Here is a 94,610-nt window from a genome sequence, read left to right as displayed (position 1 = left end):
CGCGTTGTTGGTATGGTACACGCCAAACTGTACCTACTTGATTAGGGTGAAAGTGTGGGGGTATAGGTAATTGAGTTGTGTTTTGATTGTACATATTCATATCAGTAGTTGAATGGTGAGCGATCGCCTTTACCGAGTTGACTTCTTATCACTATGCAGATTTTGCCTTGTAGTATGTATCAATTTTAAATAAATTAACAAGCCCATGTGGGCTGAAATTCCTGTGATTACAGCCTTACTTATTTTTTATTGGTAAGAAAAGCAACAAATTAGAAAAAGATGATTAAAATTTTTAGCCTCAAACAGTATTAGCAGTAGTATCAGCGAAAATACTGACTAATTCCTAGTTAAGAATTAGACGTATTTTTGGCTGCAAGAAAAAATACTGAGGATGAATAGTGTGAAACACCAGCCTCGAAAATACTATAGGCTATTAATTTTCTTTGTCTGTACTGTTTTTATTACCTTTGTCGGTCAGGTAGCGATCGCCCAGAGTAATTATCGCTGGGGGAATCGAGGTAAACAGTCAGTAGAAATGATCGTTGATGGTGATTTTATTGTCACCATGAATGAAGCCCAACCCGTAATTAAAAATGGTGCGATCGCCATTAAAGACGGCAAAATAGTGGCTGTAGATACAAAAAACCGCATTATGGCATCTTATCGAGCTGCCAAGATATTACCAGGTGACGGTATGGTAGTCATGCCAGGTCTGGTAAATGGTCACTCTCATACCGCAATGGTGCTGTTTCGCGGTCTTGCTGATGATTTAAGCTTAGAAGATTGGTTACAAAATTATATTTTCCCCGCCGAAGCCAGATTTGTTGACCAAAATTTCGTTCGTGTTGGTGAACAACTGGCTTGCTTGGAAATGATTCGTGGCGGTACGACAACATTTGTTGATATGTATTTTGAGCCGGATATTGCTGCCAAAGTTGTTGATCAATGTGGTTTGCGGGCTGTCATTGCACCTTCAGCTATAGATTTCCCCAGTCCTGGGTTTCGTGGTTGGGATGATGCCTTTGCGGCAGCTGTAAATTTCGTGCAACGTTGGAAAGGTAAAAACTCTAGAATTATCCCAGCCCTCGCGCCCCATGCACCTTACACTGTCTCGCCAACACATCTCACACAAGCTATCCAAGCGGCTCGTCAATATGACGTACCATTGACGATTCACCTAGCGGAGACACAAACCGAAGTCCAAGATATCCAGCAGCGATACAATGCTACTCCAGTCAAACACCTGGACAATCTTGGCTTCCTAGAACCACGAGTCTTTGCTGCTCACGTAGTTTGGCCGAGCAATAGTGAAATCAATCTCATGGCGCAACGTGGTATTGGTGTCATCCACAATCCCGACTCGAATTTGAAACTTGCGTCTGGCTTTGCACCAGTTCCGGCGATGGTGAGGGCGGGAATAAAAGTCGGTTTAGGGACTGATGGTGCTGCGTCTAACAATGATTTAGATATGTGGGAAGCAATTCGTCTGACTGCCCTTATCCATAAAGGCACAACCCTTGACCCCACGGCTTTACCAGCCAGAACAGTCTTACGTATGGCTACCCTTGGTGGGGCGGAAGCTTTGGGTTTAGCAGATCAAATTGGTGCGATTAAAGTAGGAATGCAAGCAGATTTACTACAAGTCAATCTGACGGAAGCACACCTAACTCCTCTTTACGATGTCATCTCCCATTTAGTTTATGCAGCTAGAGCAGACGATGTAGATAGCGTGATTGTGAATGGACAACTGCTCATGTACAAACGGAGAATGCTGACACTTAACCCTGAGCAAGTTAAGCGAGAAGCTATTAGGATAGGTGAACGGATTAAAGCCGAATTACGTCCATTGGATTAAGGGTGTAGGGATGTAGGGGTGTGGGGGTGTAGGGGAAGAAAAAGTGTTTCTTCTATATTTTGCTGGTGCATAGTTTAGTAGGGTGCGTCAGGATTGACGCACCCTACTGGTGTGGCTATAACGGGTATCTTGGAAGTGTAGTATTTAGCCTCAATAGTCCCAATCACTGATCTAATGACTAATGACTAACTAGCCAAATACTCATCCATACTAGTCTTAGATTTACGTAGCTTGGTTAAGGCTTCTCTCTCGATTTGTCGGACTCGTTCACGACTAATGTTGAGAATCTCGCCGATTCTGGCCAGTGTTAAAGCTTGTCCATCCATTAAGCCAAAGCGGAGTTTGATCACTTCCCTTTGCTGGGGGGTGAGTTGTTCCATCAGTCGCTCTAAATCGTTAGATAGAGAAGACTGCATGACGAACTCTTCAGGAGACGCGCCAGGATCTTCTAGCATTTCTCCTAATTCGGTGTCGTAGTTATCTCCTAACCGTAAGTCTAAAGATAAGGGTAGGCGAGCTTTTTCTAAATATTCTCTTACCTGCTTAGGTGTGAGATCCAATTCACTCGCTAGTTCTGAGGCTGTAGGCGCGCGTCCTAATCTTTGTGAAAGCTGACGCTGTGCTTTTTTAATTTTGTTAAGTTTCTCAGTAATATGAATAGGTAGGCGGATAGTCCGCGCTTTTTCGGCGATCGCTCTGGTGATCGCTTGGCGAATCCACCAATAAGCATAGGTAGAAAATCTGTACCCTTTGGTGGGGTCAAATTTCTCTACACCCCGTTGCATTCCAATACTACCTTCTTGGATTAAGTCCAATAAATCGACGTTGCGTTTAATGTACTTCTTAGCAACGGACACCACTAGCCGCAAGTTAGCTTCTACCATCCTGCGTTTAGCAATTTCACCTTCGGCGATCGCTTCGTTTAATTCTGCTATATCTAATTGTGCTGCTTGCGCCCACTCTTCTAAGCTTGGCTCATGACCTAACTTATTTGCTAGTTCCTCTCGCACTTCCTGCAACACGGATGAACGTTGTACCTGTTTGCCATAACAAATTTCTTCCTCGTGGGTTAAGAGTGGTACACGGCCAATCTCACGCAGGTAAGTCCGCACGAGGTCTGTGGCTGTCTGAGCGGTCTTCATGGCGCTACTCTTTGGTAATGTTGGACTTGTTGGTAGGGTCATTAACTGATAGATGCTCTTTGCCGGTACTACCCAGCTAAACTGGGGTGTCTGTTATTTTCTACAATTTGTGCAACCGATAAATCTCAGTTGCTATAGGAATCTTCACTGGGTCTTTAACTGCTAGAAGTTACAGTCATTTCCTGGCCTGTACAAGTATCTAGGGTTAGATAAACAATGAGAATACAAAAATCTTTGTATCTAATATTTGTTAACAATTGTAACATTTATGAGAGGTTTTTGGGTACTGGTAATCATAAATTTCTGCACGCATCAAGATATAGGTAAATCAATCATTCTCAGTGTACTACCAAAATAGTACACTGTAAAAAAACTCATTCCATCCTGAATCAAGCATATAGTTGTGATACTTCCCGATTACGGTAATACCCGCCAGCTACTTTAACCTCACGACCGAACACTCTAGCTAACTTTGACTGGAACTAGCTGGTGAAGTTTCCGCAGAGAGTGATCACTTCCTCATATTTGTTAAAATATCTCAATAAAAACCATAATTATTTTTCTATAATAATTACTTAATTTTCCTTGTAAATACTGCTTTGTGTAGATTCGATGGGGATTGGGGATTGGGGATTGGGGATTGGGGATTGGGGATTGGGGATTGGGGACTGGGGATTGGGGATTGGGTAAGAAATTCTACCTTGTCTCCCTTGTCTACCTTGTCTACCTTTCCCCCTGCCCCCTGCCCCCTGCCCCCTGCCTCTGATTAAGAGCAGTATTCCTGGATAACTTTTACATCCAAGGTGGTATTTTGCATGGAACGGATGGCTGCAACAGTGGCCTTTGCACCGGCGATGGTGGTGATGATGGGGATTTTGTAGGCTAAACCTGTGCGGCGGATTAATCTAGCATCAGTTTGGGCTTCTTCCCCAGATGGCGTGTTGATAATCAGTTGGATTTTCTGATTCTTGATGGCATCAACTACGTGGGGACGACCTTCATGTAGTTTTAAGACTAACTCGACATTTAAGCCATGCTCTTTTAAAACTTGGCGTGTGCCGAAGGTGGCCATAACTTTGAAGCCTAAGTCAATGAATTCTTTGACTACGGGAACGGAGGCGGCTTTATCGCGATCGCTCATGGAGACAAACACCGTTCCTGTGAGGGGCAAACGCTCTCCAGCACCTAATTCTGCTTTGGCGAAGGCGCGACCAAAATCGCTATCGATACCCATTACCTCACCAGTGGAGCGCATCTCTGGGCCTAATATTGTATCAGTTCCAGGGAATTTATTAAAGGGCAAGACTGCTTCTTTAACTGCGATGTGCTGGGGAATGACTTCTTGGGTAAAGTTCAGTTCTTCTAAAGTTTTCCCTGACATGACTAAAGATGCTAATTTCGCCAAGGGAACACCTGTAGCTTTGGAAACAAAAGGTACTGTCCGAGAAGCGCGGGGGTTAGCTTCCAAAATATACACTTGGGGAGAATAACTACTAGCACCAAGGACAGCAAACTGAATATTCATCAAACCCACTACAGAAAGTGCTTGTGCTAGTTGAATAGTCCAAGTGCGGATTTGATTTAACACGGCTGGCGGCAGGGAAATTGACGGCAGAGAACAAGCCGAGTCTCCTGAGTGGATTCCCGCCTGTTCGATGTGTTCCATGATGCCACCAATAACTACCCGTCCGGTATGGTCAGCGATCGCATCTACGTCAACTTCAATGGCGTTTTCGAGGAACTTATCAATTAAGATGGGATGGTCTGGCTCTACCTGTACCGCAAAGGTCATATAACGTTCTAGTTCTGAATCTGAGTAGACGATTTCCATCGCCCGTCCCCCAATACATAACTAGGACGTACTACCACAGGGTAGCCGATGCGTTTCGCCACAATTAACGCGTCTTCATAACTGCGGGCAATTCCATTGGGTGGTTGAGCAATATTTAATTGTTTTAAAATCTGCTCAAACCGTTCGCGGTCTTCGGCGGTGTCGATAGAATCGGGGGATGTTCCCCAAATTTGAGTGCTGAGTATTGAGTGCTGAGTGCTGAGTGCTTGTTGGAGTGGTAATGCTAACTTTAACGGCGTTTGTCCACCGAATTGGACGATGATTCCAACTGGGTTTTCTGCTTCGATGATGTTGAGGACATCTTCTTTGGTTAACGGTTCAAAGTACAGGCGATCGCTGGTATCGTAATCTGTGGAAACTGTCTCAGGGTTGGAGTTGACCATAATTGTTTCATAGCCTGCACCCTTCAAGGCATAGGCAGCATGACAGCAACAATAATCAAATTCAATTCCCTGGCCGATGCGGTTGGGGCCACCTCCCAAAATCATGACTTTGGGTTTGTTGGCGGGTAGGACTTCGGTTTCTGATTCGTAGGTGGAATAGTAATAAGGTGTAAAGGCTTCAAACTCTGCCGCACAGGTATCGACGGTTTTGTAAACGGGAATGACTCCTAATTCTTGACGATAGGCGCGCACTTCGTCTTCGGTGGTTTTGGTGGCGAAAGCAATTTGGCGATCGCTAAATCCATCGCGCTTGACAGCATACATTTGCTCTTTAGTCAACTGCTTGAGGGGTGTCCGCTTCAGGAATTTTTCCACCTCTAAAATTTGCTGCATTTTATCTAAGAACCAAGGGTCAATTCCTGTGAGTTCGTAGATTTCCTCACTGGTAATCCCCAACTGTAAAGCATGACGCAAGGCAAAAATGCGATCGGGGTTGGGTGTGCGTAACAAGGCGCGGATTTGTTCGCCACTGGGTAGTTTTTCGGCTTTGTCACAACCCCAGCCGGCGCGTCCAGTTTCGAGAGAACGCAAAGCTTTTTGGAAGGATTCGTTAAAAGTCCGCCCAATCGCCATCGCCTCACCGACGGATTTCATTTGGGTAGTAAGTACGGGTTCAGAACCAGGGAATTTCTCAAAGGCGAAGCGGGGAACTTTAGTAACAACGTAGTCAATTGTCGGTTCAAAGGAAGCTGGGGTTTTTTTGGTGATGTCGTTTTTAATTTCATCCAAGCTGTAACCCACAGCCAACTTTGCCGCCATTTTGGCAATTGGGAAACCTGTAGCTTTAGAAGCCAAGGCGGAACTGCGAGACACACGGGGATTCATTTCAATGACAACGACATCCCCATCCACTGGGTTAACGGCAAATTGAATATTAGAACCACCAGTTTCTACCCCAATCTCGCGGATGATTTTAATCGCCATATCCCGCAACCGTTGATATTCTTTATCGGTGAGGGTTTGGGCTGGGGCGACGGTGATGGAATCACCGGTGTGAATCCCCATTGGGTCGAGGTTTTCAATAGAACAGATAATTACTACGTTATCTGCTAAGTCGCGCATGACTTCTAGTTCATATTCCTTCCAGCCCAGGAGGGATTGATCGATGAGAATTTGGGAAACGGGACTGGCATCAATCCCGACTTGTGCCATTTCCTCAAATTCTTCTTGGTTGTAGGCGATACCACCACCCGTACCACCCATAGTGAAAGCTGGACGGATAATTAAAGGATAGGTGCCGATGCGTTGGGCGATCGCTTTGGCTTCTTCTAAGGATGAGGCTGTACCACTGGGGCAAACTTTCACCCCAATTTTCGCCATTGCATCATTGAAGAGTTTCCGGTCTTCGGCTTTTTCGATCGCGTCTAACTTCGCACCGATTAATTCCACTTTATATTGCTCTAAAACGCCATTTTTCGCTAGAGCAACCGCCAGATTCAGGGCTGTCTGTCCACCCATTGTTGGCAACAGCGCGTCTGGACGCTCTTTAGCGATGACTTTGGCTACTAGTTCTGGCGTTAGCGGTTCAATGTAAGTGCGATCGGCTGTTTCGGGGTCAGTCATGATAGTTGCTGGGTTGGAATTAACCAGCACCACTTCATAACCCTCCTCTCGCAAAGCTTTACAGGCTTGAGTTCCAGAATAGTCAAACTCACAGGCTTGACCAATCACAATCGGGCCAGATCCTAATAACAGTATTTTCTGGAGGTCTTGACGGCGGGGCATAGTCGTTGGGTTGGAGTACGAGAATACAAATCCTGACTATTTTAAAGTTGTTTCACACCTCTGGTGTTGTTTATTATCAAGTTTTCTCAAATTGGATATAGGGTATGGGAAATTGGGCATGGGGCATTGGGCATGGGGCAGGGGGGAATTTCTTACCCAGTCCCCAGTCCCCAGTCCCTAGTCCCCAATAACTAACATTTATTTTTCATAACTCTTTGAAGTTAAATGTCTTTACAAGAATATTTTTTAATTTCTGCATAGATTAATTTCAAAAAATTCTCAATAATTTAAATTACTAGTGACACTTATCTGCATTCTAACTATGATTTTTGGCTGGTGTTATGGAATTTCTAAATATTTTTTTCAAGTTAGCAAATTTTTCCTGATGTCATCACAAGTACAAATATTATCAATTAAGCAATTGCTAATATTTAGCAATTGCTTGAGAGTGATTAATATAGGTAGAAATAACAAAAGGTAGAAAGCTTCTACACCTTCTACCTCTTGTCATATTTCTATCAATCCATTTTGGTGAAATAACAGAATCTCAATTACCAGGAAATTAATTTTGGGCAGGTTGAACAAAACCCAAGGTTAAACTGTCTTTAGCTAAGAAGTGAGCTAAGTGGTAAGCTCTTTCCTCAGTTTTTAGAAGAATTTTTTCATACATATAGCGTGTACCACGATCGCCTAGACTCTCTGCTTGAGCAGCTTGACGACGGATAACGTTGATGACTGCTTGTTCTGCTGCTAGGTCGTTTTCTACCATCTTGCGGGAAGAATAGACACCATCAGATTCTTGCTCAAAACAGGTTAATTCTGCCAACTTACTGAAAGTCGCCGCAGGTACACCACCTAACCCATTTAAACGCTCACCAATCTCATGGATGTGGTCTTGAACTTCCTGATAGCTTTCATTAAAAAACTCATGCAGTGAGTGAAATTCTGCACCTTCAACTACAAAATGGTGCTTTTGATACTGCAAGTACAATGCTTGAAAACTAGCCAGAAGCACGTTTAATCCTTCGGTGACTGGTGCAGTAACGCTGCGATCTAGTAATACTGGATTGTCGTAAACTTGACCAAAATTTTGTAACAAAGTTTGTGTATCTGCCATTGCTCTCCTCGCTTTTCAACAGTTAATGTTTGTAACTGTTAAGTCCCTACATATTAACACCATAAAAATGAAATTTGCCCCTATCTCTAGCATAGATTTTGAAATTTTTTGTAATCAAAGTTTCAAAGCAAATTTCCTAAAAGTGCATGATTGTACATACGTTAATTAACATTTAATTAACATTTGATTAAGCTTATTTAGTTATCGAGTTATTTACTTAGATGTATTGATATTTCAATTCATATATCAATACCAAAAAGTTTTTATCTCTCATGAGTTATCTATTCTCTGTGAAGACAAACAGCAGATTTTGAGACTTACATAGGGACAATATCCCCACCCTGGAGCAGTAGGGGTATAAAATCACCGTTTAACCTGAAAAATGGGAATTTTATGGGCTTTAACTAGCTGAAATACCCGATTTTTACACTAAAGTCTCTCTCAGAGAGCAGATTGGCTGGCAAAAGACAACCATTTTCACTCTTCATAGACTTTTTATGGAATCTGGAAACTTGCCGCCGTCTAATCATGCTATTTGAGTGTCATCTGTAAGTTTCGTAGAGGATTTTTACAAAATTTTGATTTTTTTTAGCAAACTAACTGAGAATTGTTTGCACTTAGGTTATTCTAAATAGGAGAACTGTACTTCAGAATTTTTTGAGGTATGGAGAGTAGTCATACGATATTTGTTGCAATTTAGTTGCACTTTGGGGGATATTCGCTTGCAATCATTCCTTTCACAAATCACACAGATTCACACTGTAGAAGTTAATTGGTTAGATCGTTGGCAAGTTTATCAACGCTTGCAGGAGTTAGAAATTACCTGTTGGTGCGAAGCTAATCAACCATTGAAGGTGGAAATTAACACTCCTTTAGCTGCTGTGCAGTTTTGGAGTGTGATGCAGCAGTTTACAGCTACTCGTCAAGATTTAATTTCGGTGCTGAAACGCGGCTGGTAGAGGGTTTTTAAGTTCATAACTGCTACAGGATGAATCAAGCTCAAAGTTAGTTAGTAAGGGATAAAAGTATATGGGTGTATATCACAGCAAAGAAGTAACAGAATTTTGTCTTGAGGGTAGGTTTGTAGATTTTGTGATTGAGGATGGTTATAAGCTTAAAGGCTTATTGCTAGGGACTTATGATGGGGAATGTTACGTTAAACTGGCTAAAAATTTAAGGTATAGTTTTGACTGGCGGTTGCAGCCTGGAACTTGGTTACAGGTAGTGGGTGAGAAAAAATGCGATCGCAAAAGTGGTGAAGTCAAATTCAAAGCAGAACGGGTGATGGCTGCGACTGGTACTATCTCTGCACCACCCCCACCGCAACCACCGAAAACAAAAGGCACAATTTTGATGTGTCAAAAATCCGATTGCATGAAGCGTGGCGGAAATCGGCTTTGTCAAGCATTAGAATCAGCTTTAAGCGATCGCGGTTTAGAAGACCAAGTAACAATCAAAGCTACCGGATGTATGAAAAACTGCAAAGCCGGGCCAAATTTAGTCATGCCCGACAAAACGCGCTATAGCAGTGTTCGCGCCGATCAAGTGCCATTACTCATAGATAAGCATTTTGCTGATCACAGTCGAAAGGACGAGCAAGTAACAACATCTCAACCACATTTTAATGAAACAGTTGTCAGAGTAGCTACGATTTAATGATAAATTTTTGAAAGGCAATTTAGTGTGTTCTCTTAATTTTCGGCTAAAAAACTTGCGAGGAATTTGCAATAGGTGTAGATATGCTCTTCATATATCTACACCTATTGCAAATTCCTCATTTTTATGTTGGTGATGATGATTTGCTCAGAGGGTGACAAGCTACCTATAAAGGTTGGTGCATAAGGGAGAGGGCATAAAAGCCACGCTGAAAATAGAGTCGTTTATGGGGTTTGAGGGCAATCAGACTCAAGACCCAATCAGCCCATAATTCCATCCCATAACGCCATCGTTGTCCGTAGAGTCCAAAGCTAAAGTGACTCTGGCGTGGGGTCTGGTCTTTGTGTGATTGGATACGTCCAGCATAGATATCTATGCCTAATTTTTTCATTTGTTGCCCCTGCATTGTCGCCAAACTATAAGCTAAGGCAATCAACAAGACTAAGGCTAAAAAACGGGTGTCATTAACCTTGGTATCTTCCAAGTTATAGCCACTTGTTTTATAATCCTTGAACATTTGTTCAATACCCCAACGACAACGATAGACTGCCAATGCTTGTTGTAATGTTGGGAGGTTAGTTAAGATATACCAAGGTTCTTTTGCTCCCTGATTATTATATTTTCGTTTCCAATAGATAGCCAGATTAAATAGTCCAATTCCATCCCCTTTATTGCACCTCACTCCCTGATAGAATTTAGACATTCCCGGTTGGAATCCCAGATTTTTTAGAACTTGATACTCCTGATTCAATGCTGTTTGGAAATGCAGGTCTTTTTTCTGCCTCAGAGCGAAGAATACACCCCTTTCATCCAGCCATTGAGCCAGTTTAGGACTGTGAAATTCTCGGTCTCCTAATACTAAAACCGGATAGTTTTTCAATAAAGTCAGCACTGTTTTTAGGAGACGTTTTTGAGTGTGAAAATTACTGTTTCCTACCTGTTTTAAAACCTCCCAATACAAAGGAAGAGCATGAGTTCCCCAGACTAAGCTCACCATAAATACATTTCTTCCCTGCCATTGGGTTCTGTCAATTGCGATGAGCCAATATCCATATTTATGGTGTTTGAGTTTCTGGAGACGACGACGCTGGTCTCGATTTAAGTTTCGTCCCCTTTGTACTTGTCTTATCCAATATTTTATCAAGGGAAACCATAAAAGTTTGACATGGAGTTGCGGCAAGTTCAAAAAGCGTTGTATGTTGCGTTTGCGACTGCCATATTGAATCGGTTGGGGAAAAACACTCGCTAAAACGGAGAGTTTGACCTGACGATGAACTTGTAGCAATAACAACAAAAGCTGTAAAGTTAGATACTGGGTTTCATTCAGATGGGTACGCAGGGTTTTTTGGTAAGATTCAGGAAACATATTTTTTCCAGGGAGCCGCAAAAATGCTCCCTATTTTTTGTCTCCACTATCTTCTCAAAGTTTTGTCCCATCTAGCTTAGAGTTGCCTTGTCACCCTCTCAGGATGATTTGATAATCAGTCAGGACTCAATACAGTTCAGTTAAGAAAACAGTTTGTAGTAAGGACTTTAGTCCTCATCCAAGGACTGTTCGCGGAGCGTTCGCGTTAGCGTCTCCAAAAGATAAGGGACTTCCAACTAAAAAAATATACAATCGCTGTGGTGAGCAGGGGGGCAGGGGGCAGGGGGCAGGGGGAAAAATCAAAATATTCTCTCTCGGAAATTGAATAATTTATTTTCTGGAAGTCCCTAAGAGTAGACTCAAAAGCGCAAAAAAAAGACGCTATGAGCCAATACGGTTCAGTTAGCGTCAAAAATATCAACCTGGATAAGTTGGGCAAAGCGAAACCCAAAATAAATATCGAATTACATTGAATCTAAGCGACGACGGAGTTGACTGCTAAAACTATCAATTACAGTCACTACTACCAACAACACCAACATCATCGTTGTGGCTTTGTTGTATTCAAAGCCATCAATATAACTTTTCAACTGAAAGCCAATCCCACCTGCACCGACTACACCCAAAACTGAAGCAGCGCGGATATTGTACTCAAACATCCATAGGGTATAGCCCAAACCCAGGGGTAAAACTTGGGGTAAAATACCGTATTGAGCAACTTGGAATCTGGATGCTCCCATAACTTGCAACGATTCTAAGGAGCGATAATCAACAGCTTCAATTGCCTGTTGGTAGAACTTTGCTAGATAGCCAATAGTATAAATTCCTAAAGCTAATGTCCCTGCGGGTGCGCCTAAACCTGTAGCAGCGACAAAAATTAGTCCCAAAATAATTGAAGGGACGGAACGAACCGCATTTTGCAGTAAGTTAGCTAACCATTGTAACCAACGCGGCGCAACATTATTGGCACTAGCTACAGCAATGGGTAAAGAAATGATTGCGCCAATAGTTGTTCCCCATAAAGACATCTGTACAGTCTCAATGAGTCCTTTAAGGGCTATGTCAATAACTGCTGGGTCTGGGGGGAACAATCGCGAGATAAAATCGGTGATGTAAGGCCAGCTTGAACGCAACAGTTCAAAATCAACCTTTAGTCCTCGCAATGCCCAGCCATAAACGATCACCAGAATTAGTAAAATGAGTAAGGGATTCACCCAAGGATAACGACGAAAGAGTTTTGAATTTAACAATCGACTCATGGTTTATACTGAACTGTTAACGCTCTCAAATAACTCAAAACTCAGGAGAAAGTGATCGGCAGACGAGCAATTGCTTGGGATTGCCCTTACTCACGGAGAAACTTGAGCAAATTTTTCTTGTAAATTATCGCACATTCCATCATAAACTACACGCCCAGCCTCTAAGACGATCGCACGCTGGGCGTATTGTGCGGCTATACCCAAATCATGTAAAACTGTAACAATTGTCATTCCTTGTTCGGTATGCAATTGTGATAAGGTTTCCATCACCTGCTGACAAGCGATGACATCTAAGCCGGTAATCGGTTCATCAGCGAGAAGAATTTGTGGCGACTGAATCAAAGCACGAGCGATCGCGACTCTTTGTTGTTGTCCCCCGCTTAATTTGCTGGTTTTTTGATCAGCTAAGTCTCTGAGTCCCAGCTGTTCGAGTAATTCTAAAGCCAGTTTGCGATCGCGTTGAGGAAAACCCAACAAAGTCTGCCAAGTGGTTCTAACTCCCAGTCTGCCACACAAGACGTTTTCTATCGCTGATAACTGGGGAATTAACCCGCCACCTTGAAACAACATCCCCACATCGCGGCGGACTTGAGATATTGTCCGAGATGTCATTTCTATGCCATTAATACGGATTCCACCTTTTTGGAAAGGAACTAATCCCACTAGCGATCGCAGTAATGTCGATTTCCCTGCACCGTTTAGCCCCAGTAAAACAACAAACTCCCCTTGCTTGATTTGGCAATTGACCCCATTGAGGATAGGACGATTTAGAGATGCAGCATAAGCCGTCTCCAAATTGTAACAATCTATTACAAAATCACTCATCCTCAGCCTCAGTCAATTTTATTAATTAGTTTTACAGTGGGGAGTGCTGAATTGTCAGTAACTGATAAAAGTGATGTTTACTTCCTAAAAGTCTTTTTCCGTCACCACTTAATACTCAATACTCAGCACTCAGCACTCAGCACTCATCACTCTTTCTATGGTTCAATTCCAACACGCTGGAGTGCTTCACGCACTGGTTTTAAATGGCGAGTGTGATCAACTCTAACTAGTTCTGTAGAGTTGTACAAGCTACGCAGTAATTGATTATTTTGGGACTGGTTTAACTTCAGTAAAGCATTGATGATTTGTTCTCTTTGGGGTGCGGGTACGTCATCATCAATGGCGATACCGTGAGCAGGTACACCGGAGATTTTGTGTAGTACGCGCAATTTGCTTTTTTCCTCGGCGGTGATGTAGGGGGGGAACAGAGCATATTCTGAGACTACAGCTACATCAGCTTGACCACGTAAAACGGCTTGTAAAGCTTTGCTGTAGTTACCACCGTAGGTAATTTGACCAAAAAAACCATCCATGCGATCGCGGTTAGGAACAAATCCCTGTTTTACTAACTCACTCACTGGGAAAATAAATCCTGAACCAGAGGTGGGAGAAGTAAAAGCCATTCTCTTACCCCGCAATTGTTCCAAGGTTGCTTTAGGCGTATTTTTGGTTTTCAGATTGCTATTGCTAGGAACAACAAATACTGAGTTATAAGTATAACGTCCAGAATAGTTTTCGCGGACTTCTGCTAAATACAAACGAGCATTAGCTAATTGTTCAGCTTTCAGTGCGGGACGACTGCTCAAGAAAGCTACATCAGCACGGTTTGCTCTTAAAGCCTCTACCGCCGCCGTATCATCGCCTATCTGTGCTGTTACGGGAATACGTAGTTCTTTAGATAAAAATGCCGCCACAGCATTAGCTTTACTTTGCAAGTCTGTGGAATCTGAGCGACTAGGAAAAACAATATTTAATCGCTTTTGACTTTGAGCCAGTAAGCGTGGTGCTTGTTGATTATTTGTAGAGTTAGCATTGCTGGTTTGCATAACTCCAAAAGTGCTGACTGCTATACCAGTCAACGTTATGAATGCTGCACCAGCACTCAACAAGCCTTTTCTGCTCACACTCATTTTTAATTCTCCATTAAAACTATTTGCAAAAATAATGCAAATTAATATCAACTATCCCGATTTATGAATCTAGAGGTTTTAGGAATAAAAGTCAATAGTTGTGATCTATACAGCCCCAGAAAGGAGAATCATGCAGTCATACCAATTCGCAATTCGCAATTCGCAATTCGCAATGGACTTCGTCCCGCTTCGCTAACGCAATTCGCAATTGAGGAATCGTGACTTGACAAGGGTTTCTGGGTTTGGATCTGTATCAAAACTTTAGTGAATTGGTATCAGTGATGCGGTAAATATGTAGCTACAACTCGAATTAATTACAAAAAGCCCAGATTGGTGGACTGTTCTAGAATCTCGAATACTACTTATCCCCACTTGGTATTAAGTATTTCGATGACCTTTCGACCTGCGAGGGAACTATTACATTGCAGGATGGTGATGAATCAACAAAAAAAGGCAAAAGAATTTAATCTTTTGCCTTTAAAATTTATCTGTTTACTAGTTGAGTTTAGTAATCATCATCGTCATCATCGTCATCATCAACTTCTTCATAGTCGTCGCCTTGGTCGTCTTCTATGAGGTCGTGAATTTCATCTGCGATTAATTCATCATCATCCAGAATCGCCCGACGACCAGCAAATCCGCTATCCAAGCCAGGCGCGTCTAAGTTGTAGGCGCGTGCTGTGCGGTCATCGAGAACCATGTCTAGTGGGTCATCGGTTTCATCTAAAACGCTGCTGGTGTCTAGAGTTGCGTAATCATCGATCATTCCTGGTTCATCGTAGGTGTTGTAACCAGTTCCCGCCGGAATCAAGCGACCGATAATAACGTTTTCTTTCAAGCCACGCAACCAATCAGATTTACCTTCAATTGCAGCTTCAGTCAGTACCCTTGTGGTTTCTTGGAAGGAAGCCGCAGAAATAAAGCTATCGGTATTTAAGGATGCTTTCGTTATCCCTAATAATACTGGGGTGTATTGCGCTCTCGCACCACCAGTAATGGCCATTGCTTCATTCACCTGTTCAACTTGACGCAGTTCCACCAACTCCCCAGGAAGCATGGTAGTATCACCACCATCATCAATTCTGACTTTGTTGGTCATCTGGCGCACGATGACTTCGATATGTTTGTCAGCAATATCAATCCCTTGGGATTGGTATACCATCTGGACTTCGTTTACCAAGAAGGTCTGCACCTTTTGTAAGGCGTGGCTAGCACAAGCATATACGCCATCCTCTGACCCCAAGCTGAAGAAAACTTCGAGAATTTCGTGGGGGTTGGAAGGGCCATCACAGAGGTTGTCTCCGGCTAAAACATGAGAACCATCGAGTACAGCCAGGTTTTGACCGGGGCCTAGTGGGTAGTCAGTAACTACGCCGTTGGATTCTATCACTTTGATGGCGATCGCTTCATCACCATCACCATAGACAACTTTCACTTCCCCGCCCCGTTTGGCGAGAATGCAAGCCTCCTTGGGTTTCCGGGCTTCTAACAATTCTTCAATCCGGGGTAAACCTTGAATGATGTCTCCGGTTTTCGCCCGTTCAAAGACCAACAGCACTAAGTTATCGCCCCGTTGTACCAAATCACCGTCTTCTACTTGCAATACTGCACCAGGACTGACTCGGTAGGGACGACCGACACGGATAGTGATGGCGTAGTTTTGTGTGCTGAGTGCGCTAGATTCCCCTGCTGTTTGCTGATTCCCTGCACTCTTAACGGAGACAACTTGACCAGATTCCTCAGCGAACACACCAGGAGCAATTTCTGCACCAGCCACAATTAAACTACCTGTTTTCACCTTGGGCTGGACACTGGTATTGACTGTCACCATGTCACTGTGACGCAGCACCAAACAACGGCGTACTGCTTCCGTACCTTTTTGTACGCCCCTCACAATCCCGCCTTCCTTAGACAAGATTTGGGTACGTGCTACCACCGCACCAGGCGAAATCATATCGCCTTCTTTGACTTCCAAGCTGGTTTGGGTACTACCTTGAGTCGCATCAGCCGCAATATCACGCCGAATCACTAAGGATTCCAAAATTACCAACTGTAGGCGTTGAACGTCGGCATTTTCTGTGTCAGGAAGTAATTCAATATCCGCAGCCAGAGGCGAAGCGTTATGTTCTTGTTCCCCTTCTTGGTCAATTTCCAATACCAACTGAGTACGTAAAAGCTCCACACCTTCCACAGATTTGACTCGTTCGGAATCTTTGTAAGGTAAGCGTTGTACTGCCCGTAGTTGAATGGAACGACCTGTTTGTTGACTAACGGAGGTAGTAGAAGGAACATCGGGCTGATTGGGGATGGCAAACTCCACAACCGGACGGCTTAACAGTGCGGGGCCTTCTGGTGACTCCACATACTGGATATAACGCAGTTCAGGGAATACCCGTCCCAACAATTCTTCACCAGCAGGGAGGAATGTATCATCACGTCCCATAACTGCTTCTGGGTCATCGGCCATCAGCAGTTCTCCTGGCTTGATGACTACTTCCCGCAGAATGTCGTTTTTCTGGGTGACTTCCACAACCCCGTTGTTTTGACAGAAGATGTCTTTGACTACTTCTGATCCAGCTTCTACATACTGGCCATCTTCTACCAACAACAGGGAGATGTCTTTATTGACTTCGTGGGTTTCTTCGGGAATCCACAACAGTGTGCCGCCCTGTACCACTTCGTAACCCAGCTTGGCTTTGCCTTTCTTCTGGACTTCTACGCCAGCGAACTTCAGCATCCCACCGGTGGTGGTGCGGTAGCGGTCATCAATCAATTCAGCTACCACTTGACCATTCTGCACTTTTGTGCCTGGTGTAGCCCGCAGGTTAAACACTTGGTTATTACCTGTGGTGACGAGGTAGTTGTTGCGCCCTTGGGAACTTTGAACGGTGACTGTTGCTTGGTCTAAAACTACCGAAGCAGTGATAATTTCAATTTCCCTGGTACTCTTTCCTGGGGTAGCTTCTGGTAGACGAACTACACCACCATGTAATGTGGTGAGTTTAGTTTCTGCCAATACGCCGTTAGTTTCTACGGAGTCGCCGTTTTTGACTACTAATTCTGCTCCAGGGGGTAAGTTATAAACTTCCCCAGACAAGATCCAAATTAGACCACCTCTAGCGGCTGTGGTGGTGGTGTTACCTTGACGGTCGGTTTTTTGTTCGGGGACAACTTCGGCAAACTTCACTTCTCCAGCTAAGTCAGAAGCCACATCTTTCACAGCTTTTTCTGTGTTTGTCCTGGTAGTCCGTCCACCCAGGGCAACTTCCGCCAGTAATTGGCCTTGTTTTACCTGCTGTCCGTCAAATACGTATAATGTTGAACCTTGGGTAACTTGAACTTCCTGGGGTGTTGGTGTTTCTTCACCTTCTTTTGGTGGTTCTAGAATAAACACACCATTGCTTTCTATGTATAAAGCATCTTCCCCGTGACGAGTCCGATAGGGTCTTGTCCGTAGTTTCCGGGGTAGTTTAACAGTCCCATCAATTTTGGAACGGACTTGTTGCGCTACTTCCCCAGTGAACACACCGCCAGTGTGGAATGTCCGCATGGTGAGCTGGGTTCCAGGTTCACCAATACTTTGAGCAGCGATAATCCCGACGGCTTCACCTAAGTCTACCATTTTGGCGTGTGCCAAACTCCAGCCGTAGCAGTGTTGACACACAGAACGGGCGGCTTCACAGGTGAGAGGCGATCGCACTAAAACTTCCGTCACCCCAGCCTTTTCAATTTCCTTAGCTAAGTCATCAGAAACTGGGGTATTACGTGGTGCAATTACTTCTTTAGTAGTGGGGTGGATGACATCTTCTCCCACTACCCGACCCAGCAAGCGTGTAGACAACTTGATTAAAGTCTTATTCCCTTCAGTCATTGCCCGTAGGGGAATCCCTCTGGTAGTACCACAGTCAATTTCCCGAATGATTACATCCTGGGATACGTCCACGAGACGGCGGGTCAGATAACCAGAGTCGGCGGTGCGTAACGCTGTGTCTACCAAGCCCTTACGCGCACCATAAGAGGAGATAATATATTCCGTTACAGTCAAACCTTCACGGAAGTTAGTTTTGATAGGTAAGTCAATAATTTCCCCTTGAGGATCTGCCATCAGTCCCCGCATCCCTACCAACTGACGCACCTGGGAGATGTTACCCCGCGCCCCAGAGAACGCCATCATATATACAGAGTTGAGGGGATTGGTCTTTTTAAAGTGGACTACCACTTCATCTTTGAGGGCTTCACTAGTACCGTTCCAGGTGTCAATTACCTTTTGAAAACGTTCTACTTCGGTAATTTCCCCTCTTTGATAACGGGCTTCGGTAGCGCGAATTTCTTCCTCGGCTGCTTCCAATAGACTCCGCTTACTGGGAGGAACCATCAAATCATCCACACTAATCGAAACCCCAGCTCTTGTCGCATAGCGAAAGCCTAAATCCTTCAACTTATCCGCCATCACCGCAGTACGCGCCGTCCCATAATGGGTGAATGCCCAAGAGATCAAATTTCTCAGTTGACCTTTGTCAACGACGCGATTGCGAAAAATCATTTTTTCGTTAGTCATTAGTCATTAGTCCTTAGTCAATAGTCATTAGTCCTTAGTCAATAGTCATTAGTCATCGGCCAAATAATTTTGACTCTTAACTTTTGACTATTGACTATTGACTTTCCTAACTAGCAAGTGCTTCTTGAATCGCTTTATTGTAAATAACGCGACCAGGGGTTGTGCGTATATACTGAGAAATTAAGTTGCCCTGGGCATCTTCTCGGACACGGCGGAACTTGTACATGACAGTCCGGCTACCGTCTTCGTTATTTACCACTTCCTGGGGTTCGGTGTCTGGTTGCTCGGTTTCCATTTCACCATCAAACCGCACGTATATATAGGCGTGCAGATCAATTTGTTCTTGCTGGAAGGCCATGATCACATCATCCAGAGACCCAAAGAATCTACCTGCGCCTTTGGTAGCATCGGGGTTTTCCGCCGTCAGGTAATATGCTCCCAATACCATGTCTTGGCTAGGAGTGATAATTGGTCTACCCGTCGCTGGTGACAAGATGTTGTTAGAAGCCAACATCAATAACCGCGCTTCCGCTTGGCTTTCCAAGGATAGGGGTACGTGTACCGCCATTTGGTCGCCGTCAAAGTCAGCGTTAAAGGCGGGACAAACTAGCGGGTGTAGTTGAATGGCTCGACCTTCTACCAAAATTGGCTCAAACGCCTGAATACCCAAACGGTGTAGGGTAGGCGCACGGTTGAGCATGACGGGGTGTCCTTCGATCACCTCTTCTAAAACATCCCAAACACTGGGGTCAGAACGGGAGATGAGTTTTTTCGCAGCTTTGATGTTGTTCACCATGCCGCTACGAATCAAACGATTAATGACAAAGGGTTGGAATAACTCAATTGCCATTTCTCTGGGCAAACCGCACTGGTGAATTTTCAGTTTTGGCCCCACCACAATTACGGAACGTCCGGAGTAGTCAACCCGTTTACCCAGCAAGTTTTGCCGGAAACGTCCTTGTTTACCCTCAATAATGTCAGACAAAGATTTCAGGGGTCGGTTATTAGCACCAACTACGGTACGTCCCCGACGACCGTTGTCAATTAAAGCGTCTACAGCTTCTTGTAGCATCCGCTTTTCGTTGCGGACGATAATTTCTGGTGCCAGAATTTCTTGGAGTCTTGCTAAACGATTATTCCGGTTAATTACCCGACGATATAAATCATTTAAGTCGCTAGTAGCAAACCGTCCACCGTCTAGTTGCACCATTGGGCGCAAATCTGGAGGGATGACGGGAATAACTGTCATTACCATCCACTCTGGTTTGGAACCAGTAGCGATGAAGTTGTCAATTACCCGCAGGCGTTTAATCAGTTTTGCCCGTTTTTGCCCTTTGGCAGAGCCAATTTCTTCACGGAGGTTTTCCGCTTCTTGCTCTAAGTTAATATCAGCCAGCAGGCGCAACAATGCTTCTGCACCAATACCTACCTCAACGCCTTGTAACTGAGAGTCTTCGCTATAAATTTGGTCTTCGATTTCTAACCACTGGTCTTCGCTCAGTAGTTGTTTATAGCTTAAGGTCTCCGCGTTACCAGGGCTGAGAACCACATAGGAGTTGAAATAGACAATTTGCTCCACATCCCGCAAGGGCATATCGAGCAGGATGGAAATATAACTAGGAATTCCTTTGAGATACCAAACATGGGCTACAGGGGCTGCAAGTTTGATGTACCCCATACGATGACGGCGTACCCGTGATTCGGTGACTTCTACGCCGCAACGCTCACAAACAATCCCTCTGTGGCGGACTCTCTTGTATTTACCACAGTGACATTCCCAATCTTTTGCCGGGCCAAAGATGCGCTCACAAAACAAGCCATCCATCTCTGGTTTGAGAGTCCGATAGTTAATAGTTTCTGGTTTGGTGACTTCACCAACTACCTGACCATTGGGTAAGGTTCTTTCTCCCCATTGGCGAATCCGTTCTGGTGATGCCAAGCCGATTTTTACGTAGTCAAACTGATTAGTTTGGGCTGGTCTCATACTTAAGTGCTGAGTTTTGAGTAAATTATTCAATTAAAAGGCAAGGTTTTGAGAGATTTCTCAGTGCTGAGTGCTAATTGCTGAGATGGAGAAAACACTCAGCACTCAGCACTCAGCACTCAGCACTCTCTACTCGTCGTCTTCCAGTGATTCGCGGGAGAGCGATTCGTAGGTTGGTCTGGGTGGTGTTCTTCTGGCTGATTGGTCTGCCATTAAATCGACTTCTACATCCAAGGAACTACCATCCGCTTGGGTTTCTACCTTATGTACGGCAATATCTAAGCCCAAGGATTGCAGTTCTCGCATCAACACCTTAAAGGATTCTGGTGTACCAGGTCTGGGAATTGCCTTGCCTTTAACGATCGCATTTAAGGCTTCGTTCCGCCCCTGCATATCGTCAGATTTGACTGTCAGCAATTCTTGCAAGGTGTATGCTGCACCGAAGGCTTCCAAAGCCCACACTTCCATTTCTCCAAATCGCTGACCACCTTGTTGGGCTTTACCACCCAAGGGTTGCTGTGTGACTAAGGAGTAGGGGCCTGTAGAACGAGCGTGAATCTTATCGTCTACTAGGTGTACGAGTTTGAGCATATAAGCGACACCCACGGTTACAGGTCGGTCGAATGGTTCTCCTGTCCGACCATCGAACACCATGATTTTGCCTGGGTCATCGGGGTTGTATACCCAATTTCTACCTGTTTCGTCCCGTGATTCTTGCAATTTGCCATGCACGATGCGGCGAGATGATTCTTCCCCATACATTTCATCAAAGGGGGTAATCTTAAACCGCACGCCTAAGTTATAGCCAGCCCAACCCAAAAGACACTCAAATACTTGTCCTACGTTCATCCGGCTGGGTACACCCAGGGGATTCAGCACAATGTCTACTGGTGAGCCATCAGGCAGATAGGGCATATCTTCTATGGGCAATATGCGGGAAATAATACCTTTATTCCCGTGACGACCTGCCATTTTGTCGCCTACCTGAATCTTCCGTTTCTGGGCGACATACACCCGTACCACCATGTTCGCCCCTGGGGGTAATTCATCACCCTGTTCACGGGTAAACAGGCGCACATCGACTACCCGCCCTTTTTCACCGTTGGGAACGCGCAGGGAGTTATCTCTCACATCCCGTGCTTTTTCACCGAAAATTGCCCGTAACAGTTTTTCTTCTGGGGGTTGGTCGGATTCCCCTTTAGGTGTGACTTTACCAACTAAGATGTCGCCAGCTTCTACCCACGCCCCAATGCGAATGATCCCCTGTTCGTCTAATTGACGCAGGGCATCTTCCCCGACGTTGGGAATTTCTCTGGTGATTTCTTCGGGGCCGAGTTTGGTTTGGCGCGCCTCAATTTCATATTTTTCAATGTGAATTGAGGTGTAAATGTCATCTTGGACTAGTCGCTCAGAAATCAAAATCGCGTCTTCGTAGTTATAGCCTTCCCAGGGCATATAGGCGACGACAATATTTTGTCCTAGTGCCAATTCACCGCCTTCCGTAGATGAACCGTCAGCTAATACTTGCCCTGCTACTACCCGTTCACCCATTCGCACCAAGGGTTTCTGGTTGAGACAGGTATCTTGGTTAGAACGCTGGTATTTGGAGAGGCGGTATTTAATTTCTGGGGCGTTGGGTTTGGGACGGACACGAATTTCTGTCGCGTCTACGTAGGTGACATCCCCATCTGTCCGGGAAATAATCACCATCCCGGAGTCTCTCGCACCTTGGGCTTCTAAGCCTGTCCCCACCAAGGGACGCTCTGGTTTGAGTAGAGGTACGGCTTGACGTTGCATGTTAGAACCCATGAGGGGCGGTTAGCGTCGTCATGTTCTAGGAAGGGGATCATACTGGTAGCTACCGATACGATTTGTACCGGAGATACTGCCACGTAGTCTACTTGTTCTGGGGTGGTGGTGGAGAATTCTTGACGGTAACGGACTGGTACTTGTGGCCCAATGATGTGTCCATTTTCATCGACGGGAATGTCCCCTGGAGCTACCCGCAAATCGTCTTCTTCATCGGCAGTCATGTACGCTGGGGGCAAATCGAATCTCACTAGACCATTTTCCACTGGTCTAAAGGGAGTTTCGAGGAAGCCGTACTGATTCACTCGTGCATGGGTAGCCAAAGAACCAATTAGACCTGCGTTGGGGCCTTCTGGTGTCTCGATGGGACAAATCCGTCCGTAGTGAGATGGGTGAATGTCTCGCACCGCAAATCCTGCCCGTTCTCTGGTCAAACCACCGGGGCCTAAAGCTGAGAGACGGCGTTTGTGGGTCAGTTCTGCTAGGGGGTTGGTTTGATCCATGAATTGGCTCAATTGGCTAGAGCCGAAGAATTCTTTGATGGCTGCTACTAGGGGTTTGGGGTTGACTAGGGATGCTGGTGTCAAAACTTCGGCATCAGATACGGTCATTCTTTCTCGAATGATTCTTTCGAGGCGGTTCAAACCTACTCTGACTTGGTTTTGTAGCAATTCGCCTACGCTGCGTACCCGACGGTTGCCTAAGTGATCAATGTCATCTACGCTACCGATGTCATATTCTAGGTTGATCAGGTAATCGACGGCTGCCAAGATGTCTTGCGGTGTGAGGACGCGTGTTGGTTCGGGAACTGACAACCGCAATTTTTTGTTGAGTTTGTATCTGCCTACCCTACCTAAGTCATAACGTTTGGGGTCGAAGAAACGGGAGTCTAGGAGTTGTTGTCCACCTAAGACTGTTGGTGGTTCACCAGGACGGAGTTTGCGATATAACTCCATCAGGGCTTCTTCTTCGGAAAATTGCCCTTCTTTTTCAATGGTTTTTTGGAAATACTCAGGGTGACGTAGAGCGTCGAAAATTTCGTTATCTGATAACCCTAGAGCCTTCAAAAGTACCTGGGCTGAGAGTTTGCGGGTTTTGTCGATGCGTACCCACACCAAATCGTTACGGTCGGTTTCAAATTTTAGCCACGCACCCCGGTTAGGAATGAGTGAAGCTGAATAGGTACGTCGCCCGTTTTTATCGATTTCTGATTTGTAGTAAACTCCAGGCGATCGCACAATTTGATTGACAATTACCCGTTCGGCACCGTTAATGATAAACGTACCGCGATCGGTCATCAAAGGCAGATCCCCAATAAATACTTCCTGCTCTTTAATATCACCTGTTTCTTTGTTTAACAGGCGTGTGGGGACGTACATTTGCACAGCATAGGTGCTATCCCGCCGTTTCGCTTCTTCGACGCTATACTTTGGCTCCTTGAGCTTGTAGTTCTGTCCTAAAAAATGCAGTTCTAGTTTGCCCGTATAGTCTGTAATAGGACTAAAGGAGTTAAGTTCTTCAATCAGCCCTTCTTCTAAAAACCAGCGAAAGCTTGAACGCTGGATTTCAATTAAGTCGGGCAACAAAAAGGCGGGTTCAATATAATTTTCGCTAATCATGCCTCTACCTTTGTCAACCTGGTTAAATCTTGAGTGGAAGTAGCTACACACTGGGAGTTGATGTCACTAGCTACTGTCCTTAGCTGTTGGGTAACTTCTCCTTTGATGTCACCTGAACTTTACTCAGGTGTGGGTAAACGCAGCAATTGAAGCGGTTGGGGACGATTTTGACAAGGGGGGTCATAGCCCTTAATCACCAGCAACAGCTAGAAAAATACAGCTATTTGATGTATGTCTGAACAGCTGCATTCTATTTGCTTGAATTTGATTTTTTGCCTCACTTCCCCTCCTCAAAGCGCGTTTACTAGTTTACGCAGCTATTGTTTGCTCTGCACTACACCATATGTATTTACGGTGATAGTCTGATATTGAGGAACTGAGCTAAATTTTGTAAGCTCTGGAGCAAAATGGCTTGATTTTGTGGGATTGTAATCACAAGACAATTTTTTTTAACAATTTTCTATAGGTTTAATCAAGGGACAATCTATCTCAATGTTGGTTGCTAAGTTGTTTCAGCCATTGAGAGCATCCGTGTGTAGAGGTGTGAGGATGGTCAAGTTGATAACTTTACAAAATCAAGCAGAGGATTCCTCTGTTCCTTCATTATCATTATGGCGCACACAAAATGTTTTGGAGGCATTAATTTTAGCATATTTTTCCTCCTTGCATTTTATTTTTAAGGGCGACCTACAAGATAAATAGGCAAAGTTAATCCAAAAGACCTCAAAAGCTTGATATTAACAAGCTGAGAGTTGAGATGTCAATTTAAGATGGGGAATTTTGGCTAGTGTTTTGGACTTTACCTCGTCGCTTGTGGCTGCGATAAATCTAAAATCACCAAGCTAAAATCCTTGTTGTGTTTAACTCCTGCGGCTCGAAAGGTAAAAGTGAGATTGATTATCACTTTCAACTTTCGGCTTTAGCTATATCTATATTGATAGACCAAATAGCTTACAGGCGTTTTGAGTGGTTTGAGCCGAAATAGTTGCTAATGTCTCTTGACGTAGCGTTGCTATTTGCTCTGCTACATAACGGACATAGGCTGGCTCGTTACGTTTTTCCCCTCGTTTTGGTACGGGAGCGAGAAAGGGACAGTCGGTTTCTATGAGCAGGCGATCGCTGTTCACCATTGCAGCCGAGGCTTGGATAGCTTTGGCGTTTTTAAAGGTGACAGTACCACTGAAACTAATACAAAACCCCAAATCCAGAAACCATTGAGTTTCCTCTGGTGTACCTCCCCAGCAGTGCATCACACCCCTAATCTGGTTATTGGTGCGTTCTTGCCATTTTTGTAAAATTTCCCTAACTGCCACTGCGGCTTCCCGACAGTGAATAATTACAGGTAAATCTAATTCCGAGGCGATCGCTAATTGTGCCTCAAATACTATTTGCTGTTGCTCATAGTTATCGGCTTTATAAAAATCCAGTCCCATTTCACCAATAGCTACTACCTTGGAGTCAGATTTGGCTAAAGATAGTATTTCCTGTGCTGTTTGACTGTGCCACTTTTCGGCATCTAGGGGATGTAATCCCACGGCAAAACTGACTTCAGGAAATTGGTGTGCTATGGCTTGAATACTGGAAAATTCTGCTGGTTCGACGCAAGAATGTACAAGGTGTACAAGTCCTGCTGCTTGCCATCGCGATCGCACTGCTGTCAAATCTGGCTGGAAGTTATCAAAGTTGAGATGAACGTGGGTGTCAATCAGCTGCATGGTTGTTAGTCGTTAGTCATCGGTCATTAGTTATTTAGTCAATGACTAGTAACTAATGACTAATAACTGCTTACGCTGTTTTTGTTAGTGGCTTGAGCTTGTTGGCCAATCTCGATTTTTTTCTTGCCCCATTGTTGGGATGAAGAATGCCACGTTTTACGGCTTTGTCGATTTTGCTATAAGCTTCCGACAGCCTTGTTTGTACTTGTTCTTGAAGTTCTGGTGTAGGGTTAGCGGCATAGACTTGAACCGCTTCCAGATATTTTTTCATCAGCGTTCTTACAGCTGATTTATAGGTTTTATTACGCAGCCGATTGCGTTCTGCGATTTTGGCGCGCTTAAGAGCAGACTTTGTATTCGCCACAGTCGATCCCAAAAAGACTATTAATTATGTACACACACTACTAGACTTACTAATATAGCATCTATTTTGCCAATGTTAGGGGTTCTGAAAAAAAATTAGTCAATAGTCAATAGTCATTAGTCATTAGCATTTCTTCCCTAGTCCCCAGTCCCTAGTCCCCAGTCCCCAATCCCCAATCCCCAATCAATTTCATAGACCTTGAGAGTATCAAAAAAATCCAGGTTAAGCTAGAGAAGAGAATCAGCATCAACTCTTGGCCTCTATGGGGTAGGAGCTAACCTAGTTCTCAGGCAGGAATATTCTAAAATTTTGGCATTGTCCTTACTCCATGCTGCGAATCATTACTCAGCAGGCAGATGTAAAAGCAGAATTGCAACGGATCTGCGATCGCACCGATGATGAACAAGTTCTTCATAAAGAGGCGACGGTGCGAGAAGTGTTGCAAGCAGTGAAACGCCAAGGCGATAAAGCTGTGCTACATTATACTGCCGAATTTGACCATCAAATTCTCAAGCCAGAAGAACTGCTGGTGAAAGGTTCGGAATTGGATGCGGCTTACCAACAGGTATCACCAGAACTGTTGTCCGCGATTAAGTTGGCTTGTAAGCAAATAGAAGCTTTTCATCGTCAGCGTGTCCCTAAAAGTTGGGTAAACTTCGGGGATGATGATGTGGTTTTAGGTAAACGTTACACGCCTGTAGATAAGGCGGGGTTATATGTTCCTGGGGGACGAGCCGCTTATCCGAGTTCGGTGCTAATGAATGCGATTCCGGCGAAGGTAGCAGGTGTTCCTCGGATAGTGATGGTGACACCACCAGGAACGGAAAAAACTATTAACCCGGCGGTGTTAGTAGCAGCGCAGGAGGCTGGTGTTAAGGAAATTTATCGGGTGGGAGGAGCGCAAGCGATCGCCGCTTTAGCTTATGGTACAGAAACCATTCCTAAAGTAGATGTAATTACTGGGCCTGGTAATATCTATGTCACCCTAGCGAAAAAGCTAGTTTACGGTAAGGTGGGGATTGATTGTTTAGCAGGGCCTAGTGAGGTGTTGATTATTGCTGATCAAACTGCTAACCCTATCCATGTGGCGACGGATATGTTAGCGCAGGCTGAACATGATCCAATGGCGGCGGCGATTTTATTAACTACAGATCCAGCTTTGGCGAAAAATGTACAAGTAGCAGTGGAAAGACAGCTAGTAGATCACCCACGACGGATAGATACAGAAAAAGCGATCGCTCATTACGGTTTAATAATCCTGGTGGAATCTTTAGAAGCAGCTGCCGAACTCTCTAATGAATTTGCACCGGAACATTTAGAATTAGAAATTAAAGACCCTTGGGCATTGCTCCCTCAAATTCGTCATGCTGGCGCAATATTTTTAGGCTACTCTACACCAGAAGCGGTAGGAGACTATTTAGCAGGGCCTAATCATACATTACCGACTTCTGGAGCAGCTCGTTATGCTTCCCCGTTGGGAGTAGAAACTTTCCTGAAGCATTCCAACATTATTCAATATTCCACCACAGCTCTACAAAAAGTTGCCGGTGCAATAGATACACTAGCATCAGCAGAAGGTTTACCCTCTCACACCGATTCCGTGCGCCGTCGTCTCCAAAAAGATGAACCTGAAGAATGATTAATTTTTTCCTGTAGTTTGACTAAAACCTACTCAGTAGTTACAAACTGAAAGTCTAAGTAGCTTTGGAGTGCTGAGTGCTGAGTGCTGAGTGCTGAGTGGGGAGTGGTGAGTTGTGAGCTTTGAAAGAAATAAATTCTACCTTGTCTACCTTGTCCCCAGTCCCCAATCCCCCAATCCCCACTCCCAAGCTACGGGTGTACATCTGAGGAGATAACAGCAGTGCTAGAAACTATTTTGGTGGCTCTTGATGGTTCGGAAATTGCAGCACGAGTCATTCAGACTTTAGATGATTTGGTATTATCACCAGAGGCTAGGGTGATTTTGTGTCATGTGTTTTCTACAGCAGAGTCAGAAATAGACTTACCGGCTGATCGTCCTCAACCCCAGTCTTTAAGATTTTCCGCTTTTCAAATTGAACAGCAATTACAATCTTTTCAAGAACAGTTATCAGTTAAAAGTCAAGTTGAAATAGTAGCTGGTAATCCTGCTGAAGAAATTATTCGTCTGGCTAATATCTACAAAGCAGATTTAATTATTATTGGTAGTCGTGGTTTAACAGGTATGACAAGAATTGTTTTAGGTTCTGTGAGTAGTCAAGTAGTGGAAGAGGCTGCGTGTTCAGTGTGGGTGGTTAAGCCTAGTTAGAATGGGAGACAAGGGAGACAAGGGAGAAATATTTACCCCAATGCCCAATGCCCAATGCCCAATGCCCAATGCCCAATGCCCAAATTACATTAACAGTTGAGCAGGTATTTGCTGTGGGTGATGAGCAGTAGTTAAACCTTGCTGGGAGATGCAGCGAGGAACTGACGTAAACTCAATAGGCTGATGGTTTGTCCTAAATTGAGGGGTAGTAGTGATATACCTTCAATTCGAGATTGCACCCAGCCATCTCCCCAATACCATTCGTGAAATCCATCAATACCGCCACTGAGTAACAAACGTAAGCAGTTGGGTTTGGCGACATCTACTTTATGATGAATGGCGATCGCACCAGTCCAGGTAGTAAACTCTACTCCTGTAGTCAATTCATCTGGTATTCCTGGTGCAAATCTTTGCCCTATCAGCCATTTTTCCAGTTTTTCAGTCCGTAATAGACTATCACGGATGGCACTAGCTGGGGCTTCTATTTCGATTCGCAGTTGGCTGTGTTGAAAATTCCCTAACATTTGTAGAAGCTCAATGACATAAGTTTCTATACTAATCCTAAATCATGGATGCAGAAGTCAGGGAGGTAGAAAAAGTCAGGTGTTTATCCGTAATTTATTATGGATACTCCTAAAGTAGAATTAGGTGTGAGCAAGAAAGCTAGTTAAGCAAAAATCTGATTACTTCCTCTTTGGCTTGATTATTTGGTCATTTCAGACGCTAATGAGGTTTAATTTCCTTGCGATGTCGCATCTGGCAGTGTAAAAGTATCTTGCCAAAGCAAGTGACCTCTACCACTCAGTATTGGCTTAAAAAAATTTTATTTACTAATTTTCTCAAAAATTTTTTAACTCACAAAGTCTTTCTAACTCTTTCCTATCGACGATTAGAGTGTTGTAATGGTCGCTTAAAATGAGTTAGAAAATAAAAAATCATGTTGATTGGTGCTGCAAGAAAAACTGAGCTAAACAATATAGTTCCATACTTTATAAACTCATGACTTGTATCACTTCTCTCTGCAATTACTGAAGCTGAAACAGATTGAGTTGACAAAATCAAAACAAAACCAATGAATGGTAGTGCAAGCAGGAGTAGATTTGAATAAAGATTAGACTTAGTACCAGACCATTTGCCATCAGAGTAATTGATAACTGTTACATCACCAACTATTGAGTAGAAAGTCTCGTTAGCAACTTGACCGTTCGGTTGATATCTAACAGCAACAAAGTAATACCATTTTGGTACTGTTTGAAACATAATTTGAGGATCATCCACAAAACATGAAGTGTAATCGCCTGGTTTAAAAATCTGGATGGATGCTGAAGAGTTTCGATACCTGAATTTAGCAATTATGGAGAATAAGTAACCAAAAATAACAATAATTACGAGTTGAGCAATTGCTATCCATCCTGAGATTTCAAAATCAGCGTTTATCACTTTTTTTCCCAAATCAAACTAATTTGACCATGCTTTTAGATTACCCAGGGGATGCTTACAGTTAACTATTTTAGTTAAATATGTTACAAGAATTACTTATCTAGGTTGATGAAGTTAGTTCCACTTGGGAAGGAAGTTACTCAGCACTGACGGCGATCGCCTAGCCCAATGTCTTTTTATGAGGGTTAGGCGACATTGAGGTGAAGACTAGTCACTACGCTTAAGGAAAATTTAGAAGAATAATTTTTTAAGCCAAAGGCACAACTGCTCAATTTCTGTTAAATTCATTAACTGCTTTTCTAAGTTGACGCAAGTTATCCAAACATGATTTTCACAGTAAAAAGCTGATTCACTAATTATCTGATAACCATTTTTTTGATAAAAGGTTACTGATGATAAATATGATATTACCTCGATGACTTTATATTTATTTTGTCTAGCTATTTGTTCTATGGCACAAAGCATCTGTGTACCTATGCCTTGACTTACAAAATTTGGATGAACGTATATACCGCCTATCCTAGTCTGTTGATTGAGAAGAGATGCAAATCCAATTATTTGATTATTATATTTTGCTACAATTATGCTCTCATTAATCTGTAATCTTGCTAATCTTTGATTTCTTATTAACGACTCAATCTGATCCAAATTATAATTTGGTGATAACGCTCTAAGTGACTCAGCTTGTAGTTCTAGAATATTCTCTAAGTCTTCAGATTTTGATAAACAAATTTGCACATCCATAAAACTTTACAGTAAGTTATGTCCGAGACGAAAATAGTAATTACATATAGGAATCATATTTAATTTCTGAAAAAAATCATTACACTTATTTACCCTTTTTCCTATTACCTATTCCCTGTTATCTACCTAAGTAAGTAATTTCAATAATCAAGTCAGATTCCTACATAAACTTAAGTTACCCATCCACAGGTTTAATATCACCGTGTAGACAAAAAAATTTAAAGTAACTTTTTATACTAGTATGTAATTCATTATTTGATTTTAGAAAAAAACTCCGTATAATTTCTTATTACCTGTTTCCTCTTTTAGAGAGTATGTTCAGTAATCAAATCTGACTTCTATACTGGCAATGATGTCTGGGTAGAATATGACAATTAATAGATAATTACTATTTTTGGAAAGAGGAATATTAGGCTTTTACTTATTTAAGCTCAAATATATACTGGCTTTACGCATCAATAAAATACATAAAATTTTGATAAAAATTAATTGATGCTCTTGTAGTTTACAAGAAAATTATAGTTTATTAGTAACAGCACAGTGTTGATTTTTATTTAAATTATATAAATGTTAATGTGTTAATGAATTTTGAGGTTAATTCATCAACAATGATGTGATTCATCTTTTTATTGTAAATATATACTATGTTAAATTCCCCGCTCGTACTATATTCCATTGTCACCATGATTGCTCTTGGTGCTGGGATTATGGGACTATCTATTATCAAAGCCAGAAAAATTCTCAAATTATTCAAAAAAGAGCCAGAGCGATGGAGTTGGCAAATAATGTTTTTGCTAATGGTGTTTTTCTTGTTTGGCTATTCTTTATGTATATATTTAACAATTGCTAGATTGATAGATTGGATACCATTACTCACTGGTATGGTGTTCTTTTTTGGAGCTTTATTTGTATTGTTTACAGTTACTATTTATTATCAAACGCTGCAAAGATTGTTAGTAGTTCAGGAAAAATATCGCATAGCGAAGGAAGATGCAGAATTTGCATTATTGAAACTACAAGAAACACAACAAACCCAAATGCAATTAATCCAACGCGAAACTATGTTGGCTCTGGGTACAATGGTGGCTGGAGTTGCTCACGAAATTAATAATCCTGTAAGTTTCATTCATGGCAATTTACAATACCTTAAGCAATATATCTATGAATTATTTAATATTATAGCAACCTATGCTCATGTCTATCCTAATCCAGAGTCTAAAATCATTAATGCTCTTGATAATAGCGACTTTAATTTCATCCAGAGTGATTTACCAAATCTGTTAAATTCGATGCAGGTGGGTGCAAATCGCATCATGGAGATTGTAGAATCCCTATCAAATTTTTCTCGGTTAAATGAAGCTGATTATAAAAAAGCTGACATTCACCAAGGTATTGATAGTACGATTGTGATTTTGCAAAGTAGGCTGAAAGCTTTTGCTAATAATAGCCAAGCTATTTCAATGATTAAAGAATACGGCGACATTCCGCATTTTTTTTGTAATCCCCGATATTTAAATCAAGTATTTCTCAATTTACTGAATAATGCTATTGATGCTTTGATGCAAAAAGCCTATATTTTTAATCAAGACACATTAGAGAAACCAACTATTTGGATTCGCACATTTATTTGTCAGGATAATCATATCACTATCTCAATTGCTGATAATGGTTGTGGTATGAATGAAGAGACTCGCCAGAATATTTTTCAACCTTTTTTCACTACTAAGCCAGTTGGTCAAGGAACAGGTTTAGGTTTGTCTATTAGCCATCAAATTATTGTTGAGCAACATGGAGGCTCAATTAAATGTAGCTCTACTGTCAACCAAGGTACAAAAATTGATATTAGGCTACCCATTAGACAAACGATACCTACGTAAATTTTGTATAAGTTAAGTTTTGTTATACTAAAAGTTACTTGAAACCCGACGCTGAAGAGCAAGGGCGTTTGTTGAGCAATTATTATTGGTAAGGTTTTCATGGCGGATCAATTAATTCGCGCCACAGCAGCCGATGGTGGAATTCGTGCAGTAGGTGCAATCACTACGCGTTTGACAGAAGAAGCACGGCAACGCCACCAGCTTTCTTACGTAGCAACGGCGGCTCTGGGGCGGACTATGGTGGCTGGTTTGTTGATGGCTTCTAGTATGAAGCGTCCAGGATCTAGGGTTAACGTCCGAGTTAAAGGTGATGGGCCTTTGGGCGGTATTTTAGTAGATGCTGGCTTAGATGGCACAGTCAGGGGTTACGTAGGTAATCCCTCTATCGAATTGCCTCCCAACGCCAGAGGGAAACTAGATGTGGGTGGTGCTGTGGGTAATGGCTATCTCTATGTAGTTAGAGATATTGGTTATGGCTATCCTTACTCCAGTACAGTGGAACTGGTTTCTGGAGAAATTGGTGATGATGTGGCTCACTACCTCGTGAATTCCGAACAAACACCTTCGGCATTAGTTTTAGGTGTATTTGTTGGTGCTAATGGAGTCACTGCATCTGGTGGGTTGTTGGTGCAGGTGTTACCGAAAGCCGCCAGAGATGAAGAGTTAGTGGCAAAATTAGAATCACGGGTGGCTGCCTTATCAGGGTTTACACCATTGTTGCAAGCTGGTAAGACTTTACCGGAAATATTCCATGATTTACTCGGCGATATGGGTTTAAATATTTTCCCAGAAAGCCAAATTTTACGCTTCCACTGTGGATGTTCTTTTGATCGGGTGTTGGGGGCGTTAAAGATGTTGGGAGAAGCTGAGTTACAAGATATGATTGTAAAAGATGATGGGGCAGAAGCAACTTGTGACTTTTGTGGCAGAGTTTATCAAGCAAGTAGTGATCATTTAGCACAATTAATTGTGGATTTACAAGCTGAATCTTCTGCTTCCGGTTAAGTATACAGGAATGCTGAATCTGTGAATTATTAATGATATCTGTGGAGACTGATCATGTAACAAGTAACTTTTTAATTATGAGAAAGTTACGCTGGCGAAAATCGAATTATCATTCTAAAACAGATAGCTATTCAACTATTTTGGTGTGAGAGATGACAGAGCGGGATATCCCAGAAAGTTGGCATCCAACCAGAGGAACAAATCCAGATGATCGAGAAAGATTATCCCAAACCCAAAAGGTCGGTGATCACCAAACATCTGGTATCCCGGCTACTGGTTCTTATGACTCGTTAAAGCAGCCAAGAGATAATCACGTCGCAGAATTATCTCCAAACAACTCACCGAACCCAAATCCCAAACGCAATAAAGGTTACATAAAGTTACCACGCTGGATGAAAGGTTGGGTGGCGTGGGCTATATTGTTAACGATGATTCCTGGTGGTGTGGCGTTTATGGCAACAGCAATGTTACTCAAGTTGCCGTCTGCGCCCAACTGTCCGGCGATTTTTTGGCCGTTGGCTAGTGCTTCGGTGCGGTTACACTGCGCTCAATTGGCAGCTTCTAAGCAGACGGTGGGGGATTTATTGCAAGCGATCGCCCTTGTGAAACAACTACCACCAGACCACCCACTGCGGGGACAAATTGACCAATTTGTAGAAGAGTGGTCAAGAGATATTTTAGAACTAGCAGATGGGAGTTTTCAAGCGGGGAGAATAGAAGAGGCGATCGCCACAGCCCGTAAGATACCCCAAGACCTACCAACGTACAAGTTAGTAGATGAGCAAGTTTCTAAATGGGAAACCATTTGGACAAAAGCAGAAACCATCTACAAAAATGCAGAAGAAGAACTGCGACAACAGCGTTGGCAATCGGCGTTTATGTTAGCGTCGAAGTTGCTACGTGTAGATAATAAATACTGGTCAAGTGTTAAATACGACGAATTAAATGGCATTATTACATCATCAAAAGAGGATGTTGATAAGTTAGCCAAAGCCGACTCACTAGCCAAGAGTGAAAAAGTTGATGATTTCTTAGAAGCCATCAAATTAGCTGAGTCAATTGGCAAAAATAGCTATCTATACAGTAAAGCCCAAGAACTCATCCCTGCCTATGGGCGCAAAATGCTGGAGTTAGCCCAAGCTAAAATTGATCAACGGGATGCAGATACAGCCTTAGATATTGCCAGACAAATTCCTGAAATCACTGGGTTACAAACACAAGTAGAAGATTTTATCGCCTTAGCTGACGCACAAAGAAGCGCGTGGATAGGCAACATCGCTGGTTTAGAAGCAGCTATCACCCAAGCACAACAAATAGACCCATCACGTTCAGTTTACGATCAAGCCCAACAACTAATTGCCCGATGGCAAGTAGAAATAGAAGATGTCGCACGCTTAGAAAAAGCCCGGAATTTAGCAAATCAAGGGACAATCAACGATTTAACAGCCGCCATTGCTGAAGCACAACTAATACCAACTAGCAATCCCCGTGGCTCAGAAGCGCAAGAAGATATTAACCGTTGGCAAGCGCAAGTAGAAACCATTGAAGACAGACCTTATTTAGAAAGGGCTGAACAAATGGCGTTTCTGGGTGATATTAATTCTTTACAAGCAGCGATCGCTGAAGCTAGTCAAATTCGCCAAGGACGGGCGTTATACCCCGAAGCACGCCGGAGAATCCGCAGTTGGGTAGGAAAAGCACAACGTATCCAAGACCAACCAATATTAGATCAGGCGCGAGACTTAGCCCAAACAGGAGATTTGACAGCAGCTATTAACGCCGCTAGACCCCTAGCAAATTCTGGGCGATCGCTTTCCGGCGAAGCACAAAACGCCATAGAAGACTGGCAAGGACAAATCCGTGCTAGGGATAATTGGTCACAAGCTAAAGCCGTAGCTCAAAGTGGGACACCAGAAGCGTTATTAGAAGCTATACGCATCGCTGATAAAGTTTCCAACAACAGCATTTTACGGATGGATGCAAATATAGCGATCGACCAATGGAGTCAGCAAATATTAGAGATTGCCCGTACTCAAGGTTCATCAGATATCGCTAAGGGTATTGAAACTGCACGGTTAGTCCCACGCGGTAGTGGTGCTTATAGTGCAGCACAAGAGCAAATTAAAACATGGCAACAATTACTTAATCCTGCACCTCAACCTGAACCGTTGCTGCCTTCTTTGATTAATACTCAGTAAATTGGGCATTGGGCATTGGGCATTGGAGACAAGGGGGACAAGGGAGATAAGGGGGACAAGGGATATTTTACTTTCGATGCCCCATGCCCCATTCCCCATTCCCTATGCCCGTAAAATCTGTTCAATCATGCGATTTGCTTGGGAAGCATAACCGCCACCAAATAAATTGAAGTGATTCAAGATGTGGTAGAGATTGTATAGGGTTTTGCGAGTTTCATAACCTGCATCTAAAGGCCAGACAGCGTTATAACCTTGGTAAAAGGCGGCGGGAAAGCCACCGAAAAGTTCTGTCATAGCAATATCAACTTCGCGATCGCCAAAATAAGTGGCTGGATCAAATATCACTGGTTCACCCGCGACAGTACACCCAGCGTTCCCACCCCACAAGTCACCATGTACTAGGGAAGGTTGGACTTGATGATCTGCTAATAAATCGGGAATTGCGGCTAGTAAATCATCCTGTTTGGGAAAACTTCCACCCCGCCGCCTTGCTAGCTGGAATTGATAGCCAAGGCGATGTCTTGTATAGAATTCTACCCAATCTGCTGTCCAAGTGTTGATTTGGGGTGTAGAACCGATGGTGTTATTCATCTCCCAACCAAAACCTTGCTGACTGGTGGCTTTGTGCATGGCTGCTAACTTGCGTCCCATTTCTGCCCAGGAATTACTGTTACCGCCTCCCATTTCCAGCCATTCTAAGACGATGTACCCAGAATTTCCGGCTATACCCCAACAGATTGGTTTTGGTACGCGAATAGTCTGAGTATTATACATCTGCTGTAATCCCAACATTTCCGCCTCAAACATGGCGACTTGAGAGGCTTGGTTGAGTTTGACAAAGTATGTTGTTATACCATCCGAGACAGAATAACCTTGATTAATACAACCACCACTAACCGATCGCCTGTTTTGACTCTGAAATTTTTCACCAGTCACTCGGCTAATATGGGCATCGATTTCAGTCCACATAGTTGGGGATTAGGTATTGGGGATTAGGGATTAGGAGTAAGAAACTGGTTTATCCTCTCATGTTACGTTCACTACTAGATATTGTTGAATAAAACAAAAGCCCCAGGTAGTTGAAATTTCCCAGTCCCCAGTCCCTAGTCCCCAATCAAGCAGGTTTCAGTACCACTACACCATAGGCTTCTGGACACAGGTATTGATTAGCGGCTAGGAGTAAATCTTGGGCGGCTTGGGCTTGGATGTGGGCTGGGTAATTGAATGCTGGTTCTAAATCACCGATGAGGGAGTGATAGTAGCCGTATAAGCCAGTGCGATCGCTTGGTGTTTCGTTACCAAAAATAAATCGATTGGCGACGCGCTTTTGAACACGGGCGATTTCTTTTTCTGTGACTAACTCTGTTTGTAATCTGCGGATGTGTTGGGCGATCGCTGTTTCTACTTCTGCTAAGTCTTCTACTGCACACTTAGCAGAGATATAAAATGTCCCTTGTAAGCGATTAGTCATATTACTCACACCAATAGAAGACACTATCCCCCGTTCTTCTCGCAAATCCTGAACTAATCTTGATGTTCTCCCGTGTCCCAAAATCCCTGCTAATACATCCAAAGCATAAGTTTGCTCTAGCTGATTCATCCCTGGAACTCGCCACAACATTACTAATCTTGCTTGCTGGAGACTTTCGTCAACAAATTCTCGTCTGACAATTTCAGTAAATGCAGGTTCGAGGGTGAGGGATTGGGGATTGGGGACTGGGGATTGGGAACTGGGGACTTGACTGAAACTTTCGGCGATAATTTCAATTAATTCTTCTTCCGGTAAATTACCTACAGCCACAGCCGTCATCGATGGTGGTTGATACCAAGTACGATGAAAATCTCGCATCTGCTGGGGTGTGAGTTGGGAAATTACTGATTCTGGACCCAACACTGGACGACGGTAAGGTAACTCTGCAAACGCGGTTTCCATCGTCCGGCGAAAGGTGCGGCGACGGGGATTATCTTCAGAACGTCTAATTTCTTCTAAAACTACAAACCTTTCCCGTTCAAACGCTTCATCGGGAATAGTAGCATTTAATACAACATCTATTTGTAAAGGAGCTAATTCTGCAAAATCTTTGGGTGCGGTGGTTATGTAGTAATGTGTGTAATCCTGGCTAGTAGCGGCGTTGGTAACAGCACCACGTTCTTCAATTTGGCGTTCAAACTCACCGCTAGCAATTCGCTCTGTTCCCTTAAAAATCATATGCTCTAAAAAGTGAGCCATGCCGTTAATTTCATCGGATTCTACGGCTGAACCAATATTTATCCATAGGTTAAGGTTCACCGCTTCCACAGGCATTTGCTCAACAATAATAGTTAAGCCATTAGGCAATTGATGTATTTTGGGGGCGTTCAGACGGGGAAATTTTAACAAGGTTGAGGTCATGGGTAGTGGTGAGTGAACAGGGTTCTTACTTCTTTATCTTATCTGTCACCACAAAATATCTTTGATTGTTGCATCTAAAACAGGCTGGATGCACAAAGACCTTTTGAGGCTGGGTGTAAGGGTTGTTCTCAATCGCCCGAATACTCCATTCCTACCACTTTGCCATCTTTTAAATAAACATTCACCACTTCCGCATTGTAACGACCATCATTTGGGTCAAGAACGTAGTTGAGAATTTGGTCAGGCACAGCTAAAAAGCCTTTTTCTTTTGGGTCAATTTTTCCCAGCACATCTTCATACCCATAAATGAAGGTACCTTGTGGTTGAGGAAATCTTACGCCTTCGTGAAAACGCTGGTTCAATCTGCTCTGCACTTCTGGAATTGTCATCCCATGTTTAATGTCGAAATAAAACTGCCTAAAGGGTTTGACAGGCGAGAGAGTGACAAAGTACAAAGCCAAGAGGCTGAGATTGAACCCGATAAACAGCCACAATTCTTGTTTCCGCCGAGATTTTACGTACACTGGCAAAATTACAATCAAGGCTAAAACAGCCATAAATAAGTAATATTGCCAAACTAAGGAAACAGCGTATTCATGATCTAGGAAACATCCCAGTAGAAATAAGACTAATAAGAAAAACACCTCGGCAATAAGCTCAATTTTGTTAGCGTGACGCTTGATATATTTCATGTGGCTGTATCTTGTATTTTTTTTCTCAGCAGCTGAACATTAATTCTCTCAGACTGGAAATCTCGGTTAGACAAACAAAGCTTGCCTAGCCTATCGGCAACGGCAAAGCCGAACACAGGCTAATTACTTGTTAATATTCAGAGGATGCCTTACAAGTAAAAAAACATACTCAACTTTGTAGCGTCAGCAGAAAAAATACTTAAATATTCTCAGTCCCATTAAAAATTTTTGGCACAAGGTTAATCACAGTAGTAAATTAAAAAAAATAAACTGTTGTACTGGACTGTTTCAGCTAATTTAGTGGATTAGAAAAAACGAGAAAGCATTGATTTATACTCAGAGGGTGACAAGCTACCTATAAAGGTTGGTGCATAAGGGAGAGGGCATAAAAGCCACGCTGAAAATAGAGTCGTTTATGGGGTTTGAGGGCAATCAGACTCAAGACCCAATCAGCCCATAATTCCATCCCATAACGCCATCGTTGTCCGTAGAGTCCAAAGCTAAAGTGACTCTGGCGTGGGGTCTGGTCTTTGTGTGATTGGATACGTCCAGCATAGATATCTATGCCTAATTTTTTCATTTGTTGCCCCTGCATTGTCGCCAAACTATAAGCTAAGGCAATCAACAAGACTAAGGCTAAAAAACGGGTGTCATTAACCTTGGTATCTTCCAAGTTATAGCCACTTGTTTTATAATCCTTGAACATTTGTTCAATACCCCAACGACAACGATAGACTGCCAATGCTTGTTGTAATGTTGGGAGGTTAGTTAAGATATACCAAGGTTCTTTTGCTCCCTGATTATTATATTTTCGTTTCCAATAGATAGCCAGATTAAATAGTCCAATTCCATCCCCTTTATTGCACCTCACTCCCTGATAGAATTTAGACATTCCCGGTTGGAATCCCAGATTTTTTAGAACTTGATACTCCTGATTCAATGCTGTTTGGAAATGCAGGTCTTTTTTCTGCCTCAGAGCGAAGAATACACCCCTTTCATCCAGCCATTGAGCCAGTTTAGGACTGTGAAATTCTCGGTCTCCTAATACTAAAACCGGATAGTTTTTCAATAAAGTCAGCACTGTTTTTAGGAGACGTTTTTGAGTGTGAAAATTACTGTTTCCTACCTGTTTTAAAACCTCCCAATACAAAGGAAGAGCATGAGTTCCCCAGACTAAGCTCACCATAAATACATTTCTTCCCTGCCATTGGGTTCTGTCAATTGCGATGAGCCAATATCCATATTTATGGTGTTTGAGTTTCTGGAGACGACGACGCTGGTCTCGATTTAAGTTTCGTCCCCTTTGTACTTGTCTTATCCAATATTTTATCAAGGGAAACCATAAAAGTTTGACATGGAGTTGCGGCAAGTTCAAAAAGCGTTGTATGTTGCGTTTGCGACTGCCATATTGAATCGGTTGGGGAAAAACACTCGCTAAAACGGAGAGTTTGACCTGACGATGAACTTGTAGCAATAACAACAAAAGCTGTAAAGTTAGATACTGGGTTTCATTCAGATGGGTACGCAGGGTTTTTTGGTAAGATTCAGGAAACATATTTTTTCCAGGGAGCCGCAAAAATGCTCCCTATTTTTTGTCTCCACTATCTTCTCAAAGTTTTGTCCCATCTAGCTTAGAGTTGCCTTGTCACCCTCTCAGGATTTATATCAACTTTATCGAAAATCTATTACCCTATTTAAGTTGAAACAGTCCAATAGTTTGGCGATCGCCTCAACTTCACCACGATTAGCTTGTAAAATTATGAGTAGTAATATTAATTTTTGTAAAGCTAATCTTAATGTCTCATATTGTTGTTAACCAAAATAAACCCCGTGTAGTCGTCATCGGTGCGGGAATTGGTGGATTGACGGCGGCTGCATTATTAGCCCGTCGTGGTTACAGCGTGTTAATTCTCGACCAAGCCATTGTCCCAGGCGGATGTGCTTCCACATTTAAACGCCAAGGATTTACCTTTGATGTGGGTGCAACCCAAGTTGCAGGGTTAGAACCAGGGGGAATTCATCATCGCATCTTTTCGGAACTAGAAATCGATTTACCAGAGGCTACACCTTGTGACCCAGCTTGTGCTGTGTTTTTACCTGGGGAAAGCACACCGATTAATGTTTGGTGCGACCCTGAGAAATGGCGGGAAGAAAGACAGACACAGTTTCCTGGTAGTGAACCATTTTGGCAACTGATGGCGACCTTATTTAATGCTAGTTGGGAATTCCAGGGACGTGACCCCGTTTTACCGCCGCGTAATTTGTGGGATTTGGGTCAGTTAATCCAAGCAGTCCGTCCGAATACCTTGATTACTGCACCTTTTACTTTGTCAACTGTGGGTGATGCTTTAAGGTGGTTTGGGTTGGGAAATGACCGCCGACTACGGACGTTTTTGGATTTGCAACTGAAGTTATATTCCCAAGTCAGTGCGGAAGAAACAGCTTTACTTTACGCTGCTACGGCTTTGAGCGTATCCCAACTACCCCAAGGACTGTATCACCTCCAAGGTAGTATGCAAGTATTGAGCGATCGCCTAGTGCAAGCTTTAGAAAAAGACGGTGGTAAATTATTAATGCGCCACACCGTCGAACAAATCAAAGTGGAAAATGGCCAAGCTACGGCTGTGGTGATTAGAAATCAAAAAACAGGCGAAGTCTGGACGGAAGCCGCAGATCATATAGTTGCTAACGTCACTGTGCAGAATTTAGTGCAACTATTGGGTGAAAAGGCCCCCATTGGCTATAAACGACGTGTGGAAAAACTACCCCCCGCATCTGGTGCGTTTGTGGTGTATTTAGGTGTAGATGCTAGTGCGGTTCCTTACGATTGTCCGCCCCATTTACAGTTTATGTATGATGCAGACGGCGTAATTGGCGAGAATAATTCCTTATTTGTGTCGGTAAGTCATGCGGGTGATGGACGCGCACCAGCAGGGAAAGCCACAATTATCGCTTCCTCCTTTGTAGATGCTCAACAGTGGTGGCGTACTGAAGATTACCAAGGATTAAAACAGCAGTATACCCAAGATGCGATCGCTAAACTAGCGCAATACTTTTATCTCAAACCAGAAACCATAGTTTATCAAGAAGCCGCTACACCCCGAACTTTTGCTTACTATACTGGGCGCGATCGCGGTATAGTTGGCGGTATAGGTCAAAGAATTCCCACCTTTGGCCCCTTTGGTTTTGCCAACCGTACACCTATTCAGGCTTTATGGCTAGTTGGTGACTCCACCCATCCAGGGGAAGGTACAGCCGGAGTCAGTTATTCAGCTCTTACCGTAGTCAGACAAATTCAGGCACAATACTAATGTTATACACAACATCTAAAGATATATTTAACCTAGACTGACGGGATTGTAAAAAACCACACTACGCTGGATAGATGAATTACGAAACAGCTCGCAAACTCCTACTAGGCCAAACAATTGCAACTGAGGAAAACCCAGATGCACTATTGACGCGGATGAAACAAGGTAAACCACCAGTCCCAGGTCAAATTACCTCTATTTTGTTAGCTTTAAAAGTTGTGTTTGAAGCCTTGAAAGAATCTCCCAGTCTAGATAGAGAATTAACTTTTGCTCTTTATCAATTAAGTGTGAAAACGCAACAGTTATTTATCGCTGGACGCAGAGTTGGCGTAGATTGGCCGCCATTGCTTAAGGAAGATTTAGTGAGAATTGCTTTAGCTGTGGAAAGTATCTTTTCTGGCGTTTGGCAAACTCCTCCAAGTGGAAGTTTTTAGACTAAGCACTCATAGATTTAGAAGTCAGCAATCCAGACATATCTAATATTTGCTGTGACCAATTAGATACAGTCACCCTAATATGTGCCGTTTCTTTTGGCTTATCCAAAATATTTAGCCACTCTTGTTTCCATGTCTGTAACGAATTTTGGAGTTCATTGAATTCAAAATTATTTATTTCGTTTTTTTGTTTTATCAAAGATAAATACACCAAACTTTCTTCAATTAAAAGTGGGACTAAGTCACGGTTAGCACTCTTTTCTAACCAGGAATTGAGACGTGCTAAACAAGCCGCCAATTCTCCCAACTGTTGTGCATGGGTTTGGTTGACAAAACTAGCTTCAATTGCACTCCAGTTGGGCATTACATTCCTCCTAGCAATTGCTTGGTAATTTGGCTAACTTGTTCTCGAATTTGTGGAGATTGGATGATCATACTACGATTGTTTTGACTGGGGCGAATGTTAATAATTGACTCAAATACTATCTCCTGAGTGTAAGGAGACCAATCAGCACCCCAAATATATTGTTGTTTGCTACCGTCTTTGAGCAATTCTTGTTCACATTCGTAATGGCGAACGCCACCTCCTGCTAGAATTTGACGTTCTATATCTACTGCTATTTTAATAAATACATCCCAAGTTTTCAGCATTTCCTCTATCTCTTCAGGGGTAGCTGCTTCACGGATAATTAAAACCAATGGAAATGATTCCTACTCAGCAAACAACGTCAATTTATACACTAATTGCTGATTTTAGACAACTGAATTGAGTATGTGATTATTAGCAAGCGTAATATTCAAGAATTTCATCACAAAACCCCAAATTTTTGCAAAAATTCGGGGCTGTGATTGCTGAAAAAAACTAAAACTGTCATATCTGAACTAACGATTTCGCAATTCAGCTTCTAATTTATCCAAGTCGCTTTTAAGTAAAACTGTCATTTGTCCGGTGAAAGCTTTACCGTTGCGTGGTTGGGCAATTTCCAGCCAATAGGCGTAGCGATCGCCTATTCGTAATTCTCCTTTTAAAGCTTCTCTAATGGGAGTTTTGGCAAAACGCGCTGAGTTAATTGCACTCTGGTTAGGATACTCATATACAGTTTGGGCGTTTTTAAAGTCTTGATAGATATCTAAGCCGTAAATTACGCGTAAAGACTCTTGCAAACGCTGAAAACTCATGCCATTAACGGCATCATACATTGCTAAACGCTCATAGCGAATTCTACTTCTATCTTTCGTGAATTCTACTTTACCAGGAGGCAATACAGAAGCCTGAAAAGTGAATCGCTGGGCAGCTGTATCACTTTTCTGCACATATAATTTTTCTCCACTACCAGGACGTAAGGTTGGATGGGCTTGCATCCAAGTACCTACTTCCTCTGTACTTTGTCCTGGTAAAGCATTCGCTTTGGTATCAAATAGCATTCCCACGCCTAGCCCAGAAACTAGGGTACAGGCGCAAATCAACAAGTTAAGCTGAGATTTTTTGAGCATTTTCCTATACGGGAATTACAGAGAAATTACCCCCAAGGGAGTAATCATAGTCTTCCCGTTTTTCAGCAAAATTATTGCATTGACTATCAAATCAATTGAAAAGTTATTTATTTGCGTTCTTCTTTGCGCCTTGGCGTGAGCTTTTAAATAATATTCTTGGCAACACAAAAAGATTAATGCAAATAGTTGTGTGTGATGGCAAATCCATGAATAATTCATGCCATCACACACCAAAATAAATCACATTAGTTAAGAATTTAGTTCTAATAATTCAACCCTAACTTGCTCTAACATTTGTTGATATCTGACATCTGTCATTCCACTGCCGAAATTACCGCTTACATATTGCTGTAAAAGTTTTTCTGCGGCTTGATAGTCTGCCTTTGCACTTGTTTTATTTCCTAAATCCTTGTAAAGTTTTCCTCTCAATAGGTACTCTTCAGCGTTGTTACTACTATTACCAATTAATTGAGTTAAATCTGCGATCGCTTGTTGTTTTTCTCCTAACTTTTCGTAAGCCCTCGCCCTATTCCAATATGCATCACGACTGAAACCAAACTTACCTGTATTTTGTCTAATTACTTCTGTATAATCTACCACTGCGGCTTGATAATTACCAAGATTATAGTAGGAATTAGCACGATGATAATATGGTTCTTCAGCTTGAGGACTGAGCCGAATTGCCTGGGAAAAAGACGCAACAGCCCCAAGAGAGTCTTTTTTACATTCCTCTTGAAAGTGTCCCATAGCTATAAAGTCAGTTGAAGTATTGAGCCATGCTGGCTTTAAAGTTGGGCAGGTAGTGTTACTAGAAGCGAGAATTGGCATCACCATTGGTATTGAAAAACCTAGCAGCACAATAGATGAAATATGAGCTAATAAGGAAGGTGCAGAAAAGCTAAATTTCATAATTATGTAATCCAGAAAATGGGCAATATTAGTAGGATTAAAGCGCAAAAGTTGTGCTTTTTATCTTCCAATAGTCTCATTTTAGCTAGGAATTTTTGTATAAACCTGGGTCTGCCAACTCCAACAACATTGCCTGTTTGTTGATCAGAGAGATTCTATAGATATTGCATCACCAGTATCAAGGTAGAATCTTCCTTTCCATGAAATACAAAGTAAAAACGGCATTTTTCTATTAATTAATGTTTCGCCAACATATTATTCTCTTGGGCAGTTGCGAAAACCCGTGAGGGAAGCAAACACAAACCTAAGTCATAAACATTACAGAGAAATCTATGAAGTCTTTAAGCTCAACAGTTGTTGCTACGGTTACATTAGTGCTGTCGTTGTTAACTCAAGTGATGTCCGTAGCGGGACAAACCCCTATTCAGAGTAAACTTTCGTTGGTTTCAGCTTCCTCCAACACAGAATCAACATCACCAATAGCACAAGTTAATACTAACAGCGCAAAAGTTACACCTCTGATTGAACAGTTGAAAACCGACAACAGAGAAGAGCGGGAAAAGACTCTGGTCAAGTTAGCGACAATTGGTAAAGAGGCAATTCCTACTTTGATCAAAGCATTAAAAGACCCAGATAAGCGAGTACGTAGTGGGGTCAGCAACACTTTGGGTAGAATTTACAATGAAGCCTCTGCTGATGATGCCTCTGCTGCTGTACCTAGTCTGATTGTTGCGCTCCAAGACTCAGAAGTAGAAGTACGCCGCAGTGTTGCTTTTGCATTGAGTCAGATGCCTTTATCTACGCCCCTGGAGAAAAAACAAACTCTTGCACCTCACCTTGCTATAGCTCTGAAAGACCAGGATAGAGATGTGCGGATTTTTGCAGCCCTATCCTTGGAGTCATTTGTTAACAATCAAACGTTATTAGCTGTGCCAGAACTCACTTTTGCTCTCCAAGACTCAGAGCCAGATGTACGTACCCTTGCTGCTTTAGCTTTGGTGAAGATGAATGCTGTACCAGTGCTGATTAAAGCCCTTCAAGACCCAAATAAGAATATACGTATTCTGATTATTGATGCCTTAGCATTCATAGATACAAAGCAAGAACAAATACTACCATACCTGAGAGATGCTCTTAAAGATCCAGATTCTGATGTGCGTCGTCATGCAGCTATAACTTTGGGTTTAATAGGTGCAGAAACCTCTGCGCTTTTCCCTGAACTCAGAGCGACTCTCCAAAACCCAGATCCGAGCTTACGTGCTAATGCTGCTTTTGCCTTAGCGAGTATACCAGCAAAACCTGCTGATTTATTATCAGCAATTACTTTTACTGCACTAAATGATTCAGATGAGCAAGTACGCCTTAACGCTATTTATGCTTTAGTACAAGAAGAATATCAAACTTTTGGCACAGAACTGCAAGCGGCTCTCAAATCTCCTGTACCAAAGGTACGACCAAATGCTATTAGTATTTTGGGATATATTGGATCGGCAATAATTAATGCAAAAACTAATTTACCTCTGCCAACACTAAATTCCGCTATCCAAGAACAATGGCCAAATTTAAATATTCAACGTGGAATAGTTTCATCCAGTTTTGGTGATTTTTATGGAACAAAAATTGGTGTTGAACCAAAAACTGTTTTATTAGAACTCATATCTGCTCTTCAAGATACAGATGTTGAAGTACGTAATACTGCTGGTTCAACATTATTTTATAGCTCTGCACAGCTAATAAATACTTTATCTAAATCTGATGCCGAAATAGTAATATCTCATTTTGAGACAACTTTAAAAAGATTGCGAAATCAAAAAAATCTTTTCTCACAACAAGAAATAGAGGCACTGAACATGACTTTACAGAAGCTAATCAAGTCAACACCAAATTAATCCCAATTAAGGTTTAATACCCACTTTAATAACTTTGCGTGCTTTCATATCGTGAAAAACTTGTTCTAAATCTTGCAATTGTCGCTGTTCACTAATTAGTAATTCAAAAGGTATTTTGCGACTAGCAATTAATGCAAGTGCAGCCTTCACATATTGAGGTGTGTTGTGAAATACACCTTTTAAGGTGAGTTCGCTGTAATGTAATTGTTCTGTGTTGACTGTAATTGTTGTATCTCTAGGACAACCACCAAATAAATTTACAGTAGCACCAGGACGAGCGCAGGCGATCGCAGTTTCCCAAACGCTGGGTACTCCCGTCGCTTCAATCACCACATCTGCACCCCAACCATCTGTTAGTTCTTTGACTACGCCAGGAATGTCTGGTATTTGATGATAGTTAAATGTCTTAGCTGCGCCTAGTTTTTCCCCAATTTCTAGTCTGCTGTCGTTACCTCCCCACAGCAACACCTCAGTATTTTCCGCTAAAGCAGCGACAAACATTAAACCAATTGCACCATCTCCCAAAATCACTACCCTATCTTGAGGTTTGACGTTAGAACGAGCCACCCCATGCAATACACAAGCTAAGGGTTCTGTCATCGCCGCTAATGCTAACGGCAATTCATCGGGAACTGGCAACATATTATGCTGCACAATGGGCGCAGGAATTTTCAAGTATTCTGCAAAGGTGCCATTATTCCAAGTTAAATGGGGACATAGGGAATATTCTTGGCGTTGACAAAAAAAGCATTTCATGCAGGGTGCGGAGTTGTTAGCGACGATGCGATCGCCTACTTGCCAACCTGTTACACCCGCACCTACTGCTATAATCTCTCCTGCTGCTTCATGGCCAAATAAGGTCGGTGGTTTTAGCATTTTGGCATGACCACCACGCCGCCAAACTTTTAAATCTGTACCGCAAGTTGTGGCTACCCCTACTTTAATGACTACTTCACCAAAATCTGGTATTGGGTCTGCAACTTGTTCTAAGCGTAAATCTTCTTGACCATAAAGTAATGCTGCTAGCACAGCCTTCTACCTATTAACTTAGCTCCACCTGATTTTATCAGATAGAGCTAAAGCATACACAGCTAAGATTTAGGGACTTCCAGAAAATAAATTATTCAATTTCCGAGATAGAATATTTTGATTTTCCCCCTGCTCCCTGCTCACCACAGCGATTGTATATTTTTTAGTTGGAAGTCCCTTAGCACTCCGCACTTGCAGATGAGTGAGTGACCATATTGGTGTTGCGAGTGTCTACAGTAGTGAGGCGATTAGTATTTAAAAGCGGAACTTCCTGTCTACAAGATAAACAAAACCAATACAATTCACCGTGACGAACATGGCGGAGGATTGAACCACCGCAGCATGGGCAATTATTGACTAGTATACTCATACCAATCTCCTCCTGAAAAATGATTTTTGAAAGATGTTCAAGAAAATTGTTGTTTAAAATTAAATTCGACCAGCATGGATATAATATCGGGACATAATTTGGTTGTTGTCCCCTGGTGTGTAGTTACTTTGATCTCTATTAAACATTGGGATAGGACTGAATTTGTTTTCTACATATTTTCTTCACTAAATAACGCGCTAATTCCATAACCGCCCAAGTCTTCCGGCTATTTTATTAAGGAGTTGGTAAAGAAAATCAGTTATTTTTCGCTCTGTAAATTCTTAGTACAGAATGTTTATCGCATCTTCATAACAGATGTATTAGCTGCTAGCGATGTCATCATTACCAAGCCAAACTTTCCTGAAAAGATAATTAGGAAATCGAGTGATTCTGACATTGCCAATTAATATGGCTGTTTGTGTATAGTTAATTTCACGTAAATATTTAATTTGCTTTCCTGCTAGATGAGGAAAATTTTCTTATCTGGGAAAATTGACTTGAGCTACATCAACCGACTCTAATTTTCTAGTGTGTAGCCCATGTTTTGGACAATGGCGATCGCCTGTTGTGGTCTTTTTTTGAAGACAAGCAACCTTAAAACGCCGAGTTAGAGGGTTTTGTAGTTGAGTAACGAATAGAGAATCTGCTAGTGCAGTACCGTTATTAACGGGCTGAATCTATTTGAGATGAAGTTGACGCTTGATTTTACTGATGCTGACGTTTACTGAATTGGGATCATGATTTGCTTTGTCAGTAAGATGCTCCCCACAACCAAAACTTCAATAATATTATTATGAGGAAATAAAATTACTACTGGCAAGTTTGCAATTTAAATTAACCTAAATTGATCCTGAGAAGGGTCATATTGGTTAGCGGGATAGTCAATGATTCTGGATATATTTTATCTCACTAGTCATAGTTACTAACCTCTTGTCTTTATTAATATAACTCATGTCTTCTAAGTTGCATCTGTCCTGGGGATCATAAAATAGTGAAAGATTTTGTATCAGAACTCACAAATATCTATAATTTGTAGCTAACAATACTAAAAAAATGTGATGGGATCAATTTTTTATGAGATGGATTTGGTGGAAATGGTTAAAAACCAATAAATCTGGTAAATATTAAATAATTCTAAAAAAGCCAGTGCCAAAAGCATTAATCAATTTCAGATTATAGTTAGTCAACTGATGAAAATTGCCACTTGGAATGTTAATTCGATTCGCACTCGTCTAGAGCAGGTTATTGATTGGTTGGGGCAAAATCCCGTAGATGTTCTGTGTTTGCAAGAAACTAAAGTTGTAGATGCAGATTTTCCGCGATCGCCTTTAGAGGATTTAGGCTATCACCTATATGTATCGGGACAAAAATCTTATAACGGCGTAGCCTTAGTTAGTCAAAAACCGCTTGCAAATGTAACTATGGGATTCACCCCCATACTCCCAGAAATTGATCCAATTTGGGATGAGCAGAAACGAGTAATTACCGGTGTTATGGATGGGGTAAGGATTTTAAACCTCTATGTTCCCAACGGTTCATCCATAGGTAGCGAGAAATATGAGTTTAAACTGCGTTGGCTGACAGTGCTACGGCAATATTTACAAACACTGTTGTCATCTGAATCTGCTATTTGTATGTGTGGCGATTTTAATATCGCCTTAGAAACCAGAGATATTCACGAGAAAGTCAAAGCGGAAAATCACATCATGGCTTCGGAAGCAGAACGCCAAGCCCTCAAAGATATTCTAGAATTAGGCTTTGCCGATGCTTTTCGGAAATTTACCAGCGAAGGTGGACACTATAGCTGGTGGGACTATCGCACCGCCGCCTTTCGACGCAATCAAGGATGGCGGATTGACCATCACTATCTAACGCCTACACTATACGATCGCGCAACCAGCTGCATCATTGATATCACCCCCAGAAAATTAACCCAACCCAGTGACCACACACCGGTAATTGTGGAATTTTAAATAAGAGAATTTAGGATATTGGGTATAAGGGACTGGGGAAGAATCAATTCAAAATTCAAGAATGATTACTGGGTACTGGGTAATTTCCCCAATCCCCAATCCCCAGTACCCAATCCCTATTTTCTATTCCCTATTCCCTAATCATTATGTTTTTGGTAACTGGAGCAACGGGAGATATTGGTCGTCGAGTGGTGCGACTGCTACGCCAACGGGAGCAGTCTGTGCGCGCATTTGTTCGCCTCACCTCGCCTTATGGTGAATTAGAACATCGAGGTGCAGAAATGTTCATTGGTGATTTAAAGGATGACAAAGATATAGCTAAAGCTTGTCGAGGCGTTCAATATGTTATCAGTTCCCACGGTTCTGATAGTGATGCTCTGGCTTTAGATTACCGAGCTAACATTGAACTCATTGATCAGGCGAAAGCTAACAAAGTCAAGCATTTCGTTTTTATATCCGTGTTAGGAGTTGATCGGGGATACGAAGATGCTCCCGTGTTCAAAGCTAAACGGGCTGTAGAACGTTATTTAGTTGCTAGTGGCTTAAATTACACTATTTTACGTCCGGCTGGACTAGCATCTAATTTACTTCCCTTAGCAGAAAGATTCCGCGACACGGGCTTATATATATTGATTGGCGATCCGAAAAATCGGACTTCTATCGTGAGTACAGATGATTTAGCCAGAATCACAGTAGATTCTGTGAGTGTCCCAGGCGCACTGAATCAAATCTTTCCCGTGGGAGGCCCAGAAATCTTATACCGTGGAGACATTCCCCAAATCTTTGGGCGCATTTTTAATAAAGAGCCAATAATCATTAACTCACCATTATTAGCGGTGGATGGGTTAAGGGCTATGTTGGGATTGATTAACCCACAAGCACAACAGGCTTTGGGAACTTTTCGGACATTACTGTCCAACGAATTTTTCTGTAGAAAAGAGGAAATAGCTAATATAGAGCAAACTTTCAGTTTTTCCCTAGAAACTCTAGAAAGTTTCATAAAACGCTATTTAGCAGTCTGACGGGGACTGGGGATTAGGGACTGGTGATTGGGTAATTTAGCTCTATCTTTCCGCCGTGTGCAACTTTTCTTCAAACCTAACCCCCAACCCCTTCCCTACAAGGGAAGGGGAGCAATAATCAAAGCCTCTCTCTTTGCAGGGGAGGAGTTCGAGAATAAGTCGCACATCGCGTTATCTTTAGTTCCCAATCCCCAGTCCCCAATCCCCAGTCCCCAGTACCCAGTACCCAATCCCCCCTTATGAAACATCCCCTATTAGCTAATGCGGCTCAAGCACGTCAAACCAAACAGGTATTCGCTAGACCAGAAGACGAACTATCCTATGAACTCGGTAAAGCCGTAAAAGAATTACCACCGCTTTACACTAGATTATTAGCAGGAACAATTAGCTTTGTGATATTTGGTGCGATCGCCTGGGCTGGTTTGTCGGAAATCGATGAGGTGGCGGTAGCGCAAGGGGAATTAATCGCCTCTACTCAGGTAAGACCGGTGACATCTCTGGGTAATGGGGCGATTGTCGCGATTAAAGTAGAAGAAGGCGATCGCGTTAATAAGGATCAAGTCCTAATTCAGCGTGACCCAGACCTCAAACAAACTGATGTCACACGCCTCTCTCGCAGTAGCCAATTAATTCAAGAAGATTTGCAGCGTTTACAAGCAGAACGATTAGGCGATCGCACAGCAAATACAGAAATCCAAGATGAACTGCTAAAATCCCGCCTGCGCGACTACCAAGCCCGTCAAGCCGCCGCCGAAGCCGAAGCTAATCGTCAACGAGCTTTGATTGATCAAGCAAGGGTACGCCTAACTAGGTTACAAGATAATCTTGCTAGTGCCAGAACTGGCGTTATCAATGCTAAAACTAACCTTGCCAATGCCGAAAGTATTCGTGACAAGGTCGAAAGTAATCTAGGAATTGCCCAAAGTCGTGAAGAAAATCTCCGTACTTTGATTACTCCTGGTGCTGTCCCCAGAGTTGATTATCTGGAAGCCAAAGAAAGACTAACACGCGCCCAAACGGAGATTACCAGGGCTAAAGATGAAGTCACAAACGCCCAAAATCGCATCACAGAAGCCCAAGATAAAGTTACATCACTAGAAAAAGATATCGCAGCCCAAGCCCAAGAAATTCGCCAAGCCCAAGCCGCCTATCAAGCAGCTTGGAGTCAAGCACAACGCGTTGCATCGGAACGTAAAAGTGAAATTCTCACCCAAATTAATAAGCGTCAAGAAGAACTGACTAATGTTACTGGCCAATTAGAACAAGCCAAAAAAGAAACCGATGGGGAAACCATCAAAGCCCCAGTAGCTGGTACTATCTACAAAATTAAAGCTACTAAAGGGCCAGTCCAAGCCGGTGAAGAATTATTATCTATCCTTCCAGAAGGAGAAGAAATCCTTTTAGAAGTCAAAGTCCTGAATCGTGATATCGGTTTTATTCAAAAAGGGATGAAAGCAAAGGTGAAAATGGCAACTTTTCCGTTTCAAGAATTCGGCACTATTGACGGTGAAGTTGTGCAAGTTAGCCCTAATGCTACCGTTGATAAAGATTTAGGTCTAGTTTTTCCCACTAGAATCAAACTGCAAAAACACACCCTCACAGTGCGTGGTCAAGAGGTGGCTTTTACCCCTGGTATGGCGGCTACAGGTGAAATTGTGACGCGGAAAAAGTCAATTTTGACTTTTATTCTTGAACCTGTAACTCGTCGATTTAGTGAAGCATTTTCTGTAAGATAATCAATTTTGAGATAAAGGTAGAAAGTTGGGTTTTTATTCTGCAATGTAGAAACATATACAACGTCTCTACAACCCAATACAGTTCAGTTAAAAAAATAGTTTGTAGTTAGGACTTTAGTCCTCATCTAAGGACTGAAGTCCTTACTACGAACTTTTCATTACTTCACAAACCCCAGATTTTAGCCTTAACTGAACCGTATTGCTCTACAACCCACCAAAATTTGAAAACAAAAAAGGAGTCTTATTTAGACTCCTTTTTTATTAGCAGAAGCTTCTCGTTTTAATTACTTAACAGTAACCTTACCGCCAGCTTCTTCAATCCGCTTCTTAGCATCTTCAGCAGCTTCCTTAGCAATAGCTTCCTTAACTGCTTTAGGAGCAGCTTCTACTAAGTCTTTAGCTTCTTTCAGACCCAAACCAGTGATTTCACGAACAACTTTCAGTACAGCAATCTTCTTATCAGCAGGAACAGATTCGAGAACTACGTCAAATTCGGTCTTCTCTTCTACTGGTTCAGCAGCAGCTACAGCAGTAGGAGCAGCTACAGCTACGCCAACGGGTGCAGCAGCACTTACGCCGAAAGCTTCTTCGATTTGCTTAACTAATTCAGCAGCTTCCAACAAGGTCAAGGATTTCAATTGTTCTAAAATTTGTTCGGTTGCAGCAGACATGGATATTACTCCTGTAATTTTTGATTGTTGTTTTCGTAAATTGGTAGCTAGCAATTGATAATTGGTGATTTACCACCTTTTACCTATTCACCAGCACTTGCACCGCTATTTTCTTTGTCAGCAACAGCTTGCAAAGCACGCGCCAGTCCGCCAGGAACTTCGTTGATACCCACAGCAATTTTTGTTGCCAAAGCGTTGATAGCTCCCGCAATTTGACCCATGAGTTGTTCTTTGGATGGCAAGTCTCCTAAAGCTTTGACATCCGGTTCTTTCAGCAAGCGACCTTCCATTACGCCGCCGCGAAGTTCTGTCTTCTTGGAAACTTTTTGGAAGTCTTGGTAAGCCTTAATTGCCGCAGAAAAGTCTTCTTTAACTAACAAGAATGCTGAAGAACCTTTGAGCAACTCCGACATTGGTTGCCATTTTTCATCGTCTTGAATGGCAATACCCATAAAAGTGTTTTTGGTCACTTTACAGATAGTGCCGGTGGGACGCAACCGCCGCCGTAAGTCGGTAATTTCGGCAACTGTCAGACCTTGGTAGTCAATTACTATTGCCAAAGTTGACTCACTCAAACTTTCTTTGAGTTCCGCAACTATTTCTTTTTTGTTTTCTAGTGTTCTACCCATATCGGTTTCACCTCCTCAAAAAAACTGTCGATTTCTCCGGTGATTATTTTTATCTGACTAGGTGATAACAATAAACCCCAGCTGTCTCAGCCGGGGTTAATGATAAAAACTCTTAAAAGCCTTCAATACACATGATTCCACACGGTATTTTGGTTATAGAGCTTTTCACCTCGGCAGGATATTAAGCGAGTTGCACCTGCTGTCTCCGGCTTTGCTTATTTAATTTTGAGTGTTGGGTATTAGAGATTGGTGTAAAGGTTTTTCCTAGTACCTAGTACCCAATCCCTAATCCCTATTCACCCTTAAGCTGCTTCGGTCAGTTTTAAATCTCTAAGAGCTGTAACATCGACTTTAATGGATGGCCCCATTGTGGCAGATACGTAAACTGAACGCCAGTAGCGGCCTTTAGCTCCTGAAGGACGGTTACGGTCAATGGTTTCTTGTAATGCCTTCAAGTTGACTAACAAATCTTCAGGCGAGAAGGATGCCTTACCAAACATAACATGAACAATACCTGTACGGTCAGCCCGGAATTCTAATTTACCTGCTTTGAATTCTGCGATCGCACTTGCTATGTCAAATGTTACTGTACCACCTTTTGGTGATGGCATCAAACCACGGGGGCCTAGTAATTTACCTAATTTGGCTACCTGTGGCATCACGTCTGGTGTCGCAATTAGTTTGTCGAAATCCATTCTACCTTTTTGGATTTCGTCAATTAATTCTTCTGAACCAACTACATCAGCACCAGCACCAGAGGCTTCTGTAACTTTTTCCCCACGGGCAATTACTGCTACTCTGACTATTTGCCCTGTACCTTTCGGTAGTGCGACTGTGGTACGTAATTGTTGGTCTGTATATTTTGGATCAATACCTAAGCGGATATGTGCTTCCGCAGCTTCCGCAAATTTAGCTGTAGCTGTTTCTTTGAGCAAAGCTAAAGCATCTAAAGGTGCATAGTCCCTTTCTTCTACTTTTGCTTGCAACTCTCGCAAGCGACGTGATACTTTTTTAACCATTTTTATCTCCTGGGGTCAATTGCGAAGCTGGGCTTCTCCCCCTGTTGCAATTTTTGATTTTTGATTGGCGATTGATCTAATATCAATCTTTAATGGTTACGCCCATGTTTCTGGCTGTTCCTGCCACAATGTTCATCGCCGCATCGATATCATTGGCGTTGAGGTCAGGTAGTTTGGTTTGAGCGATTTCCCGCAACTGTGCTGTGGTAATTGAACCAACTTTCTTTTTGTTGGGTTGGTCAGAACCTCTTTCAATTTTTGCCGCTTTGCGAATCAATACTGATGCTGGGGGTGTTTTGAGTACAAATGTGAAACTCCGGTCTTCATAAACCGAGATTTCTACGGGAATTACCATCCCAGCTTGGTCGGCTGTTTTGGCATTGTACTCTTTGCAGAACATCATGATGTTAACACCATGTTGACCCAAGGCAGGGCCAACTGGGGGTGCTGGGTTGGCTTTTCCAGCATTCAGGGCCAGTTTAATGACCGCTACTACTTTCTTTGCCATTTGGATTTAGCTCTGTTTTTCTACCTGATTAAATTCCAGTTCTACTGGTGTGTCTCGCCCGAAAATCGATAGCAAGGCTTTTAGTTTACTCCGTTCTGGACTAACTTCAATCACCTCACCTTCAAAATCCTTGAATGGGCCTGAAAGCACGACTATCTTATCACCAGTCGCCATGTCAATCTTGACTATTGGCTCTTGTTCACTGGTTTGTTTGAATATACGTTCTACTTCTGAATGACTCAAGGGTAGTGGCTTAACGTGACCACGGCTTCTGCCTGTAGCTCGTTTTTGTTCTGCTCCCACAAAATTAATTACATGGGATGTGTTGCGTACTACCTGCCAAGTATCATCATCCATTACCATCCGCACTAACACATAACCAGGAAACACCTTTTCCTCTGAGTGTTGGCGGCTACCATCTTTGCGGATTTTTACAGATGGCGTGTGGGGAATTTCTACTTGGATAATTTTATCTGCGACATCAAAGGTTTGAATACGCTGCTCCAAGTTGGTTTTTACCCGTTTTTCGCAGCCGGAGGCTACCTGGACTGCATACCAGCGTGCTTCTTTTGACGCTGTTTCTGCTGTTTCCTCTGACTGCAACGCCGAGTTCATTGGTTCGTCTGTTGCAGAAGTCATCAGAATACCTGCTTGGATACCCAACTAAACAATCCATCAACCAAATAGATCAAAGAAGCAAAGAGTGTCACCATCAACAATACAGCAGCTGATTCGCTGACTAGTTGTTTGCGACTTGGCCAAACTACCTTCTCTAGTTCTTCTTTTGTTCCTTGAAAGAAATTGAGGAAGTTAAATCCGCCTGCGGGTTCTGTGATTTCTGCTTCGTTCTTTTTGGCCACGATCGTTTATCCCCCCATCTTTTTTGATACAGCTACACTTTGCTCATTTTCATCCAGGTTGACAGCTTTAACTCCATCAAAAATTACTGGAAGCAAGAAAGCTGCAAATATAAAACAACTACACCCGAAATCAATAGCACTTTCTGCCATCTTAGCAGGTGTGCTACTGTTTCGGGCTGTGTTTTTACTTTCGAGCGCGCCCTGGAGGACTTGAACCCCCGACATCAGGTTTTGGAGACCTGCGTTCTACCAACTGAACTAAGAGCGCACAAGCTGGGTTGGGTCTGTGTACTGCGCTGAACTTTGTTTCAGTTTAACGCACAATCGCTATGATAACACACTTTCTCTAAAGAAGCAAGCTAGCGGCAGATGCCGCCTGCTAACTTAAAGTGAAGTGCATATCTCAAAGCCAAAGTTTATAAGGCACGGTCAAAGCGTTGTTTAATACGGGTAGCTTTACCAACACGGCCTCTGAGATAGTAAAGTTTTGCCCGTCTCACTTTACCGCGACGGATAACTTTGATGCTATCAATGCGAGGAGAATGAACTAAAAATACTCGTTCCACGCCTACACCTTGGAAGACTCTACGGACTGTAATGGTTTCGTTGATACCGCCGTTACGCATGGCGATAACTACACCTTCATAGGGCTGTACACGATATTTTTCGCCTTCTTTGATTTTTACGCCAACTTTGACGGTATCACCGACGTATATTTGTGGAAGGTTAGATTTTAGGTGTTCCCCTTCGATGGAACGGATAATTTCCTGGGCGTTCATGGCTGCTTTGATTAAAAAACTCACGATCATCCATCATAAATCGAGAACTATGTTTCAGTCCACTAGTTTAGAAGAGATAGGGACTGATTAATATTCGCAGGGGGGCAGGGTGCAGGGTGTAAGGGAGAAAGTTGACCCTCCGAATTTTAGATTTTAGATTTTGGATTTTGGATTTTTTGGGTTATAAGCCCCACCGTGGGTGGAAACATCTAAAATACTTGCTGCGCTGCGTCCGCTACCTTGGTGTAGCCTCTGGTAGAAAAAAGAGAATTTTAGCTCTCAAGAAAGGACTAAAGTCCTTACTACGAACTGAATCCTAGTATTTTTACATTGCTTAACATAGTTTGTTTTTTTCTAGTCGTTCTACCTATCCGTTGGTGAAGAAATAAAATGTGACGATTGAGATACTAACAAGATTTTTTAAACGAAACTTTACCATTTATCTTGCGGAGATATAAATATTCCTCAAAGATCCTAGTTTTAGGTTATATCCCCAATACAGTCTCTGGGAGATGACGGTTATATTGTAAAAACTCTTGCTCCAGGTAGGAGATGTTGATGAAATTTAGTATTGTGATTTCTACTTATAACCGTCTCCATTTGTTACGTCGAGCGATTGATTCTGCACTGAAACAAACTATTCCTTGTGAAGTGGTGGTTGCTGATGACTGTTCATCGGAGGAAACGGAACAGTATGTCAGAAGTTTGGGTGATGCGGTAGTTTATCATCGTAATCAGGTCAATCAAGGTCATGCGGTTACAGTCAATGCTGGTGTGGAGAAAGCTAGCGGTGATTGGATCAAGTTTTTAGATGATGATGACTATTTAGATGTTCATTGTATTGAAAAAATGAGTCAGGCGATCGCGCTTTGTCCTGATGCGGTGATTTGCTCTTGTATTGCAGCACAAGTTGACATTGAGGAAAAAGAACTTAGTCGCACTCCTACTTTCGGCCCTGGGTTAGCTTTTTATATTCCCCAAGCAGATATTCACTACGGTATGCTGTTGGAACTTATCCCCTTTGGTACACCAGTTCAGGTTGCTTGTCGTCGTGATGCTTTCTTAAAAACTGGTGGTTGGGATTCTCAATTGAATACTAACTGTGATGATATCGATTCTTGGATTCGCATTGCTCAATTTGGTCATGGAATTTTCATCAATCAATGTCTTGCCTATCGGACAATTTGGCCTGGTGCATACAATCAAAAGTTTTCTTTTATCCAACGTCTAAATACCAATATTTTAATGAAAGAGAAAATTTATTCATTGGTTAATAAAAAACATCATAACCATTTACCCGAAATGGAAGACATCAAAAACTATTTAAAGTTGCATTGGACTATAGTGGCATTTAAGAGGAAAGATTTGCAAAGTTGTTTTGCTTTACTTAGTGCTTCTGCCTTTTCTTTTAATAACTGGCGTTTTTTAATCAATGTAGTTTACTCTCGACAATCAAAAATGTACCATTCACATATTCAAAAGAATATTTTGTTAGATAAGTGATGATAGACATCTGATTTCATGATGGAAAACATTTGCTTGTGAATATATACAAAATAAAAACCAAGGAAGATTCCCTGGATTTTATTCTGTATTAGGTGAGGTGAAAATCAGGCTTTATCAAACTTTTTCTTCCAGAAGTTGAGCCATAAAGACATTGATTTAATCCAACTTCCCCCTAGTAACTCGTGCAGCGAAGTATAGAAACAGGGGATAATAAACAGGGTTAACATGGTAGCGATCGCCATACCAAAGAAGACTACAATTCCTAGAGGCTGTAAAAATTCCGAACCTTCACCAATACCTAATGCTAAAGGGAACAGCCCCAAGATTGTCGTCAATGTAGTCATCATAATGGGACGCAAACGCAAAGGTGCAGCCTTGACAATGGCTACTTGACGGGTACAACCTTCTTCTTCTCGAATTTGGTTGGCTAACTCTACCATCAAAATACCAGCATTAACTACAATACCCACAAGCAACACTGCACCCACTAAGACAGTTGCACCTATCGCAGTCTGAGTGATATATAGCCCGAAAAGACCGCCAGCTAACGCAAGTGGCACTGTAAACATAATTACTAAAGGGTCAATCAGGGAATTGTACTGCACAGCCATCACGACGAAAATTAAAAACGTCGCCAATGCACCCAAGGTTTTTAACGAGTTTTGGAGTTGCTGATTAGTTTCTTGGGCAGAACTAGGTACGATGGAAACGCCTTCCGGTAACTCCACAGTTTGAACTACTTCATTGACTTGTGCTAAGGCATCACCAAGACTAGCTCCATCACTGAGATTACCTGCAATAATGAAGACTTGACGCTGGTTAATACGCTGAATTTCTCCAGGTGCTTGACCTTCTTCGATGCGGGCAACGTCCAACAGGCGGACTTGTTGGTTATTTTGGGTAAATAATGGTAGTCGTTCGAGTTGGGAAGGGCGTTCGATAGCCGCTTGATTTAACTCTACACGCACGTCAACTAAGCGGTTGCCTCGTTGAATTTGGGTAGGTACTGAACCTTCAATGGCAGTTTGAATAGTTTGACCGATTTGTTGTGTTGTTAGTCCTAACGCTGCAACTCTTTCCCAGTCTGGACGAATTTGGATTTCTGGTTGACGAGGGTCGGCATCAGGTCGGAATCTAGCTAATGTTGCCTTTTCTTCTAAGGCTTCTAGGAGTTCTCGCCCAGCTTGTTGCAGGGTTTGCTCATCTGTACCTTGCAAAATTACGTCAATTTCTGAACCTTGCGCTGGGGTATTACTCAAAATTAAACCACGTACTTGTCCAGGGCTAAGACGCAGTAAAATTCCTGCGAGATTGAGCTTTTGAAACTCCTGAGTGACTTTTTTGACATAAGCCTCAACATCTTGGCCTGGTTTTAGGGAAATTGTGCTACTTGCCCGTAAGGGATTTTCCGTAGTGTTGTTACCAAAAAGGGAACCACCGACCGTGGTGAAAGCATAGTCAGTTCCAGGTTGCTGAATGAGGATTTCATCTACAACCTCCATAACTTTTTGAGAGGTGACAAGAGGTGTACCTGGGGGAAACTGTACTCTTAAGTTGGCTTGTCCAGTGTTGATGCGGGGTAGAATTTCTTGGGAAATTTGACCAACCATGAAGAAAGTCCCACCACCGAGAATTACCAAAGCCGCAGCAATGACAATTAATCTGTAGCGTAAAACTTGACTTAAAAACTTACCGTATAAGATGGTGGCATCTTCAAATCGATGATTAAACTGTCGCAGTAGCCAAAATTCGCTGATACGACTTGACCAAGGAATGGCGAAGAGTCGAGAACACAGCATTGGAACTATGGTCACGGCGACAATGAGGGAGGCGGCGACAGCGAAGCTGATGGTTAAAATGAGTTCATTGAATAATAAGGCAATAAATCCGCCAATTAGCAAAAAGGGAACGACAGAAACTAAGTTAGCAGCTGTTGCCGCTACTAAAGCAGATTCTACTTCTTGAGAGGATGCGATCGCTGTTTCAATAAAATATTTGGGGTTGGTTTTTCTTTTCTTATATCCATCTCTCAATGACTCCTGTTGTTTTTGATTGGGAGTCATGCCGGTTTTTTCGGCAATGTTTTCTAAAATGACTACTGATGTATCAATGGCCTGACCAATTCCTAAAGTTAATCCTGCCAAACTGAAGACATTCAGCGTCAAACCAAACAACTTCATCAAGGCGATCGCTGCTAATGTACATAGTGGAATCGCTAAACTGATAATCAGTGTTTGTCTAATTGACCCCAAAAACAACAGTACAACTACTGCTGCCAACAATGCCCCAGACACAGCTGAAAAAATCACATCGTTGAGAGAATTACGAATAAAGCGTGATTCGTCTGTCGTTGGTGTCAAAATCATATCTTCGGGAATTAACCCAGACTCCCGCAACTGTTCTATTCGTCGCTTGACTCCATCGACTACCGTAATGGTGTTAGCGTCAGGCTGCTTTTGAATTGACAATTTAACTGCTGGCTGACGGTTGAGATAGACAAATAGACGTTGTTCTTCTGTATCATCAATGACTTGGGCAAAGTCGCGTAGATATACACGCCGAGAAGATGGAGGAAGCGCAGGGGTAGTAGAGGATGTAGCACCAGCCCCAGAGACGGTAAATGACAGGTTTTCGATTTCACTGGCATCACGGAAACGCCCCACAGTGCGGGTTAACGGTTCGGAGTTCTCCCCTAAAATCCGCCCACCAGAAACATCTTGATTGCGGGCTTGTAATTCTGATAAAACATCATTTAAACCAATACCCAGAGCTTGTAAACGATTTAAGTCAACCAGTACCCGCACTTCTTCTTCTGCCGCACCGGAGATATCAACGGCGGCGACTCCTGGCACCACACTGAGTTCACGAGACAATTCTTCATCAGCAAACACCCGTAAGTCTCTACCTTGGAGTGATGGAGATGTTAATGCGAGTTCGTAAATCGGTTGTTGGGAGGGGTCGAATTTGAATATCCGTGGTTCTTCAATTGTGTCTGGTAACTGACCTCGACGACGATTAAAAGCCGCAGTAGCATCATTGAGGGCTTGGTCAATATCGCCTCCTGGTTGGAAGAATAAGTCTAAGCTGACTTGTCCCTCACGGGTGCGAGAAAAAACCTGCACAACATTTTCAGTAGCAGATAAGGCTTCTTCTAGCGGTCTGGTGATTTCATCAACGGCTACTTCTGGTGATACGCCAGGTGCGTCTAACCGGATACCAATTCGGGGGTAAGTAATTGACGGCAGTAAATCTACTTGAATATTTGTGAGAAAAAATATACCTAAAATAATTACTGTTAGTGCCAGCATGAGTGTGCCGATGTGTTGGCGAATTGATATGGCACTGAGACTAAATCCACCACTTTTATTTTCTTGTTGCATTATCGTTGTTGCGCTCCCATGCAAAATTCAAAAAACTAATTTTTTATAGGGCGTTTTGAATTCTCCGCCGGGTTTGACTCTGTTGTTTCAGAAAGGATAGAAAGACTGACAGGTTGTCCATCTTTTAAAGGTCTACCACTTCTGACAACATAGCGATCGCCTGGTTGTAAGCCTGATAAAATTTCGACTTTGCCATCAGCTTTTTCCCCTAGTGTCACAGCACGAGATATAACTTTGGTTTTATCTGTGGCATTATTTGCTAATACGTAAATTGTGCCGTTGTTCTCTGCGGCTGTGTCTCTATTTGATTTTTGTAAAGCTGTTTGGGATATGACTACTCGCTGGGCTGCTGGCGACGCAAAACTAACTCTCGCTAGTAACCCGCTACTAATATTATTGTTACTGTTAGGTATAACTACTTCCACTGGAATTAATCTGGCGGTTGCGTCGGCGGTGGGAGAAATCCGAGTGACTCTACCAATTAATTTTTCCTGGGGAAACGCATCTAAACGAACTTCTACGGACTGCCCTATTTGAATGCGATTTAATTCTAATTCGGATACTTGCACGACTACTTTAATACGGCTAAAGTCAGCAATTTTTAAAGCTTCACCCCCAGCTTGTAGAAGGTTTCCTGGTTCTGTAACTTTTTCGGTGACGACACCTGTGATGGGAGAGATGAGGCGAGAGTAAGAACGACGTTCTTTGGTTTGCTCTAATACTGCTTCTTGGGCTAAGACTCGACCTTTGGCGGCGGCTTTGGCTTGTTGTTCTGTCCGTACCCGTTCTTGGGCGGCGCGCAGTGCTTGGGCGGCGGTTTTGGCTCTGGTGTTGGCTTGTTGGGCTAGTTGTTCGGAAATTGCCCCTTCTTTGAATAATTGCTGCTGACGTTTAGCATCGTCTTCGGCTTGGACTAACTCTAGCCGCAACCTTTCTACCTCTGCATTGGCGTTACTGATTTGGGTGGAGGCTCTAGCTACTTCTGATTTTAGGGCGGCTAATTCGGCTTCCGCTTGTTGGAAGTCGGTGGAGAGAATAGTGTCATCTAATTGACCGATGCTTTGGCCTTTTGTTACCGAGTCACCAACATCTGAGTTTAAAGATAATAACCTACCTTCTACTTGCGATCGCAGTGATACTGTCCGGTATGGTGTGGTTGTACCTGTATATTCTGTTTGTGCTTGCAATCTTTCTCGGCGCGCAATAGCTACATCTACCGGAATCGCTTGGTTTCCTTCTCTGCTTGTCCGTTGTTGAGGTTGTGCTTTTGCTGATTCTTTGGGTAGAGAACCACAACTAGCGGTGAATATCCCTGTACTCAACAAACAAAACATTAATAAGTAATGGAAAATCCTGCTTTTTTTGGGATGATTTTTCTGATTCTGAGCAGAAATTGTCTGATTTAATTGCCAAGTGGGAGTGTAAGTTTGCTGCTTCATCGGTTTTTGCTGTAATTTTGGGTCTAAATTCTCTATTTAGCTTGTTTAAACAAGTTTTTGATTCACAGCTTTCTATTACTAAACAAATCCATATGTTATGTTATCGGTTGGTAAATATAGAAGTTCATAAGGTTCTTTGGGAAACTTTTGGTGCTAAATATTACTATGGTCACAAAATAATGACAAAGTAATGTCAAGAAATTTTTTACTGTTATATTGCTAGTATTACAGACACAAAGTTCCTAGTATAAATTAGCCAAAAAAATTTGGCATACCTCTAAAACGTAGTATCCATCATCAATAGATATCACATAACAATTGATCTTCTAGATACTACTACCAGTATTGTTTGGAGAAGGAATATTTAGCTTTACTAAATACAAACTCTATCGTAGCAAAAACACCTCATCTATCACTGGTATTTCTCGGTATTTTAGCAATGTATTAAAAATTTTAAACTAGAATTGCATTTTAGACCAATGTATTATATATGATAAGCCCAGTTTTTATTCCTTTTAGGTGAGGACAATTACGCGTGATATCACCCCTAACAATTGCACAAACTGCTGATGAGTCCCAAATCATCGAATTTTTTCAAGCATCAGTTGGTCAGTGGCTCTCGGAAAGACGTTACTATACTCTTCCAGACGGTAATACCAAGGAAATCGAGAGTATGATCGCCATCCGATTTTTAGAGTCAGGGTGTGAGGAATTACAAAGGCTAGCTCAAATGCACAATTTAACCGACGCAGTGATGTTGGTTGGTGGTGCGGAAGTTAGTTGGTGTAGTAAAAATAGCTTAAATAATAGGAATGAATCCGCAGGTTCGACATTATTTGGTGCGTTAGGAAATATATTGTATCGCGATCGCGGTTTTGCCACTTCTGAACCAATTACCGCGAAGTATTCTTTCCCTAACAGCAAAACTCTATGTCTGCGGACAGAGTATAACAATTCAGTTTTTGAGGAAGAGTTAAAACTAGTTGGTAGCAAGTATCGTACCCGACAAACCATTATTTCTCGTGCGGGTGAACAGGTAATGATTGGTCAATATTTAGAGAAAAGATTAGCCTAGTTTGTCATTTCTTGGCGTTTAAAACCCCGATTTTTCAGATAAATCAGGGTTTTTTATACCTGTAACTCAAACCCAGGTAAAACATCTTCCCCCAATAGCAGACTTGGCATTTTCACTATTGTTTTTGTCTGTCCCTGACGATAAATTTCTACCTCTCCATCTTGAGGATTAATTAGCCAACCTAAACGCAAGCCATTCTCTAGATATTCCTGCATTTTATCTTGGAGAGTTTTGAGGCGATCGCTCTTGGATCTCAGTTCTATCAGAAAGTCTGGTACTAGCGGCGGAAATTTTTCGCGCTCTTCTGGAGTCAGTGCTTCCCATCGTGATAATTGTACCCAAGCTGCATCAGGCGATCGTTTCGCCCCATTCGGTAGCCTGAAAATTGTTGAAGAACTAAACACTATTCCTAATTTTGTTTGGCGATTCCATATTTCTAAATCAGTAATTAGCTTTGCTTCATTATTTCCACTTTCTCCGCCTACTGGTGGCACAATAATCAGTTCTCCTTGGGCATTGAGTTCTAGGCTTAAATCCCGATTTGCCATGCAGATTTGATAAAACTGCTCGTCAGTCAGGCGAACTGCTGGTTCTAAATTAATTACAACAGTATCCATTGCATTGATACTCGCCTTAGAAAGTAATAATATTCCAGCAAAAAGTTATATATTTTCTGCTTTATGGACAAATACAAATATTTAAGCTCTTAATCTGTTATTATTATTATGCGTACATATAAAGACCAATACAGTGCTTATAAAATTAACTAGCACTTGGGTCGTTGTTTTGGTTTGTACGTAAAAACTAAATAGTAGAGGAGTCTACAAGCATGAAAACATTTTTTGGTTTCATGAAAAAACTCTATGTACTATGTTTTTTGTTACTGCTGCTGCTTGTCACCAAAAACATAGTACATATATCAGCAATGGTTTTATTGGCTATCGCATTGCTGAAAACAAAAGGATAACAGCTTAGGTGTTACTGGCGTAACATCTAGACGTTGAGTAGAGTTGCTATTTGCAGTAGTGACTCTATTCATTTCAAAAACTGTTTTTAAAAGATAAGTTACTTATTTATAAGGCAATAATAACATACATACTTGACGACGATAGAGAAAAGCGAGAGAAAAATTGTTCATGCTTTTCCCGACAATACACAATCAAGGCATCCGAACCACCTGACCTAAATTTTAGTTATCTAAATTTACAAGGCTTTGCTCACCAAAACGCTAGATATGGTGGGCAAAGCTCAGTGTGTATTTCAATTTAATTCCTATAGGAACTTTTTCAGCCAATCTAGGAAAGGTAGGGTTGACAGCAAAACTAATAATGATTGCCTGACTTACGATGATGCACAGCTGTCACACCATCTTGATTTAACACCTTGCCATTATCCACAGTCGCATACACTAACCAATGATCGCCTGATTCCATCCGGTTCTGCACTGAACATTCTAAATAAGCTAGTGCATCTTTGAGGATGGGACTACCGTTAACAGCCTCTTCCGTCGCCACATCAGCAAATCTGTCTTGTGCAGGGCCAAAAGGTTTGAGGAAATGTTTCATCAAGCCTAAATGATTCCCCTCTTTCAAAACATTGAGAACGAATTGATTACCTGAGTGTGTCAAGCTTTCTACAGCCCTATCTTTAGCCACAGCAATAGTTAAACCAGGCGGACTAAAACTAGCTTGCGCTACCCAAGAGGCTAACATTGCACTAGAGACTTCCCCTTGCTTGGCGGTGACAACACACAACGAACCCACAATGCGTCCCACTGCTTGTTCGACGTTGGTGGCGGGTTGGCTGGTGGTGCGGACTTTCTTGGCTTTTTTCAAGGCTTGGGCAAAGTCAGTTCCCGCTTCTTCACACAATTGCAAAGTCGCTTCATTGGGTTTGAACTTCACGCGGATGGTATCAAAACCAAAACGATAACCAGCGTCTTTGAGTCGGCTTTCAATTAAATCGACGGCTTCCCCACTCCAGCCAAACGAACCAAATACACCAGCTAGTTTATTGTTAGTGGCAGCAGATAACACAATTCCTAACGCTGTTTGTACGGGTGTAGGTGCATGACCGCCGAGTGTGGGTGAACCAATAACAAAACCCGCAGATTTTTCCACAGCCGCCCGAATTTCCTCTGGTTCGGTGAATTCACAGTTAATTGACTCTACAGCAACCCCAGCTTTAGTAATACCACGCGCGATCGCCTGTGCCAATGTCGCTGTATTTCCGTAAGCCGAAGCATAAATTAACGCTACTGTCAAGTCAGCCGAAGCTTGTTGTTGAATCCATTCTCGATAGGCGTGAGTTAGTTCAATTAAGCCGTAACGCACTATCGGCCCATGTCCAGTTGCATACATCCGCACGGGTAAATCAGCGAGTTTATCGAGGGCTGTGTCAACTTGTTTGGCGTGGGGTGCTATTACGCAATCAAAATAATAGCGGCGGTCTTCATTAATTGATTGCCAACCTTCATCAAATACTTGGTCGCCGCAAATATGTGCCGCAAATAGTTTATCAGAGTAGAGAATTTCCGTTTGGGGGTCGTAGGTGCAGAGAGCATCTGCATAACGGGGGTTGGGTGTGGGGATGAATTGTAAATGATGACCTTTGCCTAAATCTAAGGTTTCATCGCCCCGCATAACGAGAATTGGCAAGTCTTGATTTTCTAACGCCCCCCGTAAATTAATCGCCCCTGGGTTGGAACAGACGAAAGTAATTTGGGGTGCAATTTCCAGTAAAGCTTTTAAAGTAGCGGCGCGGTTGGGGTTAACGTGACCGAGAATCACATAATCAATAGCTTTGACATCAAATCTTTGCTGTAAAGCCTCTAAGTAAATTTGCGTGAAAGTTTCCCCAGGCGGGTCAATTAACGCGACCTGATCACCTTGAATTAAATAAGAATTAGCAGTCGTACCCTTAGCCAGAGCGTATTCAATTTCAAATCTTAGTCTAGACCAACTGCGCGATCGCACAATTGTTGTGTCTGTACCAATGGGCATGACTTGAATGTCACGGGGTTTATTTACTTGTATCATATGTCACTTGTTTTAGTAGTATTTTCTGATAAGTTTATTGCTGGGTTTAAAGCGTTGCCATAGTGTAGGCAAGGTAGACAATTGTAGTAAATCGGTAGCTATTTATCATTAAAGCTTAATGTGTCGGATTCGATTTTCAGTGTTTGTTATGAATAAGATAAATGTTTAGTAATTCTAAATATCTTTGAGACACCCTACATCATCCATGAACAGAGCGATCGCCTCAAACAACGCTGTTACAATAAAGCCATACTCGATGCCACACTAATTAAAACTGCGGGAGTTAAATATTGTTCTAGATACAATACGAGTATTTTAGGTAGCAAATATGCAAAATCTCACCAGAATTACCCGTAATCCAGAGGTGATGGGTGGTAAACCCTGCATTCGGGGGATGCGTGTTACTGTTGGTACTATAGTCGGTTTAATGACATCTGGACACAGTAATAGTTATATCCTCAAAGCTTATCCCTATCTGGAAGAAGCTGATATTTATGAGGCACTTGCTTATGTTGCATCACCATTGTGAACGTATCGCCTGACATTGCCAATGTATTGCGTAACATTGCGATTGTATCGCCTGACATTGTCAATGTATTGCGTAACATTGTGATTGTACCGACTAACATTAAGATTGTATTGCCTGACATTGCCAATGTATCGATTATATAATCAACAACTACGCCGCAACCATTCTAAAATTTCATCAACTGACTGATTGAGTGTAAAGACTTTGAGGGTGTTGTAGTCGGGTATGGGGTCGCTAATCAAACAAATTGTACCTTCAAATTTGCTGATGGCGTTGAGAAACGCATTGCTGTATGTCACCTCACCTGTAGTTTGAGTTGCGCCTGGGTGAAACAATAAAACCACTTGCTTGTCAGTTTCTAGCAATTCCCAATAGGTTTGCAGTTCCGCCATTGTTTTCGGCGTACCATCTGCACATTTAGGACAGCCAGCTTTGACAAGTGCTGTGTAAATTTTGCTGGCTGGGTTATCTGGTGCGATGAATTTACTCGTGTCGATACAAATTAAGTGAATGTTTTGGCTAAGTTGAGTGTCATTGTTAATTGCAGTTTGCAAGTTTTGGAGTAAGTCAAGATAGTTAATAAGGATTGTTTCAGCGTTTCCTTGATGCCAAGCTTGGTAGAAATCGGGGTAAGGCATATTCTGAGAACATTTCCAGATGACATTGTAGTGATTAGCAAATTGCAAATAATCCTTTAAACCTGCGATAACTAAAGACCGATGCTGATTGTCTTGTATAACTTTCCCTAAACTATCTACTGCCTGCCTACGGGTGTATTCATCCACATCAGAGGATTGCAGCAGTCCTACCAATGCTTTTATCGCATCTTGATTTCCTGTGCCGATTTTCCCTAAGCTTTCTGCTACCTGCTTACGGGTGTAGTCATCCACATCCTTTGATTGCAGCAGTTGCACCAAAGCGGCGATCGCATCTTGATTTCCTGTGCCGATTTTCCCTAAGCTTTCTGCTCCCTGTCTACGAATGTAGTCAGACACATCTTTTGATTGCAGCAGTTGTACCAAAGCGGTGATCGCATCTTGATTGCCTGGGTCAATTTCCCCTAAGCTTTCTGCTCCCTGTCTACGGATGTAGTCAGACACATCTTTTGATTGCAGCAGTTGTACCAAAGCGGTGATCGCATCTTGATTTCCTCTGCCGATTTCCCCTAAGCTATGTGCTGCCTGCCAACGGATGGGGTTATCCACATCTTTTGATTGCAGCAGTTGTACCAAAGCGGTGATCGCATCTTGATTTCCTGGGTCGATTTCCCCTAAGCTTTCTGCTGCCAGCCAACGGGTTTCCTGACCCACATCTTTTGATTGCAGCAGTTGTACCAAAGCGGCGATCACATCTGGATTTCCTGGGTCGATTTCCTCTAAGCTTGATGCTGCCAGCCTACGGGTTTCCTCACCCACATCTTTTGATTGCAGCAGTTGCACCAAAGCGGCGATCTCATCTGGATTTCTTGTGCCGATTTTCCCTAAGCTTTCTGCCGCCCGCATATGGGTGTAGTCAGATACATCTTTTGATTGCAGTAGTTGCACCAAAGCGGCGATCTTATCTGGATTTCCTGTGCCGATTTTCTCTAAGCTTTCTGCTGTCTGTTCACGGGTGAAGTAATCCACATCTTTTGATCGCAGCAGTTGCACCAAAGCGGCGATCTCATCTGGATTGCCTGGGTCGATTTCCCTTAAGCTATATGCTGCCAACCTACGTGTGTCCTTATCTACATCTTTTGAATGCAGTAGTTGCTTCAACGCAGCGATCGCATCTGGATTGCCTGTGCCGATTTCCTCTAAGCTTTCTGCTGCCTGTTCACGGGTGGAGTAATCCACATCTTTTGATTGCAGCATTTGCACCAAAGCGGCGATCGCTTTTATGCGGTCTGTTTGTTGCAGTGCTGATTTAGCTTCCTCTTGAATTAAACCTTCGCTATTAATTGTCCACTTAAAGATTTGTGTGACGATTTCCTTTGCTTTTGAATAATCTTTAAACTCAACAATTCCTGCTGCTGCTAAAAAGTAAGCTCGATATTCATAAAAACCTTTGCCTACAAATGCCACAAATTTACCACATACATCTTGAAAGTTGACTAAAGCATCGATAAACTGTTGCTTTTGCTGTTTTAAATTGTCTTCTGGTCGTCCTAACCAAAGTAATATTGTTTGCTTCCATTGCGGTTCAAAGATGCGATAAGTTCCTTGAGTGGGATTTTTAGGAACGTGGTTAAGAAAGAAATGATAGTCATCAATTGCCGTAGCAGCAAAATACTCTTGAAATGAGGCATGAAAGAAAGCATAAACAGGTTTTCTATTTGTATCTATACCAACACAGTTGAGCCAGCCCCGATTTAGTGATAATTTAAATAATGAATTTTCATCCTCAGCATCACCTAAAAACTGACTAACAAACTCTTGACGCAAGCGAAACCGCGTTCTTTCTTTATCTATGGCTGTTTTCGCTAATTCACCTAATTTGATATTGAGTTGCTGACGCTGGTTATAATTTAGAGCAAATTCCTCTTTTTTCCACTTGTAAAAGTCATCAACAAATTGCTGATAAAGTCCCGCTTGGGTATCCGGTAATTTGCCATCTCCTGATTGCCAATTCAAACACAATAGTGTCAAACGCAGAGGATTTTTTACTAAATCCTGAATCCGTTCTTTACCTGATTCTTTCAACGCAGTGCATAAATCCTCGCCTTTTTCTGGATTAGTAACAAACCATTTGTGAATAAATCTCTCTACCTGTCCTGGATAAGAAAAATCTAAAGTGCGATAAATATCAAAATTATCAAGTGCATTAATGCCACCATCCCACAAATTAACTCGACAAGTAAGCAAGATTCGCGCTTGAGAAATAAAACCTGATTTCCGAAATTGTCGTGAAATTTCTGTTAGCGGATTACCTGAAGCTGCGGACATTTCATCTAATCCATCTAGCAGCAGCCAAACATTTTTTTGATTAAATAAAGCAATCAAATCATCTTTCTGTTGCTGAGTAGGTTCAGCTTTCCCTTTTTTCCTCACAGCAGCAGTTAGCCAAGTCCCTAACAGATATTCCTCTAATTTTTGTTCTTGTAAATCTGCTAAAGATACCCAAATCACAATCGACTGGGTAATCTCACAAAACACCCAATTAGCAATCTGCTGTAATAGTGTTGTTTTTCCTGCGCCTGGTTCACCAATAATTGCAATTCGTCTACCCTGACTTTTCGGCGTGTTCTGCTGTTTGAGAACTTCTTCTAAAAAAGCATCATGCTGAAATGTTTTGGTGATTTCCGTCTCCTTATACAGTTCTGAACCCTGTTCTGGAGAAATATCACCTTGAGGCTTTGGCTGTTTTTTACGCTCAACTAATCCCAGTGGTACGTAGACATCATCAACTTGCAGTGCAACACCTTCAGTTGATGTCAAAGGATTTGTTGTCAGCTTGCGCCGTTCTGCAATTATTTCACGACAAATTTCACGCCAGTCATCGGGAGTTAACTTTGTCCCCTCCTCCCCTGGAGACGACTTTAGTCAGTTGTTATTAATTACTGTCCCAATAGTGATTGATTGACCAGCAATTCCACCTTCCTTTACAGTAAGGTTCTCTGCTAACTTCGCAAAGTTATTTACAACTGACGGATGAGACTTGATTTCATCTGCTAACTTTTTAATTTCCTCAGCAGCCTCAGACTTGTCATTATTAACTGCTTTTTCTACAGCCTCAACAGCTTTAGCAATTGCTGGCTCTTGTGCTGCTTGTTTCAGTTCTAACACTGCTTGACCGTAATCTAATCTCTGTAGTTCATTCCCTTCAATAGCATTGGTAAGCGAGGGTAACTTATTTTTATGACCAAACAATAATTTTTTCAAGCTTTGTGCAGCATTTTGTAATTTTTCTGGAACTGTTGTCCAGGTAGCATCACCAATATTTTCGCCGATTTTTTCTACAGCTTTGGTCGCAAGTATCGTAGCCACAGCAATCAACAAGCTATCAATTGTCATAAATCCACTATAAATAAGCTAAATAACGTCAAAATTTGTCTGTATATATTCTAGTGGTGATATTACTTATACGCCAAATGTGATGGCGATCGCTCCTAACTGTCGTCTAGTCAATTGTAGAGAACGAGTCTTTGCTAGTTCGGGTAAAATGAAGTGCGATCGCCATAACTCATCAAGGTTATACTTTACCTGTACTTCTCCACAGATTCCACAGCAATATTAAATTGTTGAGCAATCTGTTCTACACTCATCCCAGTTTTTAGTAACAGTGGGACAGCAACTCTCAACAGTTCAGCTTCTCGTTGTTCTAGACCTTGTTCTAAACCTTGTTTTCGACCTTGTTCTAATCCTTGTTCTCGACCTTGTTCTAGTCCTTGTTCTAATCCTTCAGCTTTGGCTTCCTGATATACTCTTGTTTCCTCTAAAGTGATTCCCAGCATAGCTTCTACTTCCTCCCTACTTAAAGATGAAAACTTGTACACAGCAATTGTTGTAATGATTTCGATGATTTCGGTTTTCGGCAGTGTGCCTGTTTCTTCTAATTTTACCCGTTGAATTAGTTGCTTGGCTTGCTCTGCCATTGTTTCAGAGGATGCGGTTGTCAACTGCATTAAGTTGATGCTGATTGGCAGAGTATCAGAATTCCCTAACTCGTCTAAATAAATGCGTTGCACTTGGTCGCTATTTAAAAATATGCGATGAGTTCTTTTATCGCTTGGTTCTAAACTCCGTGATGGAAATATTACTACACAGTACCAATCATCGTATTGAGATTGATTGCGGTACAAATAGGTGAGCGACTCGGTAAAAAAGCGATGATAAAGACTTTCGTCTTTCTGAAATTGCACTTCAGCAAAAAATATATAGCCTTTCCCAGTCTGCTGAAGTACAATTGAGCAAATAAAGCTGTACATACTAGTCTAGGGTAAAAATGAAAGCATATTCCCTCGATTTGCGTCAAAAGATACTGGATACATATTTAAAAGATGGAATATCACAACGACAGTTAGCAGAAAGATTTGGTGTAACTTTAGGATTTATAGAGAAATTACTGAAACAGTATAGAGAAACAGGAAATATCGCACCGAAAGTCAGAACACAACAAACGCCACCAAAGCTAAACTCTCAGCAATTGAATGTGCTTCAGGAAATAGTAGAAGCCAAAAATGATGCCACTTTATCAGAAATTCGGGAGCTACTCAAACAAAAAACAGGAATAACCATTGGGATTTCGACAGTAGACAGAATGTTAAAGAGGATGGAAATTAGCTTAAAAAAAAACATTGCACGCCGCAGAAAAAGATACTCCAAGAGTTCAAGCGTTAAGATTACAGTTTTGGCTACAAATACGAGGAATACCAGCCCAAAAGCTGATATTTCTAGATGAAGCCGGAGCGAATCTATCTTTGGACAGACAGTCTGCTCGTGCCAAAAAAGGTGAAAGAGCGCATGGTCAAAGACCGCAAAAACGTAGTAAAAATGTCTCGATAATTGGTGCAATTGGTTTGAGAGGAGTCGTTAGCCAATACAGTATTTTAGGAGCGACTGATGGTCTAACATTTGAGGCTTATATTTCGCAAAAACTAGTTCCGAAACTGAAGAAAGGTGATTATGTAATCATGGACAATTGCTCAATTCATAAAGGTGGGGATATTGAAAAACTCATCGAATCTGCTGGAGCTAAGTTGATTTATTTACCACCGTATTCTCCTGATTTTTCACCCATTGAAAATTGTTGGTCAAAGATTAAGAATGCACTCCGTTCTATCGGTGCTAGGAGTTATCCAGATTTAGTAATAGCAATTGAAACTGCTTTTAGCCAAGTCTCTTTAGATGATATTTTTAATTGGTTTACTCATTGTTGTTATTGTACTTCACTAGACTGAGAAAGGCTATAACTTTGGGTGTTGCGTCTTCTGGTGGTAAGAAAACACCATCAATGCGAAAGGCGGTTTCTTTGACTTCGACTGATTCAAATCGATAGTTTTGCGCCTGTGCGGGGCGGTTATCAACGAGTTCAAATATTAACGCTGGAAATCGTTTGAAAATTTGGTAATAAATAGAGTCACGTTTCACGAAAATATAACAATATGTTGATTATTTGTGATTCATTATATCAGGTTTTACCTACGCATTAACAAGAAATATTCATGATTTAATACAGAAAATTATCCCGTTTTATTCTATTAAGAAATAATACTATTTCGCTCTATCAAAACTTAAAATTTTCTCAAAAAAATCTCACTTTATGTATTGACAAGTATAAAATTACACTTTAATATTAAGACATAAATAAAGGCGATCGCCACATTCCACTCAGAAAACAGCGATCGCCTTTATTTAAAACCCAAACAGAATAAAAGCGATCGTGCAATTCCGGCAAGAAGACAGCGATCGCTTTTATCAAAACCCAAACTGGAGTTTAACTGCTATGTTCGCATATTTAACAAAATTTGCCCAATTCCATAAAGATGTAAGCTTCCCAAGCAGCAATCAATTACCACAACAGCTATTTCCCCAAAGAGAACCGATGAAACATTTACTGATTGGTTCGCCCAAAGCCGTCAACAGTACAATTCACCACTTGCATATGCTTGGCTATGCTAATGTCTGTGATTGGAGTCCATTGCTACCAACGGAAAATCCAGGTGAAGTGATGAGTATTTTGACTCGACAAATTTTGATGCAGTAATTTAAGGTTCGTAGTAAGGACTTTAGTCCTGATGTTTCTAAGGACTAAAGTCCTTACTACAAACTTGTTTTTTAACAAAGTGTAGGGTTTAAGTCCTCGGCTTCTATCAAACCGCAAGTGCTGTGGCGGGGTCTAAATCCCCGTTACAACACGTAATTGCGTTAGCGTAGCGGGACGTTAGTCCATTGCGAATTGCGAATTGCGAATTGCGAATTGCGAATTGGTTTAATAGTGGTTTCCGACTTTGCGGTGGTGAACGGCTGTCAAGCTTTCGAGTTTAGATACACGTCCTGCGTAGACGGTGCTGTATACTGCCCAGTGATCACCGCAGTCCATGCGGCTTTGTACTTCGCATTCCATATAAGCTAAAGCATCAGCGAGGATGGGCGTGCCATTTTCCGCTTTTTGGGTTCTGATTCCTTCAAAACGGTCTGCACCAGGGGCGAATCGTTTTAAGAAGTGGCGCATCAGGGTTTGATAGTTGCCTTCTTCTAAAACGTTGAGGACAAAGCGATCGCCTACTTGCATTAGTGATTCAATCGCTCTATCCTTAGCTACGGCAATGGATAATCCTATTGGTTTAAAGCTGGCTTGACTTACCCAAGATGCTAACATCGCGCTGGAAACTTCGCCTTTTTGGGCTGTAATAATATATAGTCCCCCGCTTAGTCTGCCCAAGGCTTTATCTAAATCTGCGCCAAGGGATTTCATCGCCTTAATACTGCGATCGCGTGTTACCCACTGACCTAAGTCTGTCCCTGCTTCTTCACACTGCTTGTAAGTGGTTTCCGTGGGTGTTTGTTTAATGCGAATTTCTGGAAAAACTGTGACTAAACCTAAGTTGCGGAATTTAGTCAGTAAAGGATCTATTGGTTCATCATCGCCACCGCCTGTTTCAAAGATACCGATGGCTTGTTTTTCTTTAGCAGAACCTAAAACTGTACTTAGGGCAGCTTGAATACTACCACTACCAGAAACCGGTGGCATCCCAATCACTATTCCGGTACAGCGTCCCACTAATTCGCGCAGTTCTTGTAAGTCTATCCCTGAACCCAAATCTACGACTTCCACAGCTACGCCTGTTTTGTTGATACCATTGATAATGCTTTGGGCGAGGCGATCGCTATAACCGTACTCAGAAACGTAAAATATCCCAATAGTGTTTTCGGCTTTGTTTTGGGTTTGACTCCATTTGCGGTAACGTCCAATTAATTCTTCCACGTTATGGAATAGCAAAGGCCCGTGACCAGTGGCGACCATTTTCACTGCGGGTAATTCTCCCATCCGCTTGAGTGCAGATAATACCGACCGCGCATTTGGCCCCATTAAGCATTCATAGTAATAATGAAAATCTGCTTCAATGGTTTTTAAATCGTCGTCAAAGGTGCTGTCGGAACAATAGTGCATTCCAAACGCATCGCAGGTGTAAAGAATTTGGGTTTTGTGGTCGAAACTAAAGATGGTGTCAGGCCAGTGTAAATTCGGGGCGATGACAAATTCGATTTCGTGACCGTTACCTAAATCCAAGCGATCGCCATTTTTGACAATCTTACGTTTAAATGGTTGATGTACTAAGTCTTCCAGAAATTGAATTGCGACCTTAGAAGCCACAACTGTAATTTCTGGTGACATCTGTAATAAATCTTTAATTAAGCCACTGTGGTCTGGTTCGGTGTGGCTCACAATCAAATAATCTATATCAGTGGGGTTAATTAAACCCGTGAGAGTATCAAAATAGAGTTGACGGAACTTTTCGTGGGAGGTGTCTACTAAGGCTGTTTGCTCACCGCGTATCAGAAATGAGTTATAGGTAGTACCGTTTTGTAAACCGAACTCAATATCAAAGCGATCGCGATCCCAATCTAGAGAACGGATGGTGGTAGTATCTTCCGCAATTTCTCCAGTCTGTATGGTGAGCCGTTTTTCAGTTTTATCGGTGACTGCTACCATAACTATCTCCTTAACACAATGAGTATTTATTCCTCTAGTCTTATTTTGGCACGAGTTTATTGTTAACTTTTATTAAAAAATCTATAGATAAGTTAAAAAAATCAAAAGTGTGAAACCGTACCAACATCCAACATACACTGAGAAAGCCTGGCTAGCCGTAGAAATTGGTAACTCCCGGCTACATTGGGGTTTATTCATCGGGGAAACTTTGGTGGGGACTGGGGACTGGGGAATGGGGACTGGGGACTGGGGACTGGGGACTGGGGACTGGGGAAAAGAAATTATTTCACTCCTCACTCAGCACCGGCTAAACGCCGCGCTACCGCTAACAACACCCGACACTCAGCACTCAACACCCAACACTCAGCACTCAACACCCAACACTCAACACTCAACACTCAGCACTCAGCACTCAGCACTCAGCACTCCCCTACCTGTAGTTATCGCCTCTGTTGTACCCAAGCAAACCGCCATTTGGGAAAAATATCCTCATGTGCGTGTTCTGACTCTAGACCAAGTACCCCTCAAACAGACGTATCCGACATTGGGAATTGACCGTGCTTTGGCTTTGTGTGGTGCGGGGATGACTTGGGGTTTCCCGATGTTAGTCATTGACGCAGGGACAGCACTGACTTTTACCTGTGCGGATGCAAATCAGTGTTTAGTTGGTGGGGCGATTTTACCAGGGTTGGGTTTACAGTTGTCGAGTTTAGGTCAAAAAACAGAACAATTACCGCACTTAAATATAGAAACACTGCAATCTTTACCGCCACGTTTTGCACTCAATACACCACAAGCAATTCAAAGCGGTGTAATTTACACTTTATTATCTGGAATTAAAGATTTTCTTGAGGATTGGTGGCGATTATTTCCTGATGGGAAAGTGGCGATGAAGGGAGGCGATCGCACTTTATTATTTAACTATCTGCAAGTCTTATATCCTGAAATTGCTCAACGTTTGGTAGTAGAACCAAATTTGATATTTTGGGGAATGCAAAAAATACTGACTCGATACTAACAATTAGTCATGTATCATTAAAAAATATGCTATTGAATATGTAAATTTATTGATTTCCATTGTTCAAGACGTTCCATGAGTTTTAAAATAATATTTCTCGCATCTGCTTTCAAAAAAACTTTATACTCATCATACAGAAATGTATCCTGAACGTCTGAATAGCAATAGTGCAATGTGAACCAGTTTACTTTGGGATGAATCACAATCCAATGATGCTTGTCGATATTTAATTCAAATGTTGGTTGTATGAAAAGATTCATATGAGACATCCCTGGGAAAAATAACGAAGCGTACTTAGATTCAATAATTTGGTCAATCAACCAGGGCATAAGAGCTAAATAAGTATATCTTAATCGGGAAATTTTTAATACACTTTCATAACTACTCTTCGCACTTTGCCACGCTTCAGAAGACATAGTTTAATTCTCTGGAATTAATTTTATTTTTTTCGTCAAACTTATTTCAGATTTCATGTTGAATCTTCTAAAAATTGCACTTGCTTACTGAATTTATGTTTTTATTTGAGTAATAAATTTTCTATCCCTTATTGCCTAAAATAAAATCCCGAATATCTCCAGCCACAACACCAACACAAGATTGTGGTAAATCATTTCCAGCGTGGGCAATCATTCTTAATTCAGCTTGAGAAATCAGTTTACTGTAAACTTCACTGCGAGTTAAAGCATCAGCAGAATCTTTACCACCTTGTAAAATTAACACCGGAATTTCGATTTCAGGTATTCGGTCTTGTAATAATTCGGCGGTGATTTCTGGCTGTTGTCGTTGAAATAATAATTGGCAAGCTGTGGGAAATGGCTTGATTTTTTGGTATGTTTGCCAATCCTGGTCAATTTTTTTGTCTAGACCAAAAATTTTAGTTAAAAATCGCAGCGATCGCAGTATCTTAAAATATACGGGCGATCGCTTGACTAACTTCTGCATTCTGCGCCACTCGGCTTCCTGTCCCGAAATTTTTACACCTTCTGGTGCTAATAAAACTAACCTAGCAACCTGTTCAGGATATTTCAGCGCGTAACTAGCAGCAAGCCAACCCCCCAGGGAATGTCCGACTAAATAAACTCTTTCTAATTTCAAAGCCTGCAAAAATTCAGCAATACATTCTACTTGCAAATCAATTGAGTAATGAACGTTAGGATTTTCCGACTCTCCAAACCCCAGTAAATCTGGCGCAAAGCAGTTAAAATCCTTCGCTAATGTCTCCATCACCCCCACCCACTGGCTACTTTCACACCAACTTCCATGTAAAAGCACCACAGGTATCCCTTCACCAGCCTCACGCCAGAATAATAGCCCTTGAGAAAGTTTCCTCCGGGCGTTACGTAAGAACATATCCATCTTGATTTAGCAACCTATACAGTGAATTTCTCAGTATGAAATTAGCATCTTTAGTCTCAATCTAAGTTGCTAATTTTACCTTAAAACTTCACTCCGTCAGCAAAAGTATTTTCTTTAGGGACTTCCAGAAAATAAATTATCCAATTTCCAAGAGAGAATATTCTGATTTTACCCCCTGCTCCCTGCCCCCTGCCCCCCTGCTCACCACAGGGATTGTAATTTTTTTAGTTGGAATTCCCTTAGACCCTTAAACCTCCATACTTGAGCCTTTAAGCTAGTGTTGTCAAACCATTTAAATAATCACGTAATTGGCGGGCGTGATCATGAGACATTGGTTCATGAGGTAGGGAATCACGACTAAAAGCTTGGATATCCATGACTTCTAATTCATCCTGAATAGCCATATTCCCTTTGACTTCCGCTTCCACCACCACACAAATTGAATGAATTCTGGGGTCGCGTTCGGGAGAAGAATAAACTCCCACCAAACGGTTAATACTTGCTACTTCTAGTCCAGTTTCTTCCATTAACTCCCGATGGATGGTACTGGGAATATCTTCTCCCCAGTCCACCATACCCCCAGGCAAAGCCCAAAGGCCATCATCACGCCGCCTAATTAAGACAATTCGCCCGTCAGGTAATATCGGGATGATACTTGTTCCTGTAATCGGGTGACGGAAAATAACTCCTAATACAGCTTGTCCAATACGCCACAGACTACGTGCAGATTGGACGGGTGTCGCAAAAAAAGCAAGAACTTTCAATCTGAAAATGTTTATAATGTGTAATTTAATCAAATGACATGAGCATGAAACCAACTATTGAAAAAGTTGATTTTTGCTTTAAACAAATATGCTCATGGTTTTGAAAGTACATTTTAACAAAAAAAATAGTTATATCTAGACACATTATCTATATTTATGGAATAATTCTACATTCTAGCTCAATTAGTCCATCAATATTTATCTTTAATTCTGACTTAATCTGAGATTAGAATTAGTTGTTAAACTTACACGGTTAGTACATTAGTTTATATAATCGAATATGCGACAAACAATTACAGATTCCTGTTTATCTTCCAGTTAAAGTATTATCTAGCATTCCTCAATCATTCCTGAGATAAAATAACCCCGACTTCTCAAATTGGTTTTGCATGACTCAAATCAAACTACATCTAATTACAATTTTAGACTTGACACGCCACTAGTAATAATTGCTAATTTGGAGGTACTTTGCTGCTAAAATCATATTTGATTTAGGATTTATTTCTGGGAAAATCAATAATTTTTGTAAAAAATATTATTTTTATCTATAAGAATCATATTTGATTTCTGAAAAAACTCGGTACACCTCTGTTACTTCTTTTCCTGTTCCCTGTTCCCTACCTACGCAAATCGTTTCAATAATCAAGTCGGATTCCTATATAAATATCATCACTAGGCTAATAGTAAAATTATTCTCATTTGAGGCAATATTGACATTCTTCAGTTAAATAGGGTATAATCGTATGCTGTTCAAACTATCTCCAGTTATAATCTAGGCTAAAACTTTATCAACAACACTAGTAGCTGATATTGTCTACTAAATGCCTAGACACCTATTTTGTTGTTTATTCATGAGGTGAATATGGCAAAGCGCCGTAACCCAAAAAAAGAAAAGGCGCTACGAAACCAGGCCTATGCCCGAAAGTTTCGTAAACGGACTACAACCGGAAAGATGCAGAGAAGATTCCAACAAAGATCACCCAAGAATGAGGAAGATGAAGGCGCAGCAGCAATTGATGCTGAATAAGCCGCTTGTTCAAGCTTCGCTTTTTGGTGTGAATTAGGGGCGGGTATTGGGCATCGGGCATCAAATAATTAATAATTTTTCCCATTTCCCATTCCCTATCCCCCATTCCCTACTCTGATATTTGAATACGGGCAGCCAAAATAGCTTTATTTACCTGCTCAAAACCTGTGCCGCCGTAACTGTTACGTGCGGCTACAACTGTTTTAGGGGATATAGCTGTATAAATATCCTCTTGAAAAGCTGGGTGTAGTTGCTGCCATTCTTCTAGGGTTAAATCTTTTAAGAGTTTACCTGCGGCAATACTAGTTTTTACTACCTTACCTACAAGATTATAAGCTTCTCGGAAAGGAACTCCCCTAGCTGCTAGATAATCTGCAACATCGGTGGCGTTAGAAAAATCTTCTGTAACTGCTTCATTCAGGCGGTGAGTGCGGAATTCTAAACCCTCCCGCAGCAAAATAGTCATTGCTTCCAGACAGGCTTGGACGGTTTTGACGCTATCAAATAAACCTTCTTTGTCTTCTTGCAAATCTTTGTTATAGGCTAAAGGTAGTCCCTTCATAATCACTAGCATGGCCTGGAGATGACCAAAGACTCGGCCTGTTTTACCCCGCACCAATTCAGGCACATCGGGATTTTTCTTTTGTGGCATGATACTAGAGCCAGTAGCACAGCTATCTTTGAGGGTGACAAAGCGAAATTCTTCTGATGACCACAGAATAATTTCCTCAGATAGCCGACTCAGGTGAACCATAATCAAGCTAGCAGCACACAAAAATTCGACAGCAAAATCGCGATCGCTCACTCCATCCAAGCTGTTAGCATAAATATCATCAAAATGCAATAGTTTAGCGGTGTAATGTCTATCTATGGGGAATGTCGTCCCAGCTAAAGCACCACAACCCAAAGGCGAAATATTTACTCGGCGTGCAACATCACCCAGACGTTCCCAGTCGCGTTGTGCCATTTGGAAGTAAGCCAACAAGTGATGAGCTAAACTTAGAGGCTGGGCGCGTTGTAGGTGGGTGTAACCAGGAATGAGAGTTTCTACATTTTGTTGAGCAATATCTAGTAATACACCCTGAAATTCTCGTAATAGCTGTTTGATTTGTTGAATTTGTTCACGCAAGTAAAGCCTAGTATCTGTACCTACTTGATCATTACGCGATCGCGCCGTATGTAGTTTTTTCCCCACATCACCGACAATTTCCGTCAAGCGTCGTTCTACAGCAAAGTGAACGTCTTCGGCATCAATACCAGGTTGAAATTGTCCTTGGCGGTACTCTTGACGGATTTGTTCCAAACCAGCCACTAATTCTTCCCCTTCGGCTGGGGAAATAATTCCCGTCTGCGCCAACATCTGGGCATGAGCTTGAGAGCCGGTGAGGTCGTATTCTATTAACTCTATATCAAAACTAATACTGGCATTAAAACTGGCGATCGCTGGATGCAACGCTGATTCAAACCTCTGACTCCACGTTTGTTTTTCGGTCATAGAAATATTGGGGATTGGGGATTGGGAATTAGGGATTGGGGAGAGTAAAAAATTAATCCTCTCATCTTTTGGCATCTGATCCTCAGCCCTTTCTAGTTCCCAACCGCTAGTTACTAATCTTTATTCCCTACTTCCTACCTCCTACCTGTGTCAACCGTACTTAGTCAGGTTCCTAAAGACATAACCAACGCATACACCAATCAACAACGCCCAAATTTGACCACTTTTCACAAAAGAAGTCCAAATTTTCTGCATTTGTCCTACTACGTTCGGATCAGTCACATTCTGTGCTAACACAGTTAAATTTACCGGCAGATGCCAAAAATTCTGAGATATTAAATCACCTAAATATTCCATCTTGAGCCATTCATTAAGTTAAATCAGTGAACAGTGAACAGTTATCAGGCGTGTTTGGGGGATGAGTCACCCACCAAAACACACTTACCACCGATTGGTGTCTTGTTTTACCCAATCCCCAGTCCCCAGTCCCTAATCCCCATTCCCCCCGATGTAATAACTCAAGATGTAGCGGATGCCATCCGTAATTTCTCGGCTGTTCGCAAAATTTGCCCAGCTAGGACAGCTGCGCCAAAACCGTTATCAATATTGACGACTCCTACCCCAGCCGCGCAAGAATTCAACATAGTTAATAACGGTGCTAAACCGCCAAAGCTAGCACCATAACCAACACTTGTAGGGACAGCAATTACCGGACAATCTGCCAAACCCGCCACCACACTGGGTAAAGCTCCTTCCATCCCTGCAACTACAATTAATACTGACGCTGATTGAATCAAATGGCGGTTACTTAATAATCGATGAATGCCTGCTACACCCACATCCCAAAGTCGCAGGACACGAAATCCTGAAAGTTCAGCCGTAACTGCGGCTTCTTCCGCCACAGGTAAATCAGCAGTACCCGCAGAGAGAATCCCGATCAACCCCTCAAACTGCGGTTCGATTTGAGGTGGGGTAATGGCGCAAATTTTTGCTAGTTCGTAGTAGCGTAAACCCCGAATTTTTGGTTGTAATACATTATAGACTTCCGGTTCGATGCGGGTAGCCATCACCACAGGGTTGCGCTGACGCATAACCTCCATAATTTGGGCAATTTGGGCTGGTGTTTTCCCTGGCCCCCAAATAACTTCAGGGAAACCAGTTCTCAGATGACGATGATGGTCAATTTTGGCAAACTCCCCCACAGGTTCATAGGCTAAATCCTTGAGAGAATTTAAAGCCATATCTGGGGTAACTTTACCATTGGCAACCGCCTCTAAGAGCGATCGCAAAGTTTCTGGTTGAGTCACGGTAGATTTAGCAATTGGGAATTGGGAATCGGGAATTGGGAATGGGGTATGGAGAATGGGAGACAAGGTAGACGTATTTCCATGCCCAATGCCCAATGCCCCATGCCCCATTCGCTATTTAACAATTTTGATTTCATGTATGTTCCAGAACGCACCACCTAAAGCTGAGTATTGAATCCCTTCAAAGCGATCGCGTACTGCTGTCATGGCTAATGGATTTACCAAATAGATAAACGGTAAATATTCTTGAGTAATTCTTTGCGTTTGGGCATAAATTTCTTTGACTTTGGCTTCATCAAATTCCTGGGCAGCTTGGATATATAGCTTACCAATTTCTGCTTCCCAAGGTGCTACTTCTCTACCTTCAATTGGTTTTTGTCCCTCTTGGGGTTTTTGATTAAACATATGTAACCCACCATCAGGCGACCACACATTAGCCCCATCATTTGGTTCTAAACCACCAGTTAAACCTAATAAAGAAGCTTCCCAATCGAGAGTATTAGCAAGTTTATCTGTATAGGTATTCCATGCCAAGGGAGTAAAATCAACTTGCATACCAATCACAGCCAAGTCTTGCTTAATTTGTGAACCGATGGCTTCCCTGATTTTATTACCCGAATTAGTCAGCAATGTGAAGCGGACACGATTACCGTCAGCATCTAACAGTTGATTTTGCTCGTTATATTTAAAGCCAGCTTTTTTCAGCAATTCCTTGGCTTTTTCTGGGTTATAATCGTAAGTTTTGAGATTTTCTTTTGGAGGAATATAATAGGGGCTTTGGACTGTAATTGGTGAATTTTGTGGTTCACCTAAACCGCGAAATGTATTGTTAATCATGGTTTGACGGTCAATAGCATAGGCTACTGCTTGTCGAAATTCCACTGTATTAAACCAACGTGATTTTATGGGATCTACTAGTGGTTTGCCGTCTCTTCTACCTTTATTTAAATTGAATAAAATAAAGTTTGTGCCTGTTCCTGGTTCTTTGCCGTAAATCTTGAAGTTACCCTGCTTTTCTTGCACCTTCAACAAAGAAAAGTATTCGGCTGTAACGCCCACAGAATCTAGTCCCCCGGAACGAAATTGTAGTAGAGAATTGTCTGTATTTTCGACTATTTGCCAAACTATACGTTCAATGTAAGGTTGTGGTTGCCCTTGAGCATTTTTGCGCCAGTAGTAGGGATTGCGGCGAAAAATTACCCGTTCACTAGTATCATAGCGTTCTAGTTTATAAGGCCCGTTGACAATGATTTCTTTTGGAGGTGTATCAACGCCCCATTTACTTAAAAATACAGGCTTACCTTCTTGGTCTTTTTGTTGGACAAATGCTTTTAAAGCATGGGACGGTAAGATAGCTGTACCTGCATTGAGAAGAAATGGTCTGAAGGGTTCTGGTAAAGAAAATTCTACGCGGCGATTATCGATTTTTTTAACTGTAGGTAACTGACGATTTACACCTATTCTAAAACTATCTTTTACATCTGATGGAATCGCTGAATTAAAATAGATATCGTTGTAAGTAAAAACTACATCATCAGCCGTTAATGGCTGTCCATCAGACCATTTCAAACCCTCTCGCATGGTGAATGTAAATCTTAACTTATCCTCAGATATTTCCCAGGATTCTGCTAAAGCTGGTTCAACTTTACCCGTTAAAACATTTTGGTTAATTAAACCCTCATAGGTCAAACCAAAAATATTAGGAGATTCTTGGCTGAGAGCTAAATTAAAAGTTTTTGGATCACTGAGAATACTGGTAACTAATTGCGGTACTTGTGCAGCATCAGCATTCATTTTCAGCCTATTTGGGTTACAAGCTGCAACTGTAGCGGCGGTAAATACAGCCAGAATTATGAGTATCCAGAAACGTTTAGCTGTGTTCAGAATAGTATTTTTAGTCTGCATAATTTTTAGATGCACTAATACTAAAGTTTAAGAAAAATGAATGTTGAATTAAGTTTGCCAATAGTACCGCATCAACCAAAGAATTTAACCAACTGAATTAGAAGATACCAGCAAGACTACAGCATAAGCAGAAATGCCTTCTTCTCGCCCCTCTGGGCCTAATTTCTCATTGGTTGTAGCTTTAACACCGACCTGATTAGGTTGTAATTTTAAAACATCTGCTATTTTGTCACGCATAGTTTTAATGTGTGGTTTCAACTTGGGACGTTCTGCAACTACAACTGAGTCAATATTGCCTATTTGCCAGCCTTGATCACGAATTAACTGATCTACTTGGCTTAACAAAACTAAACTATCTGCCCCAGCCCATTGGGGGTCAGTAGGTGGAAAATAGTGACCGATATCGCCTAGAGATAATGCACCCAACATTGCGTCCATAATGGCGTGAGTTAGTACATCTGCATCACTATGTCCTAATAAACCCAATTCATGAGGGATTTGGACTCCCCCCAAAATTAAAGCGCGATCGCTCACCAATCGATGAATATCGTAGCCGTTACCAATTCGGATGTTCATGAGGTTTAGTCATTAGTCATTAGTCATTAGTCATTAGTCATTGGGCATGGGGCATTGGGCAGAAAAAAGCCGAAAATCATGATTTATTGCCCCCCTGCTCTCTGCCCCCTGCCCCCCTGCCTCCTTCCCCCTGCCTCTCCTCCAGCCATTTAGAGAGCAAATCAGGACGGCGATCGCGTGTTTTGTCTATCTGTTGTTCATAACGCCATTTGGCAATAGCAGCATGATTTCCAGATAGTAAAACATCTGGGACTTTCCAACCACGAAAGTCGGCGGGACGGGTGTATTGTGGGTAGTCTAATAGTCCTTCTTCAAAACTTTCGGCCGTTAAGGACTCGGTTTTAGCCACAGTTCCCGGAAGGAGACGTACCACACCATTAATCAACGCCATCGCCGGAATTTCTCCCCCTGTGAGGATGAAGTCCCCCAACGATACCTCACGGGTGACAAGATGCAGTACCCTCTCATCTACCCCCTCGTAATGCCCACAAATTACCACTAATTGGTCGTAATTGCTGGCTAATTCTCGTAATAGGGGCTGATTGATGGTTTGTCCTTGAGGACTCATTAAAATAATTTCTCGCCGGGGTAAAACTGGGAGAGACTCCACTGCACTAAAAATTGGTTCAGGCTTCATCAGCATCCCTACACCACCACCATAAGGTTCGTCATCTACCTTGCGGTGCTTGTCGGTAGTAAAGTCTCTGGGATTAGCTAAGTTTACCTGGGCAATTTGTTTAGCCAGGGCTTTACCCAGCAAACCAGAGTTCAGAACCGAGGTAAAACAGTCAGGAAAAAGTGTAACTATATCAAAACGCACAGTAATTCGTATTCAAGAACACTAATCTTAAGAATGAATGTCTATCAAACACAAGCAGCCAATGTAGGTTAAAACTACATATAGGCTTTATCAATAGTATCTAAAAGTCTTGCAACTCTTGGTTTTGGTTAAGCTCAAAGTTTTTCTAGTTACTTAAATTTATGTTTAAATATTGTCACAACTAGATTTAAATAAATAATCTGAACCAGGTTAACAACTTCCAGGATGTATCAGGCCAGCCTCAGAAAATGTGTGTAAAGACCTGCTCACTCCAAACCCAGAAGGGAAACCTAATCCCCAATGCTAGAGGCGAACACAGCCCCTAAGCAAAATTAAATCAGTCTGGAGACAGTGGACAGGTGAAAAACAAGGCACTGGCTTTGAGGAACAGCAAAGAACACCAGAATAAATGAGGCTTCTTGTGACTCGAATGCAGTGTCCTCTCTTAAAAGCAAAGTCCAAAAACTATCAGGCTAATCCACCTTGTTAAATTCACACGCCATTCGCCATCAGCCGGGAAACCCGTCCAAAGCGATGGTTCCTGAAGTTGTTGACAGGAGAAACACAATGCCGGAATTAAAAGCTAAATCGCTGGAAATGAGGACACCCCAAGCAACAAAAACCGCCGTTCTGGTAATCGGAGGCGCAGAAGATAAAGTTCATGGACGCGAAATCCTCAGAACTTTTTTTGGACGTTCTGGTGCAAGTAAGGCTTATATTACAATTATTCCATCTGCCTCTCGCGAACCCGCGATTATTGGTGGTCGGTACATCCGGATTTTTGAAGAAATGGGTGCTGAAAAGGTCGAGATTTTAGACATCCGTGAGCGGGAACAGTGCGAATCTCCCTATGTCAAAGAAGCCCTAGAAGCCTGTAGCGGGGTATTTTTAACAGGAGGAGACCAACTGCGTCTCTGTGGTGTCTTGTCTGATACACCAGCAATGGAAATTATTCGTAAGCGGGTGCGCGCAGGACATCTGACCTTAGCAGGCACAAGTGCAGGCGCAGCAGTGATGGGACATCACATGATTGCTGGCGGTGGTAGTGGTGAAACGCCAAATCGCTCCTTAGTTGATATGGCGACTGGCTTGGGATTAATCCCCGAAGTCATTGTTGACCAACACTTCCATAATCGCAATCGCATGGGTCGTCTCATTAGTGCAGTTGCTGCCCATCCCGATAGACTAGGAATTGGCATTGATGAAGACACTTGTGCCGTATTTGAGCGCGATGGGTGGTTACAGGTCATGGGTAAAGGCAGTGTCACCATTGTCGATCCCACTGAATTAACCCATACCAACGAACCCCACGTTGGCGCAAATGAACCTTTGACCGTGCATAACTTACGTCTGCATATCCTCAGCTATGGCGATCGCTTCCACCTGTACCAGCGCACCGTATTGCCTGCTGTACACCGCATCTCCAGCTGACGGAATAGAGTACCTGAGGTTAGACTGAATTGATCGCCTATTATTCTCTGCTGTAGAAAAACCCAAGCAATACATAAAATAATCAAAAAAACTGTTCATTTTAAACAGTTTAGCGGTCAATTCCAGTAAGAAACTAGAATTTTGGTTCCGAATCTCCATCTACCTATTCCCATGAGAATCCTCAAGATCCAGACCTTACGCGGCCCAAACTACTGGAGCATTCGACGCCACAAGCTGATCGTCATGCGCCTCGACTTAGAGAACCTTGCGGAGAAACCCTCCAACGAAATACCTGGTTTTTATGAAGGATTGGTAGAGGCACTGCCAAGTCTAGAAGGTCACTACTGCTCACCTGGCTGTCGTGGCGGTTTTCTAATGAGAGTGCGAGAAGGCACGATGATGGGTCACATTGTCGAACACGTAGCCCTAGAACTCCAAGAATTAGCCGGAATGCACGTTGGCTTTGGCCGCACCCGTGAAACGGCCACACCTGGAATTTACCAGGTAGTTATTGAGTATATCAACGAAGAAGCAGGACGTTACGCAGGCCGAGCCGCCGTCAGACTGTGCCAAAGTATTGTAGACCGTGGACGATATCCCAAGGCAGAACTAGAGCAAGATATTCAAGACCTGAAAGACCTCTGCCGTGATGCGTCCCTTGGCCCTTCTACAGAATCTATTGTCAAAGAAGCTGAAAAGCGCGGTATTCCTTGGATGCAGCTAGGCGCACGTTTTTTGATTCAACTTGGCTATGGCGTGAATCAAAAACGGATGCAAGCCACCATGACCCAAAAAACCGGCATCCTGGGCGTAGAATTAGCCTGTGATAAAGAAGCCACTAAACGCATCCTAGCGGCATCAGGGGTACCCGTACCTAGAGGTACAGTAATTAACTTCCTAGATGATTTAGAAGAAGCTATTGAATACGTCGGTGGTTATCCGATTGTCATTAAACCCCTAGATGGCAACCACGGACGGGGTATTACCATCGATATCAGAAATTGGGAAGAAGCCGAAGCCGCCTACGAAGCTGCTAGACAAGTTTCTCGCTCCATTATTGTCGAAAGGTATTACGTTGGGCGCGACCATAGGGTACTAGTGGTAAATGGGAAGGTGGTAGCAGTTGCTGAACGTGTACCAGCCCACGTTGTAGGTGATGGCAGAACCACCATCGCTGAACTCATCGAAGAAACCAACAAAGATCCTAACCGTGGCGAAGGACATGATAAAGTCCTCACCAAAATCGAACTAGACCGCACTAGCTACCAACTCCTCGAACGGCAAGGTTACACTCTCAACAGCGTGCTATCTAAAGGCGCGATTTGTTATTTAAGGGCAACAGCCAACCTCAGTACAGGTGGTATCGCGGTAGACCGGACAGATGAAATCCACCCGGAAAATATTTGGTTAGCCCAAAGGGTAGTGAAAATCATTGGTTTGGATATTGCGGGGCTAGATATCGTCACCACAGATATTAGCCGTCCCTTGAGAGAGTTAGATGGCGTAATTGTGGAAGTCAATGCTGCACCAGGGTTTAGAATGCACGTTGCCCCCAGTCAAGGCATTCCCCGCAACGTAGCTGGCGCAGTTATGGATATGCTGTTCCCCCCTGAACAATCGAGCCGCATTCCCATCCTCAGCGTTACAGGGACGAACGGTAAAACCACAACTACCCGCCTACTCGCCCATATTTATAAGCAAACAGGTAAAGTAGTAGGATATACAACTACAGACGGGACATATATCGGAGATTTCTTAGTAGAATCTGGTGATAACACAGGCCCACAAAGCGCGCATTTGATTTTACAAGACCCAACTGTAGAGGTTGCAGTTCTAGAAACAGCCCGTGGAGGCATTTTGCGTTCTGGTTTGGGTTTTGAGTCTGCTAACGTTGGGGTGGTATTAAATGTAGCAGCAGATCACTTAGGGATAGGTGACATTGACACCATTGATCAGTTAGGCAACCTCAAGAGTGTGGTTGCAGAAGCAGTATTTCCCAATGGTTATGCTGTACTCAACGCCGACGATCGCCGTGTCGCCGCAATGGCAGAAAAAACCAAAGCCAACATTGCCTACTTTACGATGAATCCCAGTTCGGAACTAGTGCAGCAGCACATCCAAAAGGGAGGAGTCGCCGCAGTTTATGAAAACGGCTATCTGTCAATTGTTAAAGGAGATTGGACACATCGCATCGAAAGGGCAGAAAATATTCCCTTGACGATGGGCGGCCGTGCGCCGTTTATGATTGCTAATGCCTTAGCCGCAAGTTTGGCAGCCTTTGTTCAGAATGTCACCATAGAGCAAATTCGCGCCGGCTTGAAAACCTTCCGGGCTTCGGTGAGTCAAACCCCAGGACGGATGAACTTGTTTAACTTGGGTAGCTACCACGCCCTAGTAGATTATGCCCATAATCCCGCCAGTTACGAGGCTTTGGGTTCTTTCGTGCGTAACTGGACAACCGGACAACGAATTGGTGTAGTGGGTGGACCTGGCGATCGCCGCGATGAAGATTTTGTTATGCTAGGTAAACTAGCCGCCGAAATTTTTGACTACATCATTGTCAAAGAAGACGACGATACCAGAGGTAGAGCAAGGGGATCAGCTTCGGATTTAATCACCAAAGGCATCACACAAGTTAAACCAGATGCCCGTTATGAATCGATTTTGGATGAAACCCAAGCCATTAATCGAGGTTTGGACATGGCTCCCGACAAAGGTTTGGTAGTAATTCTGCCAGAGAGTGTCAGCCGCGCTATTAGATTGATTAAGCTACGCGGTGTAGTAGCGGAAGATATTCAGCCACAAAATATTCACTCCTCCGTTGTTGATAACCAAAATGGCATAGCATCTAATTCTGTAATTAATACTTTGCTGTAGTTGATAGTAGAGATGGGAAAAGTCGCATCTCTACTATTGACTGTTGCTGAGTTGGCAGTTTAAAAAATCTATTTTTCTTCTTGTTCCGAGGTGGTATCCTCACTAGGCGTTTTTAGCTCCTCCTTAAAACCTCGTAGGGTTTTACCTAGTGCGCTTCCCAGTTCGGGAATTTTTTTCGGGCCGAAAATGACGATAGCGACGACGGCAATAATCGCTACTTCAGTCCATCCTAGTCCAAACATATAAAGTTTCTCCTGAATTTTTTAGTTGTATCAGTCTGGTAGAGTGCATCAGCGCGAGATAATCTAGCCATACAAATAAGGGACTTCCAACTTAAAAAATATTATCACTGCGTGGGCAAGGGGCAGGGGGCAGGGGGCAGGGGGAGTAGGAGGAGCAGGGGGAGCAGGGGGAGCAGGGGGAGCAGGGGAAGTAGGGGGAAAAAGAATGATGTCTGATCTAGGAAATTGGATAAGATAATTTATTTTCTGGAAGTCCCTAAGATTAATCTAAACGACTATAGGGAAACTCTCGCCACGAAAATTAGTTTCTATTTATCCCCGTTGAATTGGCATATCCAACCAATCACTGATTTCCTGGGCTAACCATTTTAATTCTGCTTCCCATTCAATGATGCTATTAACACCAAGTTCATATTTTCTTACACCTGCCCAAATTTCTAATTTAGCCGGAACTTCAGTGCGATTACCTTCACGATCTCTAGTCCAATATTTTTGGATATAAACTAGTTTGTTAATGCTGGTTTTGCGTGAAGGACTGGAACGGTGGTGTTGAAAACCAAAAAGTTCGTCATAAAACATAATTTCTTGGTGATCGATACGTAAACGGGTATACCCAAATAGATGGGAGATTATGCCACATAACAGAGTGGCACCCACAGCCAAAAAAGGTAGTGAAAATGCGAGCAAGGCGAGATTGAGAGGAAAAGAGGCTAGCAATGCCGAGATTGTCCAAGGTAGAACAAAAGAATTCCAGGCGATCGCAAATGCTCCTGTAAACAGCATCGACCAACTAAAACCCTTTGGAGGAATGACAATTTCCAGCACATCCCAATTTTTCGTGAGTTGGATTTTGCTACCTACTGGTTGAGAGATCACCAAACTGCTACTAATATTTATTGGTGCTTGCGATCCTTCTAAAGCTTGTAGTGCAGCACTTGCAGAACTGAATCTTCGTTCTAAATTAGGTTCAATTATGAACTTGAGCCAGCGTGTCAAACCTGAACTGAGATTGACTACAGACTCAAACTGTATCCGAAAATCTTTTTGGGGCAAATCAGCAGGATGAGTCCCCGTGATTAAGTAAATTAATGTTGCACCCAAGCTATAAAGGTCAGAAGCAGTAACAGTACGTCCGCCAAACTGTTCTGGTGGCATATAGCCGTAAGTTCCCACTACAGTTCTAGTTCCGCCTTCTGTCGCCAAAACAGTTTGGACTGAACCAAAATCTACTAAATAGACTTGGCCAACACTGTTACCAGAACGCTCCCCCAATAAAATATTGCTAGGCTTAATATCACGGTGGATCACAGGGGGGTGCAGTCCATGTAGATATATAAGAATTTCTAAAACTGCTTTAGCTACTTGTTTAACTTCAGTTTCGGTAAAAGTTCTGCCAGATTGTAGGTATTGCTCTAAAGTTTGGGCTGGGATATAACTCTGTACTAAGGCAAATCCTTTAATCTTGGGTAAATTTAACTCAAAATAGTCAATATATTTGGGAATTAACGGGTGTGACAAAGATTTGAGAGTTTCTGCCTCACGCTCAAATAATTTGAGATCATTCCATTCAAAATCACTACTAAAGGCTAGTAATTTGACAACCACTAATTCACTAGTAACTAGATCCTGAGCAAGTAGAGTCCTTCGCCCTGCTTTTTTACCCAACTGTTGTTGAATCTCATAGCGATTATTGAATGTTTCCCCAATCATAATGAGTGCTGAGTGCTGAGTAATGAGTAATGAGTGATGAGTAATGATGAGTCATTAATTTGTCGCCAATTTATCCCCCTACTCCCCCTGCTCCCCCTGCCCCTGCCTACCACCTGCCCCTTGTACTAGTATAATTGCGTATTCCTATGCCTTCCCAACTTTGGCCTTATGTTACACCTGGTATTCCTGATGAGTTTTTCGAGCATTTGCCGGGAATTCCTCTGAGTCAACGAGAAATTCGGTTGTTATTGATTTCTCAACTGCGTTTAGAACCTGATTCGGTTTTATGGGATATTGGCGCAGGTACGGGTACAATCCCTGTAGAAGTAGGGTTGTTGTGTCCAAAAGGACAGATTGTTGCTGTAGAACGGGATGAAGAAGTAGCTAATTTAATTAAACGTAATTGCGATCGCTTTGGTGTCAAAAATGTAGAAGTGATTGAAGGTAGTGCGCCGGAGTGTTTACATGAAATTAAAGTCAGCCCTCAGCGTGTCTGTATTGAGGGAGGGCGACCAATTCAAGATATTTTGCAAACGGTGTGGAATTATTTACCGTCATCGGGAAGAGTAGTAGCGACAGCCACTAATCTAGAAAGTTTGTACATGATTTCTCAAAGCTTTTCCCAGTTGCAAGCGAGAAATATTGAAGTTGTGCAGTCTGCGGTTAACCGACTAGAAAGACGCGGCTTCTCTCAAACCTTTGCCGCCGTTGATCCCATTTTTATCCTGAGTGGTGAGAAACTAGACTAGGTATGGGGAATAGGGCATAGGGTATGGGGCATTGTGTATGGGAAA

Annotated in this window: 78 protein-coding genes, 1 tRNA gene, 3 pseudogenes and 1 other annotated feature; of the genes and pseudogenes, 25 read left to right on the top strand and 57 right to left on the bottom strand. The window is 42.4% G+C overall.

What is annotated here, in order from left to right; all coding sequences use genetic code 11:
• Positions 1–400 precede the first annotated feature (400 nt).
• Positions 401–1,855 (top strand): amidohydrolase, encoded by a 1,455-nt coding sequence (locus tag CV014_RS06895; RefSeq protein ID WP_236141347.1) that lies wholly within the window; start codon positions 401–403, stop codon positions 1,853–1,855.
• A gap of 185 nt (positions 1,856–2,040) precedes the next feature.
• On the opposite strand, the gene CV014_RS06890 is transcribed toward CV014_RS06895, so the two are convergent.
• Entirely contained in the window at positions 2,041–2,997 is a 957-nt protein-coding gene (locus CV014_RS06890; RefSeq protein WP_236141346.1) for an RNA polymerase sigma factor, RpoD/SigA family, read from the bottom strand.
• Positions 2,998–3,623: 626 nt separating this feature from the next.
• On the opposite strand from CV014_RS06890, the gene CV014_RS06885 reads away from it, so the two are divergent.
• Positions 3,624–3,767: a hypothetical protein gene (locus tag CV014_RS06885; protein WP_236141345.1), complete on the top strand. Its 144-nt coding sequence runs from the start codon at positions 3,624–3,626 to the stop codon at positions 3,765–3,767.
• Here CV014_RS06885 and carB read toward each other — a convergent pair.
• Both carB and CV014_RS06875 read right to left on the bottom strand, forming a co-directional pair.
• Positions 3,764–7,017, bottom strand: a pseudogene (carB, locus tag CV014_RS06880) (carbamoyl-phosphate synthase large subunit). The gene CV014_RS06885 and the pseudogene carB overlap by 4 nt on opposite strands.
• A 562-nt stretch (positions 7,018–7,579) precedes the next feature.
• Positions 7,580–8,134 (bottom strand): Dps family protein, encoded by a 555-nt coding sequence (locus CV014_RS06875; protein ID WP_103140065.1) that lies wholly within the window; start codon positions 8,132–8,134, stop codon positions 7,580–7,582.
• 722 nt (positions 8,135–8,856) lie between these two features.
• Between CV014_RS06875 and CV014_RS06870 the strand changes: the two genes are divergently transcribed.
• Both CV014_RS06870 and CV014_RS06865 read left to right on the top strand, forming a co-directional pair.
• The gene (locus CV014_RS06870; RefSeq protein WP_236141344.1) at positions 8,857–9,093 is read left to right on the top strand and encodes an Asr1405/Asl0597 family protein; all 237 of its coding nucleotides are present in this window, start codon (positions 8,857–8,859) and stop codon (positions 9,091–9,093) included.
• 70 nt (positions 9,094–9,163) lie between these two features.
• A complete protein-coding gene (locus tag CV014_RS06865; RefSeq protein ID WP_236141343.1) occupies positions 9,164–9,790 on the top strand; it encodes a (2Fe-2S) ferredoxin domain-containing protein in 627 nt (208 codons plus the stop codon).
• A 166-nt stretch (positions 9,791–9,956) separates the two neighbouring features.
• On the opposite strand, the gene CV014_RS06860 is transcribed toward CV014_RS06865, so the two are convergent.
• The 9 genes and pseudogenes from CV014_RS06860 to rpsT form a co-directional block, all read right to left on the bottom strand.
• A complete protein-coding gene (locus CV014_RS06860; protein WP_236141326.1) occupies positions 9,957–11,156 on the bottom strand; it encodes an IS4 family transposase in 1,200 nt (399 codons plus the stop codon).
• Positions 11,157–11,620: 464 nt separating this feature from the next.
• Positions 11,621–12,415: a phosphonate ABC transporter, permease protein PhnE gene (gene phnE / locus CV014_RS06855; protein WP_236141342.1), complete on the bottom strand. Its 795-nt coding sequence runs from the start codon at positions 12,413–12,415 to the stop codon at positions 11,621–11,623.
• A 90-nt stretch (positions 12,416–12,505) separates the two neighbouring features.
• A complete protein-coding gene (locus tag CV014_RS06850; protein WP_236141341.1) occupies positions 12,506–13,240 on the bottom strand; it encodes a phosphonate ABC transporter ATP-binding protein in 735 nt (244 codons plus the stop codon).
• A gap of 155 nt (positions 13,241–13,395) precedes the next feature.
• A complete protein-coding gene (locus CV014_RS06845; protein ID WP_236141340.1) occupies positions 13,396–14,370 on the bottom strand; it encodes a phosphate/phosphite/phosphonate ABC transporter substrate-binding protein in 975 nt (324 codons plus the stop codon).
• Between the two features lie 505 nt (positions 14,371–14,875).
• Complete coding sequence (locus CV014_RS06840; protein ID WP_236141339.1) at positions 14,876–18,928, bottom strand: DNA-directed RNA polymerase subunit beta''; 4,053 nt, start codon at positions 18,926–18,928, stop codon at positions 14,876–14,878.
• 106 nt (positions 18,929–19,034) lie between these two features.
• Positions 19,035–20,912 (bottom strand): DNA-directed RNA polymerase subunit gamma, encoded by a 1,878-nt coding sequence (locus CV014_RS06835; RefSeq protein ID WP_103140059.1) that lies wholly within the window; start codon positions 20,910–20,912, stop codon positions 19,035–19,037.
• A gap of 129 nt (positions 20,913–21,041) precedes the next feature.
• Positions 21,042–24,340, bottom strand: a pseudogene (gene rpoB / locus CV014_RS06830) (DNA-directed RNA polymerase subunit beta).
• Between the two features lie 929 nt (positions 24,341–25,269).
• On the bottom strand, positions 25,270–26,055 hold the full coding sequence (locus CV014_RS06825; RefSeq protein ID WP_236141338.1) for a TatD family hydrolase: 786 nt from the start codon (positions 26,053–26,055) through the stop codon (positions 25,270–25,272).
• A gap of 70 nt (positions 26,056–26,125) precedes the next feature.
• Positions 26,126–26,419 carry a 30S ribosomal protein S20 gene (rpsT, locus tag CV014_RS06820; protein WP_236141337.1) on the bottom strand — a complete coding sequence of 98 codons (294 nt, stop codon included), beginning with the start codon at positions 26,417–26,419 and terminating at the stop codon, positions 26,126–26,128.
• A 328-nt stretch (positions 26,420–26,747) separates the two neighbouring features.
• Here rpsT and hisD point away from each other — a divergent pair, with 328 nt between their 5' ends.
• Positions 26,748–28,058 (top strand): histidinol dehydrogenase, encoded by a 1,311-nt coding sequence (gene hisD / locus CV014_RS06815; protein ID WP_236141336.1) that lies wholly within the window; start codon positions 26,748–26,750, stop codon positions 28,056–28,058.
• Between the two features lie 55 nt (positions 28,059–28,113).
• Here hisD and CV014_RS29900 read toward each other — a convergent pair whose 3' ends face one another.
• Positions 28,114–28,242 carry a hypothetical protein gene (locus tag CV014_RS29900; RefSeq protein ID WP_268964533.1) on the bottom strand — a complete coding sequence of 43 codons (129 nt, stop codon included), beginning with the start codon at positions 28,240–28,242 and terminating at the stop codon, positions 28,114–28,116.
• Between the two features lie 38 nt (positions 28,243–28,280).
• Here CV014_RS29900 and CV014_RS06810 point away from each other — a divergent pair, with 38 nt between their 5' ends.
• On the top strand, positions 28,281–28,706 hold the full coding sequence (locus CV014_RS06810; RefSeq protein ID WP_236141335.1) for a universal stress protein: 426 nt from the start codon (positions 28,281–28,283) through the stop codon (positions 28,704–28,706).
• Between the two features lie 131 nt (positions 28,707–28,837).
• On the opposite strand, the gene CV014_RS06805 is transcribed toward CV014_RS06810, so the two are convergent.
• From CV014_RS06805 to CV014_RS06795, 3 genes are all read right to left on the bottom strand, one after another.
• Positions 28,838–29,230, bottom strand: a complete 393-nt coding sequence (locus CV014_RS06805) for a hypothetical protein (protein ID WP_236141334.1) — start codon at positions 29,228–29,230, stop codon at positions 28,838–28,840.
• A gap of 355 nt (positions 29,231–29,585) precedes the next feature.
• Positions 29,586–30,146, bottom strand: a complete 561-nt coding sequence (locus tag CV014_RS06800; protein ID WP_236141333.1) for a hypothetical protein — start codon at positions 30,144–30,146, stop codon at positions 29,586–29,588.
• A 231-nt stretch (positions 30,147–30,377) separates the two neighbouring features.
• Entirely contained in the window at positions 30,378–30,890 is a 513-nt protein-coding gene (locus CV014_RS06795) for a GNAT family N-acetyltransferase (RefSeq protein WP_236141332.1), read from the bottom strand.
• Positions 30,891–31,534: 644 nt separating this feature from the next.
• Between CV014_RS06795 and CV014_RS06790 the strand changes: the two genes are divergently transcribed.
• The 3 genes from CV014_RS06790 (at position 31,535) to CV014_RS06780 (ending at position 35,970) form a co-directional block, all read left to right on the top strand.
• Positions 31,535–32,767 (top strand): sensor histidine kinase, encoded by a 1,233-nt coding sequence (locus CV014_RS06790; RefSeq protein WP_236141331.1) that lies wholly within the window; start codon positions 31,535–31,537, stop codon positions 32,765–32,767.
• 99 nt (positions 32,768–32,866) lie between these two features.
• Positions 32,867–33,772, top strand: coding sequence for an Hsp33 family molecular chaperone HslO (gene hslO, locus CV014_RS06785; protein WP_103140049.1), 906 nt, complete (start codon positions 32,867–32,869; stop codon positions 33,770–33,772).
• A gap of 152 nt (positions 33,773–33,924) precedes the next feature.
• Positions 33,925–35,970, top strand: coding sequence for a chromosome segregation ATPase (locus tag CV014_RS06780; RefSeq protein ID WP_236141330.1), 2,046 nt, complete (start codon positions 33,925–33,927; stop codon positions 35,968–35,970).
• A gap of 102 nt (positions 35,971–36,072) precedes the next feature.
• On the opposite strand, the gene CV014_RS06775 is transcribed toward CV014_RS06780, so the two are convergent.
• From CV014_RS06775 to CV014_RS06760, 4 genes are all read right to left on the bottom strand, one after another.
• Entirely contained in the window at positions 36,073–36,939 is an 867-nt protein-coding gene (locus CV014_RS06775) for a fructosamine kinase family protein (RefSeq protein ID WP_236141329.1), read from the bottom strand.
• Between the two features lie 145 nt (positions 36,940–37,084).
• Positions 37,085–38,362, bottom strand: a complete 1,278-nt coding sequence (locus tag CV014_RS06770; protein WP_236141328.1) for a M16 family metallopeptidase — start codon at positions 38,360–38,362, stop codon at positions 37,085–37,087.
• Positions 38,363–38,490: 128 nt separating this feature from the next.
• Positions 38,491–39,054 carry a hypothetical protein gene (locus CV014_RS06765; RefSeq protein ID WP_236141327.1) on the bottom strand — a complete coding sequence of 188 codons (564 nt, stop codon included), beginning with the start codon at positions 39,052–39,054 and terminating at the stop codon, positions 38,491–38,493.
• 355 nt (positions 39,055–39,409) lie between these two features.
• Positions 39,410–40,609, bottom strand: a complete 1,200-nt coding sequence (locus CV014_RS06760; RefSeq protein ID WP_236141326.1) for an IS4 family transposase — start codon at positions 40,607–40,609, stop codon at positions 39,410–39,412.
• Positions 40,610–40,850: 241 nt separating this feature from the next.
• Here CV014_RS06760 and crtD point away from each other — a divergent pair, with 241 nt between their 5' ends.
• Positions 40,851–42,365, top strand: coding sequence for a C-3',4' desaturase CrtD (crtD, locus tag CV014_RS06755; RefSeq protein ID WP_236141325.1), 1,515 nt, complete (start codon positions 40,851–40,853; stop codon positions 42,363–42,365).
• A gap of 74 nt (positions 42,366–42,439) precedes the next feature.
• On the top strand, positions 42,440–42,799 hold the full coding sequence (locus CV014_RS06750; RefSeq protein ID WP_236141324.1) for a Dethiobiotin synthetase: 360 nt from the start codon (positions 42,440–42,442) through the stop codon (positions 42,797–42,799).
• A 1-nt stretch (position 42,800) separates the two neighbouring features.
• Here CV014_RS06750 and CV014_RS06745 read toward each other — a convergent pair whose 3' ends face one another.
• From CV014_RS06745 to CV014_RS06730, 4 genes are all read right to left on the bottom strand, one after another.
• Positions 42,801–43,163 carry a hypothetical protein gene (locus tag CV014_RS06745; RefSeq protein WP_236141323.1) on the bottom strand — a complete coding sequence of 121 codons (363 nt, stop codon included), beginning with the start codon at positions 43,161–43,163 and terminating at the stop codon, positions 42,801–42,803.
• Complete coding sequence (locus CV014_RS06740; RefSeq protein ID WP_236141322.1) at positions 43,163–43,498, bottom strand: DUF5674 family protein; 336 nt, start codon at positions 43,496–43,498, stop codon at positions 43,163–43,165. Before CV014_RS06740 ends, CV014_RS06745 begins: the two co-directional genes overlap by 1 nt.
• Positions 43,499–43,681: 183 nt before the next feature.
• Complete coding sequence (locus tag CV014_RS06735; RefSeq protein WP_236141321.1) at positions 43,682–44,293, bottom strand: hypothetical protein; 612 nt, start codon at positions 44,291–44,293, stop codon at positions 43,682–43,684.
• A gap of 249 nt (positions 44,294–44,542) precedes the next feature.
• Positions 44,543–45,202 (bottom strand): tetratricopeptide repeat protein, encoded by a 660-nt coding sequence (locus CV014_RS06730; protein WP_236141320.1) that lies wholly within the window; start codon positions 45,200–45,202, stop codon positions 44,543–44,545.
• Between the two features lie 332 nt (positions 45,203–45,534).
• Between CV014_RS06730 and CV014_RS06725 the strand changes: the two genes are divergently transcribed.
• A complete protein-coding gene (locus tag CV014_RS06725) occupies positions 45,535–47,091 on the top strand; it encodes a HEAT repeat domain-containing protein (RefSeq protein ID WP_236141319.1) in 1,557 nt (518 codons plus the stop codon).
• Positions 47,092–47,097: 6 nt separating this feature from the next.
• Here CV014_RS06725 and CV014_RS06720 read toward each other — a convergent pair whose 3' ends face one another.
• Both CV014_RS06720 and CV014_RS06715 read right to left on the bottom strand, forming a co-directional pair.
• Complete coding sequence (locus tag CV014_RS06720) at positions 47,098–48,120, bottom strand: zinc-dependent alcohol dehydrogenase (RefSeq protein ID WP_236141318.1); 1,023 nt, start codon at positions 48,118–48,120, stop codon at positions 47,098–47,100.
• A 178-nt stretch (positions 48,121–48,298) separates the two neighbouring features.
• Positions 48,299–48,490, bottom strand: coding sequence for a hypothetical protein (locus CV014_RS06715; RefSeq protein WP_236141317.1), 192 nt, complete (start codon positions 48,488–48,490; stop codon positions 48,299–48,301).
• A 1,190-nt stretch (positions 48,491–49,680) separates the two neighbouring features.
• Between CV014_RS06715 and xth the strand changes: the two genes are divergently transcribed.
• Positions 49,681–50,463, top strand: coding sequence for an exodeoxyribonuclease III (xth, locus tag CV014_RS06710; RefSeq protein WP_236141316.1), 783 nt, complete (start codon positions 49,681–49,683; stop codon positions 50,461–50,463).
• A 146-nt stretch (positions 50,464–50,609) separates the two neighbouring features.
• The gene (locus tag CV014_RS06705) at positions 50,610–51,485 is read left to right on the top strand and encodes an SDR family oxidoreductase (protein WP_236141315.1); all 876 of its coding nucleotides are present in this window, start codon (positions 50,610–50,612) and stop codon (positions 51,483–51,485) included.
• A 95-nt stretch (positions 51,486–51,580) separates the two neighbouring features.
• Here the strand turns inward: CV014_RS06705 and CV014_RS29895 are convergent, their stop codons facing one another.
• Positions 51,581–51,715 carry a hypothetical protein gene (locus CV014_RS29895; RefSeq protein ID WP_268964532.1) on the bottom strand — a complete coding sequence of 45 codons (135 nt, stop codon included), beginning with the start codon at positions 51,713–51,715 and terminating at the stop codon, positions 51,581–51,583.
• A 9-nt stretch (positions 51,716–51,724) separates the two neighbouring features.
• On the opposite strand from CV014_RS29895, the gene CV014_RS06700 reads away from it, so the two are divergent.
• A complete protein-coding gene (locus CV014_RS06700) occupies positions 51,725–53,221 on the top strand; it encodes an HlyD family efflux transporter periplasmic adaptor subunit (RefSeq protein WP_236141314.1) in 1,497 nt (498 codons plus the stop codon).
• A gap of 284 nt (positions 53,222–53,505) precedes the next feature.
• Here CV014_RS06700 and rplL read toward each other — a convergent pair whose 3' ends face one another.
• The 9 genes from rplL to rplS form a co-directional block, all read right to left on the bottom strand.
• Positions 53,506–53,892 (bottom strand): 50S ribosomal protein L7/L12, encoded by a 387-nt coding sequence (gene rplL, locus CV014_RS06695; RefSeq protein WP_236141313.1) that lies wholly within the window; start codon positions 53,890–53,892, stop codon positions 53,506–53,508.
• Positions 53,893–53,975: 83 nt separating this feature from the next.
• Positions 53,976–54,521 carry a 50S ribosomal protein L10 gene (rplJ, locus tag CV014_RS06690; RefSeq protein ID WP_236141312.1) on the bottom strand — a complete coding sequence of 182 codons (546 nt, stop codon included), beginning with the start codon at positions 54,519–54,521 and terminating at the stop codon, positions 53,976–53,978.
• Positions 54,522–54,581: 60 nt separating this feature from the next.
• Positions 54,582–54,748, bottom strand: a sequence feature (ribosomal protein L10 leader region).
• Positions 54,749–54,823: 75 nt separating this feature from the next.
• Positions 54,824–55,540 (bottom strand): 50S ribosomal protein L1, encoded by a 717-nt coding sequence (rplA, locus tag CV014_RS06685; protein ID WP_236141311.1) that lies wholly within the window; start codon positions 55,538–55,540, stop codon positions 54,824–54,826.
• 82 nt (positions 55,541–55,622) lie between these two features.
• Positions 55,623–56,048: a 50S ribosomal protein L11 gene (rplK, locus tag CV014_RS06680; protein ID WP_103140030.1), complete on the bottom strand. Its 426-nt coding sequence runs from the start codon at positions 56,046–56,048 to the stop codon at positions 55,623–55,625.
• 6 nt (positions 56,049–56,054) lie between these two features.
• Positions 56,055–56,687, bottom strand: coding sequence for a transcription termination/antitermination protein NusG (gene nusG, locus CV014_RS06675; protein ID WP_236141310.1), 633 nt, complete (start codon positions 56,685–56,687; stop codon positions 56,055–56,057).
• Positions 56,687–56,908: a preprotein translocase subunit SecE gene (secE, locus tag CV014_RS06670; protein ID WP_236141309.1), complete on the bottom strand. Its 222-nt coding sequence runs from the start codon at positions 56,906–56,908 to the stop codon at positions 56,687–56,689. Before secE ends, nusG begins: the two co-directional genes overlap by 1 nt.
• 6 nt (positions 56,909–56,914) lie before the next feature.
• Positions 56,915–57,058, bottom strand: coding sequence for a hypothetical protein (locus tag CV014_RS06665; protein ID WP_236141308.1), 144 nt, complete (start codon positions 57,056–57,058; stop codon positions 56,915–56,917).
• A 45-nt stretch (positions 57,059–57,103) separates the two neighbouring features.
• A tRNA-Trp gene (locus CV014_RS06660) sits at positions 57,104–57,176 on the bottom strand.
• 148 nt (positions 57,177–57,324) lie between these two features.
• Positions 57,325–57,687 (bottom strand): 50S ribosomal protein L19, encoded by a 363-nt coding sequence (gene rplS, locus CV014_RS06655; protein ID WP_103140895.1) that lies wholly within the window; start codon positions 57,685–57,687, stop codon positions 57,325–57,327.
• A gap of 558 nt (positions 57,688–58,245) precedes the next feature.
• Between rplS and CV014_RS06650 the strand changes: the two genes are divergently transcribed.
• Positions 58,246–59,190: a glycosyltransferase family 2 protein gene (locus tag CV014_RS06650; RefSeq protein ID WP_236141307.1), complete on the top strand. Its 945-nt coding sequence runs from the start codon at positions 58,246–58,248 to the stop codon at positions 59,188–59,190.
• A gap of 107 nt (positions 59,191–59,297) precedes the next feature.
• On the opposite strand, the gene CV014_RS06645 is transcribed toward CV014_RS06650, so the two are convergent.
• Both CV014_RS06645 and CV014_RS06640 read right to left on the bottom strand, forming a co-directional pair.
• Positions 59,298–62,573: an efflux RND transporter permease subunit gene (locus CV014_RS06645; RefSeq protein WP_236141306.1), complete on the bottom strand. Its 3,276-nt coding sequence runs from the start codon at positions 62,571–62,573 to the stop codon at positions 59,298–59,300.
• A gap of 35 nt (positions 62,574–62,608) precedes the next feature.
• Entirely contained in the window at positions 62,609–64,012 is a 1,404-nt protein-coding gene (locus CV014_RS06640; RefSeq protein ID WP_236141305.1) for an efflux RND transporter periplasmic adaptor subunit, read from the bottom strand.
• A gap of 535 nt (positions 64,013–64,547) precedes the next feature.
• Here CV014_RS06640 and CV014_RS06635 point away from each other — a divergent pair.
• Positions 64,548–65,087: a phycobiliprotein lyase gene (locus CV014_RS06635; protein WP_236141304.1), complete on the top strand. Its 540-nt coding sequence runs from the start codon at positions 64,548–64,550 to the stop codon at positions 65,085–65,087.
• Positions 65,088–65,140: 53 nt separating this feature from the next.
• On the opposite strand, the gene CV014_RS06630 is transcribed toward CV014_RS06635, so the two are convergent.
• Entirely contained in the window at positions 65,141–65,704 is a 564-nt protein-coding gene (locus CV014_RS06630; RefSeq protein WP_236141303.1) for a Uma2 family endonuclease, read from the bottom strand.
• A 705-nt stretch (positions 65,705–66,409) separates the two neighbouring features.
• Positions 66,410–68,122 carry a diflavin flavoprotein gene (locus CV014_RS06625; protein ID WP_236141350.1) on the bottom strand — a complete coding sequence of 571 codons (1,713 nt, stop codon included), beginning with the start codon at positions 68,120–68,122 and terminating at the stop codon, positions 66,410–66,412.
• Between the two features lie 331 nt (positions 68,123–68,453).
• On the opposite strand from CV014_RS06625, the gene CV014_RS06620 reads away from it, so the two are divergent.
• Positions 68,454–68,654 carry a DUF433 domain-containing protein gene (locus CV014_RS06620; RefSeq protein ID WP_236141302.1) on the top strand — a complete coding sequence of 67 codons (201 nt, stop codon included), beginning with the start codon at positions 68,454–68,456 and terminating at the stop codon, positions 68,652–68,654.
• A gap of 143 nt (positions 68,655–68,797) precedes the next feature.
• On the opposite strand, the gene CV014_RS06615 is transcribed toward CV014_RS06620, so the two are convergent.
• The 3 genes from CV014_RS06615 to CV014_RS06605 all read right to left on the bottom strand — a co-directional run bounded on the left by CV014_RS06615 (position 68,798) and on the right by CV014_RS06605 (position 73,560).
• On the bottom strand, positions 68,798–72,070 hold the full coding sequence (locus CV014_RS06615) for a HEAT repeat domain-containing protein (protein WP_236141301.1): 3,273 nt from the start codon (positions 72,068–72,070) through the stop codon (positions 68,798–68,800).
• 105 nt (positions 72,071–72,175) lie between these two features.
• On the bottom strand, positions 72,176–72,646 hold the full coding sequence (locus tag CV014_RS06610; RefSeq protein ID WP_236141300.1) for a hypothetical protein: 471 nt from the start codon (positions 72,644–72,646) through the stop codon (positions 72,176–72,178).
• 185 nt (positions 72,647–72,831) lie between these two features.
• Positions 72,832–73,560: an Rpn family recombination-promoting nuclease/putative transposase gene (locus CV014_RS06605; RefSeq protein WP_236141299.1), complete on the bottom strand. Its 729-nt coding sequence runs from the start codon at positions 73,558–73,560 to the stop codon at positions 72,832–72,834.
• A gap of 17 nt (positions 73,561–73,577) precedes the next feature.
• Between CV014_RS06605 and CV014_RS06600 the strand changes: the two genes are divergently transcribed.
• Positions 73,578–74,532 (top strand): IS630 family transposase gene (locus tag CV014_RS06600; RefSeq protein ID WP_236141298.1). Its coding sequence is split into 2 segments (ribosomal slippage): positions 73,578–73,921 and positions 73,920–74,532, totalling 957 coding nucleotides; the frame shifts between segments, so codons are not numbered across the junction.
• Between the two features lies 1 nt (position 74,533).
• Here the strand turns inward: CV014_RS06600 and CV014_RS06595 are convergent.
• Positions 74,534–74,722 (bottom strand): annotated as a pseudogene (locus CV014_RS06595) (DUF2887 domain-containing protein); the annotation flags it as partial.
• A 205-nt stretch (positions 74,723–74,927) separates the two neighbouring features.
• Entirely contained in the window at positions 74,928–75,053 is a 126-nt protein-coding gene (locus CV014_RS29890; protein WP_268964530.1) for a hypothetical protein, read from the bottom strand.
• A gap of 24 nt (positions 75,054–75,077) precedes the next feature.
• On the opposite strand from CV014_RS29890, the gene CV014_RS06590 reads away from it, so the two are divergent.
• On the top strand, positions 75,078–75,338 hold the full coding sequence (locus tag CV014_RS06590; RefSeq protein ID WP_236141297.1) for a hypothetical protein: 261 nt from the start codon (positions 75,078–75,080) through the stop codon (positions 75,336–75,338).
• A gap of 225 nt (positions 75,339–75,563) precedes the next feature.
• On the opposite strand, the gene CV014_RS06585 is transcribed toward CV014_RS06590, so the two are convergent.
• Positions 75,564–77,288 carry a diflavin flavoprotein gene (locus CV014_RS06585; protein ID WP_236141296.1) on the bottom strand — a complete coding sequence of 575 codons (1,725 nt, stop codon included), beginning with the start codon at positions 77,286–77,288 and terminating at the stop codon, positions 75,564–75,566.
• 109 nt (positions 77,289–77,397) lie between these two features.
• Here CV014_RS06585 and CV014_RS06580 point away from each other — a divergent pair, with 109 nt between their 5' ends.
• A complete protein-coding gene (locus tag CV014_RS06580; protein ID WP_236141295.1) occupies positions 77,398–78,306 on the top strand; it encodes a pantothenate kinase in 909 nt (302 codons plus the stop codon).
• Between the two features lie 29 nt (positions 78,307–78,335).
• Here CV014_RS06580 and CV014_RS06575 read toward each other — a convergent pair whose 3' ends face one another.
• From CV014_RS06575 to CV014_RS06565, 3 genes are all read right to left on the bottom strand, one after another.
• Positions 78,336–78,722, bottom strand: coding sequence for a hypothetical protein (locus CV014_RS06575; protein ID WP_236141294.1), 387 nt, complete (start codon positions 78,720–78,722; stop codon positions 78,336–78,338).
• 121 nt (positions 78,723–78,843) lie between these two features.
• Positions 78,844–79,662 carry an alpha/beta fold hydrolase gene (locus tag CV014_RS06570; protein ID WP_236141293.1) on the bottom strand — a complete coding sequence of 273 codons (819 nt, stop codon included), beginning with the start codon at positions 79,660–79,662 and terminating at the stop codon, positions 78,844–78,846.
• A gap of 269 nt (positions 79,663–79,931) precedes the next feature.
• The gene (locus CV014_RS06565) at positions 79,932–80,426 is read right to left on the bottom strand and encodes an NUDIX hydrolase (RefSeq protein ID WP_236141292.1); all 495 of its coding nucleotides are present in this window, start codon (positions 80,424–80,426) and stop codon (positions 79,932–79,934) included.
• 862 nt (positions 80,427–81,288) lie between these two features.
• On the opposite strand from CV014_RS06565, the gene CV014_RS06560 reads away from it, so the two are divergent.
• Positions 81,289–81,453: a hypothetical protein gene (locus CV014_RS06560; RefSeq protein WP_192881605.1), complete on the top strand. Its 165-nt coding sequence runs from the start codon at positions 81,289–81,291 to the stop codon at positions 81,451–81,453.
• A 109-nt stretch (positions 81,454–81,562) separates the two neighbouring features.
• Here CV014_RS06560 and argH read toward each other — a convergent pair whose 3' ends face one another.
• The 6 genes from argH to trmD all read right to left on the bottom strand — a co-directional run bounded on the left by argH (position 81,563) and on the right by trmD (position 87,556).
• On the bottom strand, positions 81,563–82,948 hold the full coding sequence (argH, locus tag CV014_RS06555; protein ID WP_236141291.1) for an argininosuccinate lyase: 1,386 nt from the start codon (positions 82,946–82,948) through the stop codon (positions 81,563–81,565).
• A gap of 150 nt (positions 82,949–83,098) precedes the next feature.
• Positions 83,099–83,305: a hypothetical protein gene (locus CV014_RS06550; RefSeq protein WP_236141290.1), complete on the bottom strand. Its 207-nt coding sequence runs from the start codon at positions 83,303–83,305 to the stop codon at positions 83,099–83,101.
• A 161-nt stretch (positions 83,306–83,466) separates the two neighbouring features.
• On the bottom strand, positions 83,467–84,255 hold the full coding sequence (larB, locus tag CV014_RS06545) for a nickel pincer cofactor biosynthesis protein LarB (protein ID WP_236141349.1): 789 nt from the start codon (positions 84,253–84,255) through the stop codon (positions 83,467–83,469).
• Between the two features lie 114 nt (positions 84,256–84,369).
• On the bottom strand, positions 84,370–86,160 hold the full coding sequence (locus CV014_RS06540) for an ABC transporter substrate-binding protein (RefSeq protein WP_236141289.1): 1,791 nt from the start codon (positions 86,158–86,160) through the stop codon (positions 84,370–84,372).
• An 84-nt stretch (positions 86,161–86,244) separates the two neighbouring features.
• A complete protein-coding gene (gene ispF, locus CV014_RS06535; protein ID WP_236141288.1) occupies positions 86,245–86,736 on the bottom strand; it encodes a 2-C-methyl-D-erythritol 2,4-cyclodiphosphate synthase in 492 nt (163 codons plus the stop codon).
• A gap of 76 nt (positions 86,737–86,812) precedes the next feature.
• Entirely contained in the window at positions 86,813–87,556 is a 744-nt protein-coding gene (trmD, locus tag CV014_RS06530) for a tRNA (guanosine(37)-N1)-methyltransferase TrmD (RefSeq protein WP_236141287.1), read from the bottom strand.
• A gap of 567 nt (positions 87,557–88,123) precedes the next feature.
• Between trmD and CV014_RS06525 the strand changes: the two genes are divergently transcribed.
• Both CV014_RS06525 and cphA read left to right on the top strand, forming a co-directional pair.
• Positions 88,124–88,987, top strand: a complete 864-nt coding sequence (locus CV014_RS06525) for a cyanophycinase (RefSeq protein ID WP_103140003.1) — start codon at positions 88,124–88,126, stop codon at positions 88,985–88,987.
• A 171-nt stretch (positions 88,988–89,158) separates the two neighbouring features.
• The gene (gene cphA / locus CV014_RS06520) at positions 89,159–91,864 is read left to right on the top strand and encodes a cyanophycin synthetase (RefSeq protein ID WP_236141348.1); all 2,706 of its coding nucleotides are present in this window, start codon (positions 89,159–89,161) and stop codon (positions 91,862–91,864) included.
• Between the two features lie 68 nt (positions 91,865–91,932).
• Here cphA and tatA read toward each other — a convergent pair whose 3' ends face one another.
• Positions 91,933–92,106 (bottom strand): twin-arginine translocase TatA/TatE family subunit, encoded by a 174-nt coding sequence (gene tatA / locus CV014_RS06515; RefSeq protein WP_236141286.1) that lies wholly within the window; start codon positions 92,104–92,106, stop codon positions 91,933–91,935.
• Positions 92,107–92,418: 312 nt separating this feature from the next.
• Positions 92,419–93,816 (bottom strand): serine/threonine protein kinase, encoded by a 1,398-nt coding sequence (locus CV014_RS06510; protein WP_236141285.1) that lies wholly within the window; start codon positions 93,814–93,816, stop codon positions 92,419–92,421.
• A gap of 146 nt (positions 93,817–93,962) precedes the next feature.
• Here CV014_RS06510 and cbiT point away from each other — a divergent pair, with 146 nt between their 5' ends.
• Positions 93,963–94,565, top strand: a complete 603-nt coding sequence (gene cbiT, locus CV014_RS06505; RefSeq protein ID WP_236141284.1) for a precorrin-6Y C5,15-methyltransferase subunit CbiT — start codon at positions 93,963–93,965, stop codon at positions 94,563–94,565.
• The last annotated feature ends 45 nt before the right edge of the window (positions 94,566–94,610 follow it).

This window comes from Nostoc sp. CMAA1605 (assembly GCF_021596505.1).
Lineage (GTDB): Bacteria > Cyanobacteriota > Cyanobacteriia > Cyanobacteriales > Nostocaceae > Trichormus.
This window is presented reverse-complemented; position numbering and strand designations above follow the sequence as displayed.

Bases quoted from the DNA above. Each gene is read 5' to 3' on its own strand.
- CV014_RS06590 (WP_236141297.1), top strand. From the start codon at position 75,078: ATGTTCGCATATTTAACAAAATTTGCCCAATTCCATAAAGATGTAAGC.
- rplL (WP_236141313.1), bottom strand. From the start codon at position 53,892: ATGTCTGCTGCAACCGAACAAATTTTAGAACAATTGAAATCCTTGACC.
- CV014_RS06725 (WP_236141319.1), top strand. From the start codon at position 45,535: ATGAAGTCTTTAAGCTCAACAGTTGTTGCTACGGTTACATTAGTGCTG.
- tatA (WP_236141286.1), bottom strand. From the start codon at position 92,106: ATGTTTGGACTAGGATGGACTGAAGTAGCGATTATTGCCGTCGTCGCT.
- CV014_RS06550 (WP_236141290.1), bottom strand. From the start codon at position 83,305: ATGGAATATTTAGGTGATTTAATATCTCAGAATTTTTGGCATCTGCCG.
- CV014_RS06765 (WP_236141327.1), bottom strand. From the start codon at position 39,054: ATGAAATATATCAAGCGTCACGCTAACAAAATTGAGCTTATTGCCGAG.
- CV014_RS06570 (WP_236141293.1), bottom strand. From the start codon at position 79,662: ATGGATATGTTCTTACGTAACGCCCGGAGGAAACTTTCTCAAGGGCTA.
- CV014_RS06775 (WP_236141329.1), bottom strand. From the start codon at position 36,939: ATGTGGACTGAAATCGATGCCCATATTAGCCGAGTGACTGGTGAAAAA.
- crtD (WP_236141325.1), top strand. From the start codon at position 40,851: ATGTCTCATATTGTTGTTAACCAAAATAAACCCCGTGTAGTCGTCATC.
- CV014_RS06850 (WP_236141341.1), bottom strand. From the start codon at position 13,240: ATGAGTGATTTTGTAATAGATTGTTACAATTTGGAGACGGCTTATGCT.
- cphA (WP_236141348.1), top strand. From the start codon at position 89,159: ATGAGAATCCTCAAGATCCAGACCTTACGCGGCCCAAACTACTGGAGC.
- CV014_RS06700 (WP_236141314.1), top strand. From the start codon at position 51,725: ATGAAACATCCCCTATTAGCTAATGCGGCTCAAGCACGTCAAACCAAA.
- CV014_RS06750 (WP_236141324.1), top strand. From the start codon at position 42,440: ATGAATTACGAAACAGCTCGCAAACTCCTACTAGGCCAAACAATTGCA.
- CV014_RS06560 (WP_192881605.1), top strand. From the start codon at position 81,289: ATGGCAAAGCGCCGTAACCCAAAAAAAGAAAAGGCGCTACGAAACCAG.
- CV014_RS06585 (WP_236141296.1), bottom strand. From the start codon at position 77,288: ATGGTAGCAGTCACCGATAAAACTGAAAAACGGCTCACCATACAGACT.
- CV014_RS06620 (WP_236141302.1), top strand. From the start codon at position 68,454: ATGCAAAATCTCACCAGAATTACCCGTAATCCAGAGGTGATGGGTGGT.
- phnE (WP_236141342.1), bottom strand. From the start codon at position 12,415: ATGAGTCGATTGTTAAATTCAAAACTCTTTCGTCGTTATCCTTGGGTG.
- CV014_RS06650 (WP_236141307.1), top strand. From the start codon at position 58,246: ATGAAATTTAGTATTGTGATTTCTACTTATAACCGTCTCCATTTGTTA.
- CV014_RS06790 (WP_236141331.1), top strand. From the start codon at position 31,535: ATGTTAAATTCCCCGCTCGTACTATATTCCATTGTCACCATGATTGCT.
- rplS (WP_103140895.1), bottom strand. From the start codon at position 57,687: ATGAACGCCCAGGAAATTATCCGTTCCATCGAAGGGGAACACCTAAAA.
- CV014_RS06705 (WP_236141315.1), top strand. From the start codon at position 50,610: ATGTTTTTGGTAACTGGAGCAACGGGAGATATTGGTCGTCGAGTGGTG.
- CV014_RS06510 (WP_236141285.1), bottom strand. From the start codon at position 93,816: ATGATTGGGGAAACATTCAATAATCGCTATGAGATTCAACAACAGTTG.
- argH (WP_236141291.1), bottom strand. From the start codon at position 82,948: ATGACCGAAAAACAAACGTGGAGTCAGAGGTTTGAATCAGCGTTGCAT.
- CV014_RS06645 (WP_236141306.1), bottom strand. From the start codon at position 62,573: ATGCAACAAGAAAATAAAAGTGGTGGATTTAGTCTCAGTGCCATATCA.
- CV014_RS06865 (WP_236141343.1), top strand. From the start codon at position 9,164: ATGGGTGTATATCACAGCAAAGAAGTAACAGAATTTTGTCTTGAGGGT.
- xth (WP_236141316.1), top strand. From the start codon at position 49,681: ATGAAAATTGCCACTTGGAATGTTAATTCGATTCGCACTCGTCTAGAG.
- CV014_RS06540 (WP_236141289.1), bottom strand. From the start codon at position 86,160: ATGCAGACTAAAAATACTATTCTGAACACAGCTAAACGTTTCTGGATA.
- CV014_RS06610 (WP_236141300.1), bottom strand. From the start codon at position 72,646: ATGACAATTGATAGCTTGTTGATTGCTGTGGCTACGATACTTGCGACC.
- CV014_RS06630 (WP_236141303.1), bottom strand. From the start codon at position 65,704: ATGGATACTGTTGTAATTAATTTAGAACCAGCAGTTCGCCTGACTGAC.
- CV014_RS06715 (WP_236141317.1), bottom strand. From the start codon at position 48,490: ATGAGTATACTAGTCAATAATTGCCCATGCTGCGGTGGTTCAATCCTC.
- CV014_RS06730 (WP_236141320.1), bottom strand. From the start codon at position 45,202: ATGAAATTTAGCTTTTCTGCACCTTCCTTATTAGCTCATATTTCATCT.
- hslO (WP_103140049.1), top strand. From the start codon at position 32,867: ATGGCGGATCAATTAATTCGCGCCACAGCAGCCGATGGTGGAATTCGT.
- CV014_RS06835 (WP_103140059.1), bottom strand. From the start codon at position 20,912: ATGAGACCAGCCCAAACTAATCAGTTTGACTACGTAAAAATCGGCTTG.
- CV014_RS06795 (WP_236141332.1), bottom strand. From the start codon at position 30,890: ATGGATGTGCAAATTTGTTTATCAAAATCTGAAGACTTAGAGAATATT.
- rplJ (WP_236141312.1), bottom strand. From the start codon at position 54,521: ATGGGTAGAACACTAGAAAACAAAAAAGAAATAGTTGCGGAACTCAAA.
- CV014_RS06605 (WP_236141299.1), bottom strand. From the start codon at position 73,560: ATGTACAGCTTTATTTGCTCAATTGTACTTCAGCAGACTGGGAAAGGC.
- CV014_RS06770 (WP_236141328.1), bottom strand. From the start codon at position 38,362: ATGACCTCAACCTTGTTAAAATTTCCCCGTCTGAACGCCCCCAAAATA.
- CV014_RS06665 (WP_236141308.1), bottom strand. From the start codon at position 57,058: ATGGCAGAAAGTGCTATTGATTTCGGGTGTAGTTGTTTTATATTTGCA.
- CV014_RS06760 (WP_236141326.1), bottom strand. From the start codon at position 40,609: ATGTTTCCTGAATCTTACCAAAAAACCCTGCGTACCCATCTGAATGAA.
- hisD (WP_236141336.1), top strand. From the start codon at position 26,748: ATGCTGCGAATCATTACTCAGCAGGCAGATGTAAAAGCAGAATTGCAA.
- CV014_RS06840 (WP_236141339.1), bottom strand. From the start codon at position 18,928: ATGACTAACGAAAAAATGATTTTTCGCAATCGCGTCGTTGACAAAGGT.
- CV014_RS06735 (WP_236141321.1), bottom strand. From the start codon at position 44,293: ATGCTCAAAAAATCTCAGCTTAACTTGTTGATTTGCGCCTGTACCCTA.
- rplK (WP_103140030.1), bottom strand. From the start codon at position 56,048: ATGGCAAAGAAAGTAGTAGCGGTCATTAAACTGGCCCTGAATGCTGGA.
- CV014_RS06860 (WP_236141326.1), bottom strand. From the start codon at position 11,156: ATGTTTCCTGAATCTTACCAAAAAACCCTGCGTACCCATCTGAATGAA.
- cbiT (WP_236141284.1), top strand. From the start codon at position 93,963: ATGCCTTCCCAACTTTGGCCTTATGTTACACCTGGTATTCCTGATGAG.
- CV014_RS06875 (WP_103140065.1), bottom strand. From the start codon at position 8,134: ATGGCAGATACACAAACTTTGTTACAAAATTTTGGTCAAGTTTACGAC.
- ispF (WP_236141288.1), bottom strand. From the start codon at position 86,736: ATGAACATCCGAATTGGTAACGGCTACGATATTCATCGATTGGTGAGC.
- CV014_RS06780 (WP_236141330.1), top strand. From the start codon at position 33,925: ATGACAGAGCGGGATATCCCAGAAAGTTGGCATCCAACCAGAGGAACA.
- CV014_RS06890 (WP_236141346.1), bottom strand. From the start codon at position 2,997: ATGAAGACCGCTCAGACAGCCACAGACCTCGTGCGGACTTACCTGCGT.
- CV014_RS06825 (WP_236141338.1), bottom strand. From the start codon at position 26,055: ATGCAGCTGATTGACACCCACGTTCATCTCAACTTTGATAACTTCCAG.
- rplA (WP_236141311.1), bottom strand. From the start codon at position 55,540: ATGGTTAAAAAAGTATCACGTCGCTTGCGAGAGTTGCAAGCAAAAGTA.
- CV014_RS06805 (WP_236141334.1), bottom strand. From the start codon at position 29,230: ATGTTAGGGAATTTTCAACACAGCCAACTGCGAATCGAAATAGAAGCC.
- CV014_RS06640 (WP_236141305.1), bottom strand. From the start codon at position 64,012: ATGAAGCAGCAAACTTACACTCCCACTTGGCAATTAAATCAGACAATT.
- CV014_RS06745 (WP_236141323.1), bottom strand. From the start codon at position 43,163: ATGCCCAACTGGAGTGCAATTGAAGCTAGTTTTGTCAACCAAACCCAT.
- CV014_RS06845 (WP_236141340.1), bottom strand. From the start codon at position 14,370: ATGAGTGTGAGCAGAAAAGGCTTGTTGAGTGCTGGTGCAGCATTCATA.
- CV014_RS06525 (WP_103140003.1), top strand. From the start codon at position 88,124: ATGCCGGAATTAAAAGCTAAATCGCTGGAAATGAGGACACCCCAAGCA.
- CV014_RS06575 (WP_236141294.1), bottom strand. From the start codon at position 78,722: ATGTCTTCTGAAGCGTGGCAAAGTGCGAAGAGTAGTTATGAAAGTGTA.
- nusG (WP_236141310.1), bottom strand. From the start codon at position 56,687: ATGACTTCTGCAACAGACGAACCAATGAACTCGGCGTTGCAGTCAGAG.